Genomic DNA, 82,979 nt, shown 5'->3' on the forward strand with positions numbered 1-82,979 from the left:
TTCGATAACAAGAAAAGGCGTAGTCTCCGCCTGCAATCCTTCTGCAATCCTGGCACCAATCTGGCCATAGCCAACGAGAATGGTGTGTCCGGTCAGTGAAGTCTCCGGCAACGGTTCGGAAACGCTAAGTTCGGTGCCAGTGTTTTCACCGGTTGATGTTTCGCTTTTACTTCGATTTTCGATCCACGGACGCATCCGTTCTGCGACGATGAACATTACTGGATTAAGGAAGATCGAGAGAATTGCACCTGCGAGAATGAGGTCGCGGCCCGCTGGCGGGAGTAGATTAAGACTGACGCCTAACCCAGCAAGAATGAAGGAAAACTCGCCGATTTGTGCGAGACTTGCCGAAATGGTGAGTGCAGTGCTGACAGGACGACGGAAAGCGCGCACGATGAAGAATGCTGCGACCGATTTGCCGATCAGAATGATGGCAAGCGTTCCGAGCAGCGGGAGCGGATCGCGGAGAAGGCTCATCGGGTCGAACAACATGCCGACCGAGATGAAGAACAACACCGCGAAGGCATCGCGCAAGGGGAGGGACTCTTCCGCTGCCCGATGGCTGAGTTCGGATTCACTCATCACCATACCGGCAAAAAATGCGCCGAGCGCGAAAGACACACCGAACAGATGCGCCGCGCCGAAGGCGACGCCCAGTGCAATGGCGAGCACACCGAGACGAAACAGTTCGCGGGAGCCGGTCTGAGCCACGACATTCAGAAGCCAGGGGATGACCTTGCGCCCCACGATGAGCATCAGGGCGACGAATAGAACAACCTTGGCAATGGTGAGAAGGATAATGCCACCAATGCCGAGGCCAAGCCATGAAGCGATGGGATCGCTCGCTGCCGAGCCTTCCGCACGGCCGGTTACGCTGGCGACTGCCGGAAGCAGCACTAGCGCCATGACCATTGCGAGGTCTTCGACGATCAGCCAGCCGACAGCAATGCGTCCGCGTTCGGTATCGATGAGGCGGCGCTCTTGCATGGCGCGCAGAAGGACGACGGTACTGGCCGTCGAAAGAGCTAGGCCGAAAACCAGACCCGCCTGCACATCCCAGCCAAGAGCGAGGCCAAGGCCGGTGCCAAGTGCTGCGGCGGCTGCGATCTGTGCGAGCGCACCGGGTACCGCTATGGCTTTGACGGAAAGAAGATCCTTGAGGGAAAAATGCAGACCGACGCCGAACATCAGCAGGATGACGCCGATTTCGGCAAGCTGGAGAATGAGGTCCTGATCTGCAACGAAACCGGGCGTGTGGGGGCCAGCGATGATGCCAGCCAGAAGATAGCCGACGAGAGGGGAGATTTTCAGACGGGTGGCTATCGCACCGAAAATGAAGGCCAGGCATAACCCGATGACGATTGTCGCAATCAAAGGCGTGTCATGGGGCATCAGGTGCCTTCCCCCTCTGGCTTCTCAATTTTGTAAGTGGGAGCCGGGCAAGGCCTGAGCCTTGCCCGGCAAACGGGTTATTTCTGCGCTGCGGCGCTGTCTTCAATAGCCTGATGTGCTTCCTTGCGGTGTTGCCACCAGTTGCCCAGCAGAAGCAGAATCGGAGCGGCGATGAAGATCGACGACGATGTTGCGATAACGATACCGAACAGCATCGGCACGGCAAAATTATGAACCGCGCTACCGCCCCATATAGCCATCGGGAGCATACACAGGAATGTCGTCACCGATGTATAAATACAGCGGACGAGAACCTGATTGATACTCATATCGATGATCTCGCGCAGCGGCTTCGATTTATAAAGACGCATGTTTTCACGCATGCGGTCATAAACCACGACCTTATCGTTTACCGAGTAACCGATAGCGGTCAGAAGCGCTGCGATGGCGGTCAGGTTGAAGTCGAGCTGGAACAGCGCAAAGAAGCCGACCATCTTCGTGGTGTCGAGGACGAGCGTGATGATCGCGCCCATCGCAAAGAACCATTCGAAACGCCACCAGAGATAGATGAGCATGCCCAGCGCCGACAGAATGACGGCGATGAAGCCGGAACGCGCTAGTTCACCGGAAACTTTCGGGCCGACGACTTCCGTACGCTCGATCTTCACGCCGGGATCGAGTTCGGTCACTGCCTCACGCATCTTGTTGACAGCAACTGTTTGCGCTTCTTCGCCACCGTCCTGACGCTGAACGCGGATCAGAACATCGTTCGGGCTACCGGCAGACTGAAGTGCTACTTCACCAAGCCCCAGCGAGCCAAGCTTTTCGCGCAATTGCGCCAGATCGGCTGGTTGCGACGTGACGATTTCGGCCTGAATGCCGCCCTTGAAGTCGATGCCATAATTCAGCCCCGGCTTGAAGAACAGACCAATCGACAGAATAGACAGCACGATCGAGACGCCAATACCGACGAAGCGAGCGTTCATGAAGCTGATATTCGTCTTTTCAGGAACGAATTTCAGGAACGGCTCGATGACGAGTACCTTCAGCTTACGCTTACGGACATACCAGGCCATCGCCATGCGAACCAGCGTCACATCCGTGAACATGGAGATTGCGATGCCGAGCATCATGGTGATCGCAAAGCCGCGAACCGGACCAGTGCCGAAGGTGAACAGCAGCAAGGTCGAGATCAGGGACGTAACGTTCGCATCCACAATGGTGGAGAAGGCGCTGTGGAAGCCCTTATCCAGCGCGGCCATGGCCCCGAGGCCCCGTCGTGTTTCTTCACGAATACGTTCGTTGATGAGAATATTGGCGTCAACCGCGATGCCGATACCGAGAATGATACCGGCTATACCGGGCAATGTCAGCGTTGCGCCAATAAGGCTCAGGGCGGAGAAGGTGAGCAGGGTGTGGAGCAGCAGCGCCACATTGGCAATCGTACCCCAGACGCCATAAAGGAGCTGGATGAACACTGCGACAAGCACGAAACCGACGATACCGGTGATCAGGCCCATCTTGATAGCATCGCCGCCAAGATCCGGACCAACGGTGCGTTCTTCTATAACGGTCAGCGGAGCAGGCAAGGCGCCAGCGCGCAGCAATGCGGAAAGAACGACCGTATCCTGAACGGTAAAGCTACCGGAAATCTGACCCGAGCCGCCCGTGATCGGTTCACGGATAACCGGTGCGCTCAGTACCTTGCCGTCGAGCACGATTGCGAACGGACGGTTGACGTTTTTCGTCGTAATGTCCGCGAACTGGCGCGCGCCGAGGCTATCGAAACGGAAGGATACGATCGGCTCATTGGTGCGCTGGTCAAAGCCAGCGCGCGCATCGGTGAGACGCTCCCCGGAAAGAGCGATCTGATCCTCGATCGGGTACTTGATATTCGGATCTTTGGAATCCGGCATAATGCTTACGCCCGGAGGCGGGGTATCGTTCGGATTGGCATCGGCGACCATATGGAAGCTCATTTTCGCCGTGCTTCCAAGAAGCTGGCGAAGCTGAGCCGGGTCCTGAAGACCAGGAAGCTGAACGACGATACGATCCGAGCCAACACGCTGGATGGAAGGCTCTGCGACACCGACCTGGTCGACGCGCTGACGGATAATTTCAAGGCTCTGCTGGAGAGCGGCATCAAGACGATAGTTGAAACCAGCTTCAGTCAGGGTCAGGCGCACCTGATTGTCGTTCGACGTAACGTCTATGTCATTGATTGCCGTACCGAAACCACTGGTGTTGACCTGTGAAATCAAGGTGCGAAGTGCGGTTTCCGCCTTGGAGCGCTGGTCGGCATCAGGGATGGTCACGACAACGGCGTCGCCGACGGCACGGATCGACTGTGGCTGGATACGTTCGGCGCGCAGTTTACTGCGGGCATCGTCAAGCAGAGAGCGCAGGCGGTCCTTTTTGAGGCTGGCTGCATCGACTTCAAGCACGAGATAGGAGCCGCCACGCAGATCGAGGCCAAGCGTGACCTGACGCTTCGGGAACCAGGACGGCATCGCGTCAAGGTGCTTTTGAGTGAAGAAGTTGGGTAAGGCGATGATGACGCCGATCACAACGATCAGGCTATACAGCACAACCACCCATTTCGAAGTACGCATGGATTAAGGTTCCGGTTGATATGCCCCAATTGCCACTCGATCAGTAGCTGTGCGGGCATTGTTTGTAATGGTGTTCGGGATTGGTAAGGGCCAATCTTCAAGAATGGCGTATTATGCGCTTTTTGGAGGCGCGCGGGCAGAGCCAAAATGTCTCTGCAAAACTGTGAGGCGCTGGAAATTCTGGGCCGCTTCAGGCGAATTTACCTTTGGAAAAACAATGGCGACCGCTGCAACAGGCAGTGCTGCTCCGGTGCCGTCGAGATAGACTGCCTTGATCTTGGCAGCCATGGCTTCGATCAGAATCGCCCGCATAGGCTGCGGCGAGGGGGAGGACTGCTGGCGAACAGGCGTTGCCGGACTGCCTTCAATCTGTCTTGCCACGACGCCGCCGGACTGACCACGAGCGACGTCTTCGCCAAGCGTTGAAAAGTCCACGGCAAACAGAAAGGCCGTAAACGACAGAACGCACGTGACGAACAGCATGAAACCATGCTGTTTGTGCTGTTCCGTGTTTTTCATGCCCTTCATCAAATCGCTGAGACTTTCTTTAGAGTCTATCCGTGGAGTTGAGCCAGCTTTTCACACTCATTGCGAATCCTCATTAATCATTTGTGTTCGCACGAACAAGGAAATACTGGCATCAAGGCCCGTCTTATACGTTATGGGTCCGCTTCCCGCGCGTTATGAAATCTTGTAAGGAGCCACGCCTTGCATCCGTTTTAGGGCGCTTTATGTTGAAACCATGTCTTGTTTAACGGCAGAATTGAATTGGCATATTCATCGACGTTTCGTGTTCTTGCATTTTCTCTTCTGATAAGCGCCCTGTCGCTGGGCAGCATTACGCCTGTCTTCGCCCAGGACAACAAACCATCAACGCCGTCAACGACACAATCCGCACCAGCCGCAGCACCGCAGAGCGACTCATCGCAGCAGGCGCCGGCCGCCGCTGATCAGCAAAAGGCCCCTGCGCCCGTTTCCGGTGTCGTGCAACAGCAAAAGCCGGTCATCAATGATCTGAAGCAGCAAACGAAGCGGATCAGCGATCAGCTCCCGAAGGCTGCTTCGAACGATGAAACGCTGGCCAATCTCAAGCTTCAGCTCGACTCTCTTTCAAAGAAGCTTCTGGACACAGGTGTAGCATTTCGTCCCCGCCTCAGTGAAATCAACACACGGCTGGAGCAGTTGGGGCCCGCACCCTCCGGCGATCAGCCGACGGAACCGGCAATCGTCAGTGAAGAACGCGCCCGTCTGACCGCTGAAAAGGCAGAAATAAATGCTGTCGTCGGCGAGACCGAAGACACGTCGCTTTCCGTCAATCAGATGTCCGCAAAAATCGGCGACATGCGCCGGGACCTCTTTACAAGGACGCTGTCCCAGCGCGTGAACATCGACACGACGCTTGGCACGGAAGTTGCGGCGGCGGCGAGTTCCCAAATGGTTTCGCTCTGGCGTATTGTCCAGTCCTGGTGGCGTTTTGTAAGCACGTTCAAGCTCAATTCATTTCTTGCTGCCGCCTTTTTTGCGTTCGTTGCTGCATTGGTTATCCAAATGGGTGCGCGGCGGGTTCTCGGCACGCTCTACCAGCGTGATCCATCGGTCGAGTCGCCATCCTATCTAAGCCGCCTTTCGGTCGCGTTCTGGTCTACGGTGATACCGTCGGCAGCGGTTGGTGTTTTTCTGGCGACAACCTACTTCTTTATGAATTATTTCAATGTGTTGAGAACAGATATTGCGGCTTTGTTCCAATCATTGTTTCTTGTGCTGGGGCTTGTTTTCTTCATTCACAGACTGGCGTCTGCGTGTATCAGTTCGGATATGCCGCAGTGGCGGCTGGTTCCGGTTGCACCGCGTCCGGGACGTGTGTTGAACTGGCTGATAACCGGAACCGCACTGACTAGCGGTCTCGATTCCTTCTTCGGGAAGGTCAATCAGATTTTGTCATCGCCTTTGTCGTTGACTATGGCGAAAAGCTTGCTGGCCACCGTCATGGTCGGTGTTCTCATTCTGGCGATTGCGTTTTTGAAGCCCGTTGAGCGTGAAAAGGATGGCGTCGTCCGATCATGGCCGCGCGCATTCAGAACATTCCTGATCATATTAGGTCTTTTGCCCATTCTGACCGCGGTTTTCGGCTATATCGGCATGGCGCGTTTCATATCGCAGCAGATCGTGGTCACAGGCGCATTTCTCGTTACCATGTACATGGGTTTCTTGACGGGGAGAGCGATTTCCGAGGAACAAGCATTCGCATCCAGTCAGATCGGCAAGGCAATGCGGGTGCGTTTTCATTTCGACGACGCAACCCTTGATCAGCTTGGTCTTGTGGCAGGGATCTTGATCAATCTCGTCGTGGCGCTGATTGGCATTCCGCTGGTTCTCATGCAGCTCGGCTTTCAGTGGGCTGAACTGAAAAGCACTTTCTATCAGTTGATGACCGGCTTCCAGATCGGCAATATTTCGATCTCTCTCATGGGGCTGCTGACTGGCGTATTGCTGTTCGTTATCGGTTATTTGCTGACGCGGTGGTTCCAGAACTGGCTCGACAACAGTGTCATGGCGCGGGGCCGTGTCGATTCCGGCGTTCGTAATTCGATCCGTACGGTCATAGGTTATGTGGGGCTTTGTCTCGCGGCGCTGATGGGCGTATCTGCAGCCGGGTTCAACATGTCCAATCTGGCACTGATCGCCGGTGGCCTGTCTCTCGGTATCGGTTTTGGTCTCCAGAACATCGTCCAGAATTTTGTTTCCGGCCTTATTCTTCTCGCGGAACGCCCGTTCAAAGTTGGCGACTGGGTGGAAGCCGGTACGGTCAGCGGTATCGTCAAGAAGATCAGCGTGCGCGCGACAGAAGTGGAAACCTTCCAGAAGCAGTCGATCATCGTGCCGAATTCGACGCTCATCAACGGTAATGTCGGCAACTGGACTCACCGTAACAAGCTGGGACGCATCGATATCAATGTGCAGGCTTCCTATACGGCAGAGCCTCGCCGGATTCATGCATTACTTCTCGAAATCATTCGAGGGCACCCTTCGATTCTGAAGAACCCGGAACCTTTTGTTTCGTTTCAAAGCATGAACGATTCACTGATGGTCTTTGATGTTTATGCCCATGTGGCCGACATAACGTCGACAGGTGGCATAAAGAACGAACTGAGGTTCCAGATTGTCGAACGCTTCCATGAGGAAGGCTTGCATCTGTCCTCGTCCTCGACTGATCTTATTCTCAGCGTGCCAGAAATCGAGAAGCTTTCAGAGTTGATGCAGAAGGAAAAGGAGCTTTCCTCCGCAGCCGGGAAGAAAAAGGCGAACGCAGAGAAGCCCGAAGCGAAAGAAGATACCGACGACCGCGCTTGATGAACATTTCGTTCAGTTGCAGTTCAGTTTTGTCCGCTTATAAAGAAGATGACAGAGGGCAATAGTGCTCATGCGACATCGGACATATCGCGGCGGGAGCGATGGAAAGGTCGGGACGGTATGAACAGAAATCAGGTCAACAAACTGGGTAAGTTTGTTCTTGGTGCAGCAATCGGTTTTGCAACCATGGTCGGCGGCGCTCTTGCGGCTCAAATTTCCAACAATGACAGCGGTCCTCAGACGATTGTGGTCACGGAAGGCGCTTCCAAGCGCGAAATGATCGTCGCACCCGGCGAGACCGTCGAATTCTGCGCCTCTGGCTGCTTCGTGACTTTTCCAAACGGCGACCGTGAAGCGTTGACTGGCGACGAAACGATTACCCTCAGCGGTGGCAAGGCCACGCTGAAATAAGATCGCCGAACTGTTGCATTGAAAAAGCCGGACGATGCCCGGCTTTTTGCTGCTGTATAGTTTTTCAGCTACGCGGCTTGAGGTTTTCCGGGTCATAAAGCGGCTTGTAGCCAACGGAGGCGACCTCAACCGGATAGGTTTCGCCGAAATACTCGACGGTGAGCTTGCGCCCTTCCTGACAATGGCTCCATGGCAGATAGGCAAGCGCGATGTTTTTCCCGATGGTTGGACCGAAAGCCACCGATGAGGTGAATGAGCGACGGCCAAGCTCATCGACCAGTGTTTCGCCGGTTTCGGGCTCCATGACCGGCATGATGCCGACGGGATAACGGGCCACGCCTTTCGAGTCGATATTGTCGGTCATGATCAGCGTGCAGAGCATGGCGGGCTGATGCTCACGGGCGCGATATTCGACATGCCTGGCCTTGCCGCGGAAATCGGCTTCCTTGACCTTCGGGCGTGCGAGATCGGCTTCAAGGAGATTGTACTCCGTCAGCAGATCGGCGTTCTGAAGGCGCAGGCTTTTTTCCATGCGGCGGGTATTGGCATAGGTTTCGACGCCGACGGCAATCGTACCCGTAGATCGCAGCGCATCCCAGACGGCAAGGCCGTCTTCATAGCGCATGTGCAATTCCCAGCCCTGTTCGCCGACATAGGAAATGCGGAAGGCAGTTACATCCTTGCCTGTGATCCTGATCGGCTTGATGGCTGCGAAGGGGAAGTTTTCCGGATCAAGTCCTTCCGGATTTTCGACGACCTTCTTGAGATTCTCGCGGGCATTCGGTCCCCATATGCCGATGGTGACGTATTTCTCCGTCACATCGGTGATGGTGACATCAAAGCCCTTATCTTCGGCCACGCGACGCATGTAGTGGAAATCGCGCGGACCTGCATCGGCACCGTTGATCATGCGGATGCGGTCAGCCATGCGGATTGCCGTGAAGTCGGCGCGCACCATACCTTCATCATCGAGGAAGTGGGTATAGATGCCCTTGCCGATATTGGCATCGCCACCGATCTTGGCTGCGCAAAGCCATTCCATCAGTTCGACATGGTCGGGACCTTCGATATCGACCATCGCGAAATGCGAGAGATTGATGATGCCGCAATTTTCAGTCAGTTCGAGATGTTCGGCATTGGAAACGCGCCAGAAGTGGCGATTGTCCCATTCGTTTTCGCGCACCGGAACGCGATTGCCGTATTTTTCCAGCAGGTGCTCGTTGGCGGCATAGCCATGCGCGCGCTCCCAGCCGCCAAGTTCCATGAAATGGCCGCCAAGCTCCACTTCGCGCTCATAGAATGGTGAACGCCTGATATTGCGCCCCTTGGAAAAAGGCTCGCGGGGGTGAACAGCCGGATTATAGACCTTCATTGCCGTTTCCGTACAGCGATCCCAGATGAACTGCTCGGTCATCTGGTGCGGATAGAAACGCGAATAGTCGATGGCGTGATGGTCGATGGATGTGCGACCGTCGGTCATCCAGTCGGCAATGAGCTTGCCCATGCCGGGGCCGTCCTTGACCCAGATAGCGGCCGCATACCAGAGACCGCGAACTTTCTGGCTTTCGCCCATGGATGGGCCGCCATCGGTCGTGACTTGCAGGAAGCCGTTGAAGGAGTGGCTTTCGTTGTAGCCGAGCTCGCCCAGAATAGGTGTCAGTTCGATTGCGCGCTCTAGCGGTTCCAGAATCTGGTCCATCTCAAGATCGCGCTGCGATGGCGAGAGACGTGCTTCATGCTTTTCCAGAAGGTCACGCGGATGGCACAAGCGCGGGTTCTTTTCTTCGTAATAGCCCCATTCGATCTGGCCGCCTTCTGCGGTCTTCGGGTCGCCGGTGTCGCGCATATAGGCAGAGTTACCCTGATCGCGCATGAGCGGCCAGCCGATTTCCTTTCCGGTGCCCTCAAACTCGTTATAGGGACCAAAGAATGTCAGCGGATGGTCGATTGGCATGACCGGCAGGTCTTCACCGACCATTTCGGCGATGAGACGTCCCCACAGGCCTGCGCAGATAATGACATAATCCGCTTCGATGGTGCCGCGATGCGTGACCACACCCTTGATACGGCCGTTTTCGATGATCAGCGACTGGGCAGGGGTATTGGCAAAGCTCTGCAGCTTGCCGGCGGCTTCTGCCTGATCGATCAGCTTGCCAGCGACAGTTTGCGAACGCGGGATGACAAGGCCGGCATCCGGGTCCCAAAGGCCGCCTTGAACCAGGCTTTCCTCGATGAGCGGGAACTTTTCCTTAATCTCTGCCGGTTCCATCAGACGGGCACGGGTACCGAATGCCTTGCCCGACGCAACCTTGCGCTTGATTTCGTCCATGCGCGCGTCGTCACCGACGCGAGCAACCTCGATGCCGCCGACGCGGGCGTAATGGCCCAGCTTTTCATAGAAGTCGATGGAATAGAGCGTCGTCCAGCAGGATAGAAAGTCGTGGCTCGTCGCATAGCAGAAATCCGATGCGTGGGCGGTCGAACCGATATCGGTCGGAATACCCGACTTATCGATGCCGACGATATCGTCCCAGCCGCGCTCGATCAGATGGTGTGCAACCGATGCGCCGACGATACCGCCAAGCCCGACAATCACAACTTTCGCCTTCTTAGGAAACTCTGCCATTTTATGCGTCCCTGGAGCATTTCCAGCAAAAGTGCGAAGCGGTTTTGCGTCGGATAATGCGTGAAAAAGATGGATAGAGCGGTTCCAACGACTCCGTATTAACTGGAACCGCTCTAGTTGGTATTTGACAAAACCATAGTCGTTGGCTGGTCGCGACATTTGCCTTTATACGACATATTCGCAGCGTCAGACGACTGCATCGCAGCTTCTGGAAATCCCGACAGGTCGAGCATGGGCTATCCTGTTCGCGACATGCTTCTCGATCCAAGGTTTGCACACCGTTGGACCTATAGAGCTGATTCCGGAAAAGTCTGTATGGTTTTGATTTTATTTCGGAAGATAACTGGGATGGGACTGCTCCGTTCAAGGTGCAGCTCCATCTTTCTTCGGTGTTGTGCTCAAGCGGCGATGAGCATTTTGCGGTCTGCTCGTTCCTGTTGTGGTGATCGTCCGTATAGCTCTCGATAGCATTTGGAAAAATGCGACGCCGATACGAAGCCGCAGGCAACGGCGACTTCGACCACCGGCATGGACGATTGCAACAGCAGATGCCGCGCTCGATCCAGACGAATTTCAAGGTAATAGCGTGCCGGCGACCGACCCATCTCCTGGCGGAAAAGGCGCTCCACCTGACGGCGCGACAGGCCAATCGTATGGGCCACGTTGATCAGTGCCTGCGGCTCTGAAAGATTGGCTTCCATCATCTCGATAATGGTCAGCACCTTTGAGTTCTGAATTCCGAGCCGGGCACGCAGCGGTAGACGCTGGCGATCCTGTGGGCTTCGGACGCGGTCTGTCAGGGCCTGCTCACAGATCTTGTTGACCAAATTGGCGTCGAAATCGTCCCCGATCAGCTTCAGCATCATATCGAGAGAGGCTGTTCCACCTGCACAGGTGTAAAGGTTGCCATCGACCTCAAAGAGATCGGCATAGACCTCAGCCTTTGGGAATGCCTCTGAAAAGCCCGGAAGATTTTCCCAGTGAATTGCGCAGCGTTTTCCAGATAGAAGCCCGGCTGCGGCCAGTATATGAGCACCTGTACAAAGTCCACCGACCGCCACGCCGCGATTATATTCCTCGCGTAGCCATGCGAAGACCGACTTGTTACGGAATTCCTCGACATAGACGCCGGAACAGACAAACACCATTGACGGGCGCTGTTCGCGCTGCAGAAAACGTCGCTCGTCTTCCAGCGATGCGTTGACTGCACATTCCACACCATTGGATGCTGTCACCGGCTTTCCATCTACTGATGTCAAGCGCCATCGATAGGCGTCATAGCCCAGCATCCGATTTGCAATGCGCAATGGCTCGATAGCCGTTGCGAACGCAATCATCGAAAAGTTTGGAACCAGGAAAAAGACAATAGACCGCTTAACCGATGAAGCCTGGATCATAGCCCGACCGTTCCCATTTTCGAAAGCCTCGGCTGCGGTTCCCGACGCAGCTAAAGCCTTGTGTCTCCGTCACGACTCCGGGTGGTTTTGGGCCCGGTTTTTCCCGGTCGCTTTCAGACCGGCAGTCTCGTCGCGTTAGCCCGGTTTCACAGGGGGAGGGCGATGGCGCAAACAAGATAGTGTTCTATTGAGACACAGAACGGGAAGGTTGCACAGTGCGGCTAAATGCCTGCCGCGAAAAGGTATTTTTATGTCGGGAAATTGAGGGCGGATCCCATGATCGCCCTCAATCGGCTTTACTGCCCACGCTTGAACGCTGCTGTGTTTTTGGCGATTCCCGGCAGGCGATCATCCACGTTCGGCCAGCCGATATCGTGCAGTATGTGCTCAGGTAGCGATTCCAGCACACGACGGCTGCGTCTCACACGGCGTTGGTAAGACCAGGATTCGGCCTGTTTTTGTACTTTGGAATAAAATTCCAGCAGCCATGAGGGCACGTTCGTAACGGATGAAGTTGACGTAAAGTCAACGACTGTTGCCCGGCCGTTGGGAGCGGATTGGCATTGAACGGTCATTTTCTTTCTCCTCATTTGGAAAGCTCAGTTGATACGCTCGCTGCAGCTTTGCTTGTTCGTGTTTTAAATGTGCATCCCACTTGACGTTCAATCAAACGAAATATAGAAAGGCTTAAGATCAGAAAATTTGAACAATGAGCAGAGAAACGGAGTCCGTCATGACAGCGCCCGTTCAACACCCCCTCCCAATGCTCGATATTGATGTGCTCCGCACATTTGTGGCGATTGCCGATACAGGAAGTTTTTCTTCTGCGGCGAATGCTGTGTTCCGCACACCCTCCGCCGTTTCGATGCAGATCAAGAAACTGGAAGAACAGATTGGTGTTGCGGTTTTCGATCGTGATGCGCGCTCGGTTACGCTTACGAGCGACGGTGAGGTCCTTCTCGGATATGCACGTCGTCTTTTGGCTCTCAATCGAGAGGCCGTATCGAAGTTCGTCGCACCGACCGTTACCGGCGTCGTGCGGCTCGGCTCGCCGGACGATATTGGCGAATGTGTTCTGCCGCTTGTTCTCAAGCGCTTTGCGGAAACCCATCCGGGCGTAACGGTTGATGTGGTGATCGACCAGAGCAGTAACCTGCGCAAGCGGCTCGATGAGAGACGGCTCGATGTTACGCTGATCAACATATCTCATACGATATTGAACAAGGGTGACGTGGAGGTTCTGCTGGACGAAGAACTCGTCTGGGCCGGTGCCAAGTGTGGCACGGCTTATCGTCGGGAACCTCTGCCTCTTTCTATTTGGGAAGAGGGGTGCGCCTGGCGTGGCAGTGCGCTCGAAGCGCTTGAAACTAGCGGTCGCCCTTACCGTATTGCCTATATGAGTTCGCATTCGACAGGACAGAGGGCCGCGATCATGGCCGATCTTGCGATAGCGCCGTTTGGTAAAACTCTCTTGAGCGATGGGATTGTTGCTCTGGGGCCGGAACATGGTTTGCCCGCTCTGGGGCGTTATCAGCTTGGCTTGGTTGTGAAGCCGGAAGCCGGGCCGCATATTCAGGTCGTTGCCGACCATTTGCGAAGTGTGTTCGAGGGCTATCGTCGCTCCGGTCGGTTCGAGACTTTTCGCTCTAGCTGACAGCAGATCACAGTTTATTGGGATTGGAACTAATGCATTCTCTTGCCAGTGAAAAACGCTGCGCTAGATTTCTTTTGTGACAGCCGAGTGAATCGGCTTCACCGCCAGATGCCGGGCAGGGCTTCGTGTGTGGCGGAGGCATAACTGGTTTGAATAGACTTGGAACCCTATGCGTCTGTCTTTTTAAAAACGACAGAATCGCGCATCCCATTGGAGAGACTGTCATGAAGCTGACCCGACTTGTCCCAATTGCTATTGTTCTCTGCGCATTCACGCTCGCGTCCTGCGCAAATACTGTTCGCGGCGTTGGCCGCGACGTGAAGGGCACCGCCAATGCGGTTCAGGAAACCGTGGAATAAGAGAACAAAAGGCCCGGGTTTTCTCGGGCCTTTTCTTTACGGCACCAGAAAATAGCTGACGGTAATGTGCTTGTCTGGCCGAGTTTTGTATTCGATGTCAGTGGTGACGATGCCATCTTGAGGCACCGCGATGTTCGCATTTTGCAAAAGCCTTGCAATGCGCTCATTAGGTGTAGCTCCACCAAACCACAAGACGAGTACGGGCGGTGTCAAATGTGCTCTGACGTCCGGCGTTTCAGGATGCACGACATGTAAGGATGCATCAAACAATCTGAAATTGCCCGGTATCTGAGCGTTGTCCGTCAGGATCGTCTTGAACGGGCCTTTTGCCTGAACTTCTTCGTAAAAATGCCGATAGTCGAGCTGGCCATAGGGCGGCGAATTGGAACCGTAGGTCAGATAATAGCTCAATACTGGCGGGACAATCAGGGCGACCACGGCGCTCACAGCAGCGTAGTCAATCAAAGCTCTGTTTCCGGTCCGATAACGAGCCAAAAGGCTGGCCATGAGTGCCGGAGTGAGGAACAGGACTGGCTGAAGCCAGCGGTCCTTCACGTTATTCGCACCAGTCACGACAACGCCAACGAGAACAATAATCAACCCGACCAGGATCAGAAGGCGCAGAAACTTCTCGCCGGTGGTAAGGGGCGCCGACGGTGCAGTTTTCTTCTTCCAGTGAATGATTGCGATAATACCCGCGATCGCAAGAGCGAGGATAGCGAACAGAAACGCTGCCTCTATCAGGCTTTCGACACCCATCAGCCGATCATAGAGAACATTGCCAGAAGCGCCGATTTCAAATTTGTTCGCGCGCGCCATGACACTCGATTTGTGCGCAAACATCCAAAGTGCGGTCGGTCCGAAGCAGACCGCAAATGCCAGGATCGTAACAAAGCTCAGTTTGGAGAGCAGTATCCGGCGATATTCGGGAATGAGAAGTCCCGTCACGATCAGCATGATCAGAAAGAATGAGGCATTGAACTTGCCGAGAATGGCTGCCGCCATGGCAACGCCCAGCGCGGCGGCGGAAGCCATGTTGCGCGTACGCATATGCCAGGCGAAAGCTAAAAACGCCCAGCCACAGCCTGCCGTGCCCGCAACAGAATGCGTCAGCGCACGCTGCGATTCCCATCCGATTTGCGGAATAAGAAACAATCCGAGCATGCTGGCCGAAGCGACAATACGCGAGAAGCCCAACAGCCTTATTGCGCCGTAAACGCTCAGGAACAGACTTGCAAGAATGCTGAACTTTACGATCTGGAGTGTAAGCATCGACGTGCCCAGCACTGACGCCGCCAGATTGGTAATCCATGTATAAAGAGGGGGTTGAGATCCACCATAGCCCCAGTCCAGATAACCGATATTGGCCAGTTGCTCGGCATCATCGAGGCCAGCGCCATTGGAAACGACGGTGACGAGAATGGTCTGAAGCGCGAAATAGCACAGCACGAAAATTGCAGCCAAAGGCAGGCCGAAAAGCTTCCTGTCGGCAGTAGAAGCAGCGGTGGCTGATCGTTGTGCAGTCAAACTCATTGCCCTGAATAAAAATCGCCTGCGTGGCAGGCTTCATTGGAAGCAGTCTGCATTTCACAGGATTATGTCCGGATTTCAATCGGACTGCTCAAAAAGCTTTGTAACAAAGGCGTGTAATTGTGCAATTCCGCTGGGGCAAGAGCAATGGGTAAAGTTTGGGAAATTATTTGAGAAGCCTAACGGCAAAAACCGCGCTGCCAGAGGTGCACGGTTTTGCCAATTACGCATGGCATCTCCGCCGAACAATACACTGGCGGGATATACTGAGCTCCGGTACGCAGTACCAGATCCGGAGCGTCGAGCCGGGTAAACCCGTCTCGTGCTCCTTTCTAGCTCAACATCGTTACCGTACGGTTATCAGAGACTTAAGCAAATCTAAACAATGCAAGTTTTTTGCGTGGGCAATTGTTTACTCGGTCCCGGATTTGGAGCGCAGGTAGTTGATGATACCGGAAAAGTCTTCGCCGCCATGCCCTTCGCTATCAAAAAGACTGTAAAGTTTCTGTGCGTGCGCTCCGAGCGGTGTTTCGGCGCCGGCGCTTTGGGCTGCTTCCTGCGAGAGTTTGAGATCTTTTAGCATCAAAGCAGCAGCAAAACCGGGTTTATAGTCCCGATTCGCTGGTGATGTCGGAACGGGGCCTGGAACTGGGCAGTAGGTCGTCAACGACCAGCATTGTCCCGACGACGTCGAAGCCACGTCGAAGAGCGCCTGATGTGACAGACCAAGCTTTTCAGCCAGAACGAAAGCCTCGCTGACCCCGATCATCGATATGCCGAGAATCATATTGTTGCATATCTTTGCAGCTTGCCCTGCGCCATCGCCGCCGCAATGGACGACTTTTCCAGCCATGGGCTGCAACACCGGTTCTCCGCGTTTGAACGCATCGTCACTGCCACCGGCCATGAAGGTCAGCGTGCCTGCGGAAGCACCGCCGGTGCCGCCCGAAACGGGGGCGTCAATGGAAAGATGCCCATGGCTTGCTGCCAGCTCATGCGCTTTGCGCGCTGAGTCCACGTCGATTGTCGAACAGTCGATGAAAAGTGAGTCTTTTCGAGCTTTTGGCGCAATGTCTTCATAGACGGAGAGCACGTGCTTTCCCGCTGGTAGCATGGTGATCACCACGTCGACATCCGCCACCGCATCCAATGCGCTCGCAGCGATCGAGAGACCATTTGCTTTCGCCTCTTCGAGGTGCTGTGGCAAAAGGTCAAAGCCGTGGACGGTGTGACCAGCTTTCACGAGATTTGCAGCCATCGGGCCGCCCATATTGCCAAGGCCGATAAATGCTATTGTGGCCATATTGAATTCCTCCCTTGGCGGTTGTTAACTTGGAGCATACTCCAAACTCAACGTCCGATCATCTGGCGTGCGATAATGACACGCATGATCTCGTTCGTGCCTTCAAGAATTTGATGCACTCGCAGATCGCGGACGATTTTTTCGATTCCGTATTCATGAAGATAGCCATAGCCGCCAAAGAGCTGCAGTGCTTCATTCGCCACGTCGAACCCCTTATCAGTGACGAAGCGTTTGGCCATGGCCGACCATTTACCAGCATCGTGGGTCTTGCGATCCAGCTTGCTTGCTGCGGCGTAAAGAAGAAGGCGCGAGGCCGAGAGTTCAGTTTCCATGTCGGCGAGGCGGAATTGCAATGCCTGAAAACGATCAATCGTCTGGCCAAAGGCCTTGCGTTGGCTGCAATATTCCAGTGCCTTGTCGAGCGCCGATTGCGCGCCGCCGAGCGAGCAGGCAGCAATATTGAGCCGACCGCCATCAAGCCCTGCCATTGCTATTCGAAAACCTGACCCTTCTTCACCGAGAAGGTTTTCAGCCGGGACGCGGCAATTGTCGAAATTGACGGTTCTCGTCGGTTGTGCGTTCCAGCCCATCTTGAATTCATTGGCACCAAAAGAAAGGCCGGGTGCATCTTTTGGCACAACGATGGTGGAAATTCCCTTGGGGCCGTCCTCGCCGGTACGCACCATCGTCACATAAACATCCGTGGCACCCGCACCGGAAATGAACTGTTTGGAACCGTTGAGGACATAGTGGTCACCATCGCGTGTGGCGCGCGTCCTGAGTGCCGCTGCATCCGAACCGGATCCGGGCTCAGTCAAGCAGTAGCTGGCAAGCGATTCCATAGATGCGAGTTTCGGCAGAAAGCGCTGACGTTGCGCCTCATTGCCGTATGTATCGATCATCCATGCGGCCATGTTGTGAATGGAAACGAAAGCCGAAAATGAAGGGCATGCAGTTGCCAGAGCTTCAAAAATGAGCACCGCATCCAGCCGGTTTAGCGCCGATCCGCCGACATCTTCACGCACATAAATGCCACCCATGCCGAGTGGTCCCGTCTCGCGCAGAATATCAATAGGAAAGTGCTTGTCACGATCCCATTGCAAAGCCTGCGGGGCGACACGATCACTGGCGAAGCCCCGCGCCACATCCTGAATGGCAAGCTGATCTTCGTTCAGCTCGAACTGGTTCTGGTCGGCAGCATCCATGGTTTCCTCCCCGTAGCACTGCACTTCGTAACCGGACTAGATCATACCCCTGTGAGACTGCCAACGCTCCATTGGAATAATGTTGCTCACATTTGTAATAAACTGATGCGCATTTTTGCATAGACGGTGGCTGGATGAGGCGCCGTTGCCAGCGAGTTCAGTTTAAGCTACGCAGCAGTCCATGACACGCGCAATCATGTTTCAGGGAACGGGTTCGGACGTCGGCAAAAGTGTTCTTGTTGCCGGATTGTGCCGTGCTGCACGTAATCGTGGTCTCAACGTTCGCCCTTTCAAACCGCAGAACATGTCCAACAATGCAGCAGTCAGCGACGATGGCGGTGAAATAGGTCGGGCCCAGTGGCTGCAGGCGTTTGCTTGCGGCGTGCCGTCTTCCGTCCATATGAACCCGGTGCTCCTGAAGCCGCAGACAGAAATGGGCAGCCAGATCGTCGTGCAGGGCCGAGTGCGAGGTGAAGCGCGTGGACGTTATTACCAGGAACTAAAACCGCAGCTCATGGCGGCAGTCATGGAATCCTTCGCCAAGGTTAGCGACGGCGCAGACCTTGTGCTGGTGGAAGGGGCGGGGTCACCTGCTGAAATCAATCTGCGTGCTGGCGATATCGCCAATATGGGATTTGCCACGCAGGCTGGCGTTCCGGTGGTTCTGGTCGGTGACATAGACAGAGGGGGGGTGATCGCTTCCCTGGTCGGCACCCATACTATTTTGTCCGAGCAAGACCGCGCCATGGTTCGTGGTTTTCTCATTAATAAGTTCCGGGGTGATATTTCTCTTTTCGATGACGGGCTCACTGCCATTACCCAATTTACCGGCTGGCGCTCGTTTGGCGTGGTTCCGTGGCTGAAAGCGGTATCGCGATTACCTGCTGAGGATTCGGTCGTTCTTGAACGAGCCGCGCGCGGAGACAAGAAGTCGCTCGTGGTTGCAGTGCCGATGCTGCCACGTATCGCCAATTTCGATGATCTGGATCCGTTGAAGGCCGAACCGGACGTCGAGGTGGTCATGGTACCGCCGGGTTCCAGCATTCCAGACGATGCAGGTCTTGTCGTGCTGCCCGGAACCAAATCAACGATCGCCGACTTGCTGGCATTTCGCGACAATGGCTGGGATCGAGAACTGGCTGCCCATGTCAGAGGAGGTGGCTATGTGCTGGGCATCTGCGGCGGGTTCCAGATGCTTGGTCGTCATATCAGCGACCCTGCCGGTATTGAGGGGCATATACGCGATATTCGAGGACTTGGACTTCTGGATGTCGAAACCCTGATGGAGCCTGAAAAAGTGGTCCGCAATGTGGAGGCAACCTCGCTTCTCCATAATACGCCGCTGGAAGGTTATGAGATTCATATCGGGCGTACGACCGGACCGGATGTGGAGAGGCCCTTTGCGCGTATTGCCGAGCATGACGACGGAGCGATATCGCCGGACGGGCGCATCATGGGAACCTATCTTCATGGTGTTTTCAACACAGACGAATTCCGCAGGAGATTTCTGGAGAACCTTGGCGTACGCGGCAGCTCAGTGAACTACCGCGCTGGTGTCGAGGCCGCACTGGATGAACTGGCCGGGGAGCTGGAAGCCTGTCTTGATATTGATGCGTTGTTTAGCTTGAGGTGAAAATCAGTTCCACGTTCGAGACGTGCCGGCTACGATTGACGTCGATGGGGCGAAAGCCTAGTGTTGAAACCACGCAACAGGTTTTGCCGGGACGAATCCCGGTAATACCAAAAGGGAATGCGACGGACGGACCCATACCGGGCGTCTTTATCGCAGCCGACCCCGCGACTGTAGAGCGGAGAGGGATGAGGCAAGCCGGGCAACCGGTGGCCACTGGGAGTTTGAAACTTCTGGGAAGGTAGCTTCAATCCTTACGACCCGTGAGCCAGGAGACCTGCCTGTTGCGTGAGGGCATTGAGCCTGAACCCCATGGGAGGTTTTTCCCTGCTGCCTGCACGGAGGTTGTCATGGCTGCACGTACTCAAAATTCTGTTTCCAGCACACTCGCAATGCCGCTCGCTGCCCGTCTGGGCACGGCTGTCGTTTCACTGCTTCTCGGCGCGTTCCTGATTTATGGCGTGGGGCTTGCCCATTCCGACGCGCTGCACGATTCGGCACATGACACGCGTCATTCCTATGGTTTTCCCTGCCACTGAGCAGTCGACCATCTTTCGGAATTGAATAAGCAAGGCGCGATGGTGGATGGCCATCGGCGCGAAATTGCTATTGAGGGACAGAAATGTTGATCCGTTATTTATTGGCGACGCTTGCCGCCGGTCTTCTGGCCGGACTGCTGGTTACTCCCGCCATGTATTTGAAGACAGTGCCTTTGATCCTGCAGGCGGAGACCTATGAAGATGCTGGTGGTGGTCACAGCCACGGCGAGGCGGAAGCTGCACCGCATGATCATGGTGCCGCTGCCGCAGATTCGGAAGAAGAAGGGGCTGAACTGCCATTTGGGCGGCTGGGTAATACGATTCTTGCCAATCTTGTCGCTGGAGCCGGTTTTGCCCTCCTTCTGGGCGGCATAGCCTTGCTTCTCGGTCGCCGCATTACAATGCAGAATGGTATTTATTGGGGTATTGCGGGCTTCTTTGCGGTCGCGTTTCTGCCTGCATTGGGATTATCGCCGGAACTGCCGGCAATGCCTGCCGCTGATCTGGCCGAACGTCAGCTATGGTGGATTGCTACCGTGGTGCTAAGCGGTTTGGGCCTCTATCTCATCGTGTTGCGCCAGGAAGTCTGGGCAAAGATCCTCGGGCTGGTGCTGATTGTGGCGCCGCATCTCTATGGTGCTCCGCATCCGGAAGATATTTCGTCGCCGATTCCATCACTTCTTGCTTCGCAATATGCAGTCGCATCGCTGGCGACGAACCTGTTCATGTGGGCGGTGATCGGTCTCGCACTTGGCTGGTTTATCCAGCATTACGCTTCGTCCGAGATTGAAGGCTGATGAAAATGGCTTCGCCGGGAAAATCGGTTCTGGTTCTTGGCGGAGCCCGTTCGGGCAAGTCGTCTTATGCCGAAAAGATGGTTGAGACGTCGGGGTTCAGGCCGCTGTATCTGGCAACAGGACGCGCCTTCGACAAGGAAATGGAAAGCCGCATTGCCATTCACCGCGACCGACGTGGTTCTGAATGGCAGACGGTGGAGGAGCCACTTGATCTGGTCGGCGCACTTGGATTGTACGCTGCCGAGGATCGGTTCGTTCTGGTCGATTGTCTGACCTTGTGGCTGACCAATCTAATGATGGCCGAACGAGATATAGCGACCGCGATCGCGAGTCTTGTCGCCATATTGCCGGATCTTGCCGGACCTGTGGTTTTGGTTTCGAACGAAGTTGGACTTGGGATCGTGCCGGAAAATCGCATGGCACGGGAATTTCGCGATCATGCAGGCTTTCTGCATCAGGCAGTGGCCGCGGTTGCGGACGAAGTTTATTTCATGGCGGCAGGGCTGCCGCTCAAAATGAAGGGATAAATCGATGCAGGGACAGAAAATTCCCGCGACAGTCATTACGGGTTTTCTTGGATCGGGCAAAACGACGATGATCCGCAACCTGCTGGAAAATGCCAATGGAAAACGCATTGCATTGATCATCAATGAGTTCGGTGATCTTGGTGTCGATGGCGGTATTCTGAAGGGATGCGGTATCGAGACCTGTCGCGAGGAAGATGTGATCGAGCTCAACAATGGCTGCATCTGCTGCACCGTTGCCGATGATTTCATCCCGACCATGACCAAGCTTCTGGATCGCGCAGATCGTCCCGATCATATCGTGATTGAGACTTCCGGTCTGGCATTGCCCCAGCCGTTGGTCGCGGCTTTCAACTGGCCGGAAATCAAGACGCAGATAACCGTCGACGGTGTGGTTACGGTGATCGACGCCGCCGCTGTTGCCGAGGGGCGTTTTGCCGATGATCATGACAAGGTTGATGCGCAGAGGGCAGCGGACGAATCTCTTGATCATGAAAGCCCCTTAGAGGAACTTTTTGAAGATCAGATTCATGCAGCCGACCTTATTGTTCTCAACAAGGCCGATCTGATCGATGCCTCGAAGCTGGATAGTGTCAAGGCCGACGTGGCCGAGCGTTCGCCGCGCCGGGTGAACATGGTTCCTGCAAGCTTTGGCAAGCTTGGAGCTGATGTTTTGCTTGGTCTCGGTGTCGGTACCGAAGACGACATTGCCAATCGCAAGTCTCACCATGAAATCCATCATGCCGATGGGCATGAGCATGATCATGACGAGTTCGAGAGCTTCGTGGTCGAGGCAGGCTCGGTTGCTGATCCCAAGCTATTTACGGAAAAGCTGAAAGCAGTCATTGCAGAGCACGATATCCTTCGTCTGAAGGGCTTTGTCGATGTACCGGGCAAGCCGATGCGTCTGGTCGTGCAGGCGGTCGGTCCGCGTATCGAGCATTATTTTGACCGCCCATGGAGCAAGGATGAAACGCGCTCCACGCGACTGGTCGTGATCGGGCTGCATGACATCGATGAAGCGGTCATTGCCAAGGCCGTGAAAGACGCCGTCTGACCGATGCATCTTTTACTCGCCCAGAAAGGAACAATTAGTGACGGCAACGAGGCCGTCGATCTCGGCCAGACGCCGGGAGAGATATTGTTCCTTTCTGCCGCTGATACCGAACTTGCCAGTCTGGCGCAGGCGCATAAGCTTGCGCCAGACCTGCCGAGTCTACGGCTGGCCAATTTCCTGAGCCTTATCCATCCCATGTCGGTTGATGCCTATGTGGAGCGCACCGCCAGATATGCCAAGCTTATCGTTGTGCGCATCATTGGGGGTGAAACATACTGGCCTTACGGGCTGGAAGCACTGCATGCATGTGCCGTCAATCACGGTATCAAGATTGCCGTGTTGCCGGGGGACGACAAGCCCGATCATGGGCTGGACCGGTTTTCGACGATCTCTGCCCATGAACGAAATGAACTCTGGCAGTATCTGATCGAGGGCGGTGCGGCGAATACGGGCGCATTCCTTCACTATTGCGCTGCGCTGATTGCAGGTTCCGAGAAGCCGGAAAGTGCAGCACCTCTGCTCAAGGCTGGTCTGTGGTGGCCGGGAGAGCATATCTCCTCGCTGGACAACATAGGCTCACACTGGAGCGATGCAAAAGCACCTGTGGCGGGCATCATTTTTTATCGGGCGCTGGTGCAAAGCGGACAGACGCAGCCTGTTGATGCGCTGATTGCTGCTCTGCAGGCAAAAGGTCTCAATCCGCTTCCGATATTCGTTTCGAGCCTCAAGGATCGATTGTCTGCGGCGGTCGTCGACGGTCTGTTCGAGGATTGTCCGCCGGATATCGTTTTGAATGCTACTGGATTTGCGATTTCTTCGCCGGGGGCGGAGCGTAAGCCGACCGTGCTGGACAAGCGCGGCAATATGGTGTTGCAGGTGATTTTCTCCGGCACGCCGAAAGCTATTTGGGAAACCTCACAGCAGGGCTTGCTGGCACGTGATCTGGCGATGAATGTGGCTTTGCCGGAAGTGGACGGGCGCGTGCTTTCGCGTGCGGTGTCCTTCAAGTCGGCAAAACAGTTCGATGTGGCAGTGGAAGCGAATATCGTGACCCACGAGCCGTACGAAAACCGGGTGGACTTTGTGGCGCAACTCGCTGCAAACTGGGTGCGGTTGAGGCGGAAATCGCCCGATGAAAGGCATGTTGCGCTTATTCTCGCCAATTATCCGAACCGCGACGGGCGGCTTGGAAACGGGGTAGGGCTCGATACGCCAGCCGGAACGGTCGAAGTACTGCACGCCATGGCGAAGGGCGGCTATCCCGTCGCTGACCTGCCCGTGGACGGTGATGCATTGATGCGTGCATTGACGGCAGGTCCGACCAACGCTGCGCGTGACGGGCGGGAAATTCGCGAAACCATATCGTTGAATCAATACAAGGCTTTCTTTGAAAGACTTCCCATTGCGATTCAGAAGGAAATCGAAGGTCGCTGGGGTGCGCCGGAAAATGACCCTTATTTTGCGCGGGAGCTGAATGCCTTTGCGCTGCCCCTGATGAGGTTGGGCGAAACACTGGTCGGCATTCAGCCTGCACGCGGTTACAACATCGACCCGAAAGAAACATATCACTCACCTGATCTGGTGCCGCCGCACGGCTATATCGCCTTCTACGCTTTTCTGCGTGAGGTCGCAGGCATCGATGCCATTGTGCATATGGGCAAGCATGGAAATCTGGAGTGGCTACCGGGGAAGGCCCTTGCGCTGTCGGAAAACTGCTATCCCGAAGCTGTGTTCGGTCCTACACCTCATATCTATCCCTTCATCGTGAATGATCCGGGCGAAGGCACGCAAGCCAAGCGTCGCGCCAGCGCTGTCATCATCGATCACTTGACGCCGCCGCTGACACGCGCCGAAAGTTATGGGCCGCTGAAAGACCTCGAAGCACTGGTGGACGAATATTACGAGGCCTCCGGTGTCGACCCGCGCCGCCTGCTGAGGCTGAAAGGGCAGATACTCGATCTCGTGCGCGACATCGGGCTTGATCGCGATGCGGGCATTCACGACCATGATGATGAAGACATGGCGCTGCAAAAGCTCGACGCCTATCTCTGCGATCTCAAGGAAATGCAGATACGCGACGGGTTGCATATTTTCGGGCTCGCGCCTGAAGGAAGGTTGCTGACCGATCTTCTAGTTGCTTTGGCGCGTGTGCCGCGTGGTATCCCGGTTTCGCTTGGTGGTGCGCCGGGAGATCAAAGTCTCCAGCGTGCAATCGCTGCGGATTGCGGGCTTGGCAAAACATTCGACCCGCTCGACTGTAACATGGCCGAGGCGTGGACGGGGGATAAACCGGAGCTCTTGCGCGTTGCGAGCCCTGCAACATGGCGTATCACAGGCGATACGGTGGAGCGTATCGAATTGCTAGCGGCCCGCTTTGTTGCAGGGGAGATAGAGTGTCCCGCAGACTGGTCACAGACGCGGGCGGTTCTCCAGTCCATAGAGGAGCATCTGCGCCCGATGGTGGTTTCCTGCGGGCCTTCGGAGATAGATGGGTTTCTTGCCGCACTTGGCGGGCGGTTTGTGCCGCCGGGACCATCCGGCGCACCGACGCGTGGCCGTCCCGATGTACTCCCAACCGGTCGCAATTTCTTCTCTACCGATAGTCGCGCCGTTCCCACTCCGGCAGCATGGGAACTTGGATGCAAATCGGCGGAACTCCTGATTACCCGTTATACGCAGGATCATGGTGATTGGCCGACATCGTTCGGCCTGACCGCGTGGGGCACATCGAATATGCGTACCGGCGGCGACGACATTGCTCAGGCCCTGGCGCTGATCGGTGTCAAGCCGGTCTGGGATATGGCGTCACGCCGGGTAACCGGATACGAAATTGTTCCGATTGCAAAGCTTGGCCGTCCACGGGTCGATGTGACATTGCGCATTTCCGGCTTTTTCCGCGACGCGTTTCCGGAACAGATTGCGCTGTTCGACAAGGCTGTGCGAGCAGTCGGTGCTCTTGATGAGGATGCCGAAGACAACCCAATCGCAGCACGCATGCGGATTGAGCAGGCGCGTCTCGTTGCAGATGGGGCAGACGAAAAGACAGCGGAGCGCCGCGCAGGCTATCGAGTCTTCGGGTCTAAACCCGGCGCTTACGGAGCGGGCTTGCAGGCCTTGATCGATGAGAACGGCTGGGCCGGACGCAACGATCTGGCGGAAGCCTGGCTTGTCTGGGGCGGTTACGCCTATGGTGCAGGTGAGGAAGGGCAGGCCGAGCGCGGCCTTCTCGAGGAACGGCTTCGTTCGGTTCAAGCTGTTGTGCAAAACCAGGACAATCGCGAACACGACCTTCTCGACAGCGATGATTACTACCAGTTTGAAGGTGGGATGGCTGCGACCGTTGAAAGCTTGAGCGGCGCAATGCCTGCGGTTTATCACAACGACCATTCCCGCCCGGAAAAGCCGGTGATCCGGGCACTGGAAGAAGAGCTTTCACGCGTCGTACGTGGTCGCGCGGCCAACCCGAAATGGATCGCAGGCGTCATGCGCCATGGCTATAAAGGTGCGGCGGAGATTGCGGCAACGGTCGACTATCTGTTCGCCTTTGCGGCGACCACCGGCAAGGTCGGAAATCATCACTTCGAGGCGGTCTATCAGGCCTATATTGCCGACAAGTCGGTGCATGATTTCATGGCAGAGAAAAACCCGGCAGCACTTGCCGAGACGGCAGCCAAACTCAACGATGCCATCGCGCGGGGTTTCTGGACGCCTCGCTCCAACTCTGCGCGGTTCGAGCTGGAAACATTGAGTTCAAATCTTCAAAAATTGAATCCGGAAAGGGCGGTAAATGGCTGAGAAATCGGAAAAACTTCTTTCGATGACGGAAGAGGAACTGAATGCACGCCATGCGGACAAGATGCGCAAGAAGAAAGCCGCCCGCGACAAGATTCAGGCGACCAAGACCGAGGAAAAGGGGCTGGTAATCGTCCATACCGGTAAGGGCAAGGGCAAGTCGACGGCCGGTTTCGGGATGGTTTTCCGTGCGCTGGGCCATGGAATGAAGATCGGCGTCGTGCAGTTCGTCAAAGGGTCATGGGATACGGGGGAGCGCTGGGTTCTCGAAAAATTTCCCGAGCAGGTGACGATTTCAGCGCTGGGCGAAGGCTTTACCTGGGAAACACAGGATCGCACGCGAGATATCGCCATGGCGCGTGGAGCATGGGAACAAGCCAAAGCCATGATTATGGATGAAAGCTACGACATGGTGCTCTGTGACGAGCTGAATATCGTGCTTCGCTACGATTATTTGCCGGTCGAGGAAGTGATCGAAGTTCTCAAAGCCAAGCCGGAGATGAAGCATGTCATCATCACTGGCCGCAATGCCAAGGACGAGTTGATGGAAGCGGCAGACCTTGTGACCGAGATGGAGATGATAAAGCATCCGTTCCGCTCAGGTGTGAAGGCGCAGAAAGGCATAGAGTTCTAATGGTTGATAGCTGGCAATTCTGGGCGCTTATGTCCGCGGTTTTTGCCGCGCTGACGGCGATCTTCGCCAAGATAGGCATTCAGGGCATCAATTCGGATTTTGCCACGCTCGTGCGCACGCTGGTTATCATCGGTGCTTTATGCCTGTTCCTGACCGTTACCGGCCAATGGCAGAAACCCGGCGAGATTTCCGGAAGATCGTGGCTGTTTCTGGTGCTTTCAGGTCTGGCCACTGGCGCGTCTTGGCTTGCCTATTTTCGTGCCCTGCAGATCGGTGACGCATCGCGCGTCGCACCGATCGACAAATTGTCGGTTGTGCTGGTGGCTCTGTTCGGTGCGGTATTCCTTGGCGAGCGCATGTCGACCATCAACTGGTTCGGTATTGTGTTGATCGGCTGTGGCGTGGTGCTGGTCGCGCTTCGGGTTTAGAAACCGATCCATTGGCGCAGTGGATTGGTTCCGTCCATCAGAAGACGAACTGCCAGCGCCAGGCTGACTACGATTAGAAGTGGCTTGATGATGCGCGAACCGACCTTCATGGCGAGGCTTGCGCCGATCTGCGCGCCGATGAACTGGGCTACGCCCATGCAGATGCCGATCTTCCAGTTGATGACCCCGACGGCGGCAAAGGTTGCGAAGCCGCCGACATTGGATGCGCAGTTGAGAAGCTTTGTATGCGCGGTGGCCTTTAGCACGCCGAAACCGGCCAGTGCCACAAAAGCGAGCATGAAGAACGATCCGGTTCCGGGGCCGAAGAGACCGTCGTAAAAACCGATCAGCGGAACAAGCGTTACGCCGAAAAGAAACGGGCCGATGCGTCGCGTGCGGTCGACATCGCCGAGGCTCGGCTTGACGGCAAAATAGATCGCAATAGCGATGAGCAGGATCGGCAGGGCTGCGCGCATGATGTCGACCGGCAGAACCGTTGCCAGCAAAGCGCCGAACACTGAGCCGACGAGCGATGCAAGTGCTTCGGGCCAGTGTTGCTTGATGTTCACGTGCCCTTTGCGGGCATAGGCGATGGTTGCCGATGACGAACCGAACAGACCCTGTAGCTTGTTCGTGCCCAGCGCTTCAACGGGTGGAATACCCGCCAGCAACAAGGCGGGGATTGTAATCATTCCGCCGCCGCCGGCGATGGAATCGATGATCCCGGCAATGAATGCCGCAGCCGTCAGGAGCAGGGTAAGCGTGTCGAAGAATTCAAGCATCGGGGGAGCCTAAAGGAGAGGTTTGGGCAACATAGAGCAGCCGTTCCGCGAACGCCAGTCGAACAATAATAATCTCTGAAGAAAGCCGGTGCGTTGAGCGAGATTGTTTTCCAATGCATCCGGCGTTATTCATTATACGCTGACTGACAGTTTTGAGGGGTTCCATGAGCGAGAGCATTTTTGAGCGGATTACCGCTTTTCTCAGCAAGAAGAGCGCCGTGCAGCGTGTAGCCGACGATCCGGCGCTCGCTTCTGAACTGCTTTTGCTGTTGCATGTGGTGTTTGCCGATGGCGACCAGCATCCGGCTGAAATAGCCGCATTCAAGGAAATTGCAGAAAAGAATTTCGGCATTCCGCCGGAAGAGCTTCCAGAGGTAGCGGAATATCTCAAGGACTTTGCCTACGAGACGACGACCAAGCAGGCAGCCAACATGCTGGCGGAGATGGCGCCGGAGCGCCGTTTGGCATTGCTGAGTGACCTCGTAAAGATTGCTTGTTCCGATAACCGGCTTGATCGTTCCGAGGCAACGATGATCCAGCGCATTGCCGATACGCTCGGAGTGAAGCCGGAAGAGCTGCACAAAGCGCGCCAGTCGTCGCCCTGTGGGTTCTAAGAACTACAACACAGTCCTTGGCATGGGTGGCTCGTCGGATGTGACATTCGACGAGCTTTTGGCCTTAGCCGAGCAGGTGCTGTCACGAAGTCCCGGTTCTCGGCCTGATGCCATAGCGACCTTGAGCACCAAGCGCGGCGATCCGATATGGACTGAGCTTGCGGCGCATTATGAATGTGCGCTTTGTTTCTTCGATGCTGAGCGGTTGGAACAGGAAACACCACGTCTCAAAAACCCATCGGAAGCTGTTTTTCGCTCTGTCGGATGTCATGGCGTAGCCGAAGCGGCTGCGCTAGCGGCAGCCGGAGCGAACGGTTTTCTCGCAGTCGGGAAAACCGTATCAGGCCGGGCAACCGCCGCCTTGGCTGTCGCCCGGTGTTGACTTCGGACTATGCGGTAATGGTCTTACGTCGCTGAACAATGTAGGCCACGAGCGTGGCGACCGAGAGCAGAGCTGCGGTTGCTACAATTACGGCAACATAGGCATTTTCAAAAGCTGACGATGCCAATGCTGTCAGGAATTGTGCGTCGGCTGGCGGTAGCGATTGAGCCGCCAGAAGTGCTTCATCCAGACTGTCGCGTACAATTGCCGGAATGCCTGTGCCTTCGGGAATCACAAGGCTTGCCGTGTAAAATACGGACAGAATGCTTCCGAAAACCGTTACACCGAGCGCATTGCCGAGTTCAAAGGAAACTTCTTCAACGGAAGCCGCCATGCCTGCCTTTTCGACCGGTGCGTTCGTCATGATTGCCGATGATGCACCCGTCATGGTCGCACCGACCCCGAAGCCGAGAATTGCAAGCCCGACCAGATAAAACGACGCTGAAGTCTTGTAGGTCAGAATATAGACAATAACGCCAAGCGCCGTGATCCCCAGTGACGACCACAGGAGTCTGCCAGCGCCGAGGCGCGGCAGCATGATACCGGCGAGTGGACCGGCAACGAAGGCAGCCAGAGGGATCGGCAAGATCGACAATCCGGCATGCAAGGGTGTCATTCCTTCAATCAGTTGCATGCGTTGGCTGAAGACGAGTTCCATGCCCGTCATAGATCCGGAGGCTACAAGGGCCGCGAAAACGCCCATCGAAAACAGCCTGTTGTTAAACAGGGAGAAGTCGATCAGCGGTTCGTCGCTTGCGAGTTGCCTACGCACGAAGAAAAACGAGGCGACCAGCCCGACTGCCAGCGCAGCTCCGAACACGATCATCGACGCATCGCGTTTTGCGAGCTCTTTCACGGCATAGGTGAGTGCAATTAGTCCAACCATGATCTGGACAGAACCGATCAAATCCCATTTGCGCTTCGATCCGAGCGGACGGTTTTCAAGTGTGAAGACGGAGAATGCCAGCGCGACCAGCACAACGGGCACATTGATAAGGAAGACCGATCCCCACCAGAAATATTCAAGCAGAACGCCGCCTGCCACAGGGCCGATAGCTGCACCACCTGATGCAATGGCCGCCCAAATGCCGATCGCAAGCGAACGCTCTTTATCATCGGTGAATGTCAGCCGAATGATGGAGAGTGTCGCTGGCATCATCATAGCGGCACCGCAAGCCAGAAATGCGCGGGCGGCGATAAGAAACTCCGGGTTTGGTGAATAAGCTGCGCAGAAGGAGGCAAGCCCGAAGATCGCCAATCCCGACATGAACATGCGTTTGTGGCCGACCTTGTCGCCGAGCGTGCCGAGGCCCGGCAGAAGGCCCGCAACGACGAGCGGATAAATATTCATGATCCAGAGCTTTTCCGAAGCGCTGGCCGCCAGATCGTGGGTGAGGCGGGGCAGCGCCGTGTAGAGCACCGTCATGTCCACGACGATCAGGAACAATGCACTGGAAACAATAGTCAGAACCAGCCAGCGATTTTTCGGCAACATCGGTAAGTACCTTTTCAATACGCTTGTATTCAAACTTGCAGGGAGGGCTCACTTAATATAAATCCGTCTGTATGGAAAGTAATAATTTGCACAAAATGGGCAGGCCGCGCTCAATCGACCGCGACCATGTGCTCGATATGGCGGAAAAGCTCGTCGCTGAAGGCGGTCTGGCGGCCCTGACCATGGACGCCGTCGCACAGTCCTCCGGTGTGACCAAAGGGGGCGTTCAGTATTGCTTCGGCAATAAGGATGGGCTTCTGAAAGCAATGATCGCGCGGTGGGGTGACCGTTTCGATGCGCAGGTGACCAAGAAAAAGCAGGGCCGCATGGACGCGCTTTCTCATATTGCCGCTCATATTCGTGTGACCCGCGAAAGCGATGCCGAGGACGATTCGCGCTTTGCCGCCATGATGACCAGTCTCATTCCGAATACCGAATATCTGGACGAAACCCGCCTCTGGTATCGCAAGCAATGGGATGGGCTTGATGTCTCCACACCGGAGGGACGCAGGACTCGCCTCGCTTTCATAGCCAATGAAGGTGCCTTCCTGTTGCGCAGCTTCAATTTCTTCGAACTGACGGACGAAGAATGGCAATCGATCTTCAACGATATCGAAGAGTTGCTGCCGGAAACGGATTGACTTTCGACACCATGGACAGTCATGTCCGAGGTTCAGGAAGGGAAAATCGTGACAGTTCATTTCATTGGCGCTGGCCCCGGCGCGGCGGACCTTATCACCGTGCGCGGTCTGCGCCTGATCGAGCAATGTCCTGTCTGCATCTATGCGGGATCGCTGGTGCCGAAGGAGGTTGTTGCGGGTGCGCCGAAAGATGCGCGTTTGATCGACAGCTCATCGCTAACCCTTGATGAGATCGTTGCCGAGATCCAAGCTGCCCACGCCCAAGGCCTCGACGTTGCGCGGGTGCATTCAGGTGATCCGTCGATTTACGGCGCGATGGCCGAACAGATGCGTCGGCTGGACAGCCTCGGTATCCCTTATGACGTGACGCCGGGAGTGCCAGCCTTTGCCGCTGCCGCCGCCGCCATGAAGCAGGAACTCACTATTCCGGAGATCAACCAGACCATCATCCTGACCCGCACCTCGATGAAGTCGTCCGCTATGCCTGAAGGCGAAGACCTTGCTACGCTCGGGCGGTCGGGGGCGACGCTGGTGATTCATCTTTCCATCCGAAACCTCGCCAAAATCGAGGCCGAGCTGAAACCGCTTTACGGTGCTGGCTGCCCGGTGGTTGTCGCCTATCGGATTGGATGGCCGGATGAGCAGATTTTGCGCGGCACGTTGTCGGATATAGCGGAGAAGGTTGCTGCGTCCGGGCTGAAACGCACGGCAATGATTTTTGTCGGGCGCGGACTGGACCCCAAGAGCTTTCGTGATTCAGCGCTTTATCATGAGGCGCACAGCCATGTGGCGCGTTCAAAAGCCTAGTGCTGTGCGGGCGAATACGATTGCATCTTCCGGCAAGGCGACAACGTTTCTGGCCGCAACCGGTGGGCGGGCAATCATCATGACGGGAAGTCCAAGCGCGCGGGCTGCCTCGATTTTTGCATAGGAAATGGTGCCGCCTGAATTGCGGCTGACGATCCGCCCGATCCGGCGGTTTTCCAGAAAATGCCTTTCCGCAGTGTAGTCGCCGGGTCTTGCCAGAACGATCTCGCAATCCTGTGGCAGTGTCACATCCGGCGGATCGATCATGCGAATGATGAAATGAACATCGGCACGCTCCGCAAAGGGGGCGATATGCTGGCGACCGAGCGCCAGAAACACACGCTCACCGGACGGGATAGCATTCGCTGCTTCGGCTTCATCGGAAATATCAACCCAATGATCTTGCGGCTTTTTCTCCCAAGCGGGGCGCTCCAACCTCACCAATGGTATGCCGCGCTTGCCTGCCGCCTGAATCGCATTTTGCGAGATGCGTGCAGCATAGGGATGGGTCGCATCGATGATGAGATCGATCCCTTCGCTGTCGAGATAGGCGGCAAGGCCGTCAATGCCTCCGAAGCCACCGCTTCGAACTGTTCCGGTCAGTTTCGCCGGATTACTGGTGCGTCCGGCAAGCGATGTGATGGCATTGACGGGCAGTTTCGCAAAGGCCGTTGCAAGCGCCGCAGCCTCGGCCGTTCCGCCGAGAATGAGTATCTTGGGGTCAGACGCGCGCAAGGATATTTCCACTGCGATCAGTCACGATAATCTCGACTTCCACAGGCGCGCCGCGAAGGGTTTCGAGTGCTGTTTCCTTCGCCCTGAGCGCAATTGGTGTGGCCATGTCGATGCCAATTGATTGAGTCAGTTCAAGTACTTCCAGCGCAGTGTTCGCAAAGAGAATCTGATCCTTCATGGTCTCCGGCGCACCGGCTTTCTCGGCGATGATCCAGAGGAAGTTCTTGTCCACTTGCGACCGTGAAGAATGGAGATCGAGAGCGCCTTGCGCAAGCTTTGTCAGCTTGGCGAAACCGCCTGCGATTGTCAGTTTGTCGATGGGGTGCTCACGCAGATATTTGAGCACACCGCCTGCGAAATCGCCCATATCGAGAACTGCAAAATCCGGCAGATCATAGAGCGCTTGCGCGGCATCCTCGGACGTCGAGCCGGTTGCGCCGAGTACGTGTTTCTGCCCGGCAGCGCGTGCAACGTCGATGCCGCGATGGATCGAATGAATCCAGGCCGAACAGGAAAACGGGTGGACCACACCGGTGGTGCCGAGAATGGAAATACCGCCAACGATTCCGAGGCGTGGGTTCCATGTCTTCTTGGCAATCTCTTCGCCGCCGGGCACCGATATCGTAATGACAAGATCGGCGGGCAGACCATATTCAGCGCAAATCTGTTCGCATATTTCCGTCATCATGCGGCGCGGAACCGGATTGATAGCTGCTTCGCCCGGAGGGATTTGCAGGCCGGGGCGCGTGACTGTGCCGACGCCTTCACCGGCGCGAAAGATAACGCCGGTTCCGGGGGGAGCCGGGAATACCGTTGAGATGATCGTAGCGCCATGGGTTACATCGGGATCGTCGCCCGCATCCTTGACGATGCCTGCCATCGCATAGCCTTCGCCGAGCCCTTCATAGGCAAGCAGGAAATAGGGTACTTCCCCTTTGGGCAGAATTATGCCGACAGGATCGGGAAATTCCCCGGTGATGAGCGCCGTCAATGCAGCCTTTGTGGCAGCGGTCGCGCAGGCGCCAGTCGTCCAGCCGCGGCGAAGCTCGGCTTTTCCCTGACTTTTATTCGTTGGAGCGGTTTCGTCATTCATGGACGCCTTATAATGTATCTGATAGCTGTGCCGCTAGTGGATCAATGTGGTTGACGAGAATGAACAAGGCTGAAGAACCGGCTGCATGTGTCATTGCGAAGAGCAAAGTGACCCTGCCTGTGATGGAACCCGGCCACGTCTGGCTCGTGGGAGCTGGACCGGGTGACCCCGGTCTCTTGACCCTCCACGCTGTCAACGCTTTGCAGCAGGCGGATGTCATCGTTTACGATGCGCTGGTGGATGATGCCTGTCTGTCTCTCAAGAATGCAGCCGCTGTTCTGGAATATGCAGGCAAACGCGGCGGCAAGCCTTCGCCGAAACAGCGCGATATTTCCCTGCGGCTTGTGGAACTTGCCAAACAGGGCAAGAAGGTGCTGCGCCTGAAAGGCGGCGATCCGTTTGTTTTCGGACGGGGCGCAGAAGAGGCGCTGACCTTGGTGGAACATGGTGTTCCGTTCCGCATCGTGCCGGGCGTCACCGCCGGAATCGGTGGGCTTGCCTATGCAGGCATTGCCGCGACCCATCGCGATATCAATCAATCAGTGACGTTTCTGACCGGTCACGACGCAACCGGTGCTATGCCGGATGGCGTCGATTGGGCGGGCATTGCCAGATCATCGCCTGTCATCGTCATGTATATGGCGATGAAACATATAGACCTTATTGCCAAGCGGCTAATTGAGGCTGGACGTTCGCAGGATGAGCCTGTGGCCTTCGTGTGCAATGCAAGCCTCCCCAACCAGACCGTACTTGAAACAACATTGGCGCGGGCTGCAAAAGATGTTGAAGCGGCGGGGCTGAACCCGCCTGCAATCGTGGTTGTGGGCCAAGTGGTTCGTCTGCGGGCCGGGCTGGACTGGATGGGCGCGTTAAGCGGTAAAGCCTTGTCCAGCGACCCGCTTTCCAGGCGAAACCAAAATGAGGGAGCGCAAAGCGCATGAAGGGGTTCATGATAGCAGCGCCAGCTTCCGGGTCTGGTAAGACAACGGTAACACTGGGTTTGCTGCGCGCCTTGAAACGGCGGGGAGAAGCGCTTGCGCCGGTGAAGGTCGGTCCCGACTATATCGACCCCGCCTATCACAAGGCTGCGAGCGGCGCGGACTGCTTTAATCTGGACCCGTGGGCGATGCGCCCTGAACTTATCAGTGCGCTTTCCTCCCGCATGACTGAAAGCGGTGCCAAACTATTGGTTGCCGAGGGCATGATGGGGCTCTTCGACGGAGCGATAGACGGCAAGGGTTCTTCTGCCGATCTGGCGCAGCTTCTCGATCTGCCGATAGTACTGGTGGTGGATTGCGCGAAGCAATCGCATTCCATCGCGGCGCTGGTGTGGGGTTTCAGTCAGTTTCGCAAGGATGTGCTGATCGCGGGAATTATCCTCAATCGCGTCGGCAGTTCTCGCCATGAGGCGATGTTGCGTGGCGCGCTGGAGCCGCTCGGCATTCCGGTTCTCGGTGCCTTGCCTCGTGATGTCGCTCTTTCGCTGCCAGAAAGACACCTGGGGCTGGTGCAGGCTGGAGAGCATTCCGATCTTGAAAGCTTTCTTGAGCATGCTGCCGATGTGATGGAAACGCATATCGACATGGGTGCACTTCAAGGCATCTGGTCGCGACCGAAGCGGTACGATGCGATGGCCAATGTTCCGCGTCTGAAGCCGTTTGGCAATCATGTTGCTGTTGCCCGTGACGATGCATTCGCCTTTGCCTATGCGCACTTGTTTGAGGGGTGGCGCAGGCGAGGGGTGGAGATTTCGTTCTTCTCACCGCTTGCAGACGAGTCTCCAAGACAGGACGCTGATGCAGTCTATCTGCCAGGCGGTTATCCTGAGCTTCATGCCGGACGTTTGTCGCAGGCTGTGCATTTTCAAAGCGGTATCCGTGAGGCTGCCATGCGCGGCGTGACGATTTATGGCGAATGCGGCGGCTACATGGTTCTCGGTGAGAGCTTGCACGATGCGGCGGGTGTTGCACACCCGATGTTGGGTCTTCTGCCGCTTGAGACGAGTTTTGCGAAAAGAAAGCTGCATCTTGGCTACCGTATGCTGGAACCACTTGAAGGTTCGCCCTGGATGCTGTCCTTGAAGGCGCATGAGTTTCACTATGCAAGCATCGTGCGCGAAGGAAAGGCTGATCGTCTTTTCCGGGTGCTTGATGCTGTCGGCGACGATCTGGGCGAGGCGGGCCTGAGAGTTGGCACCGTTTCGGGCTCGTTCATGCATGTCATCGATTTTTGCGGAGAGAAAGCTTGAGCGCAGAAATCGAGCATGGCGGTGCGCTCGACAAAGCCATCGCGCGTTTTGGCGGCAGGCTGCAAGATTGGCTCGACCTTTCGACGGGCATCAATCCCGAGCATTTTCCACTTCCCGAACTGACACCGGCAATCTGGAACCGTCTGCCGGACGAGGGGCTGTTGCAAGAAACGCTGCGGCTGGCCCGCAGCTATTACCGGCTGAACGAGAAAACACTAATTGTTGCAGCGCCGGGCACGCAGGCTTTGATCCAGCTCGTTCCGACATTGGCTACCCGGTCGACGGTTGCCGTCCTCGGGCCGACTTATCAGGAACATGCGGCCTCATTCGCTGCTTCCGGCTGGACGGTCGTGCAATGCGCGACGATTGACGAAATTCCAGACGAGGCGACTGCCGCAGTCATCGTTAATCCGAACAATCCCGACGGTCGCGTGGTTTCGAGAGAAGCTCTCCTGCATCTTTCGCAAAAGCTCGGTGCGCGCGGCGGCTTTCTGGTCGTGGACGAGGCTTTCGCCGATGCACATGAAGCCGTCAGCGTCGCCGCAAATGCGGAAGATGCACCGATGATCGTGCTGAAATCCTTCGGCAAGTTTTTCGGGCTGGCTGGCGTGCGTTTGGGCTTTGCAATTGCGGGTGGCCGTTTCGTTGAGGCATTGGAGCGGCGGCTTGGCCCATGGGCGGTTTCCGGCCCGGCGCTCGCAATCGCCAGCCATGCATTCAACGATGCCGAAGCTCTTGCCGGTTATCGTGCGCGTATCGATCTGCGGCGGCTCAAATTGTCGGCTGTTCTGGAAAAAAGCGGTCTGAAAGAAATTGGCGGAACGGCATTGTTTTCGCTCGTCGAACATGCGGATGCACTCGGGATTTATACCAGATTGTGCGAGAGACATATTCTGGTCCGGAAATTCAATTACGCGTCGCGCTGGTTGCGCATTGGTTTGCCTTTGGACGATGTGGCGCTTGCGCGGTTTGAAAAGGCGTTGAAATTTTGATTCAGTTTTTCTGGTCAAGCTCATGGAAATAAAGCTCATTATCCTTTCGCTGGCGCTTCTTCTGGATCGCTTTGTCGGCGATCCGCCACGGCTGTGGCAGAGGGTGCCGCATCCTGTCGTTTGGTTCGGGAAAGCGATTTCGTGGGGTGAAAAGCGCTGGAACAATCGTAATTTCTCTGCGGCGAATCTTCGTAGAAACGGCATGTGGCTGACGATCGGACTCGTGTCGGCCTGCGTGGTTACGGGGCTTATCATTGAAAGCTTGTTGCCCTATGTCGGAACTGCTGGTGCAATTGCCGAAATCCTGATCGTGACGGTACTGCTTGCACAGAAAAGCCTGGCCGATCATGTACAGGCGGTCGCGCTGGCATTGCGTGAGGAGGGGATCGAGGGCGGTCGCCGGGCTGTGTCGATGATCGTCGGGCGCAATCCCGAACATCTTGATGAAGGCGGCGTCAGCCGTGCAGCGATAGAAAGTCTTGCCGAGAACGCTTCGGACGGCATTGTTGCGCCCGCTTTCTGGTTTCTGGTCGGTGGATTACCGGGTTTGTTCGCCTACAAGCTAATTAATACGGCTGACTCGATGATCGGTCATCTGAATGACCGCTATCGCCATTTCGGTCGTTTTGTCGCAAAGCTGGACGATGTCGCCAATTATATCCCAGCCAGACTGACCGGGCTGCTTGCTTCTCTTGCCACTGCGATCACGAAAGACAGGCTTTCGGGACGAGAAGCTTTCTCCGTCATGTGGCGTGATGCGCGCCTGCATCGCTCGCCCAATGCTGGCTGGCCGGAATCGGCCTTTGCGGGTGGGTTGGGGCTGGCGTTGGCCGGTCCACGTCAATATGGAGCGGACAAAGTCGAGGGGCCTATGCTGAATGCATCCGGCAAACGCGACGCCAACGCCGACGATATCGATGCGGCGCTTCACCTTTTCTGGTCGACAATGAGCCTGATGACCGGACTCGTGATCGCCGTAAGCCTGATTGGACTACTTGTCGGCTAGCACAAACCGTTTGCCGTCGAAACGTTGCAGGCGGTTCGGGTTGTCTGTTCGGATGCCGTCAGCGTCGAACTTGATCGTCCCGAGGACGGTTTCAAAGGAATTATTGCGGATTGTGTCGATAATCGGCTGTTTCTGCTCGTCTGCACGCTTGATCACGTCCGCAGCGATTTCGATGCTGGCATAACCGGTGACTGCATAGGCATCTGCAAGTTTCCCGGCCTGACGTAATGCATCAATTGCGGGCTTCGCCGTCGACAGGTCCTGTGGCCGGAGCGGTGCGATCATCAACGTGCCCTGACTTAAAGGTTGGGCGCCAGAAGTGGCCTCCAGAAGGCTGCCACCTGCGATCGTCAGCGGATAGTTGAGCGCGGTAGCGCTTGTGCCTATAGCGGCAATATCGTCTCGCTCACCGCCGACGTAAACATGGGTAGCGCCTGCGCGTCGCAGCCGGGCGACTAGCGCATTTTGATTATCAAGCCCTGGCCGATAGGTATCGATAAATACCGGCTGTAGCTGTTGTTCCTTGAGACGGGCCAAAACGCGCGCCGCGCGCTCGCGCCCTTCAATCGTGCCGTCATCAATAATTGCGAAAGCCTGCGCGCGCCAAAGGCTGCCGAGAAAACTTCCCGTCGCCTGCGTTTCCTTGTCTAGCCCGGTTGCAAGACGAAATACCGCCATTGGCGTAGATGCGCGCCGTTCGGTCAGTGTGAGTTCGCTGACACCTGACGCCACAATGGGGATGTTTCCCGCCGTCAGAATAGGGAGCGCTGCCTCCAGTGCTTCCGGGCATAGAAAGCCGGTTGCGACCCGGACGCTTTCCTGCACGAACCGTTCTGCTGCTTCTTTGCCGCCTTCGGCATCGCAGCGATCATCGGAAATGACAAGTTCCGCGCCTTTTGCTGCTGCTGCAACGCGGGCGCCTTCAGCCAACTGATTGCCCAATGGAGCGAAGGTTCCGGACAGAGGTGCCGCAAGTCCAATGCGCATATCCTCCGCCTGTGCCAGTACTGAACTGGCCAGCAGTGTAAGGATGATGCTTGTCAGCACTGCAGCCGGACGTTTCCCTAACTCGATCACGTGATCCGTCTTCATTAAACAATTCGTGGCATTTTCAACGAAAAGTGGGTAGCTGTTTCCTCGCCTTTGTGCAATGCCCGTTATGGGGGCCCGTTACATGGGCCGTTATTGCGGCTTGTTATTAAGGTAGCTGGCTTCAGGTGACATGCCCTTGGGCAAGACGGATTCTGTTTGACGTGCAAACGATTAAGAACATCATTTCAAGTGCAGCTTCGGTGGAATCCAAGTCCTACCGCGATGCCATGAGCCATTATGCGGGTGCAGTGCAGATCGTCACGACCGCCGGTAGTGCGGGAAGGCGTGGTTTGACGCTGACTGCCGCCTGTTCGGTGTCGGACAATCCGCCGACGATCCTGATCTGCCTGCAGAAGATTCACGAAGAAAATCGGCTGTTCATCGAAAACGGTGTTTTCGCCGTCAATACGCTCGCGGGGTCGCATCAGCAGCTTGCGGATGCATTTTCTGGCCGTATCGGACTGACGCAGGATGAGCGCTTCGAACTGGCGCGCTGGGATGTTCAGGTGACCGGAGCACCCATATTGCAAGGTGCGCTTGCCGCTTTCGACTGCCGAGTCGTCAGTGTACAGGATCATTCCACGCATCACGTGCTTTTCGGGGAAGTCGTGGGCCTGCGGTCCAAATCCGAGGACGAGGCGCTGGTCTATCTCAACAGGCGCTACCATACGCTGGAGCTGTAATCCCATGAGCCATAGAATGTCGAAGCATGGAATGGGTGGCCTGTTTGGGGCATTGTTTCTGTTCTCGACTGTGACGGCATCGGGGGCAGCGTCGTTGCCGCCGTATAAGGACGATTATTTCGCCTATCCCGGTATTATCAGCAGCGCTGACAATGGTGATTATAAGGTCATCGATTACAACGAGATGCGCGATATCAATGGGCGCGATACGGTGCCCGAAAAGCGTGTGAAGGATGCCTATGTCTCGCTGAAGGCACGCGCTTACCAGAAGGATGTCACCTTTCAGACCGCCGCCGGGCCGGTGAAGGCCGTGACAGCGGGTAAGCGCGAAGGCGCATCCTTTATCGTCATCTATCTGCACGGTCGGGGCGGCAATCGTTTGCAGGGCATGAACGATTTTACCTTTGGCGGCAATTTCAACCGTGTGAAAAATCTCGCGGCACTCAATGGCGGCCTCTATATTACGCCGGATTTCAAGGATTTTGCCGATACAGGCGAGGCTCAGATTGTCGGGCTGATCGATGCAGCCAAGGCATCGTCGCCAAATGCTCCGTTGATCCTGTCCTGCGGTTCGCAAGGCGGAACGCTTTGCTGGCGCATAGCCTCCAATGAAAAGGCCGGTAACGAGCTTGCTGGCCTCATTCTGCTCGGCTCGCTTTGGGATGATGGATTTTTCAAGTCACCCGCATTCAAGAAACGCGTGCCGGTCTTCTTCGGGCATGGAAGCCGTGATCCGGTTTTTGCCATCGACAAGCAGGAAGCCTTCTATCGTGAAATACGCAAGCGCGCGCCGGGCTATCCGGTTCAGTTCCGGCGTTTCGAGAGCGGCAATCACGGTACGCCGATCCGAATGTCCGACTGGCGTGAGATGTTGAACTGGATTCTCGCAAAACAGTGATGACAGGCCTGTGGATGCGAATCGAAATTCTGGCAATGTGACCTTCCTGCCACTCGACAATCGGGCAAAACCGAATAGTTATCGAACTTAAAATTTTACCTGCTCAGCAGATCCTATGAGGTAGATCATGTACGGACGCGCCCGCACTGGAGCCCGTTTTCTAGCCATTGCCATGTTGGCCCCGCTTGCCGCTGCCTGCACGACGACTGTACCGACCACGACAGCGACGCCGGGCAAGACCGATGCCCCGATCAGCGCGCCGACGATTTCGTTGCCGCGTTTCACGCCGACCGCTTATGTCGATCCGGCGCTCGCGCAGCCGTGCATCACCGCCGCTGCTAACAAGTATTTCCTGCCGGAACATGCTATTTCCGCCGTTAACTCCCGTCCGGGCGCAGCCGGCGGCACCGATGTCGACCTCAAGGTCGATCTGCGTACTGCTGTTTGCCAGGTAAGTGCCAAGGGCGGTGTGCGCGCCGTTATAGATACGTCGCCGAAGAGCGCGGATCAGATTGCAGCCGAAGCCGCAGCAGCCAAGGCAGATGCCGCCGCCGCTACCCAGCCGAAAAAAGCCAAGGCGAAGAAGAACTGATTCAACAATCAGAGCTAACATATGAAAAAGGCAGGGATTTCCCTGCCTTTTTGTTTTCATTTTCCTGGCTTTTCGCCGTACCAGCGCGGCGTATAAACCCATTCCCTGCCGTCGGACTTTGCAAAAACTTGCGTGTGGGACGAGCCCACGATCACCACGGTTCGCATGTCGACATCATCCGGTGTCAGTGCGCCGAGCGTGGTTGTGCGTGTCGTCTCTGCCGGTCTGCCAATGTCGCGCCCAAGAACAACGGGCGTTTCTGGGGATCGATATTGGCGCAGGATTTCCAGTGCGCGACCAAGCTGATGTGGACGCGCCTTGGAGATGGGATTGTAGAATGCCATGGCAAAATCGGCTTCAGCAGCAAGCGCAAGGCGCTTCTCGATGATTTCCCAGGGTTTGAGATTATCTGACAGTGAAATATTACAGAAGTCGTGTCCTAGAGGCGCTCCGATACGTGACGCGGCGGCCATCGCCGCGGAAATACCGGGCTGGATGACAAGCTCCACACCATGCCATGCAGGCTTATCCGTTTCGTGAAGCGCCTCGACAACTGCCGCAGCCATCGCAAAGACACCGGGATCGCCTGACGAAACCATGGCGACATGCCGTCCGGAAGCCGCAAGTTCGAATGCATGGCGCGCGCGCTGCATTTCCTCTCGATTATCGGTCATATGGATGGCCTGATCGGCGCGGAAAGGGCGAAGGTTCTCCTCGGCCATCCGCACATAGGTCTCATAGCCGAGAATGTCTTCGGCCTTTTCCAGTTCGTGCTGAACGGCGGGTGTCATCAGGTCTCGTGATCCGGGCCCAAGGCCGATAACGACCAGCTTGCCACGTTTTCGACCAACGAACAGAACATCTGACGGGGTGGCAGCCACTGCAATGGCAAGCCCATTGCTCTCTATCAGCTCGACCGGCTGTTCCACCGAACGAAGGATGATCTCACGAGTATCCGTTGCATCTGCAGTATAGCGTAGCGGAACGCCGAGGCTCTTTGCCGCGTGCTGAAGCTGTGGTGAGGTGCAGTCTTTTTCGCGGGCGAGAAGCAATGCCAGAGATGCTGGGGCGATGCCTGCATTGGCGAGAGCATCTTCAATATCGTTCTGAATGTTCTCGCTGACCCTATCGACGGCAATCGCCACGCTGCGAGGATGATAAATCAGCTCGTCTGGTCGGGGCGTGCGAATGTGGGGCGTCATGCTGATCGTCAGTGCACCGTCATCGCCGAAAGGCAGTTTGGAATCTGCAAGCCAGCGTGATGTTCCGTCGAGCCGCACCTTCTGTCCCGCGAGCAGGTTCGACGTGAAATTTTTCGCGTCGTCGGGATTGGCAAGGGTCAGTTCGGCGGGCGGGTTCAGCAGATTGATCCCGAAGCGTAGTTCGCCAGACGTGGTTATGGCAGGCGCGACCTCAAGTGCTGCTGCAATCTGCCGGGCCATGTCGTTGACGCCGGAGAGACCACCCAGAAGTGGCACAACCGCGCTTCCATCTTCGGCTACGGCCAGAACCGGCGGTTCAATGCGTTTGTTCTGCAGGAGAGGGGCGAGCGCCCGGATCACGATACCGGCTGCGCAAAGCGCAATGATGGGGCGGCCTTCCTCGTAAAGCGATCTGACCGCATCGCCGAAATGCATGAAAGTGTTGTCCAGCGACGCAACACGGTTCTGGAGGCCGCGTATCTCGGCATGTTTCAGTGCCGATGCGATCTGCTGAGCGGCGGGAATCGCCGCTTCTCCAAGAACCAGAATCGCGGGGATCATGCGCCGTTCCATTTTTGCCCCGGAACAAGAATGATCGAGAAGTAGGGGCAATCGTTGCCGTCGACTTCCGCCAGCGGCACAATGCGCTGATTGGACATGGTGGCGCGCTCGACATAGAGCGCACGGTCCATGAGACCGAGATCGCCGAGCACAGTGCGAACCTTGTCGAGGTTTTTGCCAAGTTTCATGATTGCCGCTGCGCCCGTATCTGCAAGCCGCCGTTTCAGTTCTTCTGCGCTCATGACGCCGGAGAGGACGGATAATGTCTGATTGCGATAGACAAGCGGCGCGCCCAGCACGGCAGATGCGCCGAGAACGGAGCAGACGCCGGGCACGACTTCCGTTTCATACTGATCCGCAAGCCGGTCGTGAATATACATGAACGAGCCATAGAAAAACGGATCACCCTCCGCGATCACGGCGACATCCTGACCGCGATCAAGATGGCTCGCTATCGTGCTCGTTATCTCGCCATAGAAATCGCTGACGATCTGTTCGTAATCCATATGCGCCGGGAGCTTTTCCGTCGTCACCGGATAGATGAGCGGTACCAGAACCTGTTCCGGTGAGAGATATTCCTCGACGATGGTGAGGGCATTGCCCTTCTTCCCCTTGGCGGCGTGATAAGCTACAACCGGTGCGCTTTTGAGGAGGCGTAGGGCTTTCAGCGTTATCAGTTCGGGATCGCCGGGACCGACACCCAGGCCAAACAGTTTGCCTTTTGCCGCCATTATTCGCGCTCCGACGCGAGCGCATTGACCGCCGCTGCCGTCATGGCGCTGCCGCCGCGTCTTCCGCGTACGATCACATAAGGCACGCCACGGCTGTTTGCAGCGAGTTCGTCCTTGGATTCTGCCGCGCCGACAAAGCCGACCGGCATGCCGATGATAAGTGCCGGTTTTGGCGCGCCAGCATCCAGCAATTCGAACAGGCGGAAGAGGGCGGTCGGCGCGTTGCCGATTGCAATGATACTGTTGCCAATATGCGGGAGCCAGAGGTCGAGCGCTGCGGCCGAACGGGTATTGCCGATTTTCGTTGCAAGCTCCGGAACCGATGGGTCGCCAAGCGTGCAGATAACTTCATTATTGGCAGGCAGCCGGGAGCGGGTGATGCCTTCGGCCACCATGCGTGCATCGCAGAGAATGGGGGCGCCCGCATGCAAGGCATCGCGCCCGGCTTGGCCCGCACCTTCCGAGAAAGCGAGGTCGTTGACCACATCCACCATACCGCAGGCGTGAATGACACGGACTGCAAGCTTTTCCAGATCGGCAGGTATCCGGCTTAGATCGGCCTCGGCACGGATGATGGCGAAAGACCGGTCATAGATCGCCTGTCCGTCGCGAATATAGTCTGTCATGGTGGCCACTCTAATCAGTGTCGGGCGTTCAGAAGGCGCGCCGCTTCGTCAATGGTGATATCTGTCGCCAATAGCCGTCCGAAGCGCGATGGTCCAGCCCCGTCTTTTGGAAACGTGTCTTGCGTATATAGATCGTATCGACCCGCCGAACGCGCCAGAAGCGTGTGCGGCAAAGGTGCGAGCGCCGCGCATGACTTGGCGCATCCCGTGATGTGGATGGATGTCGTTCCACACGCCAAATGGGAAGCAAGCTCCTCGCCGTCCGTCTGGGTGTCTGCGAGCGCGGAAGCGCAGCCATTCGACCCGGAACAGGCACGAAGTCGCGCATGTGGGGCGTCGACTGTTGTTGCGAGGTCAAGCGAACGAAGTTTTTCGGTAATTTCGGTTGTCTGTGCCGCGCTCATATGGGGCAGGATGACGCCTTGCCAGGGTGTCAGGCGCAGTTCATGTTTTCCGCTGTCGGAGAGGTTTGCCAGCTCCGTGAGTTGGTACGGTGTCAGCCGTCCCAAAAGCGGCATGGCGCCCACATAAAATGATCCGTCAGATTGCAGGTTATTGCCGAGATGCGAAGATGGCGTCAGTGCTTTACGCTTCCAGTCGTTGGCTGGGTGAATCGGGAACGGCAATTCCCGGTTCAGACCCGCCAGAAACTCCGATTGCGAAATGATTTCGAACAGATGCTTCATCCGCGCAAAGCCACCATGGCGTAAAAAGCAATGCAGCAATGCTTCGATAAAGGGCAGGGCGTGTTGTGCTTCGATAGCCCCGAGCGCGGGCTTGTCGGGAGACGAAGCAAAGCCAAACGCAAAGGTTTCGCCGTCTATCGCCGAAAGCCAGATGTCGCCTGGATGGGAAATCATCGCGCAGTTTTCGCCACCGTCTACCTGTAAAGAAAACTTTGGCGACAGGGCATAGAAAACCTCATTCGCCTGCAACATGGCGAGCAGGGAAGTGGCCAGTTCCGTGACGTTGCATATCTGGCCGCGATCAATGCCTGCCGTGGGGCTAACCATCACATTGCGTATGTCGTCTGCACCGGGACTATCAGCGCCGAGGCCAGCTTCATGCAGCGCTGCGACGATATTTTCCCAATGCTTGGGCGCGATACCGCGCAACTGGATATTGGAGCGAATCGACAACTCTATTGCGCCTGCGTTGAAACGTTCGGCTATTGTGGCAATCGAACGTGCCTGATCGGCTGACAGGCGACCGAGCCTCAGTTTGATGCGGGCAATAGCCCCATCCTTGGCCATGACCATACGCGAAAGTCCGGGACAGGCGTTGCGCCTGTCTGATTGGACTAGCAGCGATTGATTGATTTGCTGGCTCGACATTTGAGCCTTATACGCCTTGCCGCTTGCACTTGCTACTGCACCACCATACGAACAAAGAAAAGGAGCAACGCGAATGAGCTGCTGGCTGACGGTTATCGGTATTGGCGAGGATGGACTGGCGGGCCTTGGAAAGAACGCCCGCGACGCGCTCATCAATGCTGCCGTCATTTTCGGCGGCAAGCGGCATCTGGATTTTCTGGGTGATGAGATCACAGCCGAGCGTGTGGCCTGGCCGTCTCCATTCGACGAAGCTTTCGCGATGATTGAGGCATATCATGGTCAACGGGTCGTTGTGCTGGCGAGCGGCGATCCGATGTTTTTCGGTATGGGTGCATCTTTGTCCCGGCATTTTTCTCCCGAAGAACTTCAAATTATTCCCTTTCCATCATCGTTTTCTCTAGCTGCAAGTCGGATGATTTGGCCTTTACAGAACGTCCGCACAGTGAGCGTCCACGGGCGTCCGTTTGAATTGCTGGTACCGCATATTCTGCCGGGAGAGAGAATTCTCGTGCTTAGCAATGATGGCACAACGCCCGCAAAAGCTGCAGCACTTCTCAAGGCCAAAGGCTTTGGCCACAGTGGTCTGACGGTGCTTGAGCATCTTGGCGGGTCAAAGGAAAAGCTTATCAGCGGCAGTGCTGACGGCTGGCCGCACGAAAACTGTGCCGATCTTAACGTGCTGGCAATCGAATGTGTCGCTGCGCCGGAAGCGAACGTGTTTTCTCCCGTCACCGGTCTGCCCGATGAAGCGTTTGAGAATGACGGACAACTGACCAAGCGCGAGGTTCGTGCGATCACGCTGTCACGACTGCAGCCCTTGCCGCGCCAATTGCTTTGGGATGTTGGTGCCGGTTGCGGATCCATTGGTATTGAATGGATGCGCATTCATCCTTCATGTCGCGCGATTGCCATCGAAGCGAATGCACAGCGGCAGGCGATGATCGAGCGAAATCGCACGGCATTGGGTGTTCCCGGATTGCAGTTGGTCAGGGGCGAGGCACCGTTAGCGCTGGGAGGGCTGGAGGCGCCTGACGCGATCTTTATCGGCGGGGGCGTAACGGATGACGGCGTGCTGGAAACCTGCTGGGATGCCCTGAAGCCGGGTGGCCGGCTTGTTGCCAATGCCGTGACCTTGCAAAGCGAGATGCTGCTTTTCAACTGGCGTGAAAAGTCAGGCGGAGAATTGACGCGCCTTGGTGTCGCTCAAGCTGGGGCACTTGGCTCCTTCGATGTCTGGCGGCAGGCGCTGCCCGTCACAATTTATTGCGGGTTCAAGCCCAAATGATGACTTGAACAGTCATGTTATATTCGGGTAAGGCTGGGAAAACTATTTCCCAAAGGAGGACGGGGCATGTCCGAACTCAACGCCAATACCCGCTTTGCGCTCACGAACGCTGGTCATGTGGTCAATCAGCTTCTTGATCATTTTGTCGAGCATGCCGACGTGCATCGGCAGGGCAGTACGGCCAAGCTGGTGCTGAGCTTCGGTCAGGCGGATGTCGAATGGGATGAAGAAACGGTCAGCGTCGACGTCAAGAGCGAGGACGAAACCGGTCTTGCCTATATGAAATACTCCATCGCCGAGCATGTGCTGGAATTTCTCGACAAAGGCAGCGCCAAACCGAAGATTATCTGGGAAGGTGATGGGGCCGCCGGACTGCCGCTGCCCTACTTCCGCGAGATGCAGGTCGTCGCGGTGTCGAATGTAACGCCGCACATGCGTCGTGTTCGTCTTAAAGGCGATAATCTGTTCCGCTTCTCGCAGTTGGGCCTTCATATCCGCCTGCTATTTCCTCCGACAGGTCTGGCCAAGCCGCAATGGCCTACAACCGGCGAAGATGGCCGTCCTGTCTGGCCGGATGGCGAAGCCAAGCTTGCCACACGTGTCTATACGATCCGCAACATCGATCCAGCAGCCGGATGGGTGGATATCGATATGGTCGTCCATGGCGACGATTGCGACGCTCCGGGTTCCGGCTGGGCTATCAGCGCCAAGCCGGGCGATATTGTCGGTATGACCGGTCCTGGTGGCGGCGATGCGGGCGATGCGAAGTGGTACCTGCTTGCGGGCGACGAAACCGCGCTGCCCGCCATCGGGCGTATCCTCGAGCGGTTGCCCGAGGGCACTAAGGCGGTTGTGCGCGTTGAGATCGGCAGTGCTTCGGAGGAACAGGCACTCGCTTCTCGCGCGAACGTCGACTTACAGTGGCTGAACCGCGATGGAGCGGAAGCCGGAACGACGACATTGTTGCAGGATGCGGTGCGCGCAGTCGAACTACCGGAAGACGAGGATGACATTTACGTCTGGGCCGGTTGCGAGTTCAACGCGTTCCGGTCGATCCGCACTTATATGCGCAAGGAACGTAATATTCCGAAGGATCGCCAGCTTATTGTTGCGTATTGGCGGCGCGGGCAGGATGGCGACACGCCGCGCAAGGCATCCGACGATTGATGCAATGAAAAAGGGGACCGGAAGGTCCCCTTTTTGTTTACCTACTAAAGCCTTCGCTCGCCTGCATCAGGTTCTTCGTATAGTCGGCATGGATATTGCCACTGACAAGATCATTTGCCCGCAGTTGTTCCACGACCTCCCCATTGCGCATGACGGCGAGCCGGTTGCACATATGGGTGACAACGCCAAGATCATGACTGACCATGACGAAGGTAAGGTTACGATCGCGCCGAACCTGTTCCAACAGGTTCAGCACTTCCGCCTGAACCGACGCGTCGAGCGCCGAGGTTGGCTCGTCGAGCAGCAATATGCTGGGCTCAACGATCAGGGCGCGGGCTATGGCAATACGCTGGCGTTGACCGCCTGAAAGCTGGTGCGGATAGCGAAAGCGGAAGCCGGAACCGAGGCCGACTTCGTCCAGCGCCTTCACGATGCGCTGTTCCGTGTCGCCGACGCCATGGATGGCAAGCGGCTCCAGCAACAGCCGATCCACCGTCTGTCGGGGATGCAGCGAGCCGTAAGGGTCCTGAAACACCATCTGGACATTGCGATAGAATGCTTTGTCGCGCGGTGTCTTCAGCAATTGCCCGTCGATGCGGATTTCGCCGTCTTCAACAGGCGCCAGTCCGGCAACCGCCCGCAGCAGGGTTGATTTGCCGGAACCGGATTCACCCACAAGGCCGTAGGATTCACCGCGTGCTACGTCGATACTGACCGATTTCAGTGCATGGAAATGATCGAAATAGACGTCGATATTGTCGACGCTCAGTGCAGATGCCGTACTCATAGCTTCCATGCCTCCTGACGTTGCAAGGTTGGCAGGGGATGGCGATCGGCTCCGATTTTCGGCATGCAGTTCAGCAATCCTTGCGTATAGGGATGTTTCGCATTGGCGAGGTCCTTCGCCGCAATTTCCTCCACGATCTTGCCCGCATACATCACGATGACGCGGTCGCAAAAGGAAGAAACGAGGCGCAAGTCGTGGCTGACGAAGATCAGCCCCATGCCACGTTCGGCAACCAGCTTGTCCAGAATGCCGAGCACTTCGAGTTGAACCGTCACGTCGAGGGCCGAAGTCGGCTCGTCGGCGATCAGCATTTCCGGCTCGGCCACCAGCATCATGGCGATCATGACGCGCTGGCCCATGCCGCCCGAAACTTCGTGAGGATAGAGCTTCATGACGCGTTCCGCGTCACGGATCTGCACAGCTTCAAGCATGGCGATGGAGCGCCTGCGGATTTCCGCGCCGCTGAACTTGCCATGAGCCTTCAGCGTCTCGGCAATCTGCTTGCCGATGGTCATGACAGGGTTGAGCGAATATTTCGGGTCCTGCAACACCATGGCTATGCGGCCGCCACGCAAGGCGCGGCGTTCGCGAGCCGAGGCGTTCAGAAGATCGATGCCGTCGAACTCAAGTTTCCTGGCAGTGATCTGTGCATGCAAGGGCGTGAGGCCCATGATGGCGCGGCCGGTCTGGGATTTGCCCGAACCGGATTCGCCAACAATACCAAGACGCTCGCGGCCAAGCTCGAAGCTGACGCCGCGAACGGCCTCGATCGCGCCTGTGCGCGTCGGGAAGGTGACGCGCAGGTCTTCAACAGTCAGAAGAGGCTTCATTGGTTGTTACCCCGCGGATCGAGCGCATCGCGCAGGCCATCGCCCAGAAGATTGAAGCCCAGGCTGACGATCAGGATCGCGATACCCGGCATAGCGGCAACCCACCATTGGTCGAGAATGAAGCGGCGACCCGATGCGATCATCGCGCCCCATTCAGGCAATGGCGGTTGTGCGCCGAGGCCGAGGAAGCCAAGACCCGCAGCGGTGAGGATAATACCTGCCATGTCGAGCGTCACACGTACGATCAGCGAAGATGTGCAGAGCGGCATGATGTGGCGCACGACGATACGGATCGGCGAAGCACCCATCAGGCGGACGGCGGAGATATAATCCGAGTTGCGCACCGTGAGCGTTTCCGCACGTGCAATACGCGCATAAGGCGGCCATGACGTGATTGCGATGGCGATGATGGCGTTCTCGATACCCGGCCCGAGAGCCGCAACAAAGGCAAGTGCCAGTATGAGCTTCGGGAAGGCCAGGAAAATATCGGTGATGCGCATCAATACCGCATCGACCCAACCACCGGCATAGCCCGCAACCGTGCCGACCAGAAGGCCGACGGGCGCGGCAATGATGGCAACCAGCAGCACCACGTAAAGGGTGAGGCGCGAGCCGTAGATCAGGCGTGAAAGAATATCGCGTCCCTGATCGTCGGTGCCGAGGAGATAGCCGGGAGTCCCCGGCGGCAGAAGACGTGCGTTGGCCAGATCACCGATAACCGGAGAATGCGGTGCCAGCACATCGGCGAGAGCCGCAACGACGAGCAATCCGATGATAATCAGAAGGCCGAGAACGGCCAGCTTGTTGGCGGTGAAGCGCCGCCAGACCATATAGGCCCGACCGAGACGGGCCTGGGTGCGTGACTGCGGCCGCTCGGTAAGCAGCCATTCACGCCATGAGAGGTTAGAAGTATCTGTCATTTGGCTCATCGTACGCGCGTCCTTGGATCGAGAACCCGATAGAGAAGATCGGACACGAGGTTGAGCGCGATAAAGACCGACCCGATGACGATAGTGCCACCGAGAACGGCATTCATATCAGCGTTTTGGAGTGAATTCGTGATGTAGAGTCCGAGACCGGGCCAGGAGAAGATGGTTTCGGTCAGAACCGACCCTTCCAGAAGCCCGGCATAGGAAAGCGCAATCACGGTGACGAGCGGGACAGCGGCATTGCGCAGCGCGTGACCCCAGATGATGCGGGTTTCCGAAATGCCCTTGGCGCGCGCAGCGACGATATATTCCTGTTCCAGCTCGTTGAGCATGAAGGAGCGGGTCATGCGGCTTATATAGGCAAGCGAGAAATAGCCGAGCAGAGCCGATGGCAGGATAAGGTGGGAGACAATATCCTTAAGGGCCGGCCAGTCGCGCTGGAGGATCGCGTCGATCAGGTAAAAACCGGTGATCGGCGTGAACGTATATTCGAATGTGATATCGATGCGTCCGGGTCCCGATGTCCAGCCGAGCCGCGCATAGAAGATCAGGAGCGCAAGCATACCGAGCCAGAAGATTGGCACCGAATAGCCAACGAGGCCGATCACACGCACGATCTGGTCGACAAGGCTGCCACGCTTCACGGCGGCGAGAACACCGAGCGGAATACCGAACAATGCGCCGATGATCGTGCCGACGGTGGCGAGTTCCATTGTAGCGGGGAATACGCGTCGGATGTCGGTCATGACCGGATTGGTCGTGAGCACGGAAGTGCCGAAATCGCCTTGCAGAACACCTTTCACGTAAAGAAAGAACTGCTGGTAGTAGGGCAGGTTGAAGCCCATTTCTTCCCGCACGCGGGCGACGACATGCGCAGGAGCGCGGTCGCCGACAATTGCCAGTACCGGGTCGATCGGCACCACGCGGCCGATGAAGAAGGTTACGGCCAGAAGACCCATATAGGTCGTGACGACGATAACCAGAAAACTGGCCAGCGACGCGGCAATGGCTGATGAGCGTCGCGGCGCTCGCCTTACCTTTTTGGTGGTTTCGATATTACTCAATGTTTTGACCGCTTCCGACAATGAGAGCGTTTCAGAGCGGGTTCCGATCCGAGGGACTCAGTTGTCTTTTGCTTGTATAGCTCTAGAGCTGTTCCGATGCGGAACCGTTCCGTCTGGTTTTTTTGACGCATTTCAGAACACAAAACCTGTTCACAGCTTTGCTGGAAATGCTCTGGAGCGGCTTTCCTTTTTGATTCAGAAAACCGCTCCATCTCTTTGTTTTAAAGCCGATTCAGCGCACTGAAGCTCTCATGCGCCAAGACATGGCCGACTATTCCTTGCTGACGTTCGCGAGGAAGTTGGAGTCGAATGTCGGGCCGAGCTTGTAGCCCTTCACGTTACCGCCAATGCCGGCAACTTCAACCTGCTGGAACAGCATAACGAACGGGCTCTGGTCGAGAGCTTCCTGCTGAAGCTTCTTGTACTGTTCGGCACGCTTGTCGTTGTCGCGTTCCAGAAGAGCTGCCTGCGTCTGCTTGGTCAGCTCTGGGATGTCCCAGGCGTTGCGCCATGCAAGCGTCTTGGTCGATGCGTCGTCGCTGTTGTCGGGGTTGCTGGTGAAAGCTTCGGCATTGGAATTCGGGTCCCAATAGTCCATGCCCCACTGGCCGATATACATATCGTGGTTACGGGCACGATACTTGGTCAGCGTCTGCTTGCCGTCGCCGGGGATGATTTCGATCTTCACGCCAGCCTGAGCAGCGGTCTGCTGGAAGGATTCGGCAATGCCGGTGACCGGCTGGCCGTTACGGACGTCGAACGTGACCGAGAGACCATCCTTCAGACCCGCCTTGGCGAGAAGTTCCTTCGCCTTGGCAACGTCGAGTTTGTACGGCGCAGCATCGAGAGAACCGAGAACGCCCTTTGCCTGATAGGTCTGGCGGATTTCACCAATGCCCTTGATGAGGGTCGAGCCGATTGCATCATAATCGACCAGATATTTGAACGCTTCGCGAACTTCCGGCTTGGCCAGGTTCTCGTTCTTCTGGTTGAGGCTGATGTAATAAACCGTGCCCTTGGCGGCGCTGGCCGTGGTCAGCTTGTCATTTTTCTGAACGGCTTCGTAGTCGCCTGGCTCCAGATTGCGTGCTACATCGACGTCACCGGATTCAAGCATCAGGCGCTGCGTGGCGCTTTCTTTGACGTGGCGATAGAAAACGCGCTTGAGCTTGGCCTTTTCACCATAGAAATTGTCGTTGCGTTCCAGAATGACGACTTCATTGGCGCGCCATTCGCGGATCGTGAATGGCCCCGAGCCCGCCGACTTGGTTTTCAGCCATGCGTTGGCATAGTCGGTGTCGTATTTGTAGTCGTCGGTTGGCGTAACCTTCTCGGCATGTTCTTCGAGAAGCTTCTTGTCGACGACTGCGGCGACGGTAGCGGTCAGGCAGTTCAGCACGAAGCTCGGTGCGTATGGCTTGTCGACGGTGAAGACGAAAGTTTCGTCATCTACGGCTTTTGCCTTTTCGTTGACGTTGTCCTTGGTCAGACCGAACTGGGTCAGGATGAAGGCCGGGCTCTTGTCGAGACGCACCGCGCGTTCAAAGGAATAAGCTACGTCGGCAGAGGTGACCGGGTTGCCGGAAGCGAACTTGATGTCCTTCTTCAGCTTGAACGTATAGGTGAGGCCGTCGTCGGAAACGGTCCAGCTTTCTGCAACGCCGGGCACGACTTTCGACGTGTCGTTGATATCGAGGCGAACGAGCATGTCATAGGCGTTACCGATGAATTCGGCTGGGCTCAGTTCGAAGGACTCTGCCGGGTCCAGCGTGATGGTGTCGTCGATGGCCCAGGCCTGGACCAGCGTGTCGGCAGGGGTGGCCGACCAGGCAGGATTTGCAGCCAGCACGGCAGCAAGCGCTGCACCGGCGGCCAGAATACGAAAACGTCCGAAATGCATCATGTTTGAGTTCCCTTCCTGTATTTTTGTTGGGATTTTGTTGGATTGTATCTGTATGTCAGGCTTCGTGCCATGCCTGTTTCAGGACCCTGGTCCAGTTGCTCCGGCAAAGCTTTGCCAGTTCCTCATCGTTATATCCGGCCTTCTGCAAGGCCATGACAAGATTCTGGGTTCCGGCGGCATCGGAAATGTCTGCTGGAATTGTTGCGCCGTCATAGTCCGAACCAAGCGCCACGCAGTCGATACCCATGCGTTCAACCATGTAATCCACATGGCGAACCGCATCGGAAAGCGGCGTGTTTGCGTCTTCCTTGCCGTCGGCACGAAGCATCGTTGTAGCGTAGTTCAACCCGGCTAGGCCCTTGCTCTCGCGGATCGCATCGAGCTGGCGATCGGTCAGATTACGGGCAACCGGAGTGAGGGCATGCGCGTTAGAATGGCTGGCGACCAGCGGCTGATCGCTCAGTTTGGCCACATCCCAGAAACCCTTTTCCGTGATATGCGCCAGGTCGATCAGAATGCCTTTGGTGTTGCACGCCTTGACCAGACGCTTGCCTGCATCGGTCAGGCCGGGGCCGGTATCGGGGCTCATCGGATAGGCAAACGGAACGCCGTGGGCGAAAACATTGTTTCGGCTCCAGACCGGGCCGAGTGAACGCAAACCGGCAGCATAAAAAACTTCAAGCGCTGCCAGATCTGCATCGATGGCTTCGCAGCCTTCCATGTGCAGCACGGCGGCGAATGTGTCGCTGTTCAGCGTTTCATCGAGTTCACGACCGTTGCGGCAGAGCTTCCAGCCTCCTGCAGCTTCCAGCTTCAGCGCGATGGCTGCGATTTCGAGAGCGATGTCGAGGGAGGGGCTGCGTTCCAACGGAAGAGAAAGCGGCGTTTCGTAATGACCGTTGGCATCGGGCTTGCCAAGCTCGATATGCTCGCCCGAAGGTATGTAGATGGCGCATATTCCGCCGGCGAGACCGCCTTTGCGCGAGCGAGGCAGATCGATATGACCGATATCCGTCCCGTCGATAAATTCCTTGATCGGGTCTTCGCCCTTGCGGGCATTTTCCCAAAGCCGCAGAAGGACATCGTTATGTCCGTCAAAAACGCGCTGCATTCTTTCATTCCTGACTGCATGGCCTGCGAGGGCAGAACCACATATCCAAGTGTTCAGGTGCGAGGAGACAACACGGCAAGGTAAGATAACCTCCCGATATGGTGGTTGAGCTTTTCGCTCTTATTGTTCCCCGCACTTCCACTCCCGATTTATAATCGGTTAGTGCCTGTCGGAGTCAAGCCATCGAATGGCGTAGTCAGACTGTGAAATGAAGATAAATTTATGCAAAACGAAAGGGCTGCGCTATGAAACGCAGCCCTTTGTGCAAAAGCAGAATTGCTTGATGCGAAAACAGAATGAAGTTTCGCGTCGGATCACGCGGTCTAGAACTTGTAGTTCAGACCGGCCTTGATCGAATGGTTCTTCAGATTGTTGCGCTGCTCCACGCCGTTGACGCGGGACTTCACGTCGCTGAAGCGCTGGAAGTCATATTCAGCCTTGACGGAAAGCGGGCCACTCAGTGCCTGCTCGACGCCAGCGCCGACCAGCGCGCCACCTTCCCAGCCCGGAGCCGAGGTGGTGTTGTCCTTGGCCTTGAAGCGGGTCACACCGTAACCGGCGGTGCCGTAAACGAGCGTCTTGTCGAAAGCATAGCCGACCTTGCCCTTGGCATTGCCGTTCCATGACTGCTGAAGGCTACCGCCATGACCGATGCGATGTTCAGCTTCAGCAAAATTTCCTTCGAGTTCTGCACCGAACACGACATTGCCGCTCTGCATGTTCTTGCCGACGACAACGCCGCCAAGAGCGCCGGTGCGGTTGGTGAAGGGGCTGGGGAACTTGGACGACGAAGCGCCGATCTGTGCGCCGATATAATTGCCGGACCAGTCATGCGGGCCGCTGGCAACCGGATCGTTATAGGAATAGTCCGTTGCTCCCATCACGTCGGCTGCGAAAGCCGAACCTGTAAAAGCAAGGATTGCAGCGCCGAGCGCCGCTGCGGTGATAGAACGCTTCAACATTTTTTACTCCGATTTTCCCGTCCGGAAACGCTGGCGGGAAACATGCCTGAATTCATTATTGCCATCGAAAGGCCGTGCCTTCGAACTGGCTTTCGTCTCACCTTTGATTGTGTCTAAATTTAAGAAAATTCGAGCGATTTCCATGCACTGCGCAACCATTCTTCGCGCTATGCTTAACAATCGGTAACTGCTTGGTCGCGAAATTTTTGTTAGATCAATCCTAGTCCACGGAAGCTGGCATGGCCGTGCTTTCCAACGATGACATGGTCGTGCACCGTAATGTTGAGCGCCTTGGCCGCACTGACGAGTTGCTTGGTCATGTCGATGTCTGCCCGAGATGGGGTCGGGTCGCCAGATGGATGGTTGTGCACCAGGATAATGGCGGTTGCGGATAGTTCCAGTGCCCGTTTGACGACCTCGCGCGGGTAAACAGGTGTGTGGTCCACTGTGCCCGTCTGCTGAACTTCGTCAGCAATCATTTTGTTCTTCTTGTCGAGGAACAAAATTCGGAACTGTTCACGGGTCTCGTAGGCCATGGCAGTGGTGCAGTATTCGATCACCTTGTTCCATGAACCAAGTACTTCGCGTTCCATGACTGCACTGCGGGCGCTTCGTTTCGCGACGGCTTCCACGAGCTTGAGTTCATGTGCGACGGTGGGACCGGCGCCGGAAACTTCAGCGATCAGTTTTTCGGGAGCAGCCAGCACTTCGGCAATCGAGCCGAACCGCATCAACAGAGCCTTGGCGAGCGGCTTGGTGTCGGCGCGGCGAATGGCGCGAAACAACAGCATTTCGAGCAGTTCATAATCTGCCAGCGCGTCAGGAGTGTCCCTGAAACGCTGTTTGAGACGATCACGATGCCCGGCATAATGCGGCTTGTCGATCTTCGGCGTCAGTTGCAGCGTATCACTGAAGCCGGGCAATTGCGCGCTACCCGGCTCATTCTTGTTCTTTGCCATCCTGTTTGAACCCCCGCAAAAACAGACCAGACAATTATCGAGGCGATTTCCTTGGCCGTTACCTCATGGAAGGCGGGCCGAAGACATTGGCTGGGGAGAGCGTGAATATCTCGCAGCCGTCCTTCGTGACGCCTACCGTATGCTCATATTGCGCTGTCAGCGAGCGATCTCTGGTAACCGCTGTCCAGCCATCGGGAAGGACTTTCACGTGTGGTTTGCCGAGGTTGATCATCGGCTCGATCGTGAAGATCATGCCTTCCTTGATTTCGACCCCTTCATTCGGCGTGCCGTAATGGAGGATGTTCGGCGCATCATGGAACAGCTGTCCGACACCGTGACCGCAGAAGTCTCGCACAACGGAGCAGCGTTCGCCTTCGGCATAGGTCTGGATCGCCGCGCCGATTGCGCCGGTTTTCACACCTGGCTTGACGGCTGCGATCCCACGCAGAAGGCTTTCATAGGTGACTTCAAGCAGGCGCTCGGCGGCGCGTTTGATTTCGCCCACCGCATACATGCGACTTGAATCGCCGTGCCAGCCATTGAGGAGATAGGTCACGTCGATATTGACGATATCACCCTCGCGCAGTGGCTTGTCGTTTGGAATGCCATGGCAGACGACGTGATTGATCGACGTGCAGGTCGATTTCGTATAGCCGCGATAGTTCAGCGTTGCCGGGAACGCGCCGTGATCCATGCCGAATTCGAACACGAAACGGTCGATTTCATTGGTCGTTACACCCGGCTTGACGATATCGTTGAGGGCATCAAGGCAGCGCGCCGTCAGGTTGCAGACCGTGCGCATACCTTCGAAAGCGTCCGGACCATAAAGCCTGATCTGGCCCGTATATTTCATGGGTGCGTTTGTTGCTTCGATATAGGTTACCATCACTCGATCCGTCTTAGTCTACTCAATCGGCACCAGCGTAGTGGCGTCAATGCTTTTATCCGTTATGTGGCACCGAACGGCCCAAGCCTCAACCCCGTTTGCACGAGCACGCTCAAAAGCACGTGCGTAAGTGGGGTCGAGATCGCCGGAAATGCTGAATCTGCTGCAATCACTTCGCTGGATAATAAACAGCATCACGCCCCGATGACCAGCGGCAACGACGTCGACGAGTTCATCGAGATGTTTTGCACCGCGCGCCGTCACCGTATCAGGGAATTCTGCCAGGTTGGGAGTGCGGATAAAGTGCACGTTCTTGACCTCGACATAAGCTCGCTGGCGAGGACCGTCATCCAGCAAAAGGTCGATGCGCGAGTTCCTGCCATATTTCTGCTCGCGCTTGAGGCTGGCATATCCCGTCAGGTCCGGAATGAGACCGTTGAGGATTGCTTCTTCGGCGATCCTGTTCGGCAAACCGGTGTTCACGCCGACCAGCGTGTTGTCCGCTTCGACGATCTGCAGCGTATGGGCATATTTGCGGTGAGGGGCATCCGAAACACTAAGCCAGACGCGAGAATCCGGAGCGGTCAATCCGAGCATCGAACCGGTGTTGGGCACGGAAGCAGTGATAAAGCGCCCATCATCAAGTGTGACGTCGGCAAGGAATCTTTTGTAGCGGCGTTCCAGCCTGCCGGTAACCAAAGGTGTTTGAAAAATCATGCGCCGATTTAAAGTAGTTCGGCGGGCCTGCGAAAGGATTTTCTGATAGTTTTGCGAAAATAATGAAACCGGTTCGGCGCTTAGAACAAGGCTTTGATGACGTCGGCCCAGCTCATATCCGCACCGAGGACCATTGCTGCCGCAACGAGGCCGGCGCCGAGAAAGGTGAGGGTGGTTCTTGTTTCGCTTGTCATTATTCTTCCCCATCAAATCAGTCGTTCAAAGCTGGGAAGAATTTCGCGGGAGAATTTGCCCGGATTGTGATGCGATAATGGCTATTCCGGGCAATTTGCGGGCTTTTTACAGATAGGGTAAACGCGCCCGTTTTTTTACTGTTTTACCCAGTTGAAGACGAGTTCCTCGCGAAAAGCGAAGCGGACGACGTGACTTGCCACCACCTCTTCGAGGCGGGCGAGGTTCTCTTCCGAGGTTTCAACGGTTGTGGTCAGTTTTTCCGCATCGGCATCGAGAATCACAAGACGGTTCTCGCCCAGATCGATGGTGCCATGTTCCGGCGTGAACTCGACCGCGAATTTGTGCGCCCAGTGTTTGCAGAGCTGCTGCAGGTAGCGGCTGGCATGGGTGGTGGAAACGATTGCTGTTGCTTTCGACATCATGCTGTCCTTTCGAAAAGGTTGCAGCCCGGCGCGTAACAGTATCCTGGCAATTCGGCCAGTAATAATTCCGTCAAATCTAAGGGAAAAGAAAAACCAGCAATGGTACGCCCAAGGGGAATCGAACCCCTGTCTGCGCCGTGAAAGGGCGCTGTCCTAACCGCTAGACGATGGGCGCCTGCTGGTGTGGGGCGCTTATAGTCAGGAAATTTCCGACATGCAAGCCCCTTTTTCACCTGTCTGTGAATAAGTTTAGACAGCGCTAAACCGCACACAACAAGCGCTAACCAATTGAATTGTAGGGGAAAAAGAAGAACCAGCAAGTGGTACGCCCAAGGGGAATCGAACCCCTGTCTGCGCCGTGAAAGGGCGCTGTCCTAACCGCTAGACGATGGGCGCCTGTTGCTGGTGTGAGTGGGCTTATATTCAGGAAGGTTCTGACTCGCAAGCCCCAAAAAACACTTTTCTGAAAAAAATCGAATGTACTACAAAAATGGGGAAACTTCGGCGGGCGGGTTCCTTATTTCCTTGAATATAAAGGCAAAAGAAAAAGCCGGATCATGTGATCCGGCTTCTGTGTATTCCTGATACGCCTCTTTTTTAGCCCTTGCAGCGCCAGTTCCAATCGCGTTCCGGGCCGACATCGACGTGAACCGAAGTCGTGTGGCAATAGGTGCCGACACCGCCACGCCCGGACATGGAGCGGGCGAAACGAGCGACTTCCCACTTGGAAACGCCGTCGATCTGAATATCTGCGGCGGCGCAGATCATATGCAGCGATTTGCGAGCACCGTTGACCTTGCGGTTATATGAGGGGCTGCGATAGCCCGAAGTCACCATGACCGGGCGGCGGAAATGCCGTTCCATGGTTTTCAGCATGGAAACGAGCTGCGGCTTGAGGCAGGCAACATCCACGGTCTGTCTTTGGACTTTCAGGCCATTGGGTGCGAGTCGGGCAAGGCCCGGAGCTGATGCAAGCGTGACATTTGCAAACTCATCATCTTCATTCGCGTCGATATCGCTATCGTCGTAAAGGCTGTTGCGATGCTTAATTTCCACGCCGCCATTGGGGCGCACACCGGGCAGCGAATAATTGTAATCGTGCTTCGCAGATGGTGAAACCGGCTTGGCGACTGCGAGCTTCTTGTTTTCGGTTCGGTCAGAGCGCGAGCCAGCCGATTCGTCGGAGAAAAGCCGGGCTATGCTGCCTTGCGAGGCCGTTGGGCGTTGCGGCGAGGCGTAAGCGCTCTTCGTTGACCCGAACAATGAAGCAACCTGAACAGGCTTTTCAGCTTCGGCAGGTTTTGCCGCTGCGGTCTGTTCTGGTTCTGCCGCTTCGGCGGGCTTTTCTTCTTTTGCCGGTTCCTGCTGCTTTTTCGCGGTTTCGGCTGGAGCGGCTGCAACTGGCTGTTCTGCTGCTTTAGCGGGCTCAGGTTCAGCGGACTTGTTGCTGCCGAACATACCGAAAAGCGATGAGCTTTTTGGCTGCTGAGGGGCAAGGGCGGCCACCGCTGTCGGCTGTTGTTCAGCACCTGCTGCAGCCTCGACCGGTTTCGCCTGCTCTTTAGTATCGGTGTTCGTTGCTTCGGCCACGGTCACCGGTTTTGTTTGGCCCGGCTTGGCCTCGGTCTTTTTTTCTTCTGTCGAAGGAGTTGCAGTCGTCGCCGCCTCGGCGGAAGCAGTCTGATCTGCGGCACTTTGCAATGTGTCCGCAATCATGGAGCCATCCGTTGCAGAGGTCATCTGAAGCGGCTTTCCGTCAAGGCCTGTACCGGTCGACGTACAGGACGTGACAAGAAGCGCAAGCAAAGCCACGCTACCTGAAAGAAACCTGCCGGTGGTCCGGTGTGTAGAATGTGCAAATTTCAACAGTCTGCTCCAGCTCGATTTCCCTGACCAGTTTGGCGGCTTGAACGCATTCGAGCCTACCTGGTTTCGGGAGATCGGCTCTCCCGTGCGAGGCTGACGCCATGCTGATAGCGATCGTCCCCACAACTCCCAGCCGTTTATGCCGGGAAAGAAATTCAGAAATATCAGCATGTTATGATGGTCACTTCAGAGCTATGGCCATCATTCCACTGTATAGGACAAATCACCTGGCGAGCAATTCGTTACCAATTTTTAAGTTTTTTAATCGCCGAACGCAACTATTGATGCGCAATTGGTGTTAAATGACTTCAGCTTTAGTGCGGATTATTCAATAATAACGAAATATTACTTTATGTAACTTTCGGTTACATTTCTGTTTTGATCAAGCAGTCGCGATAGTCTGCGAGGGGCTGTCGGCCTTCGGTGCAAGGCGAATTTCCGATTTGCATCACTCACTTGTTGACAGGACGCCTCGACTTGGTGCTATCCCTTGGCAATTGCTTTATCTTTGTCTGGTGTTGTGGCCAACGGCATCTTATGCGGCATTAACCGGGAACAGAAACATGACCAAGCGCACGCGGCAGATCGCCAATCTTTTGCTGGCAGCAACAGCGGCGGCTATGCTCACGGCATGCGCGGGCGGAAAAGAGTTTCAGGGCACCCCGCAGGAAGGCGCCTCCCGTACTGGCGTTTTCCCGACATTCGGCCATATGCCGAAGGCTGCGACCACGCAGATTACCGCCGAAGAAAAGCAGCAGCTTACAAGCAAACTCGATGCCGACCGCACGCGTCTGGCGGCGTCGAGAACCGGCGGTGCGGGCTTCACGCCAGCCGAGGCAGCAACTCTGCGTCAGCAGGCGCAGCAGGAAACGGACGCTACCCTGAAACAGATCGAAAGCGGGGAAGAGTAAATCCTCTTCCATAATGACGAAAACTGCGTCTTTTGACGCGGCAACACGTCTCGACCCGATTCGAGAACAGGTGTATAGCTCCATTACGGCGCATACGCGCTATTACGTTCAACCCTCCACTGGAACACAGGATCATGTCGGAAGAATTCCATAAAATCCGTCGTCTGCCCCCTTATGTCTTTGAACAGGTCAACCGTCTGAAGGCATCGGCGCGAGCGGCGGGTGCCGACATTATCGATCTTGGCATGGGTAATCCAGATCTGCCGACCCCGCAGAATATCGTCGACAAGCTGTGTGAGGCTGTGCAGGACCCGCGTGCGCATCGTTATTCCTCATCGAAGGGAATACCGGGACTGCGTCGCGCGCAGGCACAATATTATGCGCGCCGCTTTGGTGTGAAGCTCAATCCCGATACGCAGGTGGTTGCCACGCTTGGTTCCAAGGAAGGTTTCGCCAATATGGCGCAGGCCATCACCGCACCGGGCGATGTGGTGCTTTGCCCGGACCCGACCTATCCGATCCATTCGTTTGGCTTCATCATGTCCGGCGGCGTGATCCGTTCGATTCAGGCCAAGCCGGATGACAGCTTCATCCCGGCTTTGGAACGTGGCGTAAAGCATTCGATTCCGAAGCCGATTGCGCTGATCCTGAATTTCCCGTCCAATCCAACGGCCTATGTGGCGACGCTCGATTTCTATAAGGACGTCGTTGCGTTTGCACGCAAGCATGACATCGTCATCCTGTCGGACCTTGCCTATTCGGAAATCTATTTCGATGGCAATCCGCCGCCATCGGTGCTGGAAGTGCCAGGCGCCATGGACGTGGCGGTCGAGTTTACCTCTATGTCGAAGACATTCTCCATGCCGGGTTGGCGGATGGGCTTTGCGGTCGGCAATGAGCGCCTGATCGCAGCTCTCACCCGCGTGAAATCCTATCTCGATTATGGCGCGTTTACGCCTATTCAGGTTGCCGCGACGGCGGCGCTGAATGGCGATGGCTCGGATATCGCCTATGTGCGCAATGTCTATAAGCAGCGTCGCGACGTGCTGGTCGAAAGCTTTGGTCGTGCGGGCTGGGATGTTCCGCCGCCAGCCGCAACCATGTTCGCCTGGGTTCCGATCCCGGAACGTTTCCGTTCGCTGGGTTCGCTCGAATTTTCCAAGCTGTTGGTTGAACAAGCTGATGTGGCCGTTGCGCCGGGTGTCGGTTTTGGCGAACACGGCGACGAATATGTGCGTATCGCTTTGGTTGAAAACGAGCACCGCATCCGTCAGGCCGCACGTAACATCAAGCGGTTTCTCTCCACCACGGACGAGAACCTGCAAAATGTGATCCCGCTCGAAGGCCGCCGTTAAGAGCGTTCTTCATGCTTGCGGGCCGGCTGGTTCGGCCCGTAGCTTCCCACCCGATTAAGCCACTCCATACAGAAGGTCGATATAATGAGTGATGCATTACGGATCGGCGTTGCCGGCCTCGGCACCGTTGGTGCTTCGGTGTTGCGTATCCTGCGTGACAAGTCCGAAATGCTCACGCGCCAGTGCGGCAAGCCTGTAACGGTTACGGCGGTCAGCGCCCGCGACCGCACGCGGGACCGTGGCATCGATCTTTCCGGCATCGACTGGTTCGACGATCCGGTCGAACTGGCGAAAACTGCCCAAATCGATGTCTTTGTCGAGTTGATCGGCGGTGAGGACGGCCCGGCCAGGGCTTCCTTGGAAGCGGCCCTGCGCGCCGGTCGCCATGTGGTCACGGCCAACAAGGCTTTGCTTGCGCGCCATGGCGTTGCGCTTGCGAAAATCGCCGAGGACAAGGGCGTTCTGCTCAATTTCGAAGCGGCTGTTGCGGGCGGCATTCCCGTCATCAAGGCAATGCGGGAATCGCTGACCGGCAATACGGTTTCGCGCGTCTATGGCATCATGAACGGCACCTGCAATTACATTCTGACCCGGATGTGGGAAGAAGGCATTTCGTTCGAGGACTGTCTCAAGGATGCCCAGCGTCTCGGTTATGCCGAAGCTGATCCGACTTTCGATATCGAAGGAAACGACACGGCGCACAAGCTGGCGCTTCTGACCAGCCTTGCCTTCGGCACGCAGATCGCCGCCGATGATATCTATCTGGAAGGCATCAGTAATATTTCGCTGGCCGATATTCGCGCAGCCGATGAACTCGGTTATCGCATCAAGCTTCTGGGCGTCGCGCAGAAAACCGATACCGGCATTGAACAGCGCGTGCATCCGACCATGGTTCCGACCTCGTCGGTCATTGCGCAGGTTCATGGCGTGACCAATGCCGTGGCAATCGAAACCGACCTTCTGGGTGAGCTTCTGCTTTCCGGTCCCGGTGCGGGTGGCAATGCGACAGCATCCGCCGTGATCGGCGATGTTGCGGATATTGCCAAGAGCCGTCCCGGCTTCCAGCATGGCCCGGTGTTTGGCACGCCTGCCAAGGCATTGCAGCCCTACAAGCGTGCCAAGATGCGCAAGCATGCAGGCGGTTACTTCATCCGCCTGACCGTTCTTGACCGCATCGGTGCCTTTGCGGCCATTGCCAAGCGCATGGCTGAAAACGACATCTCTCTGGAATCGATCGTCCAGCGTCCGCCAATGAATGGTGCGGCCAATGAGGGTATCAAGACGGTCATTCTCGTTACGCACGAGACGACCGAATCTGCCGTCAAGAAGGCACTGGAAGCAATCCTGAAAGACGACCATCTGGTCGACAAGCCACAGATGATCCGCATCGAACGGGCCGGGTGAGAACCGGATTGCCTGCCTCTCTTGCAGGTTGGATTCACCTTTGTTATGAAAGCCGGGTCGGAACTGACCCGGCTTTATTCGTTTCAAGAGACAAAACAGGAAAAGGAGGGCTGTACGATGTATGTGACGCGTCATGATCATCACCGTCAGCACGGCCCCGATTTTGCCCTGCATAAGTAACTTGTGCAGGGCGGAAAAAGACAAGGTGTCTGTTCCAAAAGTCACCATGCCGGTCTGCAAATGGCAATTCCCTGCGTTCCGGTGCTCATGTACGTTCAGTACATTGCGCTCCGGTACTCGAAAATCACCATTTTCGCCACGGCCTGCTGCTTTTTGATCCAGACACTGCAACCACTGTCTTATTCTGCCTTTTCCTGAAGGCGCGGTCGTTGAAACGCTGCCGGACATTCGCCAGCACATCTATCCGTGTCACGGTTTGGAAACCGGGCATTCGTGCGTGGCAGAATTGGGCTGATTGCCATGTCTCTTGTTTCTATCCAGAATCTTTCACTGACCCTTCATGAACCGCTGTTCGCCAATCTCGATCTCGTCATAGGCGAGGGCGAGCGGCTTGGCATCGTAGCCGCCAACGGACGCGGCAAGACCAGTCTTCTGCGCCTTCTTGTCGGTGAGGGGGAGCCAACGCTTGGCACCATCACGCGGTCGCGGGGAGTGAAGGTCGGCTATGTCAGCCAGTATGTTCCCCAGAACCTGTTGGAGCGCAGTTTTTACGAGGTTGTGCTGGATGGGCTCGACGCCGAGGCGCGCGATTATGAAAGCTGGCGCGCAGATATCGTACTGGATGATCTCAACGTCACCGACGAACTGCAGCAGCGCCCCATAGGACAGCTTAGCGGCGGCTGGCAACGGCTTGCACTTCTGGCGCGGGCATGGGTATCAGAACCTGATGTTCTCCTTCTTGATGAGCCGACCAACCATCTGGACCTCGAAAAAGTGCGGCTGCTGGAAAACTGGCTGAACGCGCTGCCACGCTCCGTTGCGGTGATTGTCAGCAGCCACGACCGCGCGTTCCTTGATGCGGTTACGAAGCGGACACTGTTTCTGCGGGCAGAAAAATCACCGGTTTTCGCTCTGCCATATAGTCAGGCACGCGTTGCACTCGATGAAATCGATGCGGCTGATGCCCGACAGTTCGAAAAGGACATGAAGACAGTCCAGCAATTGCGCAGGCAGGCAGCGAAGCTAAACAATATTGGCATCAACTCGGGCAGTGACCTGCTGGTCGTGAAAACCAAACAGTTGAAAGCGCGCGCCGACAAGATCGAGGAAAGCGCCAAGGCGGCGCATGTGGAGCGCTCTGCTGGCAAGATTATATTGAGCAGCCGAGGCAGCCACGCCAAGGCTCTGGTTGTTCTCGATCAGGCCGAAATTGCCACGCCCGATGGACGGCTTCTGTTCAGGACCGGCCAGCTTTGGATCAATCCGGGTGAGCGAATTGTCCTGCTGGGCGCCAACGGCATGGGCAAGACCCGGTTGCTGACGCTGGTGCGCGAGGCCATTCTTGCACCGGATCAAGCGCAGGCAGGGATCAAGGCGACACCGTCCCTGGTGCTCGGATATAGCGATCAGGCCTTGTCGGAGCTTCGCCCGGACTGGACACCATTTGAGACGATTGCCAGGCGTTTCGATATTGGCGATCAGCGGACGCGATCCTTGCTGGCCGGTGCGGGCATGACGCTTGAAATGCAGGCCAAGCCGCTGGAACGTTTGTCCGGTGGGCAGAAGGCGCGCCTTGCCATGCTGGTTTTGCGGTTGACCAATCCGAACTTCTATATTCTTGATGAACCGACCAATCATCTCGATATCGAAGGTCAGGAAGCGCTGGAAGTGGAACTGCTTCGCAATGAGGCGGCGAGCCTTATCGTCTCGCACGACCGCAGTTTTGTTCGCAATGTCGGCAACCGTTTCTGGATGATCGAAAGAAAAAGGCTGGTCGAAGTGGAAAGTCCGGAGTTTTTCTTTGATGGAATCGGAAGCTGATTGCCTGCAACATCTTTTGGTTGTTTAACAATTTCTGCAACTTCTGGCCGGGTGTGGGCGTTCACATCCGGCCCGGACATGAAACGAAGCGTGTATAGCTTAAATCGATTAAGAGTTTGAGCGCGCAATGTTTTTAGCTCTCTCACCCTTGCAGGGGGCGGGGGACTTTGACAAAAGGTTTGCACAGTGTCGCTATAAGAGGCGGCAATCGCGGGGTTCATGCGCCGCGTCCACGCAATTCGAATTCAGGACTTTGTTCAAATGGCCAAGACCGCAGAGCAGCACCCCCACGGACTGGATCGCATTCTCACACTCGAACTGGTCCGCGTGGCCGAGCGTGCAGCGGTGGCCGCGGCGAGGCTGCGTGGCCGCGGCGACGAAATGGCTGCCGATCAGGCCGCCGTCGATGCCATGCGTCAGGAACTGAACCGTCTTCCCATTGCCGGAACGGTTGTTATCGGTGAAGGCGAGCGCGACGAAGCGCCGATGCTTTATATCGGCGAAGAAGTTGGTACCAAGCAGGGGCCCGACGTCGATATCGCACTCGATCCGCTGGAAGGCACGACGATCTGCGCCAAGAACCTGCCGAACTCGCTCGCTGTCATCGCGATTGCCGAGAAGGGTAACCTGCTTTACGCGCCTGACGTCTATATGGAAAAGATCGCCGTTGGTCCGGGCTACTCGAAGGGCGTTGTGGACCTTGACGCCAGCCCGACGGATAACATCATGTCCGTCGCCAAGGCAAAGGGCGTGAAGCCGAATGAAATCACGGCTTGCATCATGGACCGTCCCCGCCATGCGCGTCTGATCGAGGAAGTACGGGCGACCGGCGCTGCGATCCGCCTCATCGGAGATGGCGATGTTGCGGGTGTGATGCACACGACCAATCCGGACGAAACCGGCATCGACATCTATATCGGTATTGGCGGCGCTCCCGAAGGCGTTCTGGCTGCAGCAGCTCTTCGCTGCATTGGTGGCCAGATGCAGGGTCGTTTGCAGCTCAATAGCGATGAAAAGATCGCTCGTGCCGCGAAGATGGGCATTGCGGACCCGGAGAAGGTCTATTCGCTGGAAGAAATGGCCAAGGGCGACGTGCTTTTTGCCGCTACCGGCGTGACGGATGGCAATATGCTCTCCGGTGTGAAGTTCGCCCGCGACTATATCCAGACGCACACTATCGTTATGCGTTCAAGCTCGCAGACCGTGCGCGAGATCAAGGCTCGCCATCAGGATTTGTCCAAATTCTAGGAGATTGCGCTAGAACGGTTCAGCCTAAACCTTGGCAGGATTGAACGTAGAATAGTCAAAGGCGGCATTGCAAAAATGCCGCCTTTTGTGTCTTTAGAAACTTATGACGACAGAGCGCTTTTTCCTTGGAATAAAACAATCCGCAACCGGACAGAAATGGGTAGACCGGCTTGGCCTGCGTGAGGCCAATACGGCGCTTGCCATTGCGCAGCATCACGGCCTTTCCGATCTGGTGGCCCGCGTTCTTGCCGGGCGAGGCGTGTCCGTGGAAGGCGCGCCGGAATTCGTCGATCCGACATTGCGCAATCTTATGCCCGATCCGGCGACGCTTACCGATATGGAGAATGCGGCAGGGCGGATTGCCGATGCCATTCTGCGCCGCGAGACCGTGGCCATTTTCGGCGACTACGATGTCGATGGGGCGTGTTCTTCCGCTTTGATGGCGCGTTTTCTCAAACATTATGGCATTCAGCATTCCATTTATATTCCCGACCGGATTTTTGAAGGTTACGGCCCCAATCCCGATGCCATGCGCGATCTTGTCGCCAAGGGTGCGACCCTTATCGTTACAGTCGATTGCGGCACCAACAGCGCACCGTCCATCACGGCTGCTAGGCAGGCCGGAGCGGATGTTGTCGTGCTTGACCATCATCAGGTCGGCGGCGATCTGCCGGAAGATGCGGTGGCTATCGTCAATCCGAACCGCGAAGACGATATTTCGCAGCAGGGGCATCTTTGTGCGGCGGGTGTGGTCTTTCTGACATTGGTGCAGGTCGCAAAGATTTTAAGAGAACGTGGAAAAGGGCCAGGCCCTGATCTTCTTTCCCTGCTTGATCTGGTGGCGCTGGCAACGGTTTGTGACGTGGTGCCGTTGACCGGCGTCAATCGCGCTTTCGTCGTCAAAGGGTTGGTTGTTGCGCGGTCGCAGAGCAATGTCGGCCTCGCGGCTCTGGCGCGTGTGGCGCGCATTGGCGAACCGCTCAATGTCTTCCATCTTGGCTATCTGATCGGACCGCGCATCAATGCCGGCGGGCGCATCGGTGATGCGGGGCTTGGCGCACGGTTGCTGACGCTGGACGATCCTGCAACGGCGGATCGTATCGCCATCGAGCTTGACCGGCTCAATCAGGAGCGTCAGGCCATGGAAGCCGAGATGCTTATGGAGGCCGAAGCGGAAGCCTCGCTGGAAATTTCCGGCGGCGCGGGCGCATCGGTGATCGTGACGGCGAGTGACCGCTGGCATCCCGGTATTGTCGGGCTTCTGGCCTCGCGGCTCAAGGAAAAGGCGCGGCGGCCTGCCTTTGCCATTGCTTTCAACGCCAATGGTGTTGGGTCGGGTTCTGGGCGTTCGATCATGGGACTTGATCTCGGCAAGCTCGTACGCGGCGCGATGGAACGCGGGCTGCTCGTCAAGGGCGGCGGCCATGCCATGGCGGCCGGTATCACCATTGAGCGCGGCAATCTTGGCGCGTTGCGTGCATATCTCGAAGAAGAATCGGCGCATATCGTTTCGCGCCTGCGTGAAAACCAAAGCCTGTCCATCGACGGCGCACTGGCCGCATCGGGCGCAACGGTATCGCTCTATGAAGCCTTGCAGAAGGCTGGGCCGTACGGTTCTGCGCATCCACAACCCATTCTGGCACTGCCGCATCACATACTGGCCGATGCGCGCGGCGTTGGGCGCGATCATGTGCGCGTGAGCTTACGTGGTGCTGACGGAAAACGCGTCAATGCGATAGCCTTCCGGGCGGCTGAGGGCGATCTGGGGCGCTTTCTGTTCAACAATATCGGCCAGAGCGTGCATGTGGCGGGCAATCTGTCGCTAAATCACTGGAATGGCTCGGTCACAACTCAGATACAGATTCTGGATGCGGCTTTGCCCGTTTAAAATTCTGGGTCCATTTGAAATTTCTGGATTTTTTTGCCTTCACGCTCTTGTGAGGTGTGGGGGCGAATTCCCATATGAGCACTGATTTAAACATTCAGTCATGTCTCTAAATGGGAGTTAACAATGCCGGGTTCCGGAAGCCGCCTGACCAAACTGACAGCAGCAATGGTATTGGGGCTGATTGCCTCTTTTGCAGCGGTCGATTTCGCCGAGGCTCGCCGCGCAGGCGGTGGCGGTTTCGGCAGCCGTGGCGCGCGTACATATCAGGCGCCTGCGCCGACGCGTACCGCACCGAATAATGCTGCACCGATCGAACGTTCGATGACGCCGAACACCGGCACCACGCAGACAACCCGTCCCGCCGCCGCTGGTGCGCAGAATGCAGCGCCAGCCCGCGCTGGCGGTATGTTCGGTAATTTCGGTCGTTCCATGCTCGGCGGTTTGCTGGTTGGTGGTTTGATCGGCATGATGCTTGGTAACGGCCTTGGCGGTCTGGCTGGCATGTTCGGTCTTCTGTTGCAGGTGGCTGTGATAGCGCTGATTGCGATGTTCGTCATGCGCATGTTTGCTAATCGCCGTCAGGGTGCGACGGCAACGGCCGGTGCTGGCAATGCAAATGCGCAACCATTTGGCTCCGCCCAGCCTTTCGGGGCGGCCAAGAGTGCCGCACCGCAACAGGGTGGCAACTCTGGCGGTCGTACGCCTTCGGTCAATCCGTTCGGCGCGGGTGCCAGGCAGGCTGAAGAGCCGGTAACTCAGGCGGTCGAAGACGAGCCGATGGATGTCGGACAGGAAGAGCTTGATCGTTTCGAGCAGATGCTTTCGGAAATCCAGAGCGCCTATGGCCGCGAGGATTATGCTACGCTGCGCAAGCTGACCACTCCGGAAGCCATGTCCTACCTCGCCGAAGAATTGGGCGAAATCGCTTCCAGTGGCATGCGCAATGAAGTGAAGGACGTGAAGCTGCTTCAGGGCGACGTTTCGGAAGCCTGGCGTGAAGGCAATGTCGACTATGCCACTGTGGCGATCCGCTACTCCGCAATCGACATCATGCTGGACCGCAACACCGGCGCTGTCGTTGAAGGCAATCCGGATGAACCGGTGGAAAGCACCGAACTCTGGACATTCACCCGCACGGATGGCGGCGAGTGGCTGCTCGCGGCAATTCAGGGAACGGAATGACCGTTCAGGATTAAAAAAAGCCCGGTCGCGAGACCGGGCTTTTTGTTTTACGCATGTCTTTTTCCCGAAACCGGTTTCCACTTTCGGGTACCATGCCCTGTTACCAGCTACCGATATTTTCGGCTGAAGCCCATGGCTCCTGCGGCGCCAGACGATCACCCTTCTGGATCAGCTCGATGGAAATACCATCGGGCGACTTGATGAAGGCCATGTGCCCGTCGCGGGGCGGACGATTGATGGTAACACCTTTATCCTGCAGCTCTTGGCACGTAGCATAGATGTCATCGACCAGATAGGCTAGATGGCCGAAATTGCGGCCGCCCGTATAGGTTTCCGGGTCCCAGTTGTAGGTCAGTTCCAGTTCCGGGGCTCGTTCCGCCCTTGCCCGACCCGCATCGGCAGGCGCTGCAAGAAAGATCAGCGTGAAGCGCCCCTTTTCATTTTCGGTGCGGCGGATTTCTTCAAGGCCGAGTTTGTTTACATAAAAATCGAGAGATTCGTCGATGTCGCGAATTCGGACCATCGTGTGCAGATAGCGCATAGTCTTTTCCTCGGCTGTTGTAATTCGGGCGGCTGACGTTCGGAAAACGCAAGGACATCGAATCTAATGTCGAAGGCCGGACGTCAAGTTACCACGGACAGAATGGCGATCAAAAATTTTGAGCAGCAGATGTGACCGGAAATGTCCCGGAAACATCATTGCCTAATTGACGACCGGCCATATTTCAGGTGGTGGGTCAGTTTCAAATTGCTGCTGCGCTGGAAAAAGTAACCATGAAACTGTGAAGTCTGTGGTCTTCATGGGGACGGACGCAAGTTTGGGCTTGCCGCCTCCGGTTAAGGAAGTGTTATTCTTTGTGCAAGAATCAGGTTGGAATCGCAACGGAAGAACAGAGGAGGGGCGAACGCATGGCGGACAAGTCTGTGTCAAATGACCAGTTTCACAGCCAGCACGCCTCGGAAGAGCTGGGCGATATCATTGAAATTTCGGGCCATATCAAGTGGTTCGACGTGGCCAAGGGCTACGGCTTCATTGTTCCAGACCAACCGGGCCTTAATGACATTCTTCTTCATGTGACTTCACTGCGTCGCGACGGCTTCCAGACTGCTTTGGAAGGTGCGCGTATCGTTTGTGAAGTACGCCATGGTGATCGCGGCCTGCAATGTTTCCGCGTTCTGTCGATGGATACGTCGACCGCTGTTCATCCGGCGCAGATGCCGCCGCAGCGCACCCACGTGATCGTCACGCCGTCGAGCGGCCTCGAGCGTGTGATCGTCAAGTGGTTCAACCGCACCAAGGGCTTCGGCTTTCTGACGCGGGGCGAGGGGACGGAAGATATTTTCATCCATATGGAAACGCTGCGTCGTTTCGGCATGATGGAGCTGCGCCCCGGTCAGGTGGTGCTCATTCGCTTCGGCGAGGGTGACAAGGGCCTGATGGCCGCTGAAATCCATCCGGATATCGGCACGGCAATCCCGGTTTCGCATTAGAGCGCGTCTCGATCTGAATGAATCAGATCGACACTCTATCCGCTTCTATTTCAAGCATAGCCTTATCAACCGTCGGTTCACTCCGGTTGGATCATGCTCTAATCGAGCGTGTTACTCAGAGCGCGCCGAAACTTCCAATTGTAGTAACAAGCGGGTGAAATACGCTTTGTACGGCCTTGCGTGGTCTTGTCGCCATCCTGTCCCCTTGATAGGTTCCCGACCGGATTAGAGCGCGTTTCGATCTGATTGAATCAGATCGGCGCTCTAATCATTTGTTTTTATGCGCATCTTTTCCGAAACCCGTTTCACACTTTTCGGGATGCGCTTTATGTCAGAATGGGCAGGGTATGGGCCGCATTTTTCTCGCTCTTGCATTTGTTTTCTTCGCATTCGCTGCTCAGGCCGATGAAACACAGCCGATGCGGCTGCCAGTCGATAAAGAGCCACTGACTTTCATCACCTCCAATGGCAACAAGGTCAACTTTGCGCTTGAAGTGGCGGAAAGTGATGAAGCGCGTATGCGCGGGCTGATGTGGCGCACGGATTTTCCCAAAGATCGGGCGATGATCTTCGTGTTTGGTGAGATGCGCCGCGTCATGATGTGGATGCAGAACACGCCATCGCCGCTTGATATGGTCTTCCTTGACGATAAGGGGCGCGTATCGGCCATTCACGAAAATGCGGTGCCATTCTCCGAAAATATCATTTCATCTGAGGTTCCGGCAGCGTATGTCGTTGAACTTCTGGCAGGTACCGTTAAACGAACCGGCATAAAGCTTGGCGACAGGGCGGTTCATCGCGTGATTTGCGGCGCGTGCAAGCTTTGACGTCAAGACAATGCAATCAAGAGGAATAAACAGGTGAGTGCCTTCGATATCGAATATTTCGAACATGACGGCTTGCGTCTGGCATATCGTCAGGACGGAGAGGGCGATCCGATCCTGCTCATTCACGGCTTTGCTTCTTCGAGCCTCGTCAACTGGGTTTCACCAGGCTGGTTCCGCACGCTGACCGAAGCTGGATATCGCGTCATCGCCATCGATAATCGCGGGCACGGGCTTTCCGCGAAGCCCCATGACGCGGACGAATACACGCCGACCAAAATGGCGGCTGATGCGGCAGCCCTGCTCGATCATCTCGGGATCGAAAAGGCACACGTCATGGGTTATTCCATGGGCGCGCGCATTACCGCATTTCTGGCGATTGAACACGCCGAACGCGTCCGTAGTGCCGTTTTCGGCGGGCTTGGCATCGGCATGGTGACGGGCGCGGGTGACTGGGAGCCGATTGGCGAGGCGCTTCTCGCCGAGGATCCGGCGACGATTACGCATCCGCGTGGGCAGATGTTCCGCAAATTTGCCGATCAGACCAAGAGCGACCGTATCGCCCTTGCAGCCTGCGTGATTACCTCCAAGGAGTTGGTTCCCGCTGCCGCGATTGCACGTATTATGCAGCCTGTTCTCGTCGCTGTCGGCACGACTGACGATATTGCAGGCAGCGCTCAGGAACTGGCCGATCTTCTCCCAAATGGGCAGGCCGTCGATATTCCTGGCCGCGACCATATGCTGGCTGTGGGCGACAAGGTCTACAAGCAGGCGGTGTTGCAGTTTTTGAAAGAAAACCCGCTCTGACGGGAATTTGATTTTGGACAAAGAGCGCGCTGACGGGGCGCGTCAAATTCAGCCGTGTCAAGGCAAAGCATTTTAAGTTATGCTGCGCGCCGAACTCGTATTGCGGTGCAGGGATTGAGCGAAAAGTTCGGCTGTCGTCTCGCCTTGCACGGTGCAAAACTGGAGTATGCATATGTCCGTTCGCACATCAGCGAAAGCGACCCCCGGTTTGGGGCAGGTCGATCCTATCTGGCATTCCATCCGTGCTGAAGCGGAGGAAGCAGCCAAGAACGATCCCGTGCTGGGGACGTTCCTTTATGCCACGATCCTGAATCAGCCGAGCCTGGAAGATGCGGTCATGCATCGTATTTCCGAGCGTCTCGGTCATGCCGATCTGAGTGCCGATATTCTTCGCCAGACCTTCGATGCGATGCTGGATGCCAATCCGGAATGGTCCCAGACCGTGCGGGTTGATATTCAGGCGGTTTATGATCGCGATCCGGCCTATAACCGCTTCATGGACCCGATCCTTTATCTGAAGGGTTTCCATGCGATCCAGATCCATCGTCTGGCACATTGGCTTTACAATGAAGGCCGCAGGGATTTCGCTTATTACCTGCAGAGCCGTTCGTCCTCGATTTTCCAGACCGATATTCATCCGGCGGCCCGGCTTGGCAGCGGGCTGTTCCTCGATCATGCGACCGGACTTGTTGTCGGCGAGACGGCCTTGATCGAAGATAATGTCTCGATCCTCCACGGCGTCACGCTCGGCGGAACAGGGAAGTCGAGCGGTGATCGTCACCCGAAAATCCGCCATGGCGTGCTGATCGGTGCTGGCGCGAAAATTCTCGGCAATATCGAAGTCGGTCATTGCTCGAAAATCGCTGCCGGTTCGGTTGTTTTGAAACCCGTTCCGAACAACGTCACGGTTGCCGGTGTGCCAGCCCGGATCATGGGAGATACGGGCTGCGCCGAGCCTTCCCGCGTCATGGATCAGATGCTGGGCGAAGGGATTTAAGCGATACGTTGTATCGTTAGAGGCTGAACACGGCCGCTTGCTGGTTTTTTCCAGCATGCGGCCTATATTCTGTCAAAAGAAGCTATTAACTGCCGACAACCCTTAAGCACGGCTTTGCCGGGGGTTTACATAGGAAATTGCCGGGTGCAATAAACCGGTTCAATTCAATATCAGGAGAAGCCGGTTGAAACCCGAAGAACTCAAAAAACTGGACGCTTATTTCAAACGGACCTTCAACAATCCCGGCCTGCAGGTGAAGGCGCGCCCGCGCAAAAACGACTCCGCCGAGCTTTACCTCAACGACGAATTTCTCGGACTGGTCTATAAGGACGAGGATGAAGGCGAACTCTCCTACAATTTCTCGATGGCCATTCTCGACGTCGATCTTTGATCTGTCACGGCAATCGCGTTGCGAACGACGCTGATGCCCGGCAGGAATGCTCTTTGACGCCCTTTCCACAACGGAGAGGGCGTTTTGTTATCTTGACACGACTATCCCTGAGCCTTGGTTGTCTCTATGAAATTTGGTTTTCCATTGGCCATGCTCCTGATGGCCCTGTCTTTAGCTGCGCGCGCAGAAGTTCTGGGAACTATCGAAACCGAACAGGACGATGGCTCGCGCTCGGTGATTGAGATACTCGATGAACCGCAAAGAATCGGGAAATGTGACGGCGCTTATGCTGCCGCAGCTTATGTCATGGATCGCGATTTTTCTCTTCTTGCAGGAAAAGGATGCTGGAAGCTTCTCGGATCGGCGGAAATGTTAAAGCTGGAAATCGTGCTGGCTGCCACTGAGGAACATCTTTTGAGCGGAGTCCCGCTTGCCAAGATCAAGTTCGCTGAAGACGGTCGCTCCAAACTTCAGAATCTGGTTGGGCAATAAGATCAGTCGATCTGTTTCGTATCGTTTCCCAGAAGATGTGCGTTCGCAAAATCGACGACCGCCTTGTCCAGTGATTGCCAGTCGCCAAGCATGGAGCGGGGGAATCGATAGAGAATCTGCAAGTCGCGCCCAAACTGGACATCGCGCTCGCATGAGTTGAAGCTTTCCGCAGCAGTATCCGCAAGGCATCGCGCAACAAATTCCGGCTTGCCACTCCTCGGGTCGGACAAGACCAGTTCCTCGCCTTTATAACCGCTGTTTTCGAGAAAGCGGTGAACTGTCAGGTTTCCGGGGAGAACTTCTCCGGTCGGGTCTATCAGATCGGCGTATATCGGCAGGTAACGTCCGCTCATGTCGCGTGACATTCTTCGCTGCTCGATGGACATGAAGATGAGATGTCGCTTCGGAGTGAGAAGGTTGAAAATGGCGCGGTCGCGTTCCGTATAGCCGGTAAGTCCGGGCCAGCGGGCGTAGAGATCAAGACGCCCCGTTACGCCGTCGCGCCGCTGGCTCGAAAAGCGGATCATATTGGCTGGGATCGACAGGACGTTGTTGCCAATAATGATTTCATAAGCGTGTGTGCTGTCGGAGTGTCCGCCTCGCGCAATCAGCGGACCAAGCAGACGCCCGCCGACATTCACCGCGACTGAAAGCAGGATCAGAACGATAACCGCCAACAGCAGCCAGCCGAGGAGGCGGCTTCCAATTCTTGAAACGGTGTAATCTGGTGCTGTTTCCATACGGTCAGAATGTCATGGTAATGATATTGCAGAGAATATCGGTCTTTTATGGTTAACAGAGCGTGAAGTCGTGCTTGTATGACGGCTTGAAACGGCTTAGCGATTCAATATCGAGTTTGCTGATGGAGGAAGAACATGCCGATCTATGCTTATAACGGGCACAAGCCGCTATTTGCGGACCGCAGCAGCAATTGGATCGCGCCCGATGCGACCCTGATCGGCAAGATCGTTGTCGGTGAAAATGCCGGTTTCTGGTTCGGTGTGGTTTTGCGCGGCGACAATGAGCCGATCACCATCGGCGACGACACCAATGTTCAGGAACACACCGTTATGCACACCGATATCGGCTTTCCGCTGACGGTCGGGGCGGGTTGCACGATCGGGCATCGGGCGATTCTTCATGGCTGCACTGTCGGTGACAACACATTGATCGGCATGGGCGCCATCGTGCTCAATGGCGCGAAAATCGGAAAGAACTGTCTGATCGGGGCAGGGGCGCTTGTGACCGAGGGCAAGGAAATACCTGACAATTCGCTGGTCGTCGGTTCACCTGCGCGAATCCTCCGGGAACTGGACGATGCTGCTGTCGAGAAACTCAAATTATCTGCAGAGCATTATGTCGAGAAAGCCCGGTCCTTCATGCGTGGGCTGGAGCCGGCCTGAAAAAGAAAAAGGACGGGGCCAGAGGGAGACTGACGGCCCGTCCTTGTTCGATTGATCTGTTGATCAGTTCTTGATGCTGCCGACCAGGAGCTCACGGTCGGCCTTGATCGAGACCCAGCTACCGGTGTTCGTAGTCGACTGGCGCTTGAGATAGGTATAGTCGGTCTTGTTCCATGCAAGGACGCGGGTATCGAGATTGTCGAGAATGAAGTCGCCACGGTCGGTGCGAACCGTCAGAACCGCATGGCCTTCACCGTTTGGCTGACGAACTACCGTGAAAAGCAACGTGTTTGCCGGAATGCCGAGCGCCATCAGTTCGCGACGCTTCAAAAGCATGTAGTCGTCGCAGTCACCAACTGTTGTCGGGTATTCCCAATACTCTTCGCGCCCCCAGGCTTCCATATCGGTCATCGGTGCGATCTTTTCGTTGACGCTAGCATTGACCGCAATGATCTGCTTCCAGGTTTCAGGCGTCAGCTTCAGCATGTTGCTGTTGCGGCTGACGATGTTGCATTCGGACTTGTAGCGCTCGCAGAATTCATAATGACCGATCGGCTGCGACGTGCGTTCGCCGGTCGTCATCCACGGTGAATTGGAGGCGGGGCTTGCGGCCTCTGCCAGTCCGATTGCGAACAGCATCAGGATGGCTGCGATGATGGTTTGTTTTGTCATTCTTTTGTCTCCCTGTTGGAGACCAAGATGACTTGGACAATTTGAAGGCACGCAAATTTGCGTGCGAAAATGCGAGTCAAATTCGATTAAAACTGCAAATAACGCTGAAACTTTTTGTCAACGAACGGACAAATTCAGGGCAAATGGGGCTGTTTTTGCGGCTTTTTCGTGATTCCGGGCATTTCGCGGTTTGCCATTCCGTAACCTTGACGCGCATTCATCTTTTGGGCGACGGCTTTCAGCCGAAAAGATTGTCCAATGTTGTGCTGGTCTGGATGGTGGCAAACTCGATTGCGAAGCCGCCCTGGAAATGACGGACGACGGTGCCACGGATCGGCCCGAGCATGATGCCGCTCTTGATCGCGGGCTTGAACTCGCTTTCGATTGCCGCACCGGAAAGGGAAAGGTCGGCAATGCGGCACAGTCTTTGGGTGCCGTCGGCAAAAGTGATGTTGTGCTGGGTCTTGCGCGGCACGACGCGTTCGTGACGGCGATCTTCGGGCAGGGCAAGTTCGTGTTTGTTGGCGAGCCAGGTCAACTGTGCGGAAAGCTTGTCTTTCTTCTGCTCGGATGTCGACAGGAGAATGTGAAAGCCTTCGGATGTGACTTCGTTTGTTACACCCTCGATGCGTCCGACATGATCGACATAAGCGATGATACGCTCGCCATTTCGCGGGGTGGCTATACCGCTCATTAAGGCCGTTCCTGGCGACATACGTTTGATTACGCAAGGAAATTCACTGCGATTCTCTAGCATGTAACGGCCATTAAGATCGACATTCACGGCGTTGAAATTTTCCTGCCGCACATTGCTCGCAGAGGATGCCGCAGCAAATCTGTTCATCAAAGCCGATCCATCTCGAAATTTTACCTGTTCTCACTGCGGGCCATATTACAGCACGTATCTATAAAGAGAAATCGCGATATAGTGCACCGATCAGGCTTTACCGCCCTGAATGACGCGCAGTTTTGGAGCTGCATGTTCCTGTGACTTCGTCAGACGAACATTGGTCCATTGTCTGCCTGTACCGGCTGCATTTACTGTGATGGCTGCCGATTTTCGAACCTCGTCGGCCAGAATCAGATCGGGTGCAACCGGTTCGATAGAATTCAAATGGCCGAGGACAATTGGATCGGCACCAACCCAGGTGACGGAATCAAGCACAGCGACGCTGCCGAGAAGATTGATCTGTCCGTTGGGCGCTTCGAGCGGGGCCAGGAACATTTCCAGGCCAAGGCTTCGTCCGGACATACTGATTCCGACATGCGAAACAAGGGCAGGGACCTCAAGGGCACTGACATTTTGCGACAGTTCCTGAAGGGCTGCACGGTCTCGCTCAGGCCAAAGCGCGAGAAACCGCGTGTTCTTCAGTTCGCGTCCGAAAAGGGTGCAGATGCTTGTTCCGGCGAGACGAAACGACAAATCGCCTTGTTCACCGGCTTCGAGGAAGAAGAGGTCGGATAGATGGCGCCCCAGCTTGCGCGGCTCGATCTGTTCGCGCATCGGCGCACGAAAGAAACCGCTTTCCGTCCGGGCCAAGCGCTGCCACTCGCTGAAAATCGCGATCGTACTGCGGTGTTTCATCATACGCCGTTGATTTGTCCATTGCACGCGGAGGCTGGCTCCGCTGTTGAACGCATTAAAATAGTATTAACGGCGAGGATGCCAGTTTAACCCTTTCTTCATCCACCGGGCTCGTCCGTTAAGGTTAATAAAAAGTAATGGTTGCACGGTACTGAAAGACGCGCTTTGATAAGGCATCAGACGAAGCCCTTGACTTGGTTGGCTTTTTTCTGAGCTCCAGATTTGATTTCGCGAAAGAATTCTATTCGCGTCAAGGCCGACCGGGAACGTCCGTCGGCCTTTATTTTTAACCGATTGTGCCCTATCAACATGCATTGACCAGACGCAAAAGGCTCCTTCAGCCCGATTGTGATGCTTCGCATAAAAATAGAAAGCAGCAGTTTATGAGCGTTCCCCAGCCGGAAATGAATGGCAATAATCGCCGGTCGGGTAGTAGCGAGCCGATGTTCAATATTCCCGGCGTCGTGATTGCTCTGATAGGCCTGTGCGTCGCGGTGTATGTCTATCAGAACTACCTCATCAGCGAGCAGCAGAATTATGAGTTCATGCTCAATTTCGCTCTCATTCCGGCACGTTTCTCGCTGGCAGACGGCTTTACCGACCCTGCCGCACTTTTCACGCTCATCAGCTATTCCTTCATGCATGGCGGCATCGCCCATATTGCCGTCAACATGATTTGGCTTGCAGCTTTTGGTTCTCCGCTTGCAGGCCGCATCGGTACGGGGCGAATGATCACTTTCTGGATCTTCACTTCGGTGATTGCGGGGTTGACCCATTATGCGATCTATCCGGACAGCGTTTCACCGCTGGTAGGCGCATCGGGAGCGATTTCGGGAATGATGGGGGCTGCAGCGCGCTACGGTTTCCGTCGTATCGGCCATGGACGCCGATCGGAATTCGCGGGACCGGTTCTGCCGGTGGGGCTGACCCTGACGCTGAAGCCTGTTCTGACCTTTGTCGGTGTCTGGTTCCTGATCAACATCATTACCGGTCTTTACTCGACCGGCGGTGCGGATCTCTCAAGCATTGCATGGGAAGCGCATATAGGCGGTTTCATTGCCGGCTTCTTCGGCATATCGCTGATGGATCGCCCGCGCAGCTATGATGCGGTGCTGAGGCGATAGAGTGCCATGTCTATTTGGCTTTGACAAAGCCTGCCCCCCATTTGATGCCACTTGCCAATCTGACGATCAAAGCGCACCATCATGGAACGTGGTGGGAGGAGCTGCGTTCTGCTTCATATGGCGTTTGTGCGCCGGAAGCAGCGAGTGCTAAATCTTGGAGGGACTTTGGCATGACCGTAAGATCGATTCTCGAGACAAAGGGCAGGGATGTGTTGGTTATAGCACCTGCTGATACGCTATCCCACGCTGTCGCCATGTTGAACAAACACAAGATCGGTGCGCTGGTGGTGTGCGACGAGGCCGGTCGAATCAAAGGTATTCTGTCTGAACGCGATGTTGTGCGCGCAGTCGCAGCACAAGAAACCAAGGCGATGAGTATGCCGGTTGCCGAAGTCATGACGGCAAAAGTACAGGTCTGCCGCGAACATCACACGATTAATCAGGTGATGGAGATCATGACGCGAAGCCGATTCCGTCATATGCCTGTGGAGGAACATGGCAAGCTTGTGGGAATTATCTCGATCGGTGACGTTGTGAAGCGACGTATCGAAGACGTCGAGCGCGAAGCTGAGGACATCCGCACCTATATCGCTACCGCGTGAACCGGGGGACGGTTTTCCGGCATGTCTCCCGGAAGAAAAACCTGCCGGGAGACATTTTCATCGGAGATTCATATTTGAATCAACGCGCGCGCAGATATCGCTCCGCAGCGTAGAGCGAGATTGCGGCTGCATTCGATACATTGAGTGACTTGATTTCGCCCGGCATATCGAGGCGGGCAAGTGTCGTGACGGTTTCACGTGTCTTTTGACGGAGACCTTTGCCTTCCGCGCCCAGCACAAGGGCGATTCGTCCACCGGACAAGGTGGCCTCCATTTCCAGTGGTCCTTCCGAATCAAGACCGATGGTCTGGAATCCGAGGCCATGGAGCTCTTCAATCGCTTCGGCCAGATTGCGCACTTCGATATGCGGGATCATTTCAAGCGCGCCGGAGGCAGCCTTTGCCAGAACACCGGTTTCCTGCGGACTATGACGGCTTGTCGTAATCAGCGCGCCAGCACCGAAGGCGACGGCTGAGCGCATGATGGCGCCGACATTGTGCGGATCTGTCACCTGATCAAGAACGAGAAGCAGGGGACTGTCCTTCAATTCGAACAGTTTTTTGGCGCGCAGCGGTTCTGCTTCGATCATGACGCCCTGGTGGACGGCTTCAGAACCGGTTTCCTTATCGATGTCGCGCGGATCGACGATTTCGACGGGGAAGGAAAGAGATTCGGCTTCTCCGATCTCAAGCCGGGCGAAACCGTTTCGTGTTGCGCGCATGCGCAATATCTTGCGTTCAGGGTTTTCCACGGCAGCGCGGACCGTATGAAGGCCATAAAGGCGTACGGTTCCCTCGGTCACGGCGCTTGCCGAAATGGAAGGGCGCTGGGGCTTGCGCGGCGATTTGCCTTCAGTCGCGGTCTTCTGATCGCGATGCTGGCGGCGCAGGCGCGCATAATGAGAATCTTTTGGTGTGCGGGGCGAGTTTTCGTCGGTCATGGCGTGCTTATAGCTCTTTAGGTGAATGGAAGAAAGCGACTTCGCCAGTGATTGCTATGTGATTGCTATCAGGCTGTTCTGATTGCCAAATAACCGGCGCTAGCGCAAAAATCATGAGAAATGCAGGCGTTTAGACCTATATAGGAGGGCTATGCGAGAGGATGTTTCCACGACGTTGTGGACAGACATGCATTCTTTTCGCTTTTACCCTGTTGACAGGGGATAAGCTTATCGTCATAAGGCCCCTCGCGGATCGACGGCTGGCCCAACAGTCAGCCAGAAGCCCCGCGGAAATGCCTAGTCGCTCGACTCTGCTGATAGTGATATCTGGAGGGATGCCCGAGTGGTTAAAGGGGACGGACTGTAAATCCGTTGGCTATGCCTACGTTGGTTCAAATCCAACTCCCTCCACCACTGTCGGATCAGAGTTAAGAGTGCGCGGGTATAGCTCAATGGTAGAGCAGCAGCCTTCCAAGCTGAATACGCGGGTTCGATTCCCGCTACCCGCTCCAAATTCTTCAGGGCGGTTTGGCGTGTAAGGAATCATCGACGGGCGGTTCGCCGTTCCGTTTTGGCATAAATGCTGGCCCGGAAGCCAAACGGCTTTTGTGCTGGCGCTTGAGCGGTTCTAGAACAAAGAGAACAACGGCGATGGCAAAGAGCAAATTCGAACGTACGAAGCCCCACGTTAACATCGGCACAATTGGTCACGTTGACCATGGCAAGACGTCGCTGACAGCAGCGATCACGAAGTTTTTCGGCGAGTTCAAGGCGTATGACCAGATCGACGCCGCTCCTGAAGAGCGCGCCCGTGGCATCACGAT

General features: G+C 56.1%; 78 protein-coding genes, 4 tRNA genes, 1 pseudogene and 1 riboswitch (1 of these 84 only partly in view). Of the genes and pseudogenes, 45 read left to right on the forward strand and 38 right to left on the reverse strand.

Features of this window, described 5'->3' with window-relative positions; all coding sequences use genetic code 11:
• The 3 genes from ybaL to FIB18_RS18855 all read right to left on the reverse strand — a co-directional run.
• Positions 1–1,392: the 5' portion of a YbaL family putative K(+) efflux transporter gene (ybaL, locus tag FIB18_RS18845; RefSeq protein ID WP_140022162.1), read on the reverse strand. It extends 438 nt beyond the left edge of the window; only the first 1,392 of its 1,830 coding nucleotides appear in the window; its start codon is at positions 1,390–1,392; its stop codon lies off the left edge, out of view.
• Between the two features lie 77 nt (positions 1,393–1,469).
• Complete coding sequence (gene secD, locus FIB18_RS18850) at positions 1,470–4,004, reverse strand: protein translocase subunit SecD (RefSeq protein WP_140022163.1); 2,535 nt, start codon at positions 4,002–4,004, stop codon at positions 1,470–1,472.
• A gap of 111 nt (positions 4,005–4,115) precedes the next feature.
• The gene (locus FIB18_RS18855) at positions 4,116–4,532 is read right to left on the reverse strand and encodes a hypothetical protein (protein ID WP_140022164.1); all 417 of its coding nucleotides are present in this window, start codon (positions 4,530–4,532) and stop codon (positions 4,116–4,118) included.
• Between the two features lie 240 nt (positions 4,533–4,772).
• Between FIB18_RS18855 and FIB18_RS18860 the strand changes: the two genes are divergently transcribed.
• Entirely contained in the window at positions 4,773–7,355 is a 2,583-nt protein-coding gene (locus FIB18_RS18860) for a mechanosensitive ion channel family protein (RefSeq protein WP_140022165.1), read from the forward strand.
• Between the two features lie 120 nt (positions 7,356–7,475).
• Positions 7,476–7,766 (forward strand): hypothetical protein, encoded by a 291-nt coding sequence (locus FIB18_RS18865; protein ID WP_140022166.1) that lies wholly within the window; start codon positions 7,476–7,478, stop codon positions 7,764–7,766.
• A 64-nt stretch (positions 7,767–7,830) separates the two neighbouring features.
• On the opposite strand, the gene FIB18_RS18870 is transcribed toward FIB18_RS18865, so the two are convergent.
• The 3 genes from FIB18_RS18870 to FIB18_RS18885 form a co-directional block, all read right to left on the reverse strand.
• Entirely contained in the window at positions 7,831–10,392 is a 2,562-nt protein-coding gene (locus FIB18_RS18870; RefSeq protein WP_140022167.1) for a GcvT family protein, read from the reverse strand.
• A 398-nt stretch (positions 10,393–10,790) separates the two neighbouring features.
• Positions 10,791–11,789 carry a GlxA family transcriptional regulator gene (locus FIB18_RS18880; protein ID WP_104755882.1) on the reverse strand — a complete coding sequence of 333 codons (999 nt, stop codon included), beginning with the start codon at positions 11,787–11,789 and terminating at the stop codon, positions 10,791–10,793.
• 296 nt (positions 11,790–12,085) lie between these two features.
• Positions 12,086–12,364: a DUF1127 domain-containing protein gene (locus FIB18_RS18885; protein ID WP_140022169.1), complete on the reverse strand. Its 279-nt coding sequence runs from the start codon at positions 12,362–12,364 to the stop codon at positions 12,086–12,088.
• 158 nt (positions 12,365–12,522) lie between these two features.
• On the opposite strand from FIB18_RS18885, the gene FIB18_RS18890 reads away from it, so the two are divergent.
• Both FIB18_RS18890 and FIB18_RS18895 read left to right on the forward strand, forming a co-directional pair.
• Positions 12,523–13,443, forward strand: a complete 921-nt coding sequence (locus FIB18_RS18890; RefSeq protein WP_140022170.1) for a LysR family transcriptional regulator — start codon at positions 12,523–12,525, stop codon at positions 13,441–13,443.
• Between the two features lie 224 nt (positions 13,444–13,667).
• A complete protein-coding gene (locus FIB18_RS18895) occupies positions 13,668–13,802 on the forward strand; it encodes an entericidin A/B family lipoprotein (RefSeq protein WP_140022171.1) in 135 nt (44 codons plus the stop codon).
• A 36-nt stretch (positions 13,803–13,838) separates the two neighbouring features.
• On the opposite strand, the gene FIB18_RS18900 is transcribed toward FIB18_RS18895, so the two are convergent.
• The 3 genes from FIB18_RS18900 to FIB18_RS18910 all read right to left on the reverse strand — a co-directional run bounded on the left by FIB18_RS18900 (position 13,839) and on the right by FIB18_RS18910 (position 17,840).
• Complete coding sequence (locus tag FIB18_RS18900; RefSeq protein ID WP_140022172.1) at positions 13,839–15,335, reverse strand: ArnT family glycosyltransferase; 1,497 nt, start codon at positions 15,333–15,335, stop codon at positions 13,839–13,841.
• A gap of 409 nt (positions 15,336–15,744) precedes the next feature.
• Positions 15,745–16,635: a 3-hydroxyisobutyrate dehydrogenase gene (mmsB, locus tag FIB18_RS18905; RefSeq protein ID WP_140022173.1), complete on the reverse strand. Its 891-nt coding sequence runs from the start codon at positions 16,633–16,635 to the stop codon at positions 15,745–15,747.
• A 47-nt stretch (positions 16,636–16,682) separates the two neighbouring features.
• Positions 16,683–17,840 carry an isobutyryl-CoA dehydrogenase gene (locus tag FIB18_RS18910; protein WP_140022174.1) on the reverse strand — a complete coding sequence of 386 codons (1,158 nt, stop codon included), beginning with the start codon at positions 17,838–17,840 and terminating at the stop codon, positions 16,683–16,685.
• A gap of 181 nt (positions 17,841–18,021) precedes the next feature.
• Here FIB18_RS18910 and FIB18_RS18915 point away from each other — a divergent pair, with 181 nt between their 5' ends.
• The 8 genes from FIB18_RS18915 (at position 18,022) to FIB18_RS18950 (ending at position 27,241) form a co-directional block, all read left to right on the forward strand.
• Positions 18,022–19,473 carry a cobyric acid synthase gene (locus FIB18_RS18915; RefSeq protein WP_140022175.1) on the forward strand — a complete coding sequence of 484 codons (1,452 nt, stop codon included), beginning with the start codon at positions 18,022–18,024 and terminating at the stop codon, positions 19,471–19,473.
• Positions 19,474–19,534: 61 nt separating this feature from the next.
• Positions 19,535–19,769: riboswitch (cobalamin riboswitch) on the forward strand.
• Between the two features lie 51 nt (positions 19,770–19,820).
• A complete protein-coding gene (locus FIB18_RS18920) occupies positions 19,821–20,009 on the forward strand; it encodes a CbtB domain-containing protein (protein ID WP_140022176.1) in 189 nt (62 codons plus the stop codon).
• 83 nt (positions 20,010–20,092) lie between these two features.
• Positions 20,093–20,806, forward strand: coding sequence for a CbtA family protein (locus tag FIB18_RS18925; protein ID WP_140022177.1), 714 nt, complete (start codon positions 20,093–20,095; stop codon positions 20,804–20,806).
• A gap of 5 nt (positions 20,807–20,811) precedes the next feature.
• Entirely contained in the window at positions 20,812–21,333 is a 522-nt protein-coding gene (gene cobU / locus FIB18_RS18930; RefSeq protein ID WP_140022178.1) for a bifunctional adenosylcobinamide kinase/adenosylcobinamide-phosphate guanylyltransferase, read from the forward strand.
• 4 nt (positions 21,334–21,337) lie between these two features.
• Complete coding sequence (gene cobW / locus FIB18_RS18935) at positions 21,338–22,387, forward strand: cobalamin biosynthesis protein CobW (protein WP_140022179.1); 1,050 nt, start codon at positions 21,338–21,340, stop codon at positions 22,385–22,387.
• 3 nt (positions 22,388–22,390) lie between these two features.
• Positions 22,391–26,182: a cobaltochelatase subunit CobN gene (gene cobN / locus FIB18_RS18940; RefSeq protein ID WP_140022180.1), complete on the forward strand. Its 3,792-nt coding sequence runs from the start codon at positions 22,391–22,393 to the stop codon at positions 26,180–26,182.
• On the forward strand, positions 26,175–26,813 hold the full coding sequence (gene cobO, locus FIB18_RS18945) for a cob(I)yrinic acid a,c-diamide adenosyltransferase (protein WP_140022181.1): 639 nt from the start codon (positions 26,175–26,177) through the stop codon (positions 26,811–26,813). Before cobN ends, cobO begins: the two co-directional genes overlap by 8 nt.
• Positions 26,813–27,241 carry an EamA family transporter gene (locus FIB18_RS18950; RefSeq protein ID WP_140022182.1) on the forward strand — a complete coding sequence of 143 codons (429 nt, stop codon included), beginning with the start codon at positions 26,813–26,815 and terminating at the stop codon, positions 27,239–27,241. The genes cobO and FIB18_RS18950 overlap by 1 nt, the downstream gene beginning before the upstream one ends.
• Here the strand turns inward: FIB18_RS18950 and FIB18_RS18955 are convergent.
• Complete coding sequence (locus FIB18_RS18955; protein WP_140022183.1) at positions 27,238–28,023, reverse strand: TSUP family transporter; 786 nt, start codon at positions 28,021–28,023, stop codon at positions 27,238–27,240. The two genes, FIB18_RS18950 and FIB18_RS18955, sit on opposite strands and share 4 nt — an antisense overlap.
• A gap of 164 nt (positions 28,024–28,187) precedes the next feature.
• Between FIB18_RS18955 and FIB18_RS18960 the strand changes: the two genes are divergently transcribed.
• Complete coding sequence (locus FIB18_RS18960; RefSeq protein WP_061346103.1) at positions 28,188–28,637, forward strand: tellurite resistance TerB family protein; 450 nt, start codon at positions 28,188–28,190, stop codon at positions 28,635–28,637.
• A 22-nt stretch (positions 28,638–28,659) separates the two neighbouring features.
• Positions 28,660–29,019 carry a cobalamin biosynthesis protein gene (locus tag FIB18_RS18965; protein WP_140022236.1) on the forward strand — a complete coding sequence of 120 codons (360 nt, stop codon included), beginning with the start codon at positions 28,660–28,662 and terminating at the stop codon, positions 29,017–29,019.
• Positions 29,020–29,026: 7 nt separating this feature from the next.
• Here FIB18_RS18965 and FIB18_RS18970 read toward each other — a convergent pair whose 3' ends face one another.
• Positions 29,027–30,514 carry an MFS transporter gene (locus tag FIB18_RS18970; protein WP_140022184.1) on the reverse strand — a complete coding sequence of 496 codons (1,488 nt, stop codon included), beginning with the start codon at positions 30,512–30,514 and terminating at the stop codon, positions 29,027–29,029.
• A gap of 95 nt (positions 30,515–30,609) precedes the next feature.
• Between FIB18_RS18970 and FIB18_RS18975 the strand changes: the two genes are divergently transcribed.
• Together FIB18_RS18975 and cobM are read left to right on the forward strand one after the other, a co-directional pair.
• Complete coding sequence (locus tag FIB18_RS18975) at positions 30,610–31,155, forward strand: TetR/AcrR family transcriptional regulator (protein ID WP_168436598.1); 546 nt, start codon at positions 30,610–30,612, stop codon at positions 31,153–31,155.
• Between the two features lie 48 nt (positions 31,156–31,203).
• Complete coding sequence (cobM, locus tag FIB18_RS18980) at positions 31,204–31,962, forward strand: precorrin-4 C(11)-methyltransferase (RefSeq protein WP_140022186.1); 759 nt, start codon at positions 31,204–31,206, stop codon at positions 31,960–31,962.
• On the opposite strand, the gene FIB18_RS18985 is transcribed toward cobM, so the two are convergent.
• Positions 31,951–32,697, reverse strand: coding sequence for a cobalt-precorrin-6A reductase (locus tag FIB18_RS18985; RefSeq protein ID WP_140022187.1), 747 nt, complete (start codon positions 32,695–32,697; stop codon positions 31,951–31,953). The two genes, cobM and FIB18_RS18985, sit on opposite strands and share 12 nt — an antisense overlap.
• Complete coding sequence (locus FIB18_RS18990; protein ID WP_140022188.1) at positions 32,684–33,790, reverse strand: cobalt-precorrin-5B (C(1))-methyltransferase; 1,107 nt, start codon at positions 33,788–33,790, stop codon at positions 32,684–32,686. The genes FIB18_RS18985 and FIB18_RS18990 overlap by 14 nt, the downstream gene beginning before the upstream one ends.
• A gap of 59 nt (positions 33,791–33,849) precedes the next feature.
• Here FIB18_RS18990 and cobA point away from each other — a divergent pair, with 59 nt between their 5' ends.
• From cobA to cbiB, 4 genes are read left to right on the forward strand one after another with little or no spacing between them, the layout of a single operon-like run.
• Positions 33,850–34,731, forward strand: coding sequence for a uroporphyrinogen-III C-methyltransferase (cobA, locus tag FIB18_RS18995; protein WP_140022189.1), 882 nt, complete (start codon positions 33,850–33,852; stop codon positions 34,729–34,731).
• Positions 34,728–36,038, forward strand: a complete 1,311-nt coding sequence (locus tag FIB18_RS19000) for a cobyrinate a,c-diamide synthase (RefSeq protein ID WP_140022190.1) — start codon at positions 34,728–34,730, stop codon at positions 36,036–36,038. The genes cobA and FIB18_RS19000 overlap by 4 nt, the downstream gene beginning before the upstream one ends.
• Positions 36,035–37,030 (forward strand): threonine-phosphate decarboxylase CobD, encoded by a 996-nt coding sequence (gene cobD / locus FIB18_RS19005; protein WP_140022191.1) that lies wholly within the window; start codon positions 36,035–36,037, stop codon positions 37,028–37,030. Before FIB18_RS19000 ends, cobD begins: the two co-directional genes overlap by 4 nt.
• Positions 37,031–37,052: 22 nt before the next feature.
• Positions 37,053–38,036: an adenosylcobinamide-phosphate synthase CbiB gene (cbiB, locus tag FIB18_RS19010; protein WP_140022192.1), complete on the forward strand. Its 984-nt coding sequence runs from the start codon at positions 37,053–37,055 to the stop codon at positions 38,034–38,036.
• On the opposite strand, the gene FIB18_RS19015 is transcribed toward cbiB, so the two are convergent.
• Entirely contained in the window at positions 38,022–39,113 is a 1,092-nt protein-coding gene (locus tag FIB18_RS19015) for a branched-chain amino acid ABC transporter substrate-binding protein (RefSeq protein WP_140022237.1), read from the reverse strand. The two genes, cbiB and FIB18_RS19015, sit on opposite strands and share 15 nt — an antisense overlap.
• A gap of 176 nt (positions 39,114–39,289) precedes the next feature.
• Between FIB18_RS19015 and FIB18_RS19020 the strand changes: the two genes are divergently transcribed.
• The 3 genes from FIB18_RS19020 (at position 39,290) to FIB18_RS19030 (ending at position 41,301) form a co-directional block, all read left to right on the forward strand.
• Complete coding sequence (locus tag FIB18_RS19020) at positions 39,290–39,811, forward strand: flavin reductase (protein ID WP_071630221.1); 522 nt, start codon at positions 39,290–39,292, stop codon at positions 39,809–39,811.
• Positions 39,812–39,827: 16 nt separating this feature from the next.
• Entirely contained in the window at positions 39,828–40,709 is an 882-nt protein-coding gene (locus tag FIB18_RS19025; RefSeq protein ID WP_140022193.1) for an alpha/beta hydrolase, read from the forward strand.
• 127 nt (positions 40,710–40,836) lie between these two features.
• Positions 40,837–41,301, forward strand: a complete 465-nt coding sequence (locus FIB18_RS19030) for a hypothetical protein (protein ID WP_140022194.1) — start codon at positions 40,837–40,839, stop codon at positions 41,299–41,301.
• Between the two features lie 56 nt (positions 41,302–41,357).
• On the opposite strand, the gene cobJ is transcribed toward FIB18_RS19030, so the two are convergent.
• Genes cobJ through cobG form a run of 4 tightly spaced genes read right to left on the reverse strand, consistent with a single transcriptional unit; the run spans position 41,358 to position 45,755 of the window.
• On the reverse strand, positions 41,358–43,064 hold the full coding sequence (gene cobJ, locus FIB18_RS19035; RefSeq protein ID WP_174977455.1) for a precorrin-3B C(17)-methyltransferase: 1,707 nt from the start codon (positions 43,062–43,064) through the stop codon (positions 41,358–41,360).
• Complete coding sequence (locus FIB18_RS19040) at positions 43,061–43,795, reverse strand: precorrin-2 C(20)-methyltransferase (protein WP_140022196.1); 735 nt, start codon at positions 43,793–43,795, stop codon at positions 43,061–43,063. Before FIB18_RS19040 ends, cobJ begins: the two co-directional genes overlap by 4 nt.
• Positions 43,795–44,421 carry a precorrin-8X methylmutase gene (locus tag FIB18_RS19045; RefSeq protein ID WP_140022197.1) on the reverse strand — a complete coding sequence of 209 codons (627 nt, stop codon included), beginning with the start codon at positions 44,419–44,421 and terminating at the stop codon, positions 43,795–43,797. Before FIB18_RS19045 ends, FIB18_RS19040 begins: the two co-directional genes overlap by 1 nt.
• 14 nt (positions 44,422–44,435) lie before the next feature.
• Complete coding sequence (gene cobG / locus FIB18_RS19050; RefSeq protein WP_140022198.1) at positions 44,436–45,755, reverse strand: precorrin-3B synthase; 1,320 nt, start codon at positions 45,753–45,755, stop codon at positions 44,436–44,438.
• 73 nt (positions 45,756–45,828) lie between these two features.
• Between cobG and cbiE the strand changes: the two genes are divergently transcribed.
• On the forward strand, positions 45,829–47,040 hold the full coding sequence (gene cbiE, locus FIB18_RS19055) for a precorrin-6y C5,15-methyltransferase (decarboxylating) subunit CbiE (protein ID WP_140022199.1): 1,212 nt from the start codon (positions 45,829–45,831) through the stop codon (positions 47,038–47,040).
• Positions 47,041–47,106: 66 nt separating this feature from the next.
• A complete protein-coding gene (locus FIB18_RS19060) occupies positions 47,107–48,207 on the forward strand; it encodes a siderophore-interacting protein (protein WP_140022200.1) in 1,101 nt (366 codons plus the stop codon).
• A 37-nt stretch (positions 48,208–48,244) separates the two neighbouring features.
• Here FIB18_RS19060 and FIB18_RS19065 read toward each other — a convergent pair whose 3' ends face one another.
• The 14 genes from FIB18_RS19065 to FIB18_RS19130 form a co-directional block, all read right to left on the reverse strand.
• Entirely contained in the window at positions 48,245–48,994 is a 750-nt protein-coding gene (locus FIB18_RS19065) for an ABC transporter ATP-binding protein (protein WP_140022201.1), read from the reverse strand.
• Positions 48,991–49,824: an ABC transporter ATP-binding protein gene (locus tag FIB18_RS19070; protein WP_140022202.1), complete on the reverse strand. Its 834-nt coding sequence runs from the start codon at positions 49,822–49,824 to the stop codon at positions 48,991–48,993. Before FIB18_RS19070 ends, FIB18_RS19065 begins: the two co-directional genes overlap by 4 nt.
• Positions 49,821–50,753, reverse strand: coding sequence for an ABC transporter permease (locus tag FIB18_RS19075; protein ID WP_140022203.1), 933 nt, complete (start codon positions 50,751–50,753; stop codon positions 49,821–49,823). Before FIB18_RS19075 ends, FIB18_RS19070 begins: the two co-directional genes overlap by 4 nt.
• Complete coding sequence (locus FIB18_RS19080; protein WP_168436457.1) at positions 50,750–51,817, reverse strand: ABC transporter permease; 1,068 nt, start codon at positions 51,815–51,817, stop codon at positions 50,750–50,752. The genes FIB18_RS19075 and FIB18_RS19080 overlap by 4 nt, the downstream gene beginning before the upstream one ends.
• 271 nt (positions 51,818–52,088) lie before the next feature.
• Complete coding sequence (locus tag FIB18_RS19085; protein ID WP_140022204.1) at positions 52,089–53,720, reverse strand: ABC transporter substrate-binding protein; 1,632 nt, start codon at positions 53,718–53,720, stop codon at positions 52,089–52,091.
• A gap of 55 nt (positions 53,721–53,775) precedes the next feature.
• Positions 53,776–54,831, reverse strand: a complete 1,056-nt coding sequence (locus FIB18_RS19090) for a dipeptidase (protein ID WP_140022205.1) — start codon at positions 54,829–54,831, stop codon at positions 53,776–53,778.
• Between the two features lie 323 nt (positions 54,832–55,154).
• Positions 55,155–55,793 carry an outer membrane protein gene (locus FIB18_RS19095; RefSeq protein ID WP_140022206.1) on the reverse strand — a complete coding sequence of 213 codons (639 nt, stop codon included), beginning with the start codon at positions 55,791–55,793 and terminating at the stop codon, positions 55,155–55,157.
• Positions 55,794–56,002: 209 nt separating this feature from the next.
• On the reverse strand, positions 56,003–56,752 hold the full coding sequence (radC, locus tag FIB18_RS19100) for a RadC family protein (protein WP_140022207.1): 750 nt from the start codon (positions 56,750–56,752) through the stop codon (positions 56,003–56,005).
• 58 nt (positions 56,753–56,810) lie between these two features.
• Positions 56,811–57,638: a type I methionyl aminopeptidase gene (gene map, locus FIB18_RS19105; RefSeq protein WP_140022208.1), complete on the reverse strand. Its 828-nt coding sequence runs from the start codon at positions 57,636–57,638 to the stop codon at positions 56,811–56,813.
• Positions 57,639–57,656: 18 nt separating this feature from the next.
• Entirely contained in the window at positions 57,657–58,355 is a 699-nt protein-coding gene (sfsA, locus tag FIB18_RS19110; protein WP_140022209.1) for a DNA/RNA nuclease SfsA, read from the reverse strand.
• Positions 58,356–58,684: 329 nt separating this feature from the next.
• Entirely contained in the window at positions 58,685–58,969 is a 285-nt protein-coding gene (locus FIB18_RS19115) for a DUF2218 domain-containing protein (protein ID WP_140022210.1), read from the reverse strand.
• A gap of 103 nt (positions 58,970–59,072) precedes the next feature.
• Positions 59,073–59,147 (reverse strand) — tRNA-Glu (locus FIB18_RS19120).
• 146 nt (positions 59,148–59,293) lie between these two features.
• Positions 59,294–59,368 (reverse strand) — tRNA-Glu (locus FIB18_RS19125).
• 201 nt (positions 59,369–59,569) lie between these two features.
• Positions 59,570–60,838, reverse strand: coding sequence for a YcbK family protein (locus FIB18_RS19130; protein WP_140022211.1), 1,269 nt, complete (start codon positions 60,836–60,838; stop codon positions 59,570–59,572).
• Positions 60,839–61,401: 563 nt separating this feature from the next.
• Between FIB18_RS19130 and FIB18_RS19135 the strand changes: the two genes are divergently transcribed.
• From FIB18_RS19135 to FIB18_RS19165, 8 genes and pseudogenes are all read left to right on the forward strand, one after another.
• Positions 61,402–61,749, forward strand: a complete 348-nt coding sequence (locus FIB18_RS19135) for a hypothetical protein (protein ID WP_140022212.1) — start codon at positions 61,402–61,404, stop codon at positions 61,747–61,749.
• Positions 61,750–61,883: 134 nt separating this feature from the next.
• Positions 61,884–63,104, forward strand: coding sequence for an LL-diaminopimelate aminotransferase (locus tag FIB18_RS19140; protein ID WP_140022213.1), 1,221 nt, complete (start codon positions 61,884–61,886; stop codon positions 63,102–63,104).
• A gap of 84 nt (positions 63,105–63,188) precedes the next feature.
• Positions 63,189–64,508 carry a homoserine dehydrogenase gene (locus FIB18_RS19145; protein ID WP_140022214.1) on the forward strand — a complete coding sequence of 440 codons (1,320 nt, stop codon included), beginning with the start codon at positions 63,189–63,191 and terminating at the stop codon, positions 64,506–64,508.
• 240 nt (positions 64,509–64,748) lie between these two features.
• Positions 64,749–64,859: pseudogene (locus FIB18_RS25470) on the forward strand (flagellar basal body P-ring protein FlgI); the annotation flags it as partial.
• Positions 64,860–64,988: 129 nt separating this feature from the next.
• A complete protein-coding gene (locus FIB18_RS19150; protein WP_140022215.1) occupies positions 64,989–66,509 on the forward strand; it encodes an ABC-F family ATP-binding cassette domain-containing protein in 1,521 nt (506 codons plus the stop codon).
• Between the two features lie 261 nt (positions 66,510–66,770).
• On the forward strand, positions 66,771–67,757 hold the full coding sequence (glpX, locus tag FIB18_RS19155) for a class II fructose-bisphosphatase (RefSeq protein WP_140022216.1): 987 nt from the start codon (positions 66,771–66,773) through the stop codon (positions 67,755–67,757).
• Between the two features lie 103 nt (positions 67,758–67,860).
• Positions 67,861–69,645, forward strand: coding sequence for a single-stranded-DNA-specific exonuclease RecJ (recJ, locus tag FIB18_RS19160; protein WP_140022217.1), 1,785 nt, complete (start codon positions 67,861–67,863; stop codon positions 69,643–69,645).
• A gap of 123 nt (positions 69,646–69,768) precedes the next feature.
• The gene (locus FIB18_RS19165; protein ID WP_140022218.1) at positions 69,769–70,827 is read left to right on the forward strand and encodes a Tim44 domain-containing protein; all 1,059 of its coding nucleotides are present in this window, start codon (positions 69,769–69,771) and stop codon (positions 70,825–70,827) included.
• 100 nt (positions 70,828–70,927) lie between these two features.
• On the opposite strand, the gene FIB18_RS19170 is transcribed toward FIB18_RS19165, so the two are convergent.
• Complete coding sequence (locus tag FIB18_RS19170; protein ID WP_140022219.1) at positions 70,928–71,368, reverse strand: VOC family protein; 441 nt, start codon at positions 71,366–71,368, stop codon at positions 70,928–70,930.
• Between the two features lie 368 nt (positions 71,369–71,736).
• Between FIB18_RS19170 and FIB18_RS19175 the strand changes: the two genes are divergently transcribed.
• The 6 genes from FIB18_RS19175 to FIB18_RS19200 all read left to right on the forward strand — a co-directional run bounded on the left by FIB18_RS19175 (position 71,737) and on the right by FIB18_RS19200 (position 75,829).
• Entirely contained in the window at positions 71,737–72,318 is a 582-nt protein-coding gene (locus FIB18_RS19175) for a cold-shock protein (protein ID WP_105543223.1), read from the forward strand.
• A 347-nt stretch (positions 72,319–72,665) separates the two neighbouring features.
• Positions 72,666–73,145 carry a DUF192 domain-containing protein gene (locus tag FIB18_RS19180; protein WP_140022220.1) on the forward strand — a complete coding sequence of 160 codons (480 nt, stop codon included), beginning with the start codon at positions 72,666–72,668 and terminating at the stop codon, positions 73,143–73,145.
• Between the two features lie 33 nt (positions 73,146–73,178).
• Positions 73,179–73,949 (forward strand): alpha/beta fold hydrolase, encoded by a 771-nt coding sequence (locus FIB18_RS19185; protein WP_140022221.1) that lies wholly within the window; start codon positions 73,179–73,181, stop codon positions 73,947–73,949.
• Between the two features lie 172 nt (positions 73,950–74,121).
• Positions 74,122–74,946 carry a serine O-acetyltransferase gene (cysE, locus tag FIB18_RS19190; protein ID WP_140022222.1) on the forward strand — a complete coding sequence of 275 codons (825 nt, stop codon included), beginning with the start codon at positions 74,122–74,124 and terminating at the stop codon, positions 74,944–74,946.
• A gap of 184 nt (positions 74,947–75,130) precedes the next feature.
• Entirely contained in the window at positions 75,131–75,337 is a 207-nt protein-coding gene (locus FIB18_RS19195; protein ID WP_010659890.1) for a DUF3126 family protein, read from the forward strand.
• Positions 75,338–75,463: 126 nt separating this feature from the next.
• Entirely contained in the window at positions 75,464–75,829 is a 366-nt protein-coding gene (locus FIB18_RS19200; RefSeq protein ID WP_140022223.1) for a hypothetical protein, read from the forward strand.
• A 2-nt stretch (positions 75,830–75,831) separates the two neighbouring features.
• On the opposite strand, the gene FIB18_RS19205 is transcribed toward FIB18_RS19200, so the two are convergent.
• On the reverse strand, positions 75,832–76,569 hold the full coding sequence (locus FIB18_RS19205; protein WP_140022224.1) for a hypothetical protein: 738 nt from the start codon (positions 76,567–76,569) through the stop codon (positions 75,832–75,834).
• A gap of 135 nt (positions 76,570–76,704) precedes the next feature.
• On the opposite strand from FIB18_RS19205, the gene FIB18_RS19210 reads away from it, so the two are divergent.
• Positions 76,705–77,232, forward strand: a complete 528-nt coding sequence (locus tag FIB18_RS19210; RefSeq protein ID WP_140022225.1) for a gamma carbonic anhydrase family protein — start codon at positions 76,705–76,707, stop codon at positions 77,230–77,232.
• Positions 77,233–77,295: 63 nt separating this feature from the next.
• Here the strand turns inward: FIB18_RS19210 and FIB18_RS19215 are convergent, their stop codons facing one another.
• The 3 genes from FIB18_RS19215 to FIB18_RS19225 form a co-directional block, all read right to left on the reverse strand.
• On the reverse strand, positions 77,296–77,904 hold the full coding sequence (locus tag FIB18_RS19215; protein WP_140022226.1) for a transglutaminase-like cysteine peptidase: 609 nt from the start codon (positions 77,902–77,904) through the stop codon (positions 77,296–77,298).
• A 238-nt stretch (positions 77,905–78,142) separates the two neighbouring features.
• On the reverse strand, positions 78,143–78,748 hold the full coding sequence (locus FIB18_RS19220; RefSeq protein ID WP_140022227.1) for a PilZ domain-containing protein: 606 nt from the start codon (positions 78,746–78,748) through the stop codon (positions 78,143–78,145).
• A 93-nt stretch (positions 78,749–78,841) separates the two neighbouring features.
• Positions 78,842–79,489 carry a PAS domain-containing protein gene (locus FIB18_RS19225; RefSeq protein WP_140022239.1) on the reverse strand — a complete coding sequence of 216 codons (648 nt, stop codon included), beginning with the start codon at positions 79,487–79,489 and terminating at the stop codon, positions 78,842–78,844.
• Between the two features lie 383 nt (positions 79,490–79,872).
• Here FIB18_RS19225 and FIB18_RS19230 point away from each other — a divergent pair, with 383 nt between their 5' ends.
• Together FIB18_RS19230 and FIB18_RS19235 are read left to right on the forward strand one after the other, a co-directional pair.
• Entirely contained in the window at positions 79,873–80,613 is a 741-nt protein-coding gene (locus FIB18_RS19230; protein WP_140022228.1) for a rhomboid family intramembrane serine protease, read from the forward strand.
• 170 nt (positions 80,614–80,783) lie between these two features.
• Positions 80,784–81,215 carry a CBS domain-containing protein gene (locus FIB18_RS19235; RefSeq protein WP_140022229.1) on the forward strand — a complete coding sequence of 144 codons (432 nt, stop codon included), beginning with the start codon at positions 80,784–80,786 and terminating at the stop codon, positions 81,213–81,215.
• Positions 81,216–81,294: 79 nt separating this feature from the next.
• Here FIB18_RS19235 and rlmB read toward each other — a convergent pair whose 3' ends face one another.
• On the reverse strand, positions 81,295–82,155 hold the full coding sequence (gene rlmB / locus FIB18_RS19240) for a 23S rRNA (guanosine(2251)-2'-O)-methyltransferase RlmB (protein ID WP_140022230.1): 861 nt from the start codon (positions 82,153–82,155) through the stop codon (positions 81,295–81,297).
• 329 nt (positions 82,156–82,484) lie between these two features.
• On the opposite strand from rlmB, the gene FIB18_RS19245 reads away from it, so the two are divergent.
• From FIB18_RS19245 to FIB18_RS19260, 3 genes are all read left to right on the forward strand, one after another.
• Positions 82,485–82,569 (forward strand) — tRNA-Tyr (locus FIB18_RS19245).
• A 24-nt stretch (positions 82,570–82,593) separates the two neighbouring features.
• Positions 82,594–82,667: transfer RNA gene (locus FIB18_RS19250), tRNA-Gly, on the forward strand.
• A gap of 139 nt (positions 82,668–82,806) precedes the next feature.
• A partial coding sequence (locus tag FIB18_RS19260) for a GTP-binding protein (RefSeq protein ID WP_235894968.1) occupies positions 82,807–82,979 on the forward strand: 173 nt, incomplete at its 3' end.

This window comes from Brucella pecoris (assembly GCF_006376675.1).
Classification (GTDB): domain Bacteria; phylum Pseudomonadota; class Alphaproteobacteria; order Rhizobiales; family Rhizobiaceae; genus Brucella; species Brucella pecoris.

What these genes read in the sequence shown, in the direction of transcription:
- FIB18_RS18870 (WP_140022167.1), bottom strand. Translation starts at nt 10,392, where the DNA reads ATGGCAGAGTTTCCTAAGAAGGCGAAAGTTGTGATTGTCGGGCTTGGC.
- FIB18_RS18880 (WP_104755882.1), bottom strand. Translation starts at nt 11,789, where the DNA reads ATGATCCAGGCTTCATCGGTTAAGCGGTCTATTGTCTTTTTCCTGGTT.
- cbiE (WP_140022199.1), top strand. Translation starts at nt 45,829, where the DNA reads ATGAGCTGCTGGCTGACGGTTATCGGTATTGGCGAGGATGGACTGGCG.
- FIB18_RS19215 (WP_140022226.1), bottom strand. Translation starts at nt 77,904, where the DNA reads ATGACAAAACAAACCATCATCGCAGCCATCCTGATGCTGTTCGCAATC.
- cobG (WP_140022198.1), bottom strand. Translation starts at nt 45,755, where the DNA reads ATGTCGAGCCAGCAAATCAATCAATCGCTGCTAGTCCAATCAGACAGG.
- rlmB (WP_140022230.1), bottom strand. Translation starts at nt 82,155, where the DNA reads ATGACCGACGAAAACTCGCCCCGCACACCAAAAGATTCTCATTATGCG.
- FIB18_RS19095 (WP_140022206.1), bottom strand. Translation starts at nt 55,793, where the DNA reads ATGTTGAAGCGTTCTATCACCGCAGCGGCGCTCGGCGCTGCAATCCTT.
- FIB18_RS18920 (WP_140022176.1), top strand. Translation starts at nt 19,821, where the DNA reads ATGGCTGCACGTACTCAAAATTCTGTTTCCAGCACACTCGCAATGCCG.
- FIB18_RS19165 (WP_140022218.1), top strand. Translation starts at nt 69,769, where the DNA reads ATGCCGGGTTCCGGAAGCCGCCTGACCAAACTGACAGCAGCAATGGTA.
- FIB18_RS18990 (WP_140022188.1), bottom strand. Translation starts at nt 33,790, where the DNA reads ATGAATGACGAAACCGCTCCAACGAATAAAAGTCAGGGAAAAGCCGAG.
- cobO (WP_140022181.1), top strand. Translation starts at nt 26,175, where the DNA reads ATGGCTGAGAAATCGGAAAAACTTCTTTCGATGACGGAAGAGGAACTG.
- FIB18_RS19175 (WP_105543223.1), top strand. Translation starts at nt 71,737, where the DNA reads ATGGCGGACAAGTCTGTGTCAAATGACCAGTTTCACAGCCAGCACGCC.
- FIB18_RS18885 (WP_140022169.1), bottom strand. Translation starts at nt 12,364, where the DNA reads ATGACCGTTCAATGCCAATCCGCTCCCAACGGCCGGGCAACAGTCGTT.
- FIB18_RS19140 (WP_140022213.1), top strand. Translation starts at nt 61,884, where the DNA reads ATGTCGGAAGAATTCCATAAAATCCGTCGTCTGCCCCCTTATGTCTTT.
- cobU (WP_140022178.1), top strand. Translation starts at nt 20,812, where the DNA reads ATGGCTTCGCCGGGAAAATCGGTTCTGGTTCTTGGCGGAGCCCGTTCG.
- FIB18_RS18950 (WP_140022182.1), top strand. Translation starts at nt 26,813, where the DNA reads ATGGTTGATAGCTGGCAATTCTGGGCGCTTATGTCCGCGGTTTTTGCC.
- FIB18_RS19235 (WP_140022229.1), top strand. Translation starts at nt 80,784, where the DNA reads ATGACCGTAAGATCGATTCTCGAGACAAAGGGCAGGGATGTGTTGGTT.
- FIB18_RS18975 (WP_168436598.1), top strand. Translation starts at nt 30,610, where the DNA reads ATGGGCAGGCCGCGCTCAATCGACCGCGACCATGTGCTCGATATGGCG.
- FIB18_RS18865 (WP_140022166.1), top strand. Translation starts at nt 7,476, where the DNA reads ATGAACAGAAATCAGGTCAACAAACTGGGTAAGTTTGTTCTTGGTGCA.
- FIB18_RS19220 (WP_140022227.1), bottom strand. Translation starts at nt 78,748, where the DNA reads ATGAACAGATTTGCTGCGGCATCCTCTGCGAGCAATGTGCGGCAGGAA.
- sfsA (WP_140022209.1), bottom strand. Translation starts at nt 58,355, where the DNA reads ATGATTTTTCAAACACCTTTGGTTACCGGCAGGCTGGAACGCCGCTAC.
- FIB18_RS19025 (WP_140022193.1), top strand. Translation starts at nt 39,828, where the DNA reads ATGTCGAAGCATGGAATGGGTGGCCTGTTTGGGGCATTGTTTCTGTTC.
- FIB18_RS18915 (WP_140022175.1), top strand. Translation starts at nt 18,022, where the DNA reads ATGACACGCGCAATCATGTTTCAGGGAACGGGTTCGGACGTCGGCAAA.
- FIB18_RS19170 (WP_140022219.1), bottom strand. Translation starts at nt 71,368, where the DNA reads ATGCGCTATCTGCACACGATGGTCCGAATTCGCGACATCGACGAATCT.
- map (WP_140022208.1), bottom strand. Translation starts at nt 57,638, where the DNA reads ATGGTAACCTATATCGAAGCAACAAACGCACCCATGAAATATACGGGC.
- glpX (WP_140022216.1), top strand. Translation starts at nt 66,771, where the DNA reads ATGGCCAAGACCGCAGAGCAGCACCCCCACGGACTGGATCGCATTCTC.
- FIB18_RS18890 (WP_140022170.1), top strand. Translation starts at nt 12,523, where the DNA reads ATGACAGCGCCCGTTCAACACCCCCTCCCAATGCTCGATATTGATGTG.
- FIB18_RS18965 (WP_140022236.1), top strand. Translation starts at nt 28,660, where the DNA reads ATGGGTGGCTCGTCGGATGTGACATTCGACGAGCTTTTGGCCTTAGCC.
- FIB18_RS19150 (WP_140022215.1), top strand. Translation starts at nt 64,989, where the DNA reads ATGTCTCTTGTTTCTATCCAGAATCTTTCACTGACCCTTCATGAACCG.
- FIB18_RS19135 (WP_140022212.1), top strand. Translation starts at nt 61,402, where the DNA reads ATGACCAAGCGCACGCGGCAGATCGCCAATCTTTTGCTGGCAGCAACA.
- cbiB (WP_140022192.1), top strand. Translation starts at nt 37,053, where the DNA reads ATGGAAATAAAGCTCATTATCCTTTCGCTGGCGCTTCTTCTGGATCGC.
- FIB18_RS19205 (WP_140022224.1), bottom strand. Translation starts at nt 76,569, where the DNA reads ATGGAAACAGCACCAGATTACACCGTTTCAAGAATTGGAAGCCGCCTC.
- FIB18_RS19210 (WP_140022225.1), top strand. Translation starts at nt 76,705, where the DNA reads ATGCCGATCTATGCTTATAACGGGCACAAGCCGCTATTTGCGGACCGC.
- FIB18_RS19045 (WP_140022197.1), bottom strand. Translation starts at nt 44,421, where the DNA reads ATGACAGACTATATTCGCGACGGACAGGCGATCTATGACCGGTCTTTC.
- radC (WP_140022207.1), bottom strand. Translation starts at nt 56,752, where the DNA reads ATGGCAAAGAACAAGAATGAGCCGGGTAGCGCGCAATTGCCCGGCTTC.
- FIB18_RS18960 (WP_061346103.1), top strand. Translation starts at nt 28,188, where the DNA reads ATGAGCGAGAGCATTTTTGAGCGGATTACCGCTTTTCTCAGCAAGAAG.
- FIB18_RS19070 (WP_140022202.1), bottom strand. Translation starts at nt 49,824, where the DNA reads ATGAAGCCTCTTCTGACTGTTGAAGACCTGCGCGTCACCTTCCCGACG.
- FIB18_RS19115 (WP_140022210.1), bottom strand. Translation starts at nt 58,969, where the DNA reads ATGTCGAAAGCAACAGCAATCGTTTCCACCACCCATGCCAGCCGCTAC.
- FIB18_RS18900 (WP_140022172.1), bottom strand. Translation starts at nt 15,335, where the DNA reads ATGAGTTTGACTGCACAACGATCAGCCACCGCTGCTTCTACTGCCGAC.
- cobJ (WP_174977455.1), bottom strand. Translation starts at nt 43,064, where the DNA reads ATGATCCCCGCGATTCTGGTTCTTGGAGAAGCGGCGATTCCCGCCGCT.
- FIB18_RS18925 (WP_140022177.1), top strand. Translation starts at nt 20,093, where the DNA reads ATGTTGATCCGTTATTTATTGGCGACGCTTGCCGCCGGTCTTCTGGCC.
- FIB18_RS19145 (WP_140022214.1), top strand. Translation starts at nt 63,189, where the DNA reads ATGAGTGATGCATTACGGATCGGCGTTGCCGGCCTCGGCACCGTTGGT.
- FIB18_RS18910 (WP_140022174.1), bottom strand. Translation starts at nt 17,840, where the DNA reads ATGGATGCTGCCGACCAGAACCAGTTCGAGCTGAACGAAGATCAGCTT.
- FIB18_RS19200 (WP_140022223.1), top strand. Translation starts at nt 75,464, where the DNA reads ATGAAATTTGGTTTTCCATTGGCCATGCTCCTGATGGCCCTGTCTTTA.
- cobA (WP_140022189.1), top strand. Translation starts at nt 33,850, where the DNA reads ATGAACAAGGCTGAAGAACCGGCTGCATGTGTCATTGCGAAGAGCAAA.
- secD (WP_140022163.1), bottom strand. Translation starts at nt 4,004, where the DNA reads ATGCGTACTTCGAAATGGGTGGTTGTGCTGTATAGCCTGATCGTTGTG.
- FIB18_RS19225 (WP_140022239.1), bottom strand. Translation starts at nt 79,489, where the DNA reads ATGAAACACCGCAGTACGATCGCGATTTTCAGCGAGTGGCAGCGCTTG.
- mmsB (WP_140022173.1), bottom strand. Translation starts at nt 16,635, where the DNA reads ATGGCCACAATAGCATTTATCGGCCTTGGCAATATGGGCGGCCCGATG.
- FIB18_RS19090 (WP_140022205.1), bottom strand. Translation starts at nt 54,831, where the DNA reads ATGCAGCGCGTTTTTGACGGACATAACGATGTCCTTCTGCGGCTTTGG.
- FIB18_RS19180 (WP_140022220.1), top strand. Translation starts at nt 72,666, where the DNA reads ATGGGCCGCATTTTTCTCGCTCTTGCATTTGTTTTCTTCGCATTCGCT.
- cobN (WP_140022180.1), top strand. Translation starts at nt 22,391, where the DNA reads ATGCATCTTTTACTCGCCCAGAAAGGAACAATTAGTGACGGCAACGAG.
- cobW (WP_140022179.1), top strand. Translation starts at nt 21,338, where the DNA reads ATGCAGGGACAGAAAATTCCCGCGACAGTCATTACGGGTTTTCTTGGA.
- FIB18_RS19030 (WP_140022194.1), top strand. Translation starts at nt 40,837, where the DNA reads ATGTACGGACGCGCCCGCACTGGAGCCCGTTTTCTAGCCATTGCCATG.
- cysE (WP_140022222.1), top strand. Translation starts at nt 74,122, where the DNA reads ATGTCCGTTCGCACATCAGCGAAAGCGACCCCCGGTTTGGGGCAGGTC.
- FIB18_RS18895 (WP_140022171.1), top strand. Translation starts at nt 13,668, where the DNA reads ATGAAGCTGACCCGACTTGTCCCAATTGCTATTGTTCTCTGCGCATTC.
- FIB18_RS18955 (WP_140022183.1), bottom strand. Translation starts at nt 28,023, where the DNA reads ATGCTTGAATTCTTCGACACGCTTACCCTGCTCCTGACGGCTGCGGCA.
- FIB18_RS19000 (WP_140022190.1), top strand. Translation starts at nt 34,728, where the DNA reads ATGAAGGGGTTCATGATAGCAGCGCCAGCTTCCGGGTCTGGTAAGACA.
- FIB18_RS18970 (WP_140022184.1), bottom strand. Translation starts at nt 30,514, where the DNA reads ATGTTGCCGAAAAATCGCTGGCTGGTTCTGACTATTGTTTCCAGTGCA.
- FIB18_RS19060 (WP_140022200.1), top strand. Translation starts at nt 47,107, where the DNA reads ATGTCCGAACTCAACGCCAATACCCGCTTTGCGCTCACGAACGCTGGT.
- FIB18_RS19040 (WP_140022196.1), bottom strand. Translation starts at nt 43,795, where the DNA reads ATGGCGGCAAAAGGCAAACTGTTTGGCCTGGGTGTCGGTCCCGGCGAT.
- FIB18_RS19230 (WP_140022228.1), top strand. Translation starts at nt 79,873, where the DNA reads ATGAGCGTTCCCCAGCCGGAAATGAATGGCAATAATCGCCGGTCGGGT.
- FIB18_RS19075 (WP_140022203.1), bottom strand. Translation starts at nt 50,753, where the DNA reads ATGAGCCAAATGACAGATACTTCTAACCTCTCATGGCGTGAATGGCTG.
- FIB18_RS19065 (WP_140022201.1), bottom strand. Translation starts at nt 48,994, where the DNA reads ATGAGTACGGCATCTGCACTGAGCGTCGACAATATCGACGTCTATTTC.
- recJ (WP_140022217.1), top strand. Translation starts at nt 67,861, where the DNA reads ATGACGACAGAGCGCTTTTTCCTTGGAATAAAACAATCCGCAACCGGA.
- FIB18_RS18855 (WP_140022164.1), bottom strand. Translation starts at nt 4,532, where the DNA reads ATGAAGGGCATGAAAAACACGGAACAGCACAAACAGCATGGTTTCATG.
- FIB18_RS19085 (WP_140022204.1), bottom strand. Translation starts at nt 53,720, where the DNA reads ATGATGCATTTCGGACGTTTTCGTATTCTGGCCGCCGGTGCAGCGCTT.